The 103,034-nt window shown below is 71.5% G+C and carries 102 protein-coding genes, 1 tRNA gene and 10 pseudogenes; 43 read left to right on the top strand and 70 right to left on the bottom strand.

Annotation, left to right across the window (positions count from 1 at the left end; all coding sequences use genetic code 11):
* Positions 1 to 50: 50 nt before the first annotated feature.
* The 4 genes from ACFW6P_RS12420 to ACFW6P_RS12405 form a co-directional block, all read right to left on the bottom strand.
* Positions 51 to 881 carry an MBL fold metallo-hydrolase gene (locus ACFW6P_RS12420; protein ID WP_386423603.1) on the bottom strand — a complete coding sequence of 277 codons (831 nt, stop codon included), beginning with the start codon at positions 879 to 881 and terminating at the stop codon, positions 51 to 53.
* Positions 878 to 1,756: an NUDIX hydrolase gene (locus tag ACFW6P_RS12415; RefSeq protein ID WP_386351598.1), complete on the bottom strand. Its 879-nt coding sequence runs from the start codon at positions 1,754 to 1,756 to the stop codon at positions 878 to 880. Before ACFW6P_RS12415 ends, ACFW6P_RS12420 begins: the two co-directional genes overlap by 4 nt.
* Before the next feature lie 171 nt (positions 1,757 to 1,927).
* The gene (locus ACFW6P_RS12410) at positions 1,928 to 2,389 is read right to left on the bottom strand and encodes a RidA family protein (protein ID WP_386351601.1); all 462 of its coding nucleotides are present in this window, start codon (positions 2,387 to 2,389) and stop codon (positions 1,928 to 1,930) included.
* Positions 2,389 to 2,547: a DUF4177 domain-containing protein gene (locus ACFW6P_RS12405; RefSeq protein ID WP_003991873.1), complete on the bottom strand. Its 159-nt coding sequence runs from the start codon at positions 2,545 to 2,547 to the stop codon at positions 2,389 to 2,391. Before ACFW6P_RS12405 ends, ACFW6P_RS12410 begins: the two co-directional genes overlap by 1 nt.
* A gap of 130 nt (positions 2,548 to 2,677) precedes the next feature.
* Between ACFW6P_RS12405 and ACFW6P_RS12400 the strand changes: the two genes are divergently transcribed.
* Together ACFW6P_RS12400 and ACFW6P_RS12395 are read left to right on the top strand one after the other, a co-directional pair.
* The gene (locus ACFW6P_RS12400; protein WP_386351604.1) at positions 2,678 to 3,655 is read left to right on the top strand and encodes an ArsA family ATPase; all 978 of its coding nucleotides are present in this window, start codon (positions 2,678 to 2,680) and stop codon (positions 3,653 to 3,655) included.
* Between the two features lie 70 nt (positions 3,656 to 3,725).
* On the top strand, positions 3,726 to 5,168 hold the full coding sequence (locus ACFW6P_RS12395; RefSeq protein WP_386351607.1) for an ArsA family ATPase: 1,443 nt from the start codon (positions 3,726 to 3,728) through the stop codon (positions 5,166 to 5,168).
* 167 nt (positions 5,169 to 5,335) lie between these two features.
* Here ACFW6P_RS12395 and wblA read toward each other — a convergent pair whose 3' ends face one another.
* Complete coding sequence (wblA, locus tag ACFW6P_RS12390; protein ID WP_031115994.1) at positions 5,336 to 5,674, bottom strand: transcriptional regulator WblA; 339 nt, start codon at positions 5,672 to 5,674, stop codon at positions 5,336 to 5,338.
* A gap of 408 nt (positions 5,675 to 6,082) precedes the next feature.
* On the opposite strand from wblA, the gene ACFW6P_RS12385 reads away from it, so the two are divergent.
* Positions 6,083 to 8,365: a transglycosylase domain-containing protein gene (locus ACFW6P_RS12385; protein ID WP_386351610.1), complete on the top strand. Its 2,283-nt coding sequence runs from the start codon at positions 6,083 to 6,085 to the stop codon at positions 8,363 to 8,365.
* Between the two features lie 160 nt (positions 8,366 to 8,525).
* Here the strand turns inward: ACFW6P_RS12385 and ACFW6P_RS12380 are convergent, their stop codons facing one another.
* Positions 8,526 to 8,990, bottom strand: coding sequence for a GatB/YqeY domain-containing protein (locus ACFW6P_RS12380; RefSeq protein ID WP_386351613.1), 465 nt, complete (start codon positions 8,988 to 8,990; stop codon positions 8,526 to 8,528).
* Between the two features lie 144 nt (positions 8,991 to 9,134).
* Between ACFW6P_RS12380 and ACFW6P_RS12375 the strand changes: the two genes are divergently transcribed.
* The 10 genes from ACFW6P_RS12375 (at position 9,135) to ACFW6P_RS12330 (ending at position 19,481) form a co-directional block, all read left to right on the top strand.
* Positions 9,135 to 10,061, top strand: a complete 927-nt coding sequence (locus ACFW6P_RS12375) for a metallophosphoesterase (protein WP_386351616.1) — start codon at positions 9,135 to 9,137, stop codon at positions 10,059 to 10,061.
* Positions 10,062 to 10,142: 81 nt separating this feature from the next.
* A complete protein-coding gene (locus ACFW6P_RS12370) occupies positions 10,143 to 10,886 on the top strand; it encodes a Pr6Pr family membrane protein (protein ID WP_386351619.1) in 744 nt (247 codons plus the stop codon).
* A 47-nt stretch (positions 10,887 to 10,933) separates the two neighbouring features.
* A tRNA-Pro gene (locus ACFW6P_RS12365) sits at positions 10,934 to 11,007 on the top strand.
* A 226-nt stretch (positions 11,008 to 11,233) separates the two neighbouring features.
* Positions 11,234 to 12,001 carry a hypothetical protein gene (locus ACFW6P_RS12360; protein WP_386351622.1) on the top strand — a complete coding sequence of 256 codons (768 nt, stop codon included), beginning with the start codon at positions 11,234 to 11,236 and terminating at the stop codon, positions 11,999 to 12,001.
* An 82-nt stretch (positions 12,002 to 12,083) separates the two neighbouring features.
* On the top strand, positions 12,084 to 13,853 hold the full coding sequence (locus ACFW6P_RS12355) for a hypothetical protein (RefSeq protein ID WP_386351624.1): 1,770 nt from the start codon (positions 12,084 to 12,086) through the stop codon (positions 13,851 to 13,853).
* A 250-nt stretch (positions 13,854 to 14,103) separates the two neighbouring features.
* Entirely contained in the window at positions 14,104 to 16,860 is a 2,757-nt protein-coding gene (haaT, locus tag ACFW6P_RS12350; RefSeq protein ID WP_386351627.1) for a cyclophane-containing RiPP biosynthesis TPR protein HaaT, read from the top strand.
* Positions 16,861 to 16,999: 139 nt separating this feature from the next.
* A complete protein-coding gene (haaA, locus tag ACFW6P_RS12345; RefSeq protein WP_386351630.1) occupies positions 17,000 to 17,203 on the top strand; it encodes a HaaA family cyclophane-containing RiPP peptide in 204 nt (67 codons plus the stop codon).
* Positions 17,204 to 17,216: 13 nt separating this feature from the next.
* Positions 17,217 to 18,377 (top strand): FxsB family cyclophane-forming radical SAM/SPASM peptide maturase, encoded by a 1,161-nt coding sequence (locus ACFW6P_RS12340; protein WP_386351633.1) that lies wholly within the window; start codon positions 17,217 to 17,219, stop codon positions 18,375 to 18,377.
* A gap of 92 nt (positions 18,378 to 18,469) precedes the next feature.
* Positions 18,470 to 18,949 (top strand): cyclophane-containing RiPP N-acetyltransferase HaaN, encoded by a 480-nt coding sequence (haaN, locus tag ACFW6P_RS12335; RefSeq protein ID WP_386351635.1) that lies wholly within the window; start codon positions 18,470 to 18,472, stop codon positions 18,947 to 18,949.
* 274 nt (positions 18,950 to 19,223) lie between these two features.
* Positions 19,224 to 19,481 (top strand): DUF397 domain-containing protein, encoded by a 258-nt coding sequence (locus ACFW6P_RS12330; RefSeq protein ID WP_386351638.1) that lies wholly within the window; start codon positions 19,224 to 19,226, stop codon positions 19,479 to 19,481.
* Between the two features lie 195 nt (positions 19,482 to 19,676).
* Here the strand turns inward: ACFW6P_RS12330 and ACFW6P_RS12325 are convergent, their stop codons facing one another.
* The 3 genes from ACFW6P_RS12325 to ACFW6P_RS12315 all read right to left on the bottom strand — a co-directional run bounded on the left by ACFW6P_RS12325 (position 19,677) and on the right by ACFW6P_RS12315 (position 22,029).
* Positions 19,677 to 20,009 (bottom strand): Eco29kI family restriction endonuclease, encoded by a 333-nt coding sequence (locus ACFW6P_RS12325; RefSeq protein ID WP_386423610.1) that lies wholly within the window; start codon positions 20,007 to 20,009, stop codon positions 19,677 to 19,679.
* Between the two features lie 143 nt (positions 20,010 to 20,152).
* Positions 20,153 to 20,632 carry a lamin tail domain-containing protein gene (locus ACFW6P_RS12320; protein ID WP_386351640.1) on the bottom strand — a complete coding sequence of 160 codons (480 nt, stop codon included), beginning with the start codon at positions 20,630 to 20,632 and terminating at the stop codon, positions 20,153 to 20,155.
* A 1,013-nt stretch (positions 20,633 to 21,645) separates the two neighbouring features.
* A complete protein-coding gene (locus tag ACFW6P_RS12315) occupies positions 21,646 to 22,029 on the bottom strand; it encodes an ArsR/SmtB family transcription factor (RefSeq protein WP_386351641.1) in 384 nt (127 codons plus the stop codon).
* 141 nt (positions 22,030 to 22,170) lie between these two features.
* Here ACFW6P_RS12315 and ACFW6P_RS12310 point away from each other — a divergent pair, with 141 nt between their 5' ends.
* From ACFW6P_RS12310 to ACFW6P_RS12300, 3 genes are read left to right on the top strand one after another with little or no spacing between them, the layout of a single operon-like run.
* Complete coding sequence (locus ACFW6P_RS12310) at positions 22,171 to 23,535, top strand: NAD(P)-binding domain-containing protein (RefSeq protein ID WP_386352028.1); 1,365 nt, start codon at positions 22,171 to 22,173, stop codon at positions 23,533 to 23,535.
* A gap of 33 nt (positions 23,536 to 23,568) precedes the next feature.
* Positions 23,569 to 24,027, top strand: coding sequence for an ArsI/CadI family heavy metal resistance metalloenzyme (locus tag ACFW6P_RS12305; RefSeq protein WP_386423601.1), 459 nt, complete (start codon positions 23,569 to 23,571; stop codon positions 24,025 to 24,027).
* Positions 24,028 to 24,034: 7 nt separating this feature from the next.
* Positions 24,035 to 24,241, top strand: coding sequence for a hypothetical protein (locus tag ACFW6P_RS12300; RefSeq protein WP_386423599.1), 207 nt, complete (start codon positions 24,035 to 24,037; stop codon positions 24,239 to 24,241).
* Positions 24,242 to 24,258: 17 nt separating this feature from the next.
* On the opposite strand, the gene ACFW6P_RS12295 is transcribed toward ACFW6P_RS12300, so the two are convergent.
* Positions 24,259 to 24,534: an SHOCT domain-containing protein gene (locus ACFW6P_RS12295; RefSeq protein ID WP_386351649.1), complete on the bottom strand. Its 276-nt coding sequence runs from the start codon at positions 24,532 to 24,534 to the stop codon at positions 24,259 to 24,261.
* A 250-nt stretch (positions 24,535 to 24,784) separates the two neighbouring features.
* Between ACFW6P_RS12295 and ACFW6P_RS12290 the strand changes: the two genes are divergently transcribed.
* From ACFW6P_RS12290 to ACFW6P_RS12280, 3 genes are all read left to right on the top strand, one after another.
* Entirely contained in the window at positions 24,785 to 25,336 is a 552-nt protein-coding gene (locus ACFW6P_RS12290; RefSeq protein WP_386423597.1) for a DUF6153 family protein, read from the top strand.
* Positions 25,337 to 25,441: 105 nt separating this feature from the next.
* A complete protein-coding gene (locus ACFW6P_RS12285) occupies positions 25,442 to 26,110 on the top strand; it encodes a DUF305 domain-containing protein (RefSeq protein WP_386351655.1) in 669 nt (222 codons plus the stop codon).
* Between the two features lie 144 nt (positions 26,111 to 26,254).
* Complete coding sequence (locus ACFW6P_RS12280; protein WP_386423596.1) at positions 26,255 to 27,163, top strand: F510_1955 family glycosylhydrolase; 909 nt, start codon at positions 26,255 to 26,257, stop codon at positions 27,161 to 27,163.
* Between the two features lie 57 nt (positions 27,164 to 27,220).
* Here the strand turns inward: ACFW6P_RS12280 and ACFW6P_RS12275 are convergent, their stop codons facing one another.
* From ACFW6P_RS12275 to ACFW6P_RS12255, 5 genes are all read right to left on the bottom strand, one after another.
* A complete protein-coding gene (locus ACFW6P_RS12275) occupies positions 27,221 to 27,457 on the bottom strand; it encodes a hypothetical protein (RefSeq protein ID WP_386351658.1) in 237 nt (78 codons plus the stop codon).
* Entirely contained in the window at positions 27,427 to 27,864 is a 438-nt protein-coding gene (locus ACFW6P_RS12270) for a hypothetical protein (protein WP_386351660.1), read from the bottom strand. Before ACFW6P_RS12270 ends, ACFW6P_RS12275 begins: the two co-directional genes overlap by 31 nt.
* Positions 27,865 to 27,989: 125 nt before the next feature.
* Entirely contained in the window at positions 27,990 to 28,409 is a 420-nt protein-coding gene (locus ACFW6P_RS12265) for a hypothetical protein (RefSeq protein ID WP_386351663.1), read from the bottom strand.
* Between the two features lie 141 nt (positions 28,410 to 28,550).
* Positions 28,551 to 29,261, bottom strand: coding sequence for a TIGR03943 family putative permease subunit (locus tag ACFW6P_RS12260; RefSeq protein ID WP_386351666.1), 711 nt, complete (start codon positions 29,259 to 29,261; stop codon positions 28,551 to 28,553).
* Positions 29,258 to 30,307 carry a permease gene (locus ACFW6P_RS12255; protein ID WP_386351669.1) on the bottom strand — a complete coding sequence of 350 codons (1,050 nt, stop codon included), beginning with the start codon at positions 30,305 to 30,307 and terminating at the stop codon, positions 29,258 to 29,260. The genes ACFW6P_RS12260 and ACFW6P_RS12255 overlap by 4 nt, the downstream gene beginning before the upstream one ends.
* A 176-nt stretch (positions 30,308 to 30,483) precedes the next feature.
* Here ACFW6P_RS12255 and ACFW6P_RS12250 point away from each other — a divergent pair, with 176 nt between their 5' ends.
* Positions 30,484 to 32,391 carry an NAD-binding protein gene (locus tag ACFW6P_RS12250; protein WP_386351671.1) on the top strand — a complete coding sequence of 636 codons (1,908 nt, stop codon included), beginning with the start codon at positions 30,484 to 30,486 and terminating at the stop codon, positions 32,389 to 32,391.
* Between the two features lie 298 nt (positions 32,392 to 32,689).
* On the opposite strand, the gene ACFW6P_RS12245 is transcribed toward ACFW6P_RS12250, so the two are convergent.
* On the bottom strand, positions 32,690 to 34,552 hold the full coding sequence (locus ACFW6P_RS12245) for a S9 family peptidase (RefSeq protein WP_386351674.1): 1,863 nt from the start codon (positions 34,550 to 34,552) through the stop codon (positions 32,690 to 32,692).
* A gap of 256 nt (positions 34,553 to 34,808) precedes the next feature.
* Between ACFW6P_RS12245 and ACFW6P_RS12240 the strand changes: the two genes are divergently transcribed.
* Complete coding sequence (locus tag ACFW6P_RS12240; protein ID WP_386351677.1) at positions 34,809 to 35,603, top strand: SURF1 family protein; 795 nt, start codon at positions 34,809 to 34,811, stop codon at positions 35,601 to 35,603.
* 146 nt (positions 35,604 to 35,749) lie between these two features.
* Here the strand turns inward: ACFW6P_RS12240 and ACFW6P_RS12235 are convergent, their stop codons facing one another.
* The 4 genes from ACFW6P_RS12235 to ACFW6P_RS12220 form a co-directional block, all read right to left on the bottom strand.
* Positions 35,750 to 36,799, bottom strand: a complete 1,050-nt coding sequence (locus ACFW6P_RS12235; RefSeq protein WP_386351680.1) for a hypothetical protein — start codon at positions 36,797 to 36,799, stop codon at positions 35,750 to 35,752.
* Positions 36,800 to 36,915: 116 nt separating this feature from the next.
* Entirely contained in the window at positions 36,916 to 37,491 is a 576-nt protein-coding gene (locus ACFW6P_RS12230; RefSeq protein ID WP_386351682.1) for a SigE family RNA polymerase sigma factor, read from the bottom strand.
* A 543-nt stretch (positions 37,492 to 38,034) separates the two neighbouring features.
* A complete protein-coding gene (locus ACFW6P_RS12225) occupies positions 38,035 to 39,111 on the bottom strand; it encodes an aspartate-semialdehyde dehydrogenase (RefSeq protein ID WP_386351684.1) in 1,077 nt (358 codons plus the stop codon).
* On the bottom strand, positions 39,111 to 40,388 hold the full coding sequence (locus tag ACFW6P_RS12220; protein WP_386351687.1) for an aspartate kinase: 1,278 nt from the start codon (positions 40,386 to 40,388) through the stop codon (positions 39,111 to 39,113). Before ACFW6P_RS12220 ends, ACFW6P_RS12225 begins: the two co-directional genes overlap by 1 nt.
* Positions 40,389 to 40,592: 204 nt before the next feature.
* Here ACFW6P_RS12220 and ACFW6P_RS12215 point away from each other — a divergent pair, with 204 nt between their 5' ends.
* Positions 40,593 to 41,429 (top strand): PhzF family phenazine biosynthesis protein, encoded by an 837-nt coding sequence (locus tag ACFW6P_RS12215; protein ID WP_386351689.1) that lies wholly within the window; start codon positions 40,593 to 40,595, stop codon positions 41,427 to 41,429.
* A gap of 36 nt (positions 41,430 to 41,465) precedes the next feature.
* Here the strand turns inward: ACFW6P_RS12215 and ACFW6P_RS12210 are convergent, their stop codons facing one another.
* From ACFW6P_RS12210 to ACFW6P_RS12200, 3 genes are all read right to left on the bottom strand, one after another.
* A complete protein-coding gene (locus ACFW6P_RS12210) occupies positions 41,466 to 42,125 on the bottom strand; it encodes a DUF5063 domain-containing protein (protein WP_386351692.1) in 660 nt (219 codons plus the stop codon).
* Positions 42,118 to 42,717: a recombination mediator RecR gene (recR, locus tag ACFW6P_RS12205; RefSeq protein ID WP_386351695.1), complete on the bottom strand. Its 600-nt coding sequence runs from the start codon at positions 42,715 to 42,717 to the stop codon at positions 42,118 to 42,120. Before recR ends, ACFW6P_RS12210 begins: the two co-directional genes overlap by 8 nt.
* A 94-nt stretch (positions 42,718 to 42,811) precedes the next feature.
* Complete coding sequence (locus ACFW6P_RS12200; protein ID WP_386351698.1) at positions 42,812 to 43,153, bottom strand: YbaB/EbfC family nucleoid-associated protein; 342 nt, start codon at positions 43,151 to 43,153, stop codon at positions 42,812 to 42,814.
* 273 nt (positions 43,154 to 43,426) lie between these two features.
* Between ACFW6P_RS12200 and ACFW6P_RS12195 the strand changes: the two genes are divergently transcribed.
* Positions 43,427 to 44,188, top strand: a complete 762-nt coding sequence (locus tag ACFW6P_RS12195; protein ID WP_386351701.1) for an SLATT domain-containing protein — start codon at positions 43,427 to 43,429, stop codon at positions 44,186 to 44,188.
* Here ACFW6P_RS12195 and ACFW6P_RS12190 read toward each other — a convergent pair.
* The 4 genes from ACFW6P_RS12190 to ACFW6P_RS12175 form a co-directional block, all read right to left on the bottom strand.
* Positions 44,118 to 45,788 carry a substrate-binding domain-containing protein gene (locus tag ACFW6P_RS12190; RefSeq protein ID WP_386423594.1) on the bottom strand — a complete coding sequence of 557 codons (1,671 nt, stop codon included), beginning with the start codon at positions 45,786 to 45,788 and terminating at the stop codon, positions 44,118 to 44,120. The two genes, ACFW6P_RS12195 and ACFW6P_RS12190, sit on opposite strands and share 71 nt — an antisense overlap.
* Positions 45,789 to 45,927: 139 nt before the next feature.
* Positions 45,928 to 48,351: a protein kinase gene (locus ACFW6P_RS12185; RefSeq protein ID WP_386423592.1), complete on the bottom strand. Its 2,424-nt coding sequence runs from the start codon at positions 48,349 to 48,351 to the stop codon at positions 45,928 to 45,930.
* Between the two features lie 79 nt (positions 48,352 to 48,430).
* Positions 48,431 to 48,907, bottom strand: coding sequence for a MarR family winged helix-turn-helix transcriptional regulator (locus ACFW6P_RS12180; RefSeq protein WP_386423590.1), 477 nt, complete (start codon positions 48,905 to 48,907; stop codon positions 48,431 to 48,433).
* Positions 48,904 to 49,521 (bottom strand): type 1 glutamine amidotransferase family protein, encoded by a 618-nt coding sequence (locus tag ACFW6P_RS12175; RefSeq protein ID WP_386423588.1) that lies wholly within the window; start codon positions 49,519 to 49,521, stop codon positions 48,904 to 48,906. Before ACFW6P_RS12175 ends, ACFW6P_RS12180 begins: the two co-directional genes overlap by 4 nt.
* Positions 49,522 to 49,697: 176 nt before the next feature.
* Here ACFW6P_RS12175 and ACFW6P_RS12170 point away from each other — a divergent pair, with 176 nt between their 5' ends.
* The 3 genes from ACFW6P_RS12170 (at position 49,698) to ACFW6P_RS12160 (ending at position 52,641) form a co-directional block, all read left to right on the top strand.
* Complete coding sequence (locus ACFW6P_RS12170) at positions 49,698 to 51,053, top strand: aspartate aminotransferase family protein (protein WP_386351716.1); 1,356 nt, start codon at positions 49,698 to 49,700, stop codon at positions 51,051 to 51,053.
* Positions 51,054 to 51,168: 115 nt separating this feature from the next.
* Positions 51,169 to 51,870, top strand: coding sequence for a GntR family transcriptional regulator (locus tag ACFW6P_RS12165; RefSeq protein WP_386351718.1), 702 nt, complete (start codon positions 51,169 to 51,171; stop codon positions 51,868 to 51,870).
* Between the two features lie 120 nt (positions 51,871 to 51,990).
* Positions 51,991 to 52,641 (top strand): hypothetical protein, encoded by a 651-nt coding sequence (locus ACFW6P_RS12160; protein WP_386351721.1) that lies wholly within the window; start codon positions 51,991 to 51,993, stop codon positions 52,639 to 52,641.
* Between the two features lie 32 nt (positions 52,642 to 52,673).
* Here the strand turns inward: ACFW6P_RS12160 and ACFW6P_RS12155 are convergent, their stop codons facing one another.
* Positions 52,674 to 53,495, bottom strand: a complete 822-nt coding sequence (locus ACFW6P_RS12155) for a SprT family zinc-dependent metalloprotease (protein ID WP_386351724.1) — start codon at positions 53,493 to 53,495, stop codon at positions 52,674 to 52,676.
* Positions 53,496 to 53,499: 4 nt separating this feature from the next.
* Entirely contained in the window at positions 53,500 to 57,243 is a 3,744-nt protein-coding gene (locus tag ACFW6P_RS12150; protein WP_386351727.1) for a type I restriction endonuclease subunit R, read from the bottom strand.
* Between the two features lie 335 nt (positions 57,244 to 57,578).
* Between ACFW6P_RS12150 and ACFW6P_RS12145 the strand changes: the two genes are divergently transcribed.
* Together ACFW6P_RS12145 and ACFW6P_RS12140 are read left to right on the top strand one after the other, a co-directional pair.
* A complete protein-coding gene (locus ACFW6P_RS12145; protein WP_386351730.1) occupies positions 57,579 to 57,926 on the top strand; it encodes a hypothetical protein in 348 nt (115 codons plus the stop codon).
* A gap of 108 nt (positions 57,927 to 58,034) precedes the next feature.
* Positions 58,035 to 58,655 carry a restriction endonuclease subunit S gene (locus tag ACFW6P_RS12140; RefSeq protein ID WP_386351732.1) on the top strand — a complete coding sequence of 207 codons (621 nt, stop codon included), beginning with the start codon at positions 58,035 to 58,037 and terminating at the stop codon, positions 58,653 to 58,655.
* Positions 58,656 to 58,752: 97 nt separating this feature from the next.
* Here ACFW6P_RS12140 and ACFW6P_RS12135 read toward each other — a convergent pair whose 3' ends face one another.
* The 11 genes from ACFW6P_RS12135 to ACFW6P_RS12085 all read right to left on the bottom strand — a co-directional run bounded on the left by ACFW6P_RS12135 (position 58,753) and on the right by ACFW6P_RS12085 (position 68,849).
* Positions 58,753 to 59,016, bottom strand: coding sequence for a hypothetical protein (locus ACFW6P_RS12135; protein ID WP_386423586.1), 264 nt, complete (start codon positions 59,014 to 59,016; stop codon positions 58,753 to 58,755).
* Positions 59,013 to 59,366, bottom strand: a complete 354-nt coding sequence (locus ACFW6P_RS12130; protein WP_386351738.1) for a DUF6247 family protein — start codon at positions 59,364 to 59,366, stop codon at positions 59,013 to 59,015. Before ACFW6P_RS12130 ends, ACFW6P_RS12135 begins: the two co-directional genes overlap by 4 nt.
* A gap of 137 nt (positions 59,367 to 59,503) precedes the next feature.
* Complete coding sequence (locus ACFW6P_RS12125) at positions 59,504 to 59,779, bottom strand: hypothetical protein (protein ID WP_386351741.1); 276 nt, start codon at positions 59,777 to 59,779, stop codon at positions 59,504 to 59,506.
* A complete protein-coding gene (locus ACFW6P_RS12120) occupies positions 59,779 to 60,087 on the bottom strand; it encodes a hypothetical protein (RefSeq protein ID WP_386423584.1) in 309 nt (102 codons plus the stop codon). The genes ACFW6P_RS12125 and ACFW6P_RS12120 overlap by 1 nt, the downstream gene beginning before the upstream one ends.
* Positions 60,088 to 60,364: 277 nt before the next feature.
* The gene (locus ACFW6P_RS12115; RefSeq protein WP_386351748.1) at positions 60,365 to 60,553 is read right to left on the bottom strand and encodes a DUF397 domain-containing protein; all 189 of its coding nucleotides are present in this window, start codon (positions 60,551 to 60,553) and stop codon (positions 60,365 to 60,367) included.
* A gap of 13 nt (positions 60,554 to 60,566) precedes the next feature.
* Positions 60,567 to 61,418, bottom strand: coding sequence for a Scr1 family TA system antitoxin-like transcriptional regulator (locus ACFW6P_RS12110; protein ID WP_386351750.1), 852 nt, complete (start codon positions 61,416 to 61,418; stop codon positions 60,567 to 60,569).
* A 53-nt stretch (positions 61,419 to 61,471) separates the two neighbouring features.
* Complete coding sequence (locus tag ACFW6P_RS12105; protein ID WP_386423582.1) at positions 61,472 to 62,641, bottom strand: restriction endonuclease subunit S; 1,170 nt, start codon at positions 62,639 to 62,641, stop codon at positions 61,472 to 61,474.
* Positions 62,631 to 65,342, bottom strand: a complete 2,712-nt coding sequence (locus ACFW6P_RS12100) for an N-6 DNA methylase (RefSeq protein ID WP_386423580.1) — start codon at positions 65,340 to 65,342, stop codon at positions 62,631 to 62,633. The genes ACFW6P_RS12105 and ACFW6P_RS12100 overlap by 11 nt, the downstream gene beginning before the upstream one ends.
* An 82-nt stretch (positions 65,343 to 65,424) precedes the next feature.
* Positions 65,425 to 66,168 carry an RloB family protein gene (locus ACFW6P_RS12095; protein ID WP_386351759.1) on the bottom strand — a complete coding sequence of 248 codons (744 nt, stop codon included), beginning with the start codon at positions 66,166 to 66,168 and terminating at the stop codon, positions 65,425 to 65,427.
* Complete coding sequence (locus ACFW6P_RS12090) at positions 66,168 to 67,436, bottom strand: ATP/GTP-binding protein (protein WP_386351762.1); 1,269 nt, start codon at positions 67,434 to 67,436, stop codon at positions 66,168 to 66,170. The genes ACFW6P_RS12095 and ACFW6P_RS12090 overlap by 1 nt, the downstream gene beginning before the upstream one ends.
* Before the next feature lie 129 nt (positions 67,437 to 67,565).
* Entirely contained in the window at positions 67,566 to 68,849 is a 1,284-nt protein-coding gene (locus ACFW6P_RS12085) for an adenylosuccinate synthase (protein WP_386351765.1), read from the bottom strand.
* A gap of 186 nt (positions 68,850 to 69,035) precedes the next feature.
* On the opposite strand from ACFW6P_RS12085, the gene ACFW6P_RS12080 reads away from it, so the two are divergent.
* The 3 genes and pseudogenes from ACFW6P_RS12080 to ACFW6P_RS12070 all read left to right on the top strand — a co-directional run bounded on the left by ACFW6P_RS12080 (position 69,036) and on the right by ACFW6P_RS12070 (position 71,639).
* Entirely contained in the window at positions 69,036 to 69,917 is an 882-nt protein-coding gene (locus ACFW6P_RS12080) for a diacylglycerol kinase (RefSeq protein WP_386351768.1), read from the top strand.
* 100 nt (positions 69,918 to 70,017) lie between these two features.
* Positions 70,018 to 70,499, top strand: a pseudogene (locus tag ACFW6P_RS12075) (ATP-binding cassette domain-containing protein); the annotation flags it as partial.
* Positions 70,496 to 71,639: pseudogene (locus tag ACFW6P_RS12070) on the top strand (hypothetical protein). The pseudogenes ACFW6P_RS12075 and ACFW6P_RS12070, both read left to right, overlap by 4 nt.
* Positions 71,640 to 71,678: 39 nt before the next feature.
* On the opposite strand, the gene ACFW6P_RS12065 reads toward ACFW6P_RS12070, so the two are convergent.
* The 7 genes from ACFW6P_RS12065 to ACFW6P_RS12035 form a co-directional block, all read right to left on the bottom strand.
* The gene (locus ACFW6P_RS12065) at positions 71,679 to 72,887 is read right to left on the bottom strand and encodes a cytochrome P450 (protein ID WP_386351771.1); all 1,209 of its coding nucleotides are present in this window, start codon (positions 72,885 to 72,887) and stop codon (positions 71,679 to 71,681) included.
* A 70-nt stretch (positions 72,888 to 72,957) separates the two neighbouring features.
* Positions 72,958 to 73,623: a response regulator gene (locus ACFW6P_RS12060; protein ID WP_386423579.1), complete on the bottom strand. Its 666-nt coding sequence runs from the start codon at positions 73,621 to 73,623 to the stop codon at positions 72,958 to 72,960.
* Positions 73,620 to 74,957: a sensor histidine kinase gene (locus tag ACFW6P_RS12055; protein ID WP_386351777.1), complete on the bottom strand. Its 1,338-nt coding sequence runs from the start codon at positions 74,955 to 74,957 to the stop codon at positions 73,620 to 73,622. Before ACFW6P_RS12055 ends, ACFW6P_RS12060 begins: the two co-directional genes overlap by 4 nt.
* A 122-nt stretch (positions 74,958 to 75,079) precedes the next feature.
* Entirely contained in the window at positions 75,080 to 75,946 is an 867-nt protein-coding gene (locus ACFW6P_RS12050; protein WP_386351780.1) for an alpha/beta hydrolase, read from the bottom strand.
* A gap of 264 nt (positions 75,947 to 76,210) precedes the next feature.
* Positions 76,211 to 77,407, bottom strand: coding sequence for a kynureninase (gene kynU / locus ACFW6P_RS12045; RefSeq protein WP_386351784.1), 1,197 nt, complete (start codon positions 77,405 to 77,407; stop codon positions 76,211 to 76,213).
* Positions 77,400 to 78,230, bottom strand: a complete 831-nt coding sequence (locus tag ACFW6P_RS12040) for a tryptophan 2,3-dioxygenase family protein (protein WP_386423577.1) — start codon at positions 78,228 to 78,230, stop codon at positions 77,400 to 77,402. Before ACFW6P_RS12040 ends, kynU begins: the two co-directional genes overlap by 8 nt.
* 134 nt (positions 78,231 to 78,364) lie before the next feature.
* A complete protein-coding gene (locus ACFW6P_RS12035; RefSeq protein ID WP_386423575.1) occupies positions 78,365 to 78,523 on the bottom strand; it encodes a DUF3151 family protein in 159 nt (52 codons plus the stop codon).
* A gap of 57 nt (positions 78,524 to 78,580) precedes the next feature.
* Between ACFW6P_RS12035 and ACFW6P_RS12030 the strand changes: the two genes are divergently transcribed.
* On the top strand, positions 78,581 to 79,000 hold the full coding sequence (locus tag ACFW6P_RS12030) for a DUF3151 domain-containing protein (RefSeq protein WP_386351793.1): 420 nt from the start codon (positions 78,581 to 78,583) through the stop codon (positions 78,998 to 79,000).
* Positions 79,001 to 79,081: 81 nt separating this feature from the next.
* On the opposite strand, the pseudogene ACFW6P_RS12025 reads toward ACFW6P_RS12030, so the two are convergent.
* The 9 genes and pseudogenes from ACFW6P_RS12025 to ACFW6P_RS11985 all read right to left on the bottom strand — a co-directional run.
* Positions 79,082 to 79,370 (bottom strand): annotated as a pseudogene (locus ACFW6P_RS12025) (DUF3151 family protein); the annotation flags it as partial.
* A gap of 64 nt (positions 79,371 to 79,434) precedes the next feature.
* On the bottom strand, positions 79,435 to 80,931 hold the full coding sequence (locus ACFW6P_RS12020) for an MFS transporter (RefSeq protein WP_386351795.1): 1,497 nt from the start codon (positions 80,929 to 80,931) through the stop codon (positions 79,435 to 79,437).
* Positions 80,932 to 81,004: 73 nt separating this feature from the next.
* Complete coding sequence (gene fbaA / locus ACFW6P_RS12015; RefSeq protein ID WP_386351798.1) at positions 81,005 to 82,027, bottom strand: class II fructose-bisphosphate aldolase; 1,023 nt, start codon at positions 82,025 to 82,027, stop codon at positions 81,005 to 81,007.
* A gap of 135 nt (positions 82,028 to 82,162) precedes the next feature.
* Complete coding sequence (pyrE, locus tag ACFW6P_RS12010; RefSeq protein WP_386351801.1) at positions 82,163 to 82,711, bottom strand: orotate phosphoribosyltransferase; 549 nt, start codon at positions 82,709 to 82,711, stop codon at positions 82,163 to 82,165.
* A 10-nt stretch (positions 82,712 to 82,721) separates the two neighbouring features.
* Entirely contained in the window at positions 82,722 to 83,510 is a 789-nt protein-coding gene (locus ACFW6P_RS12005) for an aldose 1-epimerase (protein ID WP_386423573.1), read from the bottom strand.
* A gap of 303 nt (positions 83,511 to 83,813) precedes the next feature.
* Positions 83,814 to 84,725: an SRPBCC family protein gene (locus ACFW6P_RS12000; RefSeq protein WP_386423571.1), complete on the bottom strand. Its 912-nt coding sequence runs from the start codon at positions 84,723 to 84,725 to the stop codon at positions 83,814 to 83,816.
* Positions 84,726 to 84,835: 110 nt separating this feature from the next.
* Positions 84,836 to 86,491 (bottom strand): polyamine aminopropyltransferase, encoded by a 1,656-nt coding sequence (locus tag ACFW6P_RS11995; RefSeq protein WP_386423569.1) that lies wholly within the window; start codon positions 86,489 to 86,491, stop codon positions 84,836 to 84,838.
* Positions 86,492 to 86,570: 79 nt separating this feature from the next.
* The gene (locus ACFW6P_RS11990; RefSeq protein ID WP_386423568.1) at positions 86,571 to 87,161 is read right to left on the bottom strand and encodes a DUF2617 family protein; all 591 of its coding nucleotides are present in this window, start codon (positions 87,159 to 87,161) and stop codon (positions 86,571 to 86,573) included.
* A gap of 578 nt (positions 87,162 to 87,739) precedes the next feature.
* The gene (locus tag ACFW6P_RS11985) at positions 87,740 to 88,075 is read right to left on the bottom strand and encodes a hypothetical protein (protein ID WP_386423566.1); all 336 of its coding nucleotides are present in this window, start codon (positions 88,073 to 88,075) and stop codon (positions 87,740 to 87,742) included.
* A gap of 128 nt (positions 88,076 to 88,203) precedes the next feature.
* Between ACFW6P_RS11985 and ACFW6P_RS11980 the strand changes: the two genes are divergently transcribed.
* Complete coding sequence (locus ACFW6P_RS11980; protein WP_386351818.1) at positions 88,204 to 89,400, top strand: pyridoxal phosphate-dependent aminotransferase; 1,197 nt, start codon at positions 88,204 to 88,206, stop codon at positions 89,398 to 89,400.
* A gap of 236 nt (positions 89,401 to 89,636) precedes the next feature.
* Here the strand turns inward: ACFW6P_RS11980 and ACFW6P_RS11975 are convergent, their stop codons facing one another.
* Positions 89,637 to 90,029 (bottom strand): type II toxin-antitoxin system VapC family toxin, encoded by a 393-nt coding sequence (locus ACFW6P_RS11975; RefSeq protein WP_386351820.1) that lies wholly within the window; start codon positions 90,027 to 90,029, stop codon positions 89,637 to 89,639.
* A complete protein-coding gene (locus tag ACFW6P_RS11970) occupies positions 90,029 to 90,280 on the bottom strand; it encodes a hypothetical protein (protein WP_386351823.1) in 252 nt (83 codons plus the stop codon). The genes ACFW6P_RS11975 and ACFW6P_RS11970 overlap by 1 nt, the downstream gene beginning before the upstream one ends.
* Here ACFW6P_RS11970 and ACFW6P_RS11965 point away from each other — a divergent pair.
* Positions 90,215 to 90,535 (top strand): annotated as a pseudogene (locus ACFW6P_RS11965) (Txe/YoeB family addiction module toxin); the annotation flags it as partial. The gene ACFW6P_RS11970 and the pseudogene ACFW6P_RS11965 sit on opposite strands and share 66 nt — an antisense overlap.
* 96 nt (positions 90,536 to 90,631) lie before the next feature.
* Positions 90,632 to 91,072 (top strand): annotated as a pseudogene (locus ACFW6P_RS11960) (aminotransferase class I/II-fold pyridoxal phosphate-dependent enzyme); the annotation flags it as partial.
* A gap of 135 nt (positions 91,073 to 91,207) precedes the next feature.
* On the opposite strand, the gene ACFW6P_RS11955 reads toward ACFW6P_RS11960, so the two are convergent.
* The gene (locus ACFW6P_RS11955; protein ID WP_386423564.1) at positions 91,208 to 91,558 is read right to left on the bottom strand and encodes a hypothetical protein; all 351 of its coding nucleotides are present in this window, start codon (positions 91,556 to 91,558) and stop codon (positions 91,208 to 91,210) included.
* Positions 91,555 to 92,040 (bottom strand): prevent-host-death family protein, encoded by a 486-nt coding sequence (locus ACFW6P_RS11950; protein ID WP_386351826.1) that lies wholly within the window; start codon positions 92,038 to 92,040, stop codon positions 91,555 to 91,557. Before ACFW6P_RS11950 ends, ACFW6P_RS11955 begins: the two co-directional genes overlap by 4 nt.
* A gap of 81 nt (positions 92,041 to 92,121) precedes the next feature.
* Between ACFW6P_RS11950 and ACFW6P_RS11945 the strand changes: the two are divergent.
* Positions 92,122 to 92,562: pseudogene (locus ACFW6P_RS11945) on the top strand (aminotransferase class I/II-fold pyridoxal phosphate-dependent enzyme); the annotation flags it as partial.
* A 191-nt stretch (positions 92,563 to 92,753) separates the two neighbouring features.
* Here the strand turns inward: ACFW6P_RS11945 and ACFW6P_RS11940 are convergent.
* Both ACFW6P_RS11940 and ACFW6P_RS11935 read right to left on the bottom strand, forming a co-directional pair.
* The gene (locus ACFW6P_RS11940; protein ID WP_363087484.1) at positions 92,754 to 93,017 is read right to left on the bottom strand and encodes a type II toxin-antitoxin system RelE/ParE family toxin; all 264 of its coding nucleotides are present in this window, start codon (positions 93,015 to 93,017) and stop codon (positions 92,754 to 92,756) included.
* A complete protein-coding gene (locus tag ACFW6P_RS11935; protein WP_005483715.1) occupies positions 93,010 to 93,279 on the bottom strand; it encodes a type II toxin-antitoxin system Phd/YefM family antitoxin in 270 nt (89 codons plus the stop codon). The genes ACFW6P_RS11940 and ACFW6P_RS11935 overlap by 8 nt, the downstream gene beginning before the upstream one ends.
* Positions 93,280 to 93,380: 101 nt before the next feature.
* On the opposite strand from ACFW6P_RS11935, the pseudogene ACFW6P_RS11930 reads away from it, so the two are divergent.
* From ACFW6P_RS11930 to ACFW6P_RS11910, 5 genes and pseudogenes are all read left to right on the top strand, one after another.
* Positions 93,381 to 93,821 (top strand): annotated as a pseudogene (locus ACFW6P_RS11930) (aminotransferase class I/II-fold pyridoxal phosphate-dependent enzyme); the annotation flags it as partial.
* A gap of 149 nt (positions 93,822 to 93,970) precedes the next feature.
* Entirely contained in the window at positions 93,971 to 94,228 is a 258-nt protein-coding gene (locus ACFW6P_RS11925) for a type II toxin-antitoxin system Phd/YefM family antitoxin (RefSeq protein ID WP_037676836.1), read from the top strand.
* 10 nt (positions 94,229 to 94,238) lie between these two features.
* Positions 94,239 to 94,499 (top strand): Txe/YoeB family addiction module toxin, encoded by a 261-nt coding sequence (locus ACFW6P_RS11920; protein ID WP_386351831.1) that lies wholly within the window; start codon positions 94,239 to 94,241, stop codon positions 94,497 to 94,499.
* Positions 94,500 to 94,584: 85 nt separating this feature from the next.
* Positions 94,585 to 94,707 (top strand): hypothetical protein, encoded by a 123-nt coding sequence (locus ACFW6P_RS11915; RefSeq protein ID WP_386423562.1) that lies wholly within the window; start codon positions 94,585 to 94,587, stop codon positions 94,705 to 94,707.
* 282 nt (positions 94,708 to 94,989) lie between these two features.
* Positions 94,990 to 95,331 (top strand): annotated as a pseudogene (locus tag ACFW6P_RS11910) (aminotransferase class I/II-fold pyridoxal phosphate-dependent enzyme); the annotation flags it as partial.
* Positions 95,332 to 95,351: 20 nt separating this feature from the next.
* On the opposite strand, the gene ACFW6P_RS11905 reads toward ACFW6P_RS11910, so the two are convergent.
* The 7 genes and pseudogenes from ACFW6P_RS11905 to ACFW6P_RS11875 all read right to left on the bottom strand — a co-directional run bounded on the left by ACFW6P_RS11905 (position 95,352) and on the right by ACFW6P_RS11875 (position 99,105).
* Positions 95,352 to 95,687: a type II toxin-antitoxin system PemK/MazF family toxin gene (locus tag ACFW6P_RS11905; protein ID WP_386423560.1), complete on the bottom strand. Its 336-nt coding sequence runs from the start codon at positions 95,685 to 95,687 to the stop codon at positions 95,352 to 95,354.
* A complete protein-coding gene (locus ACFW6P_RS11900) occupies positions 95,684 to 96,049 on the bottom strand; it encodes a hypothetical protein (protein WP_386423559.1) in 366 nt (121 codons plus the stop codon). The genes ACFW6P_RS11905 and ACFW6P_RS11900 overlap by 4 nt, the downstream gene beginning before the upstream one ends.
* A gap of 83 nt (positions 96,050 to 96,132) precedes the next feature.
* Positions 96,133 to 96,888, bottom strand: a pseudogene (locus ACFW6P_RS11895) (hypothetical protein); the annotation flags it as partial.
* A 102-nt stretch (positions 96,889 to 96,990) separates the two neighbouring features.
* Complete coding sequence (locus tag ACFW6P_RS11890; RefSeq protein WP_386423608.1) at positions 96,991 to 97,128, bottom strand: DUF397 domain-containing protein; 138 nt, start codon at positions 97,126 to 97,128, stop codon at positions 96,991 to 96,993.
* Positions 97,088 to 98,005, bottom strand: coding sequence for a Scr1 family TA system antitoxin-like transcriptional regulator (locus ACFW6P_RS11885; RefSeq protein ID WP_386423557.1), 918 nt, complete (start codon positions 98,003 to 98,005; stop codon positions 97,088 to 97,090). Before ACFW6P_RS11885 ends, ACFW6P_RS11890 begins: the two co-directional genes overlap by 41 nt.
* A gap of 49 nt (positions 98,006 to 98,054) precedes the next feature.
* A pseudogene (locus ACFW6P_RS11880) lies at positions 98,055 to 98,291 on the bottom strand (Uma2 family endonuclease); the annotation flags it as partial.
* A 283-nt stretch (positions 98,292 to 98,574) separates the two neighbouring features.
* Positions 98,575 to 99,105, bottom strand: coding sequence for a YbjN domain-containing protein (locus tag ACFW6P_RS11875; protein ID WP_386351847.1), 531 nt, complete (start codon positions 99,103 to 99,105; stop codon positions 98,575 to 98,577).
* A gap of 230 nt (positions 99,106 to 99,335) precedes the next feature.
* On the opposite strand from ACFW6P_RS11875, the gene ACFW6P_RS11870 reads away from it, so the two are divergent.
* Positions 99,336 to 99,749, top strand: a complete 414-nt coding sequence (locus ACFW6P_RS11870) for a hypothetical protein (RefSeq protein WP_386423555.1) — start codon at positions 99,336 to 99,338, stop codon at positions 99,747 to 99,749.
* A gap of 20 nt (positions 99,750 to 99,769) precedes the next feature.
* Here the strand turns inward: ACFW6P_RS11870 and clpB are convergent, their stop codons facing one another.
* Positions 99,770 to 102,367: an ATP-dependent chaperone ClpB gene (gene clpB, locus ACFW6P_RS11865; protein WP_386351853.1), complete on the bottom strand. Its 2,598-nt coding sequence runs from the start codon at positions 102,365 to 102,367 to the stop codon at positions 99,770 to 99,772.
* Positions 102,368 to 102,504: 137 nt separating this feature from the next.
* Here clpB and ACFW6P_RS11860 point away from each other — a divergent pair, with 137 nt between their 5' ends.
* A complete protein-coding gene (locus ACFW6P_RS11860; RefSeq protein WP_386351856.1) occupies positions 102,505 to 102,921 on the top strand; it encodes a pyridoxamine 5'-phosphate oxidase family protein in 417 nt (138 codons plus the stop codon).
* The last annotated feature ends 113 nt before the right edge of the window (positions 102,922 to 103,034 follow it).

The following is a 103,034-nucleotide window of genomic DNA, read 5'->3' as shown; positions in this document are numbered from 1 at the left end:
GCCGGGCCCCGTCTCCGCGGAGACGGGGCCCGGCGTCATGTACGGCACGGTCAGATGAGCCCGTGCTCCCTCAGGTAGTCCAGCTGCGCCCGCACCGACATCTCCGCCGCCGGCCACAGGGAGCGGTCCACGTCCGCGTAGACGTGGGCGACGACCTCGGACGGGGTGCCGTGGCCGTTCTCCACGGCCGTCTCCACCTGGGCGAGGCGGTGGGCGCGGTGGGCGAGGTAGAACTCGACGGCCCCCTGGGCGTCCTCCAGGACCGGGCCGTGGCCCGGCAGGACCGTGTGGACGCCGTCGTCGACCGTGAGGGACCTGAGACGGCGCAGCGAGTCGAGGTAGTCGCCGAGGCGGCCGTCGGGGTGGGCCACGACGGTGGTGCCGCGGCCGAGGACGGTGTCGCCGGTGAGGACCGCCCGGTCCGCCGGGAGGTGGAAGCAGAGCGAGTCGCCGGTGTGGCCCGGGGTGGGGACGACGCGCAGTTCGAGGCCGCCGGTGGTGATGACGTCGCCGGCGGCCAGTCCCTCGTCGCCGAGCCGCAGGGCCGGATCGAGGGCACGCACGCGCGTGCCGGTCAGTTCGGCGAACCGGCCTGCGCCTTCCGCGTGGTCGGGATGGCCGTGGGTCAGCAAAGTGAGGGCGACGCGCTTGCCCGCCCGCTCGGCCGTGGTGACGACCTGGCGCAGGTGCCCGTCGTCGAGGGGGCCCGGATCGACCACGACCGCGAGGTCGGAGCCGGGCTCGGAGAGGATCCAGGTGTTCGTGCCGTCCAGGGTCATCGCCGACGCGTTGGGGGCCAGGACGTTGACGGCCCGCGCGGTCGAGGGACCCGAGAGGACCCCGCCGCGGGGACGGCCGGGCAGGGCTGCGGCGTCCGTCATGCGGTGGCTCCACCGGTCGGCAGGTGCGGGACGTGCCGGGTGAACTCGTCGTGGCCCGGCCAGGACAGGACGATCTCGCCGTCCACCAGGCGCGCGGAGGCCAGCACGGGCGTCAGGTCGCGCCCGGGGGCCGCGGCGAGCGCCCGGGCGGCCGTGTCGTACGCCGTCAGCTGGCGCAGGGTCGCGATGGTCGGCGGCATCATCAGCAGCTCGCCGGCGTCGTACCCGGCGGCGGCCTCGCGCGGGGAGATCCACACCGTGCGGTCGGCCTCCGTGGAGGCGTTGCGGGTGCGCTGTCCCTCGGGCAGGGCGGCCACGAAGAACCAGGTGTCGTAGCGGCGGGCCTCGAACTCCGGGGTGATCCAGCGGGTCCAGGCGCCGAGCAGGTCGGAGCGCAGGACGAGTCCCCGGCGGTCCAGGAACTCCGCGAAGGACGTCTCGCGCGCGACGAGGGCGGCCCGGCCCGCCTCCCAGTCGGGGCCCGTGGTGTCGCCCACGACCGAGTCGGGCGTCTCACCGGCGAGCAGCACGCCCGCCTCCTCGTACGTCTCCCGCACGGCGGCGCAGACGATCGCCTGCGCCGCCGTCTCGTCGACGCCGAGCCGGCCGGCCCACGACGCGCGCGTGGGGCCCGCCCAGCGGACGTGGTGGTCGTCGTCGCGCGGGTCCACCCCGCCGCCCGGATACGCGTACGCGCCTCCGGCGAAGGCCATGGAGGCGCGTCGGCGCAGCATGTGGACGACCGTCCCGCTGCCCGTGTCCCTCAGGAGCATGACGGTGGCCGCCCGCTTCGGGGTCACCGGGGTGAGGGTGCCGGCCGCGAGTGCGCGGATGCGGTCCGGCCACTCCGGGGGGTACCACTGACCGTTCGCCATGGGCGCGAGGCTATCCCGTGACGGGCGGATGTTCGAGTGGCCTCCGGAGAGGGATCCCGCTGAGGGGACCGGGGCCCCCGAAGGCGGTCTCTAGGTGTTCTGTCCCGGGAGGTTGTGGACGGGTGAGGCAGGTCGCGGCTGAGGGATCTTGAACAGGTGAGGGCAGTACATCTAGGCGAGCTCCACCTGGATCTCGACCTCCACCGGCGCGTCCAGCGGCAGCACCGCCACGCCCACGGCGCTGCGGGCGTGCACGCCCTTGTCGCCGAGGACCTCGCCGAGCAGCTCGCTCGCGCCGTTCAGCACCGCGGGCTGGCCCGTGAAGTCCGAGGCCGACGCAACGAAGCCGACGACCTTCACCACGCGCGCGATGCGGTCCAGGTCACCGGCGACGGACTTGACGGCGGCCAGGGCGTTCAGCGCACACGTGCGTGCCAGCTCCTTGGCCTCCTCCGGGGTGACCTCGGCGCCGACCTTGCCGGTGACCGGAAGCTTGCCGTCCACCATCGGCAGCTGCCCCGCGGTGTAGACGTACGGCCCGGACTGCACGGCCGGCTGGTACGCGGCCAGCGGCGGCACCACGCCGGGCAGGCTCAGGCCGAGCTCGGCCAGCTTCGCCTCGACGGCGCCCACTACTGCTTCTCCCGCTTCAGGTAGGCCACGAGCTGCTCGGGGTTGTTCGGCCCGGGCACGACCTGGACGAGCTCCCAGCCGTCCTCGCCCCAGGTGTCCAGGATCTGCTTCGTGGCGTGGACGAGCAGCGGCACGGTTGCGTATTCCCACTTGGTCATGCGGCCGACTTTAGCCCCTGCCCGAGAGGGCTCACGCGGCCGACCACGGCCACGCCGGCCGGCCGACCCCGGCACCCGTTGTCCACAGCCTCCCGCGTGGCTCGGGCGCGGACTGGTTAGGCTCGAATACGTGAGCAGGCTCCAGGTCGTCAGTGGCAAGGGCGGTACCGGTAAGACGACGGTGGCCGCCGCCCTAGCGCTGGCCCTGGCCACCGAGGGGAAGCGGACGCTTCTCGTCGAGGTCGAGGGCCGTCAGGGCATCGCGCAGCTCTTCGAGACAGAAGCGCTGCCATACGAAGAGCGGAAGATCGCCGTCGCTCCCGGGGGCGGGGAGGTGTACGCACTCGCCATCGACCCCGAACAGGCCCTTCTGGACTACCTCCAGATGTTCTACAAGCTGGGCAGCGCGGGAAGGGCCCTGAAGAAGCTCGGCGCGATCGACTTCGCCACCACCATCGCGCCCGGGCTGAGGGACGTGCTCCTCACCGGCAAGGCGTGCGAGGCGGTGCGCCGCAAGGAGCGCAGCGGGCGCTTCACGTACGACTACGTCGTCATGGACGCCCCGCCGACCGGGCGCATCACGCGGTTCCTGAACGTGAACGACGAGGTGGCCGGGCTCGCCAAGATCGGCCCGATACACAATCAGGCCCAGGCCGTGATGCGCGTGCTCAAGTCGCCGGAGACGGCGGTGCACCTGGTCACCCTGCTGGAGGAGATGCCCGTGCAGGAGACCGCGGACGGCATCGCCGAGCTGCGCTCGGCCCGGCTGCCGGTGGGGCGGATCATCGTGAACATGGTGCGGCCGGAGGTGCTGGACGCGGCCGACCTGGAACTCGTACGGACGGTCCCGCGTTCCACAGTCGCGCGGTCCCTGTCGTCCGCCGGGCTCGGGGGGGCGCGGCGCGGCGGGCACGCCGAGCGGCTGGTGGACCCGCTGCTCGCGCAGGCCGGGGAGTACGCCGAGCGGTACGCGCTGGAGCACGAGCAGCGTGCGGTGCTGGCCAAGCTGGGCCTGCCGCTGCACGAACTGCCACTCTACTCCGAGGGCATGGACCTGGCGGCGGTGTACGAGCTGGCCCGCGAGCTGCGCGAGCAGGGCGTGTCATGAGCCGGGGCGCCCTCGGGCCGCGGCAGAGCACACGGGCGAGGCCCGTCATGAGTCGGAAGCAGGGGATGTCATGAGTCGTCCGGACCCGGCCCACAGCCACGACCCGGCCCGCCATCTGGCTCCCACGCGCGTGCTCGGCGTCGATCCGCTGCTGCAGGACCCGAAGACGCGGATCGTGGTCTGCTGCGGGTCGGGCGGCGTCGGCAAGACCACGACTGCGGCGGCCCTGGGGCTGCGCGCGGCCGAGCGGGGCCGCAAGGTCGTCGTCCTCACCATCGACCCGGCCCGGCGGCTCGCCCAGTCCATGGGCATCGACTCGCTCGACAACACCCCGCGCCGGGTGAAGGGCATCGACGACTCCGCGGGCGGCGAGCTGCACGCGATGATGCTCGACATGAAGCGCACCTTCGACGAGGTCGTCGAGGCGCACGCGGACCGCGACCGGGCGGCGGCGATCCTGGGCAATCCCTTCTACCAGTCACTCTCGGCGGGCTTCGCGGGCACGCAGGAGTACATGGCGATGGAGAAGCTGGGGCAGCTGCGCGCCCGGGACGAGTGGGATCTGATCGTCGTCGACACCCCGCCTTCGCGCTCGGCGCTGGACTTCCTGGACGCGCCCAAGCGGCTCGGGTCGTTCCTGGACGGCCGGCTGATCCGGCTGCTGACGGCCCCGGCGAAGCTCGGCGGCCGCGCCGGGATGAAGTTCCTGAACGTCGGGATGTCGATGATGACCGGCACCCTCGGCAAGCTGCTGGGCGGTCAGCTCCTGAAGGACGTCCAGACGTTCGTGTCCGCGATGGACACCACCTTCGGCGGTTTCCGCACGCGCGCGGACGCGACGTACAAGCTGCTCCAGGCACCCGGGACGGCCTTCCTCGTGGTCGCCGCCCCGGAGCGGGACGCCCTGCGCGAGGCCGCCTACTTCGTGGAGCGCCTGGCAGCGGAGCAGATGCCGCTCGCCGGGCTGGTGCTCAACCGGGTCCACGGCAGTGGCGCTGGACGGCTGTCGGCCGAGCGGGCGCTCGCCGCCGCGGAAAATCTTGAAGAGCCCCGCATTGTGGATCAGGAGGACGGGAAGGCAGTACTTCGTAACTCCCCCGACGCACACGACAGTTCAGACTCTCCCTCTCCCACGTCCGAGACCCCGGCCCGTTCCTCCGCTCCGGTATCCGACGGCGGCTCCCCCACCGAGGACGCCGAGGGCATCGAGGACACCACGCGGCCCGCGGGCAGCGCGGACACCGAGCGGTCCGTCGACCAGCTCACCGCGGGCCTGTTGAGGCTGCACGCCGAGCGCATGCAGCTGCTCGCCCGTGAGCGGCGCACGCGCGACCGCTTCACCGCGCTCCACCCGGAGGTGGCCGTGACGGAGGTGGCCGCGCTGCCCGGCGACGTGCACGACCTCGCGGGACTGCGCGAGATCGGCGACCGGCTCGCGGCCGACGCGCGCGAGCTGCCGGACCCGACGACGGCGCCGCCCGGGACGGACATCGCACCGGAGGCGAGCGCCTGACGCCCGAGGGCGACCTGACGACGCCCTGGGGCGGGCCGCGACCGGCGGTTGCGCCACCGACCCGCCGCGCTGCGGCCCGGTGACGGCGAAGGGCCCGTCAGGGCCCCCGGGCCAGCGGAGATCCCGCAAATCCAGATCCCGGAGATCCCGGAGATCCGGGTGGGACGTCAGCTCACCGCCGCGTAGTTCTCGTACACCTCGTCGTCGTCGAGGGGCACGACACCCGTGCCACGCTCGTACTCCGAGCGCGCGGTCTCCAGCAGCCGGCGCCAGGAGGTCACTGTGGGCCGCCTGCGCAGCAACGCGCGGCGCTCCCGCTCCGTCATGCCTCCCCACACGCCGAACTCGACGCGGTTGTCCAGCGCGTCGGCCAGGCACTCCGTGCGCACCGGGCATCCGGTGCACACCGCCTTGGCCCTGTTCTGCGCTGCTCCTTGAACGAACAGTTCATCCGGATCGGTAGTGCGGCAGGCCGCCTGCGCACTCCAGTCGGTTACCCAGCCCATACAGGCGCCGTCCTCTCCCGAATCGAGGCTCCCCCACGGCGGCAGCGGCATATTCACCGCCGCCAGTTGAGGACGTTACGGAAGGTGGGCACAGCGCAACACCCCCAGCGGGCCCAATCTTGAATGGCCCGAACGGACTATGGGTAAGCGGCAGATCACCCGGGGGAGTGAGCTGGCGACATACGGAACTTTCCCGGCGAAACAGGACAGTTCAGTTGCGTCACACCGGACGCCGCGTGACACACGAGGCGGATTCGGACACGCCCCTACTGGAAAAGCCGGGGAACGCCCGGAACGACTCGGGGCCGCCGGACGTACTGATACGTGGCCTCACGGCTGTGACAGTCGAGAGCAGCTTAGGCCAATGCCTCTACGCCTGTCCGGTGAATGAGAACGTAGGCTGCCCTCATGCCAAAGAAGCGTTCGGGTGGTGGTCTGTCTCCCACGCAGCAGGCCGCCAAGTTCCTCGGTGTCAGTGTCCTCGCGGGGGCCGTGCTGGCCGGCATCGCGCTGCCCGCGGTGGGCGCGCTGGGGCTGGCGGCGAAGGGATCGGTCGAGAGTTTCGACGAGCTCCCGGCCACCATGAAGACCCCTCCGCTGAGCCAGCGGACCAGCATCCTCGACGCCGACGGCGGCCACATCGCCACGGTCTACTCGCGCGACCGAACGGTCGTCCCCCTCGAGGACGTCTCGCCTTACATGCAGAAGGCGATCGTCGCGATCGAGGACTCGCGCTTCTACCAGCACGGCGCGGTCGACCTGAAGGGCGTCCTGCGCGCCCTCAACAAGAACGCGCGCAGCGGTGAGGTCGCCCAGGGCGCCTCCACGCTGACCCAGCAGTACGTGAAGAACGTCTTCGTCGAGGAGGCGGGCGACGACCCGACGAAGGTCGCGCAGGCCACCCAGCAGACCATCGGCCGCAAGATCCGCGAGCTCAAGTACGCGATCCAGGTCGAGGAGGAGCTGGGGAAGAAGAAGATCCTCGAGAACTACCTGAACATCACGTTCTTCGGCCAGCAGGCCTATGGCGTCGAGGCCGCGGCCCGGCGCTACTTCTCCAAGTCCGCCAAGGAGCTGAACGTCCAGGAGGCGGCCCTCCTCGCCGGCATCGTCCAGTCGCCCAGCCGCTACGACCCGGTCAACGACGAGGCCGAGGCCACCAAGCGGCGCAACATCGTGCTGCGGCGCATGGCCGAGGTCGGCGACATCTCCCGGGCGCAGGCGGCCGAGGCGATGGAGGCGCCGCTGGGCCTGAAGGTCAGCCGGCCCAGGAACGGCTGCATCACGGCCGTCAAGGGCGCGGGCTTCTTCTGCGACTACGTGCGCGAGGTGTTCCTCAACGACCCGGTCTTCGGCAAGACCAGGAAGACCCGGGCGAAGATCTGGAACCAGGGCGGCCTCACCATCCGCACCACCATGGACCCCCAGGCCCAGGACGCCGCGCAGGACTCCATCAAGGACCACGTCTACAAGAGCGACGAGGTGGCCACCGCCGCCACCGTCGTGCAGCCCGGCACCGGCAAGATCCTCGCCATGGGCCAGTCGCGTCCGTACGGCTTCAAGAAGAACGAGACGCAGATCAACCTCTCGGTCGACCAGGCGATGGGCGGCGGCATGGGCTACCAGCCCGGTTCGACGTTCAAGCCGATCGTAGCCGCGGCGGCCCTGGACGACGGCATGCCGGCGAACAAGGTGTACTCGTCGCCGTACCAGATGGCCTATCCGAGCCCGGTCGCGGCCTGCGACGGCAAGCGGTGGCAGAACGACCCCGCCAACCCGGCCAAACTGGAGAACGAGAACGAGTCGGAGGTCGGCCCGTACGACATGAAGGAGGCGACCGCCAAGTCGGTCAACACCTACTACGTGCAGATGATCAGCGACATCGGCATCTGCCCGGTCACCACCATGGCGAAGAAGATGGGCGTCGTGCGGGCCGACGGCGACACGATGCCGCAGGTGCCCTCCATCGCCCTCGGCACGCAGGAGATGTCCCCCCTCACCATGGCGAACGCCTACGCGACCTTCGCCTCGCGCGGCATGTACTGCACGCCGATCGCCATCGAGTCGGTCAGCCGCCGGGTCGGCGACAAGACCACGTCGATGGAGGTCCCGAAGTCGACGTGCTCGCGCGCGATGTCGGAGAAGACGGCCGACACGATCAACGCGCTGCTGAAGGGCGTCGTCGAGGACGGCACGGGTTCGAAGGCCGGTCTCGGCAGCCGTCCCAGCGCGGGCAAGACCGGTACGACCGACGAGCGCTACGCCGCCTGGTTCGTGGGCTACACCCCGAACATGGCCGGCGCGGTGTGGGTCGGCGACCCGGCGCACAAGCGGAAGATGACCGGCATCAGCATCGGCGGCCGCTCGTACGGCAAGGTCTTCGGCGGTGAGGTCCCCGGTCCGATCTGGCGCGACATGATGTCCGGCGCGCTGGAGGGCAAGCCCGTCGAGGACTTCAACGACGTCGACATCCCCAGCGGCGTCGACCGGGACCGCGACAAGGGCGACGGTGACGGCGGCAACCGCGACGGGGGCGGGGGCGGGGGCGGCTTCATCGGCGGCCTGATCGGCGGCAACAACGGCGGCGGGGGCGGCGATCCCGTCCCGGCCCCCTCGTTCTCCATCCCGGAGGGCTTCTGGCGGGGCCAGGGCAACGGCGGGGGGAACGGCAACGGCGGCGGCTTCCGCTGACCCCGAGGCGTGACGCCGGAGAGAGACACGAGGCGCGGCCCCCTTCCACCACTCGAGTGGGAGGAGGCCGCGGCCGTTCGACCGGGGGCACGGGAAACGCAGCTCGACCCCTTCCACCACTCAGGCGGGAGGAGGCCGCGGCCGTTCGACCGGGGGCGGCTCAGCCGGCCAGGAGCTTCTTCACCGCGGCGGCGACGCGGCCGCCCTCGGCCTGGGCGGCGACCTTCGGGTTCACGATCTTCATGACCGCGCCCATGGCCCGCGGGCCCTCGGCCCCGGCCGCCCTCGCCTCCTCGACGGCCTGGGCGACGATCTGCTGCAGCTCCTCGTCCGACAGCTGCTTCGGCAGGTAGGCGGCGAGCACCTCGCCCTCCGCCTTCTCCCGCTCGGCCTGCTCGGGGCGGCCACCCTGCGCGAAGGCGTCGGCGGCCTCACGACGCTTCTTCGCCTCACGGGTGATCACCTTCTGGACCTCGTCGTCGGAGAGCTCGCGCTTCTCCTTGCCCGCGACCTCCTCCTTGGTGATCGCGGCGAGCGTCAGCCGGAGCGTCGAGGAGCGCAGCTCGTCGCGCTCCTTGATCGCGGCGTTGAGGTCGTCCTGCAGCTTCGACTTGAGCGTGGTCATGGGGTGATTGTCGCAGGTGCGGAGCGAAGGACGCCCCTCGATTTCGAGCACGGGCGGCGAGCGGCGGGCCAAGACCCGGTGCCGCGAGGCCGTTTCGCCCGCCGCCGGGCGCGGGCGGCCCGCCCGGTCTGACACGATGGCCGTATGCGCGCGCGATACGGAGTGCCCCTGGGGATCGCGGCGGCTGGCGCCGCCGGACTGTTGTACGCCGCGGGCTTCGAGGCCCGCTCCTTCCGCCTGCGCCGGGTCACCGTCCCGGTCCTGCCCCCGGGGATGCGCCCCCTGCGCGTGCTCCAGGTCTCCGACATCCACATGGTCGGCGGCCAGCACAAGAAGCAGCGCTGGCTGCGCTCCCTGGCCGGTCTGCGCCCCGACTTCGTGATCAACACCGGCGACAACCTCTCCGACCCGGAGGGCGTCCCGGAGGTCCTGGACGCGCTCGGCCCGCTGATGGCGTTCCCGGGCGCCTACGTCTTCGGATCCAACGACTACTACGGCCCCAAGCTGCGCAACCCCGCCCGCTACCTCATCGAGAAGGCCCAGGGCCGCCACGGCCTCAACGGCAACGCCCCGGCCGTCGGCGTGGTGCACAACCCGTGGGAGGCACTGCGGGACGGTTTCGACGCGGCGGGCTGGCTCAACCTCACCAACACGCGCGGCACGCTCAAGATCGAGGGCGTCTCCCTGGAGCTGACGGGCCTGGACGACCCGCACATCAAGAGGGACCGCTACGAGGAGGTGGCGGGCGGCCCGTCCTCCACGGCCGACTTCTCGATGGGCGTCGTGCACGCCCCCTACCTGCGCACGCTGGAGGCCTTCACGGCCGACGACTACCCCCTGATCCTGGCCGGCCACACCCACGGCGGCCAGCTGTGCATCCCCTTCTACGGCGCCCTGGTCACCAACTGCGACCTGGACACGGACCGCGTGAAGGGACTGTCGACGCACACGGCGGAGGGCCGCACGTCGTACCTCCACGTGTCGGCGGGCTGCGGAACGAACCGCTACACACCGGTACGGTTCGCCTGCCCACCGGAGGCGACACTGCTGACGCTGGTGGGGCGGGAGTAGCGGAGAAGACGGAGCGGGGTGGGTAACCCACACGGCCGCAGCCACATCGCCCCCTATGTCCGCTTCTGCCAGCGTGGGGGCATGACCGCCCCGATACCCAGGGACATACCGGACCTCCCCGCGATTCCGGGCAAGCCCGCACTGAAGCCCTCTCCCGTCCCCGCCGCGGCCGTCGTCGCCCCCGTCCGCCGCCCGGCGGCCGCGGCGTACCGCCTGCTCATCGCCCTCGCGGCGGCCGGTGCGGTCGCACTCGAACTACTGCTCGGTGATCCCACCCGGACCCTCAGCACCTTCGCGGTCCAGAGCAACATCCTGCTGGCTCTGGTCATGGCCTCCTCGGCCCGCCGGGCATGGACGGCCCGCCGCCCCCTCCCCGGCTCGATCCTGGGCGCGACCCTCTTCTACGTCGTCGTCACGACCCTGGTGCACCACCTGCTGCCGACGAGCGAGACGACCCCCACCGCCGGCTGGCAGGCCCTGGCCCACCACACCCTCCACACGGTGACGCCGATCGCGGCCGTACTGGACTGGCTCCTGCTCACGGCCCCCGGCCGCCTCCACCTGCGCCACGCCCCGGCCTGGCTGCTCTACCCCCTCGCCTACCTGGCCTTCTCCCTCACCCGCGGCGAACTGCTGCTCCCGGGCACCCCCGACCGCTACCTCTACCCCTTCCTGGACGTCGGCCAGGAAGGCTACAAGCGGGTCCTCGGCAACGCCCTCCTCCTCGGCCTCTCCTGCTACGCCCTGGCCCTGCTCCTGGTGGCCCTCGACCACACCCGCCCGAACCTCGTCCGCCACCGCGGCAAAACCGGATTTCGTCTCTAGCCACCGGTGGGCTAAAGTAAACGACGTCGCCGCGACAGCAGCGGCATCGGGGTGTAGCGCAGCTTGGCAGCGCGCTTCGTTCGGGACGAAGAGGTCGTGGGTTCAAATCCCGCCACCCCGACAGCCAAAACAGCAGGTCAGGCCCGGTACTGAGAGATCAGTACCGGGCCTGATTTACTTTGCGGCCCCGTTTTGGGAGCCGTTTGGGAGCCAACTTCCAGAAACCGACTCCCGGCGGCTCCCAGCGAGCAGCCGTCCGCGGTCCAGCCCGCTCTTTGCCGCTCACGCTGGGAAAGGGTCATCCCTACGGTTGTGCGAGGCCGATCACAGGCGGTACGACGATCGCCATGCACCGATGGTCTCCGTTAAATGACCGGCAGCTCGCACTCCTCACCCGCATCGGGGACGTAGCCGGCCCCGTCACGTCGGACAGCCCAGAGTTCGCCCTCACTGCCCGCGCGCTCAAGGAGCGGCGCCTGATCACCATGCCCAAGCAGGATGGGAAGTGGCAGGCGGAGATCACTGACGCGGGGCGCTTCTACCTGGAACACGGCCATCACCCAGACCGGCCGGAACCGGCGCCACGCAAGCAGCGTTCGGCGGGATCCGAGCAACGGACACGGCCTGCCCCTCCTCCGCAGAAGCAAGACACGGCTCCGTCCACGACGAAGCCGGCGCCGCAACGCACCGCCAAGCCCCCGCAGGCTTCGCCGGCGGAAATCGGAACCGCCTTGATCGCGGATGTACAACAGGCTGGGAGGTTCCTCAGGATCCCGATCCCCAGCGACCAGGAGCGAGCCCGCTACCGCAGGGCCTTCGACGCAGCCCGGCAGTGTGCGCCCGAGGGGTACCACCTGAAGTACAGCGGCCGTGCGAAGGGGGACTCCTTCCTCGGTCTGCTCAGGGTGTCCGGAGAGGACGACACCGAGTGGAACCGGATCCGGCTGGCGCGCAGCCGGGTGATCACCGATGTCGAGGACGTGATCGCTGCTGTCACTGCGGACCACAGCGCCTTCGAGTGGCCGAGAGGCACCGCAGAGAGCGGTTCTGCGCCGCCGGGTGCACCCATGACTGGCACCAGCCGGTGCGGAATCAATCCGGCGGATTCGGGCTGAACCGCGGGGCGTTGAGCCGTAGACTTCAGCAGTCAACGCCGACGAAGTCCGGCCGTTGCGCGCCCGCGGGGGAGGAGATCGCATGCAGGACTCTTCGGACTCGAAGGAGATCGCCGAGCCTGGGGAGAACAGCCGGAGCAATACTGCCGATTCACCTGTTGTGGACGATCCGACGTCCAACTCGGACATCGACTCGACGACGGCGTCGACGGTCCTGATGGAGGTGCTCCCAGGGGTGGCTGTCGTCGCCGGTGAGGTCCCGCCGGAGCTGAAGCCCGATCTGATCGACTTCGGGATCGTGCCGGCTGCCGACCGCAAGCAGATCTCAGCGATCCTCGCCTCGATCGGGAACGCGGCGACCGTGGTCGGCAATCTCGGAAACGCGTTCGCTGGTGTGCAGGGACTCTACAGGATCGACGCCACGTCACAGGCCCTGCTGAACAGCGGCGCGACGCTCGCCGTCAAGGACGGCGGGAACCTCGGAGCGGTGATGGTTCCTGGCCGCTTCCTGCGTCAGGCCCGCTTCTACTCCGTGAATGCGGTGGGCAAGGCGCAGACCGGAGCCTCGATCGGGCCTGCGCTGGCCATGGTCGGCCTTCAGATGATGTTGAGTGAGGTCTCGGGCCTCGTCAGGACCAACCTCGCGGTGACAAGTCAGGTCCTCACCGCCATCCGCAAGGATCAGTGGGCTGAACTGACGGGGCTCGTCGCCGCCATCGATCGCGCGGTCGACCAGGCGCGAGAGATCGAATCGGTCCCCACGTCCTTGTGGGAGGACATCGCGGGCAGCGGAGCGCTGCTGCAGAAGCAGCTTGAGCTCTACCGAGAGAACGTCCGCGACCACGTCAGGCAGATCGGTCGGGCCGACGGACGCAGCCACCGTGAATATCTGCAGACGAACGCCGAGGCGATCGCCTTCGATGCCTACGCTCTCCTTTCCTCCCTCAAGGCATGGACCGGGTATCACGCGCTCCGCGCCGCAAGGGCGAGAGCCGCTGGACGCGAAGACGCCGCCGAGGCACAGTACGCCGAGGTCATCGCGCGTGGCACCCGCGCGGAGTTCGACTCCGCTCTCGCCGCGTCGACGAGCCTCGTCGACGCGCTGACGCGGGAGCTGCGGATCACCGCCGAACTCCCTGGCCCCGACGCATGGCCGCTACCGGGGAAGCGGAAGGACGTGAAGGCAGCCCGCGAAACCTCCGCACGTCTTCTGAAGGCGATCGAACCTCTTGCCGACGCTCTCCATCCGCCGGCCCCTCCGCTTGAGGCTCCGGGCGTCTTCTGCGCACCTGAATCACTGGATGGCGAGCCGTACCTTCGCATCCTGCGATGGTTCCTCGAGGACGGTGAGACCCTGCGTGTCCTCGGCTTCCCCGACCAGCTCGATGCCGTCGGCCCCGTTTCTGCGATCGTCGGTGGAGCGAAGGAGAGGTTGGCGGCAGCAAGGGACAAGGCTGCGGCAAAGACACTGGTCGCCGTCACGGATCGCCGCATCATCACGGCCAAGACGAACGCATTCCTTGAGCAAGCCGAGATTCGGCAAGACATCCCTACCGACCAAGTGCGATACGTCCGAGCAACGACCACACAGGACAAGAGCGCGCGCTTGGCGATCGACGTCATCACGCGCGACGAGAACATCCGGTGGCTCTTCCACGCTGACATGGACGACACTCAAGTGGGCGCGCTCGCCGCCGTGCTTGCCGAGTCGATGACAATCCCGGACGTTGAACGGGATGAGCTGCAACGGCGACGCTACGCCCCCATCGAGGCGGGCAAGAAGGGCGAGAGTGCTGGTACGAGGTCTACCGAACCGACTGGACCCGAGGCCACGACCCGCGATGCCGAGTAGGCCCCGAGCCGATTGACGAGTGCGTGGCTGGGGGCGATAGCGGAGCGGCCACCGCGCCTTGCGGAAGCTGGTGCGCCCCGTGGCTCAGACGCGCCCTTGACCAAGGTCTACGAGGGCTGTTCGTTAGGGAAGTTGGGGCGTTCTACTCGGGGGTTGCTGTCGTGACCAGGTCGGTTGGCAGTGCGTGGTGTCTCGTCAGCGGCAGCAGGGGGCAATCGGCAGCTCCCCTGGCTGCTGCCGGGGCCTCGGTATGAGACTCCGGCGCGGGATTGCGATCGCTGTCGTCGCCGGAGGCGGCGCTGTGACCACCATGCTGGTCGGGCTCGTCACGAACGCCGTGTCCGATGAGTCGCGGTGGCCTGGCTGGCTGGGGTGGTTACAGGAGCACGCCTGGTTCTCGTTCGTCGTGTTGGGCGTGACGATGGCGGGGCTGACGGCCCTGCTCGCCGGGCTCTCCGAGACGCGGCCTCCCACCCCGCCAGGGCGACCGGAGGATGGAGCGGGGCCACCGGGGGCAGCCCAGGTGCTGCGTTCGTTGCCGCGCGACACCGCCGCGTTCACCGACCGTGCCCCGGAGCTGGAGCGGCTGGTGGGCTCGGTGCGGGCTTCACAGGAGCACGGCGAGGGGCTGCCCGTTCACATGATCGACGGTATGCCAGGCGTCGGGAAGACCACCTTCGCCGTGCACGCCGGCCACCTGCTCTCGGAGCGGTTCCCCGACGGACAGCTCTTCGTGAATCTCAACGGGTACACGCCGGGGCGTACTCCGGTACAGGCTGGCGAGGCGCTCGCCTCGCTTCTCGCGGCCGCCGGCGTGCCGACACAACAGATTCCTGTCGGTGACGACGTCGGAGCGGTCACGGAGGCCCGGGCCGCCATGTGGCGGAGCAGGCTCGCGGACAAGAAGGCGCTGCTGATTCTCGACAACGCGGCCAGCTACCGGCAACTGGAGCCGCTGCTCCCCGGTGGGAGCGGGTGTCTGGTGTTGGTGACCAGTCGCAAGCGGCTGGTGGCGAACGAGGAGGTGGTCATGTCGGTGGACGCACTGCCGCCGGATCACGCGGTCGACCTCTTCGTGCGGCTCAGTGGGCGGCCGGCCGACGCTCTCGGCCGGGATGTGGTGGAGGAGCTGGTGCGGCTGTGCGGGTGTCTGCCGCTGGGGGTGTCGCTGCTCGCGGCACGGCTGCGGCACCATCCGTCCTGGACCGCCGAGGACCTGCGCGGGCGGCTGGTGGCGGCACGGGACCGCCTGGGAGAGCTGCGCGCTGGGGAACGCGCCGTCACCGCGACGTTCGATCTCTCCTACCGGGATCTCGCGCCGGAGCGGCAGCGCTTCTTCCGACAGCTCGGCTTCTTTCCGGGCACCGACCTCGACCCGCACGTCGGTGCGGCGCTGGGCGAGGACTCGGTCGTGGTGGCTCGTCAGCACCTTGAGGCGCTGTACGACGACCACTTGATCGACGAGCACGCGGGGAGTCGCTACCGGCTGCACGACCTGTTGCGCGACTACGCTCGCGGTCTCGCCGCCGAGGGAGACAGCATGGACCACGTACAGGCCGTCCAGCGTGTGTGCACCTACTACCTGGCCGCTCTCGCCGTCGCGAACGAGCACATCGTGCGCAGCGGAGCCGCAGTGCCACCGGCGCCGGACGGCGCCTCGCGGGTGGAGACCCCGGTCCTGGAGTCGCGGGCGGATGCCCTGAGCTGGCTGGAGACCGAGCGGGCCAACATCTTGGCCTGCGTCCGACGGGCGAACGGCCTTGCCCTGTACGACCTCGTGGTCCGGCTCGCCGCGGCCATGGCGCCCTTCCTGCGCCAGGCCGGCCCCTGGGACCAGGCCGTAGGGCTCCACCGGATCGCCGCCGAGGCCGCCCGCCACACCGGCGACCAGCGAGCCCGGGGCGACGCTCTCGCCGAACTCGGCGTCGTACGCCGCTTCATGGCTGCCTACCCACAGGCGATCGAGGCCCTCAACGACGCAGTGACGGCGTACGAAGCAGTCGACGACCGGCGCGGCAAGGCCGAGGCACTGAATCAGCTGGGCATCGTCTGGTACCTGACCGCGGACAACGAGGACGCGGCCCGCGCCCAGACCGAGGCCCTCGCCCTCTACCGAGAGCTGGGGTACCGGCTCGGGCAGGCGAACGCGCTCGCGGACCTCGGCATGACACACCGGCAGATGAGCCGGTTCGACGCCGCGGTGGAGGCCCAGAGCGAGGCCCTGGCGATCTACCGAGAGCTCGGTGACCGGTACGGAGAGGCGAACTCCCTGCGGGACCTGGGCGTCGTGCACTGCCTCATGGGCGCGTACGGCCTGGCCGCGCGGCATCACCAGGAAGCGTTCGACATCTACCGGGAGCTGGACGACCGTGTGCACCAGGCTTACGCGCTGAACGAGTTGGGCGTCGTCCGACGGCTGACCGGAGACATCGAGGGAGCACGGACGGCACACAGCCAGGCCCTGACGCACTTCACTGAGCTCGGTGAACGGTTCGGCCGCGCGAACAGCGTCCGTCACCTTGGCGTCGTGGAGCGTGTGACCGGGGATGCGGCAGAGGCGATCCGGCTTCTGGAGGAGGCCCTGGACGCCTATCGCGAGCTCGGCAGCAGCGGGGGTGAGGCCGCCTCGCTGAGCGAGCTGGGCGTGACACGCGGCATCGTCGGTGAGCGCGACGGCGCGATCGAGGCGTTCCAACGCGGTTTGGAGGTCCTGAGGGGCCTGGGCGACCGGTGCGGCGAGGCGGAGGCCCTGAACCACTGGGGGATGCTGCTGCTCACCTCAGATGAACCGACAGCCGCCCGTCGGCACTTTGGTCAGGCGCTCACACTCGCGCGGGACATCCGCTGCCCGCTGGAGGAGGCACGGGCACTGGAAGGCATCGGCCGCTGCGACTGGACGGTTGACGGGGCTGGTCACGGCGTGGACTCGCTGCGAGCCGCCGTGACCGTGTATCGGCGGTTGGGAGTGAGCGCGTCCGTGGACGACATCGAACGGTTGCTGGTGTAGCGATCCGGCTGACGCCGATCATGTGGCCGAATTACCGGTCCCAGGAGGGTGGTTGAGGATGCTACGTTTCCGGCCGATCTGTCGCTTCAACCCCGTCGCACCGTGCCACCTCCAGCACGTACCTCACGAGGAGCGTTGAATGCCGTCACCCACGTCCGTCACCGAGCCACGCACCATCACGCCCGCCGGCCCGGCGTCCACGGAGCCGACGGTGGCCGGCACCCCCGTCCTGGACCGCGTGGCCGCCCGCGTCCGGCAGCGGCTGGAGGCCGAGGAGGGCGCGACGAGCCGGGTCGGCGACGGTGCCCACGCGGCCTCGCTCATCTGGCCCTGGCCGCTGTAAGCACATCCGCTCGATGACAGAACCCGAAGGCCCCGTTCCTTTCCGGACGTTCATCCTCAAGGTTGCCAACCGCTGCAACATGGACTGCGACTACTGCTTCGTCTTCAACTCCAAGGACCAGGCGGCGCGGCGTCTGCCCGCCCGAATGGACCTCGCTGTGGTGCGGGCTGCGGCCCGGCGGATAGGTGAGCACGCCACCGTGCACGGCCTTCGGACCATCCACGTCGTACTGCACGGCGGGGAGCCGCTTCTCGTCGGCGTCGGGCACATGGCCGGTCTGCTGGAGGCCGTCCGGGACGCCGCGCCGGCCGGGACCCGGGTCCTCTTCGAGCTCCAGACCAACGGGACTCTTCTGTCCGATGCGTGGCTGGACCTCTTCGAACGGTACGAGGTTGCGGTCGGCGTCAGCCTCGACGGACCGCCACCTGCGAATGACCGGCACCGGCTGACCCAGGCCGGGCAGTCGAGCGCCGCCTCCGCCGTGCGCGGCATCGAACTCCTGCGGTCGCGGCCACACCTGTTCGCGGGGCTGCTCGCCGTCGTGGACCTGGCCAACGACCCCGTGGAGGTACACGACTACCTGGCGGCGTTCGAACCGCCCGTGATCGACTTCGGCCTGCCGCACGCGACCCACGACGACCCGCCGCCCCGCTCCGACCCGAGCGTGCCGGAGTACGGACTGTGGATGAGCAGGGTGTACGACGCCTGGCTCGCCCGGCCCGAGTACCGGCACAGTGTCCGGATGCTGGAGGACATCGTGGCCCTCAGCTCTGGCGTGCGCGGCTCAGTGGAGACACTTGGCCTGGCCCCGCCGACGAGCGTCGTGATCGAGTCCGACGGCTCCATCGAGGCCGTGGACACCCTGCGGTCGGTCGAGGAGGGCGCCTCCTGGCTCGGGCTCGACGTCCTCCGCCACTCCTTCGACGAAGCGCTGTCGCACCCGAAGCTGCTGCACCGGCAGCATGGCAAAGAGGCGCTCGCCGAGCAGTGCCGCGCCTGCCCACTCGTGGACGTGTGCGGCGGTGGCTACCTCCCGCACCGCTTCAGCGAAGCCCAGGGCTATCGGAACCCATCTGTCTACTGCGCGGACCTGGAGCACATCATCCGACACGTCCAGAACTCCCTCCGGCAGCACGGCTGGAACCCCTATGCGCAGGTCGCATCGTCGCCGTAGACGCGTCTGCCGTACCGCCAGGCGGGGATCACGCGTTGGAACGAACGAGTGCAGCAGCGACCGAAGCAATCGAGGAAGGACAGGAGGCGCCGATGACCGTGACGATCCGTCCCGCGGAGAAGCGGGACGTCCCGGCAGTCGCCGAGCTGATCGAGGAGATCGAGCGGTTCTACGGGGCGACCGACACCGACATCCAGCCACTGGAGGAACGCCGCACCCAGGTCGAAGAGGCGCTGTTCGGCTCGCCGCCGCTGGCCGCCGCGCTGCTCGTCGAGGACGAGACCGGGGACATCATCGGACTCGCCGCCTACTCGTTCCTCTGGCCGGCCGCCGGCTCCTCGCACTCCCTGTTCCTCAAAGAGCTGTACGTCCGCAACACGCTCCGACGGCAGGGCATCGGTGCCCGCCTCATGCACGAACTTCGTGTCATCGCTGCGGCGCGCCCCGGGTGCAGCCGCGTGGAGTGGATGACCGACAGCGACAACCCGGCGGCACGTGCCTTCTACAAGTCACTCGGGTTCGCCGAGTTCGACGGGAAGATCGTCTACCGGGTCGACTCCGGCACCGCGTGAGGGTGGTACGAGACCAGTGGAAGAAGAGCGCTGCGACGAGTGTGGCAGCAAGATCGTCATCGGGCTCGGATGCGAATGTCCGCCGGGCTCGTCCGCATCAGCGTCGGCGACCCCGCGTTCGGTGAATACGTTCGTGAGGACGGAATGGCGTACTCACCCGGAGGACACAGTCCTGATCTCCCCTACCCAGTGCGCGCACAGGCCCGGATGGTGCGACCACATGACCGTCGGAGACCCGCACCCGCATCGCACGCATCAGCAAGGAGCTCGAAGAGTGAGCACGCCCAGCATGGCCGCCACGCACGACATCACGGCAGCTCCACACGAAGTCGATCTCACGCACGCGCGGTGGCGGAAGAGCTCGTACAGCGGGGGCGCGAACGACTGCGTGGAAGTCGCGGAACTGGGCGAACACTCCGCAGTGCGCGACTCCAAGGACATCGGCCGTCGGCCGCTGCTGTTCTCGAAGGCGGCGATGAGTGCGCTGGTGAGCGCGATCGCCCGCAGGTCAATCAGAGAGCGTTGGGGCTGAGCGTGGCAATGTTGGAAGCCGGGTAACCCCGTCCTGGGGTTACCCGCGTAAGAATGCGGCTTTTCTCTGAGTCGCCGGCGGCCACATCGTAGACCCTCGTCGTGGCTGCAGCGGGATGCCCACTTCGAGAAGCTCTCGGGGCCACCTCCTCCATGCCGCCGACTACAGCGCGACGAACGGTGGCGACAGTTGAGCTCACGGGAGGTCGAGGTCAAGGTAGCTGTCGGTGGCGGGGTGAGGCCACGGCAGCCTGTCGTAGTCGGTCACTTGCCGCGCAATGTGGGCCTCGACCTCCGCGACCAGCTTCCAGATGTCATGTACGACGCCACCGTGAGTGCGCCGACGGCCATCATGCACCGTGTCCCACTCACTCTTCTTACTCTGGCGGGTCGTCGACCCCTGCTCTTTGCTGCCGAAGCCCTTCAGCTTGCTGTTCCAGACCGGCGTGTATCCAACGCGCAGCGCGTTCTCGCCCAAGTCGGCATGCACATCAGGCAGCAGAAGGGCCCGGAACCGGAACTCGGCGATCGGCAGGTCGACCTTGGGGTAGGCCCGAGACGCGAGCGGCTTCCACAGCGCAGGACGCCCCCGGCCCTTGCTTGGGGCCGGGGGCGTCGATCTCCACGTGTGTGCGGCGATGGGGTCTTCAGTTCACCGCAGTCGTTGTGAGCTTAGCGGTGGCTGTGGCCGTGGCGGTGGTGGCCCCAGGAGGCGTCGTCGATGAAGCGGCCGCGGTCGTTGCGGAGGGTTGCGGTGTCGCGGTTGTCCCAGACGTAGTGGCGGCGGTCCTGGTAGAGGTCGGTGCGGGTGTCGCGGCCGAAGCCGGTGTGGATGCGGACGGTGGCGCGGCCCTCGAGGCGGTAGTGGTCGAAGGTGTAGGTGTTGCCGTCCCGGTCGGCCAGGGTCCAACCGTCGAGGTTGACCGCGCGGCGGGCGCTGTTGGTGATCTCCACCCATTCACGGTTCAGGGAGCGGTTGGAGTGGTCGTCACGGCCGGGGGAGTCGTACTGGACGGCCGTGATCTGCACCTTGGTTCGCGCGGGGTGGCCGTGGTGGGCGGCTGCGGGCAGCGTGACCACGGAGACGAGGGCGCCGGCGGTGAGCGTGGCGGCGGCGAGGCGGCGAGCGGTGACGGAAGCGAAAGCGGACATCAGGTCCCCTCACGGTGTGGACACCTCACCCGGTCAGGCCACGGGGGCTGACCAGGGGTGGGTGCGGTGTGCGGTCGCGGCCGGCTGGCCGCACACACACCGTCCATCCTGTGGAGAAGTCGAGGAGGGCAAAACGGCCTCTGTTACCTGTTGTCCAACCTTCTATAACTCTAAGCTGTACCATCCATTCATTCTTTGAATCTGCGAGGTCGACGCATCGGCAGCCCCCAGAAGCCTTGCCTGGGCTAAGATGCGGCATTTGTCCGCCCGTCTGCGCCACCCCCCTACACGATGGCCCGTCACTCGAAAGTGAGTAACAGCAGCCCTCATTCGATGGGCGACTGGTCAGGACTCGCAACATCCACCGCAACCAAATGCAAACCCCTGTCAACCAGCAGCGAGAGGGCGCCCTCCTCTGCGGCCACCTCTTGTACGGCCGGGCGGACTGAAGCCGGTGGAGATGCAGCGGAGGCGTACGCGCGCGTAGCCGGTCGGCGCGCCCGCCGCCGTGGCTGACCGTCGTCGACTGCGGTTCGGACGGGGCCACTGGCAGACTTGCCGCTTACCGCGGGACTTCGGACGGGGGCGTGATGGGCAGGCACACGAAAGGGTGGCTGGCCGGCGGTTGGCTCGTGCTGGTCGTCGCCGGTTGGTCCTTCACGGAGTCGATCAACGACGGGATTGAGCCCACGTCAGGTCCTCGGCCAGAGCCGTCGGCAACGAGTTCTCCGGGATGCCCGACGCCGAGGCCGACGCCGACGGCCGACGTGGAGCGCAGCGTCACCGCCTACACCAGCACGGAGCCGGATTTCGTCGCCACAGCGATCGCCTGCAAGGCGTCGGGCTGACTTCATTCCTCCAACGGGACCTACAACCCGGGGCCCTCGCACCAGCGGTGAGGCCTGACTGTGTGACACCACCGACGGACGGCGGCGGACGCGCACGGACGTCAGCGGACCATCAGCGCAGATGAAGATCCCGCCGGCCTGGTGCGGGGGCTGTGTCCGCGTCGCTCAAGCCACGGCCGGGGTGCTGGTCAGGAGCTTGCCCATCGCGGACAGCACGGACGGCTCGACGCGGTAGTAGACCCAGGTGCCGCGGCGCTCGGAGGTGAGCAGGCCGGCTTCCTTGAGCTTCTTCAGGTGATGGGAGACGGTCGGCTGGGAGACGCCGACGTCGGAGATGTCGCACACGCATGCCTCGCCGCCCTCGTGCGAGGCGACCGCGGAGAAGAGCCGCAGCCGTACCGGGTCGCCCAGAGCCTTGAACATCCGGGCGGCCGTCTCGGCCTCCTCGGCCGTGAACGGGCGCTCGGTCAGCGGCGGGCAGCACGGGGCCGCCGTCCGATCAGCCTCGGCGTCCAGCAGCGGCAACGACAGCGGCTTCGCATACGACATGCGTCTATGTTGACACATGTCGAATCATCCCTTTGGTTCGATGGATGTCTATGTTGACGGTTATCAAATCAGATGCCATGCTGGCCGCACAAGCCATCGACGAACGTCGAAGCAAAGGGGAGTCCCGTGGCCGTGTCCACCATCAACGTGCCGACCATCGATCAGCTGCCCGTCGTGGTCGTCGGAGCCGGCCCGGTCGGTCTGGCCGCCGCCGCGCACCTCATCGAGCGCGGTATCGAGCCGCTGGTCCTGGAAGCGGGCCCTTCCGCGGGCACCGCCGTGCGCGACTGGTCGCACGTGCGGCTGTTCTCCCCTTGGGCCGAGGTCACCGACCCAGCCGCCGAGAAGCTGCTGGCCCCCACCGGCTGGGTGCGTCCCGACGGCGGCACCTACCCCACCGGCGGCGACTGGGCCGCGGGGTATCTGCAGCCGCTCGCCGACCTCCTCGGCGACAAGGTCCGCTACGGCGCCGTCGTGACGGGTGTGGCCCGCGCCGGGCGCGACCGCGTCGTCGACTCCGGACGGGACGAGCAGCCCTTCAGCGTGCACGTCCGCTCGGCCGGGGGCCGCGAGGAGCGGATCGCCGCCCGCGCCGTCGTCGACGCCTCCGGCACCTGGTCCACCCCGGGCCCGCTCGGCGCCGACGGCCTCCCTGCCCTCGGTGAGGGAGCCGCGGCCGACCGCATCGCCTACCGCGTGCCCGACCTCGGCGACCCGGCGGTCCGAGGCCGGTACGCGGGCAGGCGCACCGCCGTCGTCGGTTCCGGCGCCTCCGCCTTCACCGCCCTGGCCCAGCTCGCCGACCTGGCCGAGAGGGAGCCGGGCACGCATGCCGTGTGGGTTCTCCGCCGCGGGATCACCGGTTCCACCTTCGGCGGCGGCCAGGCCGACCAGTTGCCCGCCCGCGGCGCACTGGGCCTGCGCGCCAGGGCCGCCGTCGAGAGCGGTCACGCCGGTGCGGTCACCGGATTCCGTACACAGGCTGTGGAACGCGACGGGGACCGGCTGGTCCTCGTCGCCGAGGACGGCCGCCGCCTCGACCCGGTCGACGAGGTCATCGTGCTGACCGGCTTCCGCCCCGACCTGTCCTTCCTCTCGGAGATCCGCCTCGGCCTCGACGAGCGGCTCCAGGCGCCTACGGCGCTCGCTCCGCTCATCGACCCGAACGTCCACTCGTGCGGCACGGTCTACCCGCACGGCGTGAACGAACTCGCACACCCCGAGAAGGGCGTCTACCTGGTCGGCATGAAGTCCTACGGCCGCGCGCCCACCTTCCTCGCGATGACCGGCTACGAGCAGGTCCGCTCCGTCACCGCGGCCCTCGCCGGGGACCAGGAGGCCGCCGAGCGGGTCGAACTGACGCTGCCGGAGACCGGCGTGTGCGGCGGCGCCGGCCTGTTCGACGAGCCCGACGCCGCCCCGGACGGCGAGGGCGGCGGCTGCTGCGGCGCCCCGGCCACCCTGCAGATCGGCGTCGGCGCCCCGGCCTCGTCCGGCGGTTGCTGACCCTCACCCAGCCCTTCCAGCAGGAGGTACGCCGTGTCCCGCGTACAACTCGCCCTCCGCGTCCCCGATCGGGACGCGTCCGTCGCCTTCTGCAGCAAGCTGTTCGACACCGAGCCCGCCAAACTCCGCGACGGCTACGCCGACTTCGCCCTCACGGAGCCGCCCCTCGAGCTCGTTCTGATCGAAGGCGGCACGGAAGAGGCCACCCGCCTGGACCACCTCGGCGTCGAAGTCGACAGCACCGAGTCCGTCCACGCCGCCACCGCCCGCCTGAGCAGGGCGGGTCCGACCACCACCGTGGAGGAGGACACCACCTGCTGCTACGCGCTCCAGGACAAGGTCTGGGTCCACGGCCCGGGGCGGGAACCCTGGGAGGTGTACGTGGTCAAGGCCGACGCCGACACCCTGGCCAAGCAGCGAAGCAGCGCCTGTTGCACCGGTCCCGCGAAGGCCGGTGCGGAGGAACCGGCCTCCGCCGGCGGCTGCTGCTGAGCGGCCGATGACCGACCTCCGCACCAGCGAGGCCACGACCGGCACGGGGGACCGGTCGCGGCCTCGCGCCGCGCTGCCCACACTGCACGCGCTGCGCGCGCTGCCCCCATTGCCCGCGCTCTGCGCCACCCGGGTCACCGGCTGGGGAATCGCCCACTATGCCTTCCTTCCGGTCCTCGACGCGCGGATCACCGCCGGCGCCGGCGCCGGCTGATCGTCGACCGCCGGGGCTCACGGTTTGGTGGAGGGACCGGCGTGCAGTGCCGCCAGGCGACGGCGGTACTCCTCTTCGTCGATCTCTCCGCGGGCGAACCGCTCGGCGAGGATCTGCTGCGGTGTGGGCGCGGTGGGGGTGGGGGTGGGGGTAGGGGTGTGTTCGTGGGGTCGGTTGACGGCACGGAAGACCAGGACGAGGGCTGTGATGATCAGCGCCCAGAACAGGACCATGCCGATCGACATGCCGAACCAGCCCCACCCGCTGACATCGTGGTCGTACCAGAACATCATCGCCACTCACCTGCTTCGGCTCGTCGGGCGATCGTGGGCGAACGGACTCCCCGAGGGCTCTCCCGCCTTCACCCGGATCGTCCCTCCGTGCCGGTGGTGCGGTCTGGGGCCGGATGGTCCAGGGCCGGTGGGTCGTTCAGCCCCTCCCGGCGGGGAGTACCCGCGGTGACGGCTCTGTGTGGGCTCCGCCACCTCGCCGAACAGCCCCATCCAGCGTGCCCCCGTCTCGCGCTTCCGTAGCATGTGAGACGTGACAGCCCGTACGCAGTACCGCCGCGCGTCTTCGCCCCTCGGGCGCTGGCGTGTGCTGTTGCTGCTCGGGCTCCTCGCCGGGCTGCTCGGGATGCACGGGCTCGGTCCCGGCGGCGCGGTCGCGGTGGGTGGGCATTCCACGGGTGAACATTCCATGGGTGCGCATTCCATGGGTGCGCATTCCATGGGTGCGCATTCCATGGGTGCGCATTCCATGGGTGCGCATTCCATGGGTGGGCATGCCTCGCATCACTCCCGCGTCGCTGCGGATCACTCGCACGTCGCCGCGGGTCACTCGCAGGCCGAGGCGGCCGGCGAGGCGTACGTCTGTCACGGCGGTGGCGCCGGTGACGACGGCGGGCACGCGCACCACGCCGATGCGACCTGTGCGTCCGGGGCCGTCGGCGCGGGGCCGGTTCTGCCCGCCCCTCTGCTCGCGCCCGGCGCGCCCCTCTCAGCCGCGGACGATCCGGTCGGCGCCTTCCCGGCCGCGCTCGACGGTGGGCGTGCCCCGCCCAGCCTGGCCGAACTGCAACTCCTGCGGATCTAGGACAGGACCTGAGCCGTGCCCGCCCGTGACCGAGGGCGGAGCGGCGCCCAGTCGTCCTCCCGCGCCGATCGGCGCACCCACCATGTACCTCGCAGGAGTACACCCATGACCAGCACCCGTTCCCTCGTCCGTCGTGCCGCCCTCGGCGTCACGGCCGTGACCGCCGCCCTCGTCCTCGCCGCCTGCGGTGGCGGCGACGGCTCCTCCGACACCGGCTCCGGCGCGCAGGCCTCCACGAGCGCGAGCGCCGAGAGCACCGCCGGTGCCCACAACGACCAGGACGTCGACTTCGCGCAGGGGATGATCCCGCACCACCAGCAGGCCGTCCAGATGGCGAAGATGGCCGCCGGCCAGGCGTCCTCCGCGGAGGTCAAGGACCTCGCCTCCCGGATCGAGAAGGCCCAGGACCCGGAGATCAAGACCATGTCCGGGTGGCTGGAGACGTGGGGCGAGGACGTGCCCTCCGGGATGCCCGGCATGGACCACGGCGGGCACGGCGGGCACGGCGACGGCTCGTCCGGGATGCCCGGGATGATGTCCGACGAGGACATGGACAAGCTCATGGAGGCGTCCGGGCGGGACTTCGACACCATGTTCCTGACCATGATGGTCGAGCACCACGAGGGCGCCGTCGAGATGGCCACCGCCGAGAAGGACAAGGGCCGGTACGAGCCGGCCAAGAAGCTGGCGGACGACATCATCCGCGCGCAGACCGCCGAGATCGAGGAGATGAACAAGCTCCTCGGCAAGGACGGCGGCGCCGACAAGAGCTAAGGGCTGACGGATCCCGAGGGCGGGCGGCGGCAGCGGGTCGCTGCCTGGTGTCGCCGCCCGTTCGCCCGTTCCCCTGCCTCCCCTTCCCTCGTCTCCTCCCCCGACTGCTCTCCCGTCTCCTCGCGCCTTTCGAAAGACCTCAGCATGAAGATCCGGTCCCGTGCGGCCGCCGTCGTCACCGCGGCCGCTCTCGCGGCGGTGTTGTCCGCCTGCTCCTCCCCCGCGCAGCCGCCCTCCGGCCCGGACGGCCCGGACGGCCCGGACGGCCCGGACGGCCCGGACGGCCCGGACGGTCCCGCCGTCGCTCACGTCCACGGCCTGGGCGTCGACCCGGCCGACGGCGGCCTGTACGTCGCCACGCACGAAGGGGTGATCGGCGTGGCCGACGACGGCACCGCCCGGCGCGTCGGCGACAAGGCCGACTACATGGGCTTCACCGTCATCGGCCCGAAGACCTTCCTCGGCAGCGGCCATCCCGCCGAGGACAGCGGCGACCACGGCAACCTGGGCCTGATCCGGTCCATCGACGCCGGAGCTTCGTGGAAGACCCTCTCCCTGGGCGGCACGACCGATTTCCACTCCCTCGAGTACGCGCACGGGACCGTCTACGGCTACGACAGCACCCGCGGCGTGCTGCGCGTCAGCACCGACACCACCACCTGGGACGACCGCGCCGAGATCGAGGCCCTGGACATGGCCGTCAGCCCGCGGGACCGCGACGTCGTCCTGGCGACCACGCGGCGCGGGGTCGTCAGGAGCACCGACGGCGGCCGGAGCTTCGGTGCCGGTTCCGGCCGGGTGCTCGCCTTCCTGTCGTGGCCGGCGGCCGACGCCCTGTACGGCGTCGACCCGGAGGGCGGGCTGCACCGCAGCGGCGACGGCGGCGCCACCTGGCACAGGACGGGGACCGTCCCGGGCGGGCAGCCCCAGGCCCTGACCGCCGTGGACGCGCGGCACGTGCTGGCCGCCACGCAGGACGGGGTGTACGAGTCCCGGGACGGCGGTGGCACGTTCAGGGAGCGTCTGCCCGTGTCCCCGGCCGGAGCGCGTTAGCGCGCCGGGCGCCCGTCGGCCTCTCGGGGGCGGCGGACGCCCGGTGGTTCCCGGTGCTCAGACACGCACCTGCTCGTCCACCTCGGCGAGGGCGTGGCGTCTGCGGCGGTACGTGGTCCGGGCCGTGTGGGACGGGGTGACCGACTGGCTCAGGTGCCGGGCACGGGGTCGGTGCGGCGGACCGTCCGTTCCAGGTGCGCCGGTGACACCGCCAGCCTCGCTGCTGGGCACCCGGTCGTAGGCGGTGTCGCCGCTCATGTACTTCACCAGGACCGGGAGCATGTCGAGCAGCACGAACAGCAGGCGGACGGCCAGATGCCGGCGAACAGCACGGCGTTGCCGCTCGCGAGTTCGCCGAGGGCCCGGATCCGTTCCAGGACGCCGATCTCCCGCTGCGTGGCGCGTTCCGCGGCCAGCCGCCGGTCGATGCCGTCGGCCCGGTCCTTGAGGAACGATCCGCGCGAGGAGGTCAGCTGGGTCCCGATCTTGGAGATGCGCCGATGCATGCCGGCGAGGCGCTTCTCGTTCTCGCTGGTGCGGTGCGTGGTCCGGTGGTCCTGGGCCTTGTCGTGCAGGCGCAGGCACGCGGACGTCCGCCGGTACAGGCCGGTGGCGGCGATGCGGACCAGCCGGGCGCACTCGTCGCGCACCTCGGAGTCGATGGCCTCCAGCAGGGTGGTGCGGCGCGGCGCGCCGTTCACGCGTCAGACCATGCCGCCGGCGAGCCGTGCCCGGCGGCACGGGCAGGATGGCTGTGGCCTGTTTTGTCGCCCGAGAGCCGGAATTGACCGAACGGCCGTTCCTGACCCACGCGCGGGGCCGGGTTCTAGGTGAGCAGCCCGGTCAGGGTTCCCGCCAGGGTCAGGGCGAGGAAGGCCGCGGCCCAGGTCGTGGCCTGGCGGGTGCGGCGGTGCTTGAGCCAGGTCGCGCGGGACAGGAACTCCAGCTGGGCCTCGTCTCCGGGGCCGGGCCGGGTCCGGGGCCACTGCCTGGACGCCAGGCCGAGGAGCACCAGGGACGGGGCGCAGGCAGCGCAGCCGGACCAGACGAGGAGCTGGGGGACCACGGCGTACTGGGCGGGGGCGATGACGCCCGCGGTGATCGCGCCGAGCAGCGCGGTCAGGGCCGCGCCGAGTGTCGCCAGCGTCAGTCCGGCCCGGCTGTCGGCCTTCGCCAGCGCCTCACGGGCCTCGGTGACAAGCGCCCGGTTCGGTTCCGTGGCGCGGTCGCCTTCGAGTGCGGCCATACGTCCCCCTCGGGTCGTCCTCCTCGCTGGGCTGTGGTCTCACCGGATACCCGGCGTGGAGGGTTTCAGTGCGCGAAGGCTCGTACCGGTGCGACGAAATCTCGTACCGGTGCGGCGAAGTCTCCTACCGCCGGAGGGATTTCACGTGTTCCACGACTCGTCGTACGGGTCGTGCGGGGTGGGGACCGGGCGTGAGGCGGTGACCTCCACGTAGGGGATCGGGCCGTCGTTGACCGGGTCCTTGGTGCGGCGGGGTGTGTAGCGGCCGGTGATCTCCAGCCAGGTGTCGGGGCGCAGGACCGGCGGGACGGCACCGGTGAGGGCGATCTTGACCGGCTGGGCGTCCGCGGCGCAGCAGTTGAGGCCCATGCGCACCAGGTAGGGGATGCCCGCGCGGTCCAGGGTGACGAAACCGGTGATCTTCACGGTGCGGCCGCGCAGCGAGCGGCCGTCGTCGTAGACCGCGCGGCCCGCGTAGTCGGCCAGGCCGAGGCGGAGGGGGGCGTCGCCGGCGGGGAGGGCCGGGAAGCCGAAGGGCTTGGTGAGGGCGGTGCCGGTGTGGGCGGCGCTGTAGGAGCCGAGGGCGGGCGGGGCGACGAGGATCAGGGCGAGGACGGGCAGGGTGAGGAGCCAGGAGACGCGCGGCTCGTGGTGGGGGTGGCCCGGGTCGGGCCCGCGGCGGCGGTCGTACCAGAGGGTGGCCGCCGCCGTCGCGATCAGGACCGCGCCCGCCAGCAGGACCAGGGGGCGCAGGCCCTCCTTGACGTAACGCAGGTAGAGGTCGGTCGTGCCGGCGTGCAGGAGGGTCGCGCCGAGCAGGAAGAGCAGGGCCGACTGGGCCAGGCGGTTCACAGCAGCACCGTTCCGGTCAGGGCCGACACGACGACGGCCACGGCGAAGGTCGCGGGGGCGAAGCGCAGCGCGAAGGCGCGGCCGAAGGTGCCCGCCTGCATCGCGAAGAGCTTCAGGTCGATCATCGGGCCGACGACCAGGAACGTCAGACGGGCCGTCAGGGAGAACTGGGTGAGGGACGCCGCGACGAACGCGTCCGCCTCCGAGCAGATCGACAGCAGCACGGCGAGGACGGCGAGGACCAGGACCGACAGCACGGGGTGGCCCGCCGCCAGGCTCAGCCAGGGGGCCGGGACGACCGCCTTGAGCGTCGCCGCGGCCATCGCGCCGACCACGAGGAACCCGCCCGCGTGCGTCACGTCGTGGCGTACCGAGCCCCAGAAGGCGGACCCCTTGCCCTGCCCCTCGTACGACACCCGGGCCGGGGGACGCAGCCAGTCCGCGCGGCCGAGGCGGTGCCAGAGCCAGCCCATCGCGCAGGCCACCAGCAGGCTCGCGGCGAAACGGGCCATGACCATCTCCGGGTCGCCGGGGAACGCCACGGCCGTCGCCGTCAGCACGACCGGGTTGATGGCGGGTGCCGAGAGGAGGAACGCCAGGGCCGCCGCCGGGGTGACCCCCCTGCGGACCAGGGCGCCGGCCACCGGCACCGACGCGCACTCGCAGCCCGGCAGGACCGCGCCCGCCGCGCCCGCGACCGGGATGGCGAGGGCCGGGCGGCGGGGCAGGGCCCGGGCGAAGAAGGACGGCGGCACGAACACCGCGATCGCCGCCGAGAGCAGGACGCCCAGCACCAGGAACGGCAGGGCCTGCACCATGACCGCGACGAACACCGTCATCCAGCTCTGCATCACCGGTGCCGTCAGGGCCCCGCGGAGGGGGTTCTGGAACATCACCGCGGTGAGCAGCAGAAGTGTCAGTAGGAGCGCGGAGTCGAGACGACGGCCGGCTTCCGGTCCGTCGCCCGGTGCCTGCTCCGCGGCCGCGTTCGGGTCCCTCTCGCGGTCCTCGTCGGTCTCCTGCGGGGCGGGTTTCGTGGTGGCCACGGGCCCGGTACCTCCGGTGGTGCGCACGGGCATTGCCTCCCCTTCCCTACGGCCGGTTCCCGGTCGGCGTTCAGTCCTCGTGCCGATCTCCTGGAACCGGCCGTCCCGGTGCGGCAGTCTTCTCCCTCGTGGGCAGCGTTCCGAACCAAGGTCAGCCAGGCGGTCCGGCCACGCACATGATCGTGTGCGGTGACGACGGGCTCGCGCACCGGCTGGCCGCCGAGCTCCGCGGCGTCTACGCCGAGCAGGTCACACTCGTCGTGCCGCCCTCGGGGCGCCGGGTGCGCCGGCCGGTGGTCGGACGGGCCCGGGCCGCCTCGGCGGCCCTGCTCGACCTGGTCAGCGCGGCCGTCAGCCGGGCGGGTGCGGGCGGCGCCGAACCGGCCGCGGCGGAGCAGGTCGTGGAGGCCGCCGAGATCACCGAGGCGGTGCTCGGCGAGGCCGGCGTCGACCGGGCCGCCGCCCTGGCTCTCGTGTACGACGACGACGAGACCAACATCCGCGCCGCCCTCACCGCCCGACGGCTCAACCCCCGTCTGCGTCTCGTACTGCGGCTGTACAACCGGCGGTTGGGCCAGCACATCGAGGAACTGCTCGACCAGACGGCCGCCCTGGCCTCCGGCACCGGGGCGCGGGGCACGGGCATCGACGCCTCGACGACCGTGCTGTCCGACGCCGACACGGCCGCACCCGCCCTGGCCGCCACCGCCCTCGTCGGCACGAGCAAGGTCGTCCAGACCGAGGGGCTCGTGCTGCGGGCCGTGGAACGGCAGCCCCCGCGGCCGGGCGAGGTCGCCGATCCGGGGCTGTGCACCCTGGCGTTGCTGTCCGCGACGAGCAACGACCCGGCCGGCGCGGACGGTTCCGAGGGCAGCGGGGAGCACGGGCCGCACCTGCTGCCGGACGAGGCGGCGGTGGCGGCGGCGACCGGGCGCGGGACGGTGGTGCTGGAGCAGGTGTCGTACTCCGGGCCGTCCCTGCCGGCCGGGCGGGGCGGTGTCCCGCCGTTCGCCTCGCTGTTCTCACGGCGGCTGCGGTGGTCGCTGGCCGGTCTCGTGGGGTGCGTGCTGGCGCTCGCCGTGGCGTTCGTGGTCGTCACCGGGGAGGACCCGCTGTACGCGACGTACGTGACGCTGCTGGATCTGTTCGGCATCAACGATCCCGCGTACCACGACTCGACCGGGCGGCAGATCCTGCAACTGCTGTCCGGGCTGGTCGGGTTGCTGCTGCTGCCGGTGCTGCTGGCCGCGGTGCTGGAGGCGCTGGGCACGTTTCGCACCGCGTCCGCGCTGCGGAAGCCGCCCCGGGGGCTGAGCGGGCACGTGGTGCTGCTCGGGCTCGGGAAGATCGGGACGCGGGTACTGACGCGGCTGCGCGAGCTGCACATCCCCGTGGTGTGTGTGGAGTCCGACCCGGAGGCGCGGGGGTTGGCCACGGCGCGGCGGCTGCGGGTGCCGGTGGTGCTCGGGGACGTCACGCAGGAGGGCGTGCTGGAGGCGGCCAAGATCCACCGGGCGCATGCCCTGCTGGCGCTGACCAGCGCGGACACGACGAACCTGGAGGCCGCGCTGTACGCCCGCTCGGTGCGGCCGGACCTGCGGGTCGTGCTGCGGCTGTACGACGACGACTTCGCGACGGCCGTGTACCGGACGCTGCGGGCCGCGCATCCGCTCGCCCTCACGCGCAGCCGGAGCGTGTCCCATCTGGCCGCGCCCGCGTTCGCCGGGGCGATGATGGGGCGGCAGATCCTGGGGGCCATTCCCGTGGAGCGGCGGGTGCTGCTGTTCGCGGAGGTGGAGGTGGCCGGGCATCCGCAGCTGGAGGGGCGGACCGTCGGGGAGGCGTTCCGGCCCGGGGCGTGGCGGGTGCTGGGACTGAACACGGCGCCTGCTGGGGGGCGGCGGGGGGACGGGGAGCCCGTGGGGGGCGAGGAGCGGGAGCCGACTGCCTCGGGGCTGGTGTGGGACCTGCCTCCCACGTATGTGCTCGGGGCCGAGGACCGGGTGGTGCTGGCGGCGACCCGGCGGGGGCTGGCGGAGTTGCTGGGGCGGAGGAGACGGGAGCGGGACCCTGCGGGGGCGTGACCCTGCGGGGGGCGTCACCCTGCCGGGGACGTCACCCTGCCGGGGGCTTGGGCCGGGGGGGCGCTTTCCTGACATGTACGACGTGGCCTGGGCTGCGGGGCTGTGCGACTCGGCACCACACGGTGCCGCCCACGCCCACCCGTGCCAACCCAGCGGCACGACTGCCCGCGGGATAGCGGCAGCCGCGGGGCAGCGACAGCCGCAGGACAACAGCAGCCACAGGGCAGCGACAGCCACGGGACAACGGCAGCCGCGGGAGGGCGGCGGCGCACGCCGCCGCCCGGGCGTCACTCCCGTCTCAGCCCGCCGCAGACCTCAAGTGCCGCTCCGCGAATTCCAGTTCCAGTCTGACCTGCTTGATCCGCTCGTCCACGACCAGGGAGCCGTGGCCCGCGTCGTAGCGGTACACCTCGTGGACCGCGCCTCTCGCCTCCAGCCGCTTGACGTAGTTCTCGATCTGGCGGATCGGGCAGCGCGGGTCGTTGACGCCGGCCGAGATGTGGACCGGGGCCTTGACCTGGTCGACGTAGGTGAGCGGGGACGAGGCCACGAAGCGGTCGGGGACCTCCTCGGGGGTGCCGCCCATGAGGGTGCGGTCCATCGCCTTCAGCGCTTCCATCTCGTCGTGGTACGCCGTGACGTAGTCGGCGACGGGGACCGCCGCGATGCCGAGCGCCCACGCCTCGGGCTGGACGCCGAGACCGAGGAGGGTGAGGTAGCCGCCCCAGGAGCCACCGGTCAGCACGAGCCGGTCGGGGTCGGCGAGGCCGGAGGAGACGGCCCACTCGCGGACCGCGGCGATGTCCTCCAGCTCGATGAGGCCGACGCGGTGCTTCAGGGCGTCCGTCCAGGCGCGGCCGTAGCCCGTGGAGCCGCGGTAGTTGACGCGGACCACCGCGTAGCCGTGGTCCACCCAGGCCGCCGGGCCCGCCGCGAACGAGTCACTGTCGTGCCAGGTCGGGCCGCCGTGGATGTCGAAGACCGTGGGGAGCGGGCCCGCGGCTCCCGCGGGCTTCTGGACCAGGGCGTGGATACGGCCTCCGGGGCCGTCCACCCACACGTCCTCCACCGGCACCGAGCCGGGCGACTTCATGCCGGGCGGGTCGAGGACGACACCGCCCGTCGTGGAGCGCACCGCCGACGGTTCGGCGGCCGAGGACCACAGGTACTCCACGCTGCCGTCGGGCCGGGCCGTCGCCCCGGAGACCGTGCCGGGCGGGGTCGGGATCGCGTTCAGGGCGCGGCTCGTCAGGTCGTAGCGGAACAGCTCGCTGCGGGCCTCGAAGCTGTGCGCGATGAGCAGACCCGAGCCGTCCGGGTACCACTCGGCGCCGACATCGCCCGGCAGCTCCAGTGCCAGGTCCGTCTCCTCGCCGGTGGCCACGTCCCACACGAGGGGCTCCCAGCGGCCGCGGCGCTGGTGGCCGATGAGCAGACGGGTGTCGCCGTCGACGGGGGCGAAGCCGAGGACCTGCAGGCCCAGCTCGCGCGCGCCGCCCTCGGTGTCGTCCAGGTCGGCGACCGCCGTGCCGTCGGGGCGCAGCACGCGCAGGGCCGAGTGCATCGCGTCGCCGTGCTCGGTGTGCTCGATGGCGATGAGCGAGCCGTCGTGGGAGAGATCGCCGACCCCGGCCGACTCGCGGTGGCGGTAGATCTCCACCGGCGCCTCACCGGTGCGCATCAGGTGGATCGTCGTGCCGTCCTCGTCCGTGGAGCGGCCGACCACCGCGGTGCGCCCGTCGCGGCCGAGGGCGAGGCCCGCCGGGTAGGAGGGCTCGAGTCCCTCGGCGGCCGGCTCGTCCGCGCCTCCCGCGAAGGGCTGGCGGCGCCAGACGCCGAACTCGTCGCCGTCCTTGTCGTCGAACCACCAGATCCACGCGCCGTCCGGTGACAGCGCGCCGTCCGTCGTGCCGTTCGGCCGGTCCGTCACCTGACGCTGCTCGCCCGTCGAACGGTCCCATGCGTACAGCTCGTACGTCCCGGTCGCGTTCGACACGAACAGGGAGTGGTCCGGCGCGTCCTCCGCCCAGTCGGGCAGGGACACCCGGGGCGCCCGGAAACGCTTCACCCAGTCGGGCATCCGCTCCCGCTGTCCCGCCGGTACCTCTTGCTCGTGCTGGTCCCGCTGATCCCGCGCGTCGGACCCGTTGCTCTCAGTCATGGCCCCATAGTGCCCGCCCCGGCCGGCCCCGCGCTGCCGAGGTCCCCAGCCTGTGGACAACCTCCACCGGTTCCCCTCCCGGCCGGGCCCCGACCAGGTCCGCGAGTGCCGTCGCACAGACGACCGATCGGTCGGCTGGAAGGGGACCGGCCGGACCCCTGTGGCGGGACAGAAACCGCTCTGCCGGGCGCCTCCGGCTCCATCGTGTCGGCCACCCGCGGGCCGGGGCCGTCCGGCAGCCCCGTACCGTAGGGGTGTGTACCGGTTTCTGCTGACGCCCCGGTGGTGGGGGATCAACGTCTTCGTGCTGCTGTCGATCCCGTTCTGCGTCTTCATGGGGTCCTGGCAGCTGGGCCGGTTCGAGGACCGCGTGCAGGACCACCGCACCGCCGCCGAGCAGGTCTCCGAGGCCGGGCGTGAGGCGCCGCGGCCGCTCGGGGAGCTGCTGCCGGTGACGAAGGCGACCTCGGGCAAGCCGGTCACGGCGACCGGGCGGTACGGGAAGCAGCTGCTGGTGCCCGGGCGCAGGCTCGACGGCGCGCAGGGCTTCTACGTGCTGACGCTGCTGCGCACCGACTCGGGCCGGGCGCTGCCGGTGGTCCGGGGCTGGGTGGCCGGTGCCGCCGACCCGGCGAAGGCGCCCGCGCCGCCCAAGGGCGAGGTCACGGTGACGGGGGCGCTGCAGGCCTCCGAGACGCCGGGCGACAACGGGGTCAGTGCGCAGGGCGGTCTGCCGGCCGGGCAGACCGCGGCGATCAGCGCGGCCTCGCTGGTGAACCTGGTGCCGTACGACGTGTACGACGCGTGGGTCACGCTCGAAAAGGGGGACGCCGGGATGAAGGCGGTCCCGGCCGCGGCGCCGCCGGACACGGGGCTGGACCTGAAGGCGTTCCAGAACCTCGGCTACACCGCCGAGTGGTTCGCCTTCGTGGGGTTCGTGGTCTTCATGTGGTTCCGGCTGCTGCGGCGCGAGATCGAGTTCGCGCGCGACGCGGCCCTGGGTCTGGTGCCGGACGAGGAGCCCGTCCCCGCGGAGGCCTCCGCCAAGTGACCGGCGCCCGCGCCCGCGGGCGAACCGTCACAACCGCGGCCGGGCGGTCACAGGGACGGCCGGGACCCGGCGGCGACGGCATCAGCCGCACACCGCGGCCCCGGACCACAGGCCCGGACCGCAGGCCCGCCCGGCCCGGCGGCGCCCTAGGACGCCGCCAGCACTCCCGTCCAGTACACCGTCCCCGCGCACGCGTTGGACACCGTCACCGAGCCCGCGCCCGCGCCCGTGCTCGGCGTGTACGTGACCGCCACACTGCCGTCGACCGTGCCGTCCTCCCTGACCAGCTGCGGGGTCGTGCCCGTCTCGTCGCCGGTGGAGGTGCCCGTGCCCTCCGTGGTCGTCGGGTCCTCGGACGGGGTCGGTTCGGGGCTGGGGTCGGGGCCGCCGGTGCCGCCCGTGCCGCCGCCGGCCGGCGGGCAGGTCTCGGTGGGGACCCAGGCGAACCTCACGTCGTAGGCCGCGCCCGGCGCCAGGACCAGCTGGGCCGCTTCCAGGGACGGGTCCGGCAGACCGGCCGCCGCGTCCCCGGCGGCGTGCCGGGCCGAGCCGACCTTGCCGGCGTCGGCCGCGCCCTGCGGCAGCGCGCTCACCGAGCCGGGGCCGGTGACCGTGCAGGCCGTCCCGGAGACGTTCGCGACGCGGAACGAGCCGTAGACCGCGCCCGTGGAGTCGGGGGCGGCGCTGCTGCCGGAGGCCGGGCCGAGCTGGACCGCGGTGCAGGCGGGGGTGCCCGCGGCGGCGGTGGAGGAGGGGCCGGTGCCCTGCGTCGCTCCGGTGGCGGCGCCGCCGCCCTTGTCCTCGCCCTTCTCCTTCTTGTCGCCCTTGTCCTTGTCCTGGGTCTTGCCGGAGGAGCCGGCCGGGCCGCTCTCCCCACCGTCGGGGCCCTTGCCCTGGCTCACGCCGCCCTGCGCCTGGGAGGCGTGGCCGATGGCCGAGGGGTTGGCGTCGGAGCCGGTGGAGTGGGAGACGTGCACCAGGGCGGGGATGGCGGTGCCGACGAACAGCGCCGCGGCGGCCACGCCGACGACGGCCTGCCGCTTGCGGGTCCGCCGCTGGGGTACCGCCTTGCGCAGATACTCCAGCGTGCCGTCGCGCGGCTCCACTTCCCGCACCACCTGGTGCAGCATCCTGCGCAGGTCCAGCTCGTCCGAGTCGAGCCCGTCGGGACTCTGGTCGTCAGGGCCGTGGTTCACAGTTCCGTTCCCAGCGTGCGATTGCTTCGGATGGTGCGTGTGCAGACCGGTCGGTGTCTGCGGCTCGACGGGTTCGTGCCCGCCGGGCCCGTCGCGGCGGGCACCGTCTCCGTCACTCATGCCGGCGCCCCCATGGCCAGCCTGAGCGCGGCGATGCCGCGCGAGCCGTACGCCTTCACCGAGCCCAGGGATATCCCGAGGGTCTCGGCGACCTGCGCCTCGGTCATGTCCGCGAAGTAGCGCAGCACCAGCACCTCGCGCTGGCGGCGCTGCAGGCCCTTCATCGCCTTGATGAGGGAGTCGCGCTCCAGTTGGTCGTAGGCACCCTCCTCGGCGCTGGCCATGTCGGGCATGGGCTTCGACAGCAGCTTCAGGCCGAGTATGCGGCGGCGCAGCGCCGAGCGGGAGAGGTTGACGACCGTCTGACGCAGGTAGGCCAGGGTCTTCTCCGGGTCCCGGACCCGTTTGCGGGCCGAGTGGACCCGGATGAAGGCCTCCTGGACGACGTCCTCGCAGGAGGCCGTGTCGTCGAGGAGGAGGGCGGCGAGACCCAGCAGCGAGCGGTAGTGCGCGCGGTAGGTCTCGGTGAGGTGGTCGACGGTGGTTCCGGCTGCGACGCCGTCCTCGGCGCCGTCGCGCTGGTTCGGGATGCGGGCCGGCCGCGCTGCGGGCACGGGCGCGATCACCGGCATGCCACCGGGCGTACCGGCCATGCGGGGTCGGAGTGCCGCAGGGCGGGGCGGTCGAAGGACCGTGCCGCGCGCCGCGCTGAAGTCGAGTACCTCTGCCACGCCTGTTGGACACGCCTGAGCCCGTGAGGGTTGTACGTGCCGGGCGTCACGTTCGCGCCGACCGCCGGCGCCGACGGTCTACCCGCGTCAGGCAGCACAATCACTGGTGCGTCACATGCCCACATGCGTCCCGCTCTTCCCCTATGTCCAGATGTGAACGGACGTCCCCACGTCCGGTTCCAGGCGTCCCCACGCCTGTTGAAGCGCTCCCACGGTCGAAGGGTGACCGCAAAGACGCTCCCCGCCCTCCGCGCGGTTGCGGAGGACGGGGAGGTAAATCCTCTGATGCCGAAGCGCCGTGGACAAGTGGTCCGGACCATGGATCGGCTCACGTGTCGTGCACAGATCCTACAAACCACCTGTGACAACGGCCGGTGGTCTTCCGTGCCGTGGGAACCGCGGGGGTCCGCCGACGCACCGTCAGCGCGTCGGCGAACCGGCCGGTCAGGACGGTTCGGCCGCCACCAGCTCGGCGATCTGCGCGGTGTTGAGGGCGGAGCCCTTGCGCAAGTTGTCGCCGCACACGAAGAGTTCGAGCGCGGTCGGGTCGTCCAGGGCCCTGCGCACCCGCCCGACCCAGGTCGGGTCGGTGCCCACCACGTCGGCGGGGGTGGGGAACTCGCCCGCGGCCGGGTTGTCGAACAGCACGACACCGGGCGCCGTGGCGAGGATCTCGCGGGCCTTGTCGACGGTGACCTCGCCCTGGAAGCGGGCGTGCACGGTCAGGGAGTGCGTGGTGATCACCGGGACGCGCACGCAGGTGACGGCCACGGGCAGGCCGGGAAGGCCGAGGATCTTGCGGCACTCGTCCCGCACCTTCAGCTCCTCCGAGGACCAGCCGTCCTCGCGGGCCGTACCGGCCCAGGGCACCACGTTCAGCGCGACCGGCTCGGGGAACGGCCCGGTGCGCTCGGCGACGGCCCGCCGGACGTCGCCGGGGCAGGTGCCCAGTTCCGTGCCGGCGACCAGGGACAGCTGCTGGCGCAGGGTCGCCACGCCCTCGCGTCCGGCGCCGCTGACGGCCTGGTACGAGGAGGCGACCAGCTCGCGCAGCCCGAACTCGGCGTGCAGCGCGCCCAGGGCCACGATCATGGAGAGCGTGGTGCAGCCGGGGTTGGCGATGATGCCGCGCGGTCGCATCCGCACCGCGTGCGGGTTGACCTCGGGCACGACGAGGGGCACGTCCGGGTCCGTCCGGAACGCACCGGAGTTGTCCACCACCACCGCGCCCTTGGCGGCGGCCGTGGGGGCCCAGCGCTCGGCGACCTCGTCGGGGACGCCGAACAGGGCGACGTCGACGCCGTCGAAGGCCTCCTCGGTGAGGGCCACGACCTCCGTCTCCTCACCGCGCACGGCCAGCTTGCGGCCGGCCGAGCGCGGTGAGGCGATCAGCCGGATCTCGCCCCAGATGTCGGCCCGCTCGGAGAGGATCCGGAGCAGGACCGTGCCGACGGCTCCGGTCGCTCCCACCACGGCGAGCGTGGGCCGGCCCGATCGGCCGGTCTGCCCGGATCCGGCCATCAGCGGCCGGTGCCTCCGTAGACGACTGCCTCGTCGCTGTCGGAGTCGAGCCCGAACGCGGAGTGCACGGCGCGCACGGCCTCGGGCACGTCGTCGGCGCGCGTGACCACCGAGATGCGGATCTCGGAGGTCGAGATCAGCTCGATGTTGACGCCCGCGTCGGACAGGGCCGTGAAGAAGTCGGCCGTGACACCCGGGTTGGTCTTCATGCCGGCGCCGACGAGGGAGATCTTGCCGATCTGGTCGTCGTAGCGCAGCGAGTCGAAGCCGATGCCGGCCTTGTTCTTCTCCAGCGCGTCGATGGCCTTGCGGCCCTCGGTCTTCGGCAGCGTGAAGGAGATGTCCGTCAGGCCCGTGGAGGCGGCGGACACGTTCTGCACGACCATGTCGATGTTGATCTCGGCGTCGGCGATCGTGCGGAAGATCGAGGCCGCCTCGCCCGGCTTGTCCGGGACGCCGACGACCGTGACCTTGGCCTCGGAGGTGTCGTGCGCGACACCGGAGATGAGAGCCTGCTCCACCTGCTTGTCCCCTTGCGTAATCGGCTCACTGCTGACCCATGTGCCCTGCAGTCCGCTGAAGCTGGACCGGACGTGGATCGGGATGTTGTACCGGCGGGCGTACTCCACGCAGCGGTGGAGCAGCACCTTCGACCCGGACGCCGCCAGTTCGAGCATGTCCTCGAAGGAGATCCAGTCGATCTTCCGGGCCTTCTTCACCACGCGCGGGTCGGCGGTGAACACGCCGTCGACGTCGGTGTAGATCTCGCAGACGTCGGCCTCGAGGGCGGCGGCGAGGGCCACGGCCGTGGTGTCGGAGCCGCCGCGACCGAGCGTGGTGATGTCCTTGGTGTCCTGGCTGACGCCCTGGAAACCGGCCACGATCGCGATGTTGCCCTCGTCCACCGAGGTCTTGATCCGGCCCGGCGTGACGTCGATGATCCGGGCCTTGTTGTGGACCGAGTCGGTGATGACACCGGCCTGGCTGCCGGTGAACGACTGGGCCTCGTGACCCAGCTTCTTGATCGCCATGGCCAGCAGGGCCATGGAGATCCGCTCCCCGGCGGTCAGCAGCATGTCGAGCTCGCGCCCGGCAGGCATCGGGGAGACCTGCTCGGCGAGATCGATCAGCTCGTCCGTCGTGTCGCCCATCGCGGAAACGACGGCGACCACCTGGTTGCCGTTCTGCTTCGCTTCCACGATCCGCTTGGCGACGCGCTTGATGCCCTCGGCATCGGCTACGGAGGAGCCTCCGTACTTCTGCACGACAAGGCCCACGTGCGCTCCTCGCTCAATCCGTCACTATCCGCTCATACGCATTCGTACCGCGGTCGGCTCAGTCTAACGAGCGTCCGAAAAACCCCTCCGTGGTATCGCATGGTGAGATTCCGGCGCCCGTCCAGACTGGCTCCTGCCCATCTGGGCACCGGGCACTCGGGAAAGTGCCCGGCGTCACAGTCGGCGGCGGCGTACGGTCCGGGCATGGAGATACTGCGCTACACGGCCTTCGGCAGCGACCCGGAGGGCGGGAACCCGGCGGGGGTGGTGCTCGACGCGGCCGGGGCCGGCGAGGCCGCGATGCAGGCGGCGGCGGCCGGGGTCGGCTACTCGGAGACGGCGTTCGTGGTGGACCCCGGCGACGGCTTCCTCGACGTCCGCTACTTCAGTCCGCTCGCCGAGGTGCCGTTCTGCGGCCACGCCACGATCGCGACGGCGGTGGCCCACGCGGAGCGGCACGGCACCGGACGCCTGCGGCTGCGCACCGCGGCGGGCCCGGTCACCGTCACCACGGACCGGGCGGCGGACGGCACCGTCGTCGCGACCCTGGTGAGCGTCGCCCCGCGCACGGCCCCGCTCGCGGAGGCCGACCTGGCCGAGCTGCTGGCGATCCTGGGCTGGTCCGCCGGGGACCTGGACCCGGCGCTGGCGCCGCGCGTGGCCTTCGGCGGGGCCTGGCACCCGGTCGTCGCCGCCGCGACCCGGGACCGGCTGGCCGACCTGCACTACGACATGCCCGCCCTCGGCGCGCTCATGGCCCGCAGGGACTGGACGACGATCGACCTGGTCCGGCGCGAGTCGCCCACGGTGTTCCACGCCCGCAACCCGTTCCCGCCCGGCGGTGTGGTCGAGGACCCGGCGACGGGGGCGGCGGCAGCGGCGTTCGGCGGCTACCTGCGCGAGCTCGGACTCGTCACCCCTCCGGCCACGCTGACCGTCCACCAGGGCGTGGACATGGGCCGGCCCAGCACGATCACGGTGACGGTACCGGCCGGCCCGGACACGGGCATCGGCGTGACAGGCACGGCCGTTCGGCTGTGAGAAGGGGCCTCCCGGCGAACCGGTGGGGCGGCCGGGCTACGTGGCGGGCCGCAGCCCCAACGGCCCCGCGATCTCCCGGGCCATGACCCGGCCCGCCTCGAACTCCAGGGTGTCGTCGCCGACGCCGTGGTCCGTGTCCAGGCCGTCGAGCTCGGCGAGGGGCTGGTTCAGGCGGACGTGGGCGAGGATCGACTGGAGGGCGCGCAGGGTCGCCGACGCGGTGGAGCCCCAGTTGGAGAAGTAGGAGAACTGCCACCACCACAGGGCCTCGGCGATGCGGCCGGCCTTGTAGTGGGCCATGCCGTGGCGCAGGTCCGTGATGACGTCCGTGAGGTCGTCGGAGATCCGGGCCGGGACCGGGGCCTTGCGGGGCTCGTAGGGGTCGAAGACCTCGGAGTAGACGTCGATGGGGTCGAGCAGGCGGGCCAGGTTCTCGCGGAGTTCGTCGACGTCCTGCTCCGGGCCGGAGTCGGGCTCGTAGCGCTCGTCGGGGAGGATGTCCTCGTGCGCGCCGAGGCGGCCGCCGGCCAGCAGGAGCTGGGAGACCTCCAGCAGGAGGAAGGGGACGGCCGATTCGGGCTCGTCGGCCTTGGCGACCTCCGTGACGGCGACCAGGAAGCTCTCGATCTGGTCCGCGATCTGGACCGCGAAGTCGTCCGGGTTCTGGTCGGTCGCGTGCAGCGTGGCGTCAGACATCTAGGAGTCTTCTCCCCTCGAAGGCGCGGCCGAGCGTGACCTCGTCCGCGTATTCCAGGTCCCCACCCACCGGGAGGCCGCTGGCCAGGCGGGTGACCTTCAGGCCCATGGGCTTGATCATGCGGGCGAGGTACGTGGCGGTCGCCTCGCCCTCGAGATTCGGGTCCGTGGCGAGGATCAGCTCCGTGACCGCGCCGTCGGCGAGGCGGGCCAGGAGCTCCCTGATGCGCAGGTCGTCCGGGCCCACCCCGTCGATCGGGCTGATCGCGCCGCCCAGCACGTGGTAGCGGCCCCGGAACTCACGGGTGCGCTCGATCGCCACGACGTCCTTCGGCTCCTCGACCACGCAGATGACGGCGGGGTCGCGGCGGGTGTCGCGGCAGATGTTGCACAGCTCCTCCTGCGCGACGTTGCCGCAGGTCGCGCAGAAGCGGACCTTCGCCTTGACCTCCGTCAGCGCCTGCGCGAGACGCCGCACGTCCGCCGGCTCGGCCTGGAGGATGTGGAAGGCGATCCGCTGGGCGCTCTTCGGACCGACGCCGGGCAACCGCCCCAGCTCGTCGATCAGGTCCTGGACCACGCCTTCGTACAACGGACTGCCCTTCCTGGGTCTTCGAGGCCGGTGCGCACCCTCCGGTACGTACCGTAGTTGTCAGCCGCCTGTCCGAGGAAGGCGGTGTGCGGGGTCAGAACGGCAGACCGGGGATCCCGCCGCCGCCCAGGCCCTGCGCGAGCGGGCCCAGCTTCTGCTGCTGGAGCGCCTGCGCGTTCTCGTTGGCCGCCTGGACCGCCGCCACGACGAGGTCGGCGAGGGTCTCGGTGTCCTCCGGGTCCACCGCCTTCGGGTCGATCCTCAGGGCGCGCAGCTCGCCGGAGCCGGTGACGGTGGCCTTCACCAGGCCGCCGCCGGCCTGTCCGTCGACCTCCGTCTGCGCCAGTTCCTCCTGGGCCCGCGCCAGGTCCTGTTGCATCTTCTGGGCCTGCTGAAGCAACTGCTGCATGTTGGGCTGGCCACCACCGGGGATCACGATCAGCTCCTCGCTCGGTACGGGTTCTCCCGCTCGGCACGAGCCTACGTGGTCGGACCTGCCGTCGCTCCAGCACTCTTTCGAGTGACAGACCCTCGCGCCCCATAACCGATCAGGGAATACTTCCGGGCGGAAAAGCGGCGAAAGCCACGCCTTCGCCACCCATTGGGGGGTAGGAAGGGTCCGGCGCGTGCGTCAGACACTCGTCGTTCGTCGCGCAGCGTGATCGGTGCGTGCACGTCGTGGTCGGTCGTGGTCAGTAGGGAGTGCCGGGTGGGTCAGCCGGAGATGCAGCCCGAGGGGCCGCCTCAGGACGGGCGGGGCGAACAGGCGGCCCGGCTGCGGGCGGGCGATCTGACCGGGCGGGCCCTTCCGCTCGGGGACTGGGGTGAGCCGGCGGCCCGGCTGGACGAGCTGTACCGGTGGGTGGAGCGCGGGGCGCTGCAGACGGCCGCCTGGTACCTCGAGGACCGGGTGTGGAAGCGGCGGTGCGCGCGGATGCTGCGCTCCGGCGCCGCGGCGGGGGCGGCGACCGGCATCGGGCTGCCGCTGCTGGAGCTGACCGGGGTCGTGGGCCGCATCGCGTCCTGGGGATGCCTGGCGCTGCTGCTGGGGGTGGCGTGCGTGGCCGCCGACCGGTACTTCGGGGTGACGTCCGGGTGGATGCGGGACGTGGCGACCGCGCAGGCCGTGCAGCGGCGGCTGCAGGCGCTGCAGTTCGACTGGGCGGCGGAGAGCGTGCGGGAGGTGCTCGGGCCGACGGAGGGGACGGCCTCGGAGGCCGCCGAGCGCTGTCTGGGGGTGCTGCGCAGGTTCTCCGAGGACGTCACCGAGCTGGTCCGGGTGGAGACGGCGGACTGGATGGGCGAGTTCCGGTGGGGCGGCGGCGCGCCCGCGGGGGTTCAGGCGGTGGCGTTCCCCGGCGGGGGGCGGGGGGCCGAGGCCGGGCCCGTGAACGGCAGGTTCACCGTGCCGCCGCCGCACGGCGGTGCCCGGCCGAACATGCCGCGGCAGCGCCCGCCGGAGCCCAGGTGACCTGCCGCCCGCCCGCACCGGACGGCAGACCCCTCCCCGGCGCCCGGGCGCGCTCGTCGTCCTGCGCGCACAGCGTCAGGCCCTCCGGCGTCCAGCACGGCACGTGGCCGTGGGTGCGGACGACGTCCTGGCCGTTGCCGCGGGAGAGGTACGTGAGGAAGCTCGACGCCAGGGAGTCGGCGGGCGGGCGGCCGTAGGTGTAGGCGTACTCGATCTCCCGGTACGGATAGGCGCTCGTGCCGTGCTCGATCGCGTCGACGGAGGCGGGGTCGCCGTCCAGGCGCAGGGAGTGCAGGCCCTTCGCGCGGGCGGCCAGGTTGAGTTCGCTGTAGCCGATGGCGCCCGGGAGGGCGGCGACGGTGGTCAGGACCTGTTCCGTGGAGTCGAGTTCGCAGCGGATGACGGCCGCCGTGGGATCGTCCCGGTGGACGCAGTCGACGGAGGAGTTGGCGATCTCGCCCCGGCCCAGCACCCGGCGCTGGAAGACCTGCCGGGTGCCGGAGTTGGCGTCCCTGCTGACCAGGTGGACGGGCAGGTCGGGGCCGCCGAGCTCCCGCCAGTTGCGGATGTCACCGCGGTACAGGCGCCGTACGTCCTCGGTGGACAGGTTCGTCAGACGTACGTCGTCGTGGACCACGAGCGCGAACACGGACACCGCCACCCGGTTCTCGCGCAGGTCGGGCAGCCCGGCCGGCTTCGGGCCGTCGGACAGGGCCACGACGGGCGGGGAGCCGCGGCCGTCCCGTCGCGCCCGGGCGCCGGCCGCCGCGAGTTCACGGATCCCGGCCGTCGAGCCGTGGGTGTCGACCTCGATGACCGGGTCGCCGCCGCACTCCCGTTCGTACCGGCCCGCCACCTCGCGCAGCACCGGCGCGAACGCCGTGGAGCCGGTGAGGGTGAGGGTGCCGCTCGCGCAGCCGATCGGGGGCGGGGTGTCGTCCCGGGCGACGACGATCGCGGCCAGGGTGACCACGCTCGCCGTGAGCGCGATGGCGATCAGCCGTGCCGCCCGGCTGAACAGAGGCGGCTTGTCGTCGGGCGTGGCACTGCGGTTGGGGTGCACCTCGCCGTCGCGCAGGCCGCCGACCAGCCGGATCTCGTCGCCGACGTCACCGCCGGAGAGCAGCACGAGGAGCTTGAAGTGGTCGCCCCGGTTGAGCGGGACCCGGGGGATGCTCAGGGTGTTGCCGTCGTAGGCGAAACCGCGCGCCGCCGAGAAGTGGTCCATGAGGTGGTCGGTGTCCGAGGGCTGGGTCACCGAGACGCCGTGGACGGTGCGGCCGGTGAACACCACCGTCAGGCCGTGCAGTTCGGGACCGGTGTAGTCGTCGCGGTCGATGCCCTGCGAGCCGTCGTTCTCGATGCGCAGCAGGACGAGGGTCGCGTCGGACATGCCGGGCGCCTCGTCGAACAGGCCGAGGCGGCGGTTGGCGCGGCCCGAGCGCACGTCGTCACCGATCGCGTTGTCCATCTGCACGCGGTAGCCCAGGCGCTTGCGGCGCGGCACCCGGCGTTCGTACCAGACCATGACGGCCGAGGCGACGATGCCGAGGAGGGCCGTCGCCACGGCCACCAGGTTCTCCGCGCTCAGCCACTCCACCGTCGGTGCCCCCGTGCCCCCGCTGCCGCCCGGACGATTGCGATCGTCCGGTCACCGTACGGCTGTCCGGGCGGGTATCCGGTTCTGGTCGGCCGGAGTTCGCCGTACGTTCAACCACCGTGCGGGCAGCGGGAGTCGGTCACTGCTTCGTGTAGGTGAGCCGCTCCCCGCTGCTCGTGTTCACGCGCTGGAGCGTGCCGTCCGGCAGGAGGGTGACCTCGGTGGCCGCGCCCGGGGTGCAGGCGGTGCGCGGCTGCCCGGCGGTCACCGCGGACGGGCCGATCCTCAGCGAGCCGTCGGCGCCCGGGGCGGCGGTCAGTTCACCCTCGAACTCGCAGTGGTAGGTGCCGCCGTCCTTCGTCGGGCCGTCGGCCACGAGGGACAGGACGGTGTCGCCCGGCTCGCCCTGCCGGAGGGTCAGCGAGCGGCTGTGCTCGCCGTCGGCGTTGTCGAGTGTCGTGGTCCAGGTCCCGAGGTACCCGGCCGGGATCGTGCCGTCCGCAGGGGTGGGAGTGGGGTCCGGCCGCGAGGTGGTCGGGGACGGGCCCGGGGTGGTCGGGGACGCGCCGGCGCTCCGTGTGGGCGTGGGGTCGCCGCCGGCCTCGTCGCCGTCGCCGCCCTGCATCAGCGCGTACACCGACCCGCCCGCGGCGAGCGCGACGACCAGGGCGATCACGACGAGGAGCGCGGTGGAACGGCCGTTGCTCCCGCCCTCCCGCGCGGGGGCGTACGGCGGGTTCGTGCCGTAGGGCGGCGCGCCGTAGGGCGGGGTGGGGCCGAGGCCGCCGTACCCGGAGTGCGGCGGGGCGGCGCCCGGGGCTCCGGGCTGGGGGTGCTGCCGGGGGTGGCCGTACGCCGGGTACGGGGGCGCGGGTGTCTGCGGGTGGTACGCGGCGCCCTGCCCGGCGGCAGGGGCGGGCGCCTGCGGCGGCGTGCTCGCGCCTCCCGCGACCATGGTCGGCAGATGGTTCACCGGGGTCCCGTCCCCGGGCCGGCCCGGGGGAGGCGGCAGGGGCGTGCCGGAGGGTGCCGTCCCCGGCGGCGCGGGGTGCGGCGCCCCCTCGTCGGCGGCGGGGGCGTGCTCCGGGGTGGGGCCGGGGCTTCCGGACGGGCGAGGGCCGGCGCCGGGTACCCCGGCGGGGACGGGAGGCGCGGCAGGGCCGGAACCCCCGGACGGAGCCGCCGGCCAGACGACACCAGGCCCCCCGGACGAACCGGACGGCTGGACGGGACCCACGCCCCCCGACGAACCGGGCCGCGCCGCAAGGCCGGAACCCCCGGACGGAGCCGCCGGCCAGACGACACCAGGCCCCCCGGACGAACCGGACGGCTGGACGGGACCCACGCCCCCCGACGAACCGGGCCGCGCCGCAAGGCCGGAACCCCCGGACGGAGCCGCCGGCCAGACGACACCGGGAGCGCCCGAGGACGCCGGAGGCCGACCGGCGTCGGGACTCCCGGCGGGACCGGGATCCTCGGAGGGGACCGCCGGCGCGACAGGGCCGCGCCCCTCGGCCGAGCCGGGCGGCGATCCGGGGCCGGGCTCCCCCGCCGGGCTGGAGCCCGGCCGGCCCGCACCCTCGCCCCCGGGACGCCCCGCCGCGCCCGCCCCCGGCATCCACGCGGAGCCGTCCAGCACCGCCTCGGGGCCCTCCGTGTCCAGCAACCGCACCGCGTGCCGCCCGAGTTGGGCCACGAGGGCGCTCGGCAGCCAGGGGTCCAGCGCGCGGCCGTACGAGACGGTGTCGTCCGCCCCCGTCCGCTGCAGGACGCGGTCGAGCGACGGCCGTGCGGCGGGGTCCTTGCGCAGGCAGTCGCGGACCAGGTCGGCGATGCCCTCCGGCACGCCCTCCAGGTCCGGGTCCTCCTGGGCGATGCGGAACATCAGGGCGTGCACGCCGCTGTTGGCGGTGCCGAAGGGCAGCTTGCCGGTGGCGGCGTAGGCGAGGACCGAGCCGAGGCAGAAGACGTCGCAGGCCGGGGTGATGCGGTCGCCGCGCACCTGCTCGGGCGCCATGAACCCCGGGGAGCCGACGAGCGCCCCGGTGCGGGTGAGCCCGCCGTCCGTGACGGTCTCCAGGGCGCGGGCGATCCCGAAGTCGATGACGCGCGGGCCGTCGATGGTGACCAGCACGTTGGACGGCTTGAGGTCGCGGTGGACGATGCCGGCCGCGTGGATGTCCTTCAGCGCGTGCGCGAGCCCGGCGGCGAGGATGCGGACCGTCCGCTCGGGCAGGGCCCCGTGGTCGTGGCCGACGACCTGCTGCAGGCTCGGCCCGGCGACGTACCCGGTGGCGACCCACGGCACGGCCGCCTCGGTGTCCGCGTCCAGTACCGGCGCCGTCCAGTACCCGCCGACCCGCCGCGCCGAGCGCACCTCCTGCCGGAACCGCTCGCGGAACTCCTCCTGCGCGGCCAGTTCCCCGCGGACCAGCTTCACGGCGACCGTGCGGCCCCGCTCCGAACGGGCCAGGTACACGTGCCCCATGCCGCCCGCGCCGAGCCGCGCCAGCAGCCGGTACGCACCGATGCCCTGCGGATCCCCGGGCCTCAGCTTCTCCATCGCTCAGCCGCCTTCCCCCCACACGTGAGCAACAGACCGAGAATAGTGCGGGGCCGGGGCGGGGTGACGCGGAGGACCTCTACGGTTCCGTAACGGGCGCGGGCTGCGCCCCGGGCGGCCCCACGCGGTCGAGCACCGCCGACAGCCGCTCCAGTGTCCGCACCGCCTCCCGCAGCTCCGCCTCGCCGAACGCCTCCGCCAGCCGGTCGGCGAAGACCGCGTGCCCGGGGTCGATCCGGGAGACCGCCGCCAGGCCCTCCCCGGTCGGGGCCAGGAGCTTGGCCCGGCGGTGCGCCGGATTGGGCCGGTACTCCGCGAGACCCCGCTCCACCAGCAGGTCGGCGATGCGCTGAACGCTCTGCCGGGTGATGCCCATGGCCCGGGCGATGCCGGAGACGGGCAGCGGCTCCCGGAGCACCGCGCCGAGCACCTGCCACCAGGCGGCGGTGAGCCCCGCGGGCCGGGCCAGTTCCTCGGCGACCGCGAGGAACTGGCCGTTCAGCCGGAACACCCCGAAGGCGCCGCGGCTCAGCAGGTCCTGAGGCTCCCGGCTCACAGCGCGCCCGCCTCCTGGAGCACCGCGTACGCCGCCATGTCGGAGTGGTGGAACAGCCGGTACCAGGCATGCAGCACCTCGCCCTGGTACACCCCGAGCAGCCCGAGGACCTCCCGGGCGAAGGCGACGGGTTCGGTCGGGCCGGCCGTGACCAGGTTCCCGTCGGTGACGGCGTCGGCCTCGACGTAGCGTCCGGCGCCCGCGTAGCCGGTGGCGGCCAGGTAGAAGGAGACCGCGCTGGTGTGGTCGCGGTCGTCGAGCAGGCCCTCGCGGGCCAGTCCGGCGGTGGCCCCGCAGATCGCGGCGACCGGGACGCCCGCGTCGAGGAAGGCCCGGGCCATGCGGGCGAAGGGGGCGAGGGCGTCGCTCGTGTCCCAGAGGTCGGCGCCCGGCAGGATCAGCAGCGCGCTGTCCTCGGGCCGGACGTCCGCGAGGGCCAGGTCGGGCTGGACGCGCAGTCCGCCGATGCTCGTGACCGGGGCCGTGGACGGGCCGACGGTCCGGATCTGCCGGCCCGCGCGGGCGAGGTGCGCGGTGGCGTGGCCCGTCTCCCAGTCGGCGAGGGTGTCGTAGACGGCGAGATGGACGGGTTCGCGCGTTCCGGTGGCGCTCATGGTTCCTCCTCGGACCCGCACCGGGGGCGCTCCCCAGCGATGACAGCATCCTGACATTACGACAGCAGGCTGTCCATCGATTCCGGGGCGCCTGGACAACCTGTCGGAGGAAGGCCGGGGACGGCAGACAGGCCGCCGATGTCCCCGCGCCCTCCCCGGCGCCTACGCTCGCCCGCATGACCCCTCAGCCGAACCCCGAAGCCGGCGCCGCCGTCAAGGCCGCCGACCGTGCCCACGTGTTCCACTCCTGGTCCGCCCAGGAGCTCATCGACCCGCTCGCCGTCGCCGGTGCCGAGGGGTCGTACTTCTGGGACTACGACGGCCGCCGCTACCTCGACTTCTCCAGCGGGCTCGTCTACACGAACATCGGCTACCAGCACCCGAAGGTCGTCGCCGCGATCCAGGAGCAGGCGGCGCGGATGACGACCTTCGCGCCCGCGTTCGCCGTCGAGGCGCGCTCGGAGGCGGCCCGGCTGATCGCCGAGCGGACGCCCGGCGACCTGGACAAGATCTTCTTCACCAACGGCGGCGCCGACGCCGTCGAGCACGCCCTGCGGATGGCCCGGCTGCACACGGGCCGCCCCAAGGTGCTGTCGGCGTACCGCTCGTACCACGGGGGCACACAGCAGGCCGTGAACGTCACCGGCGACCCCCGCCGCTGGGCCTCCGACAGCGGCACGGCCGGGGTCGTGCACTTCTGGGCGCCCTACCTCTACCGCTCCCGCTTCTACGCGCAGACCGAGGAGCAGGAGTGCGCGCGGGCGCTGGAGCACCTGGAGACGACGATCGCCTTCGAGGGGCCCTCGACGATCGCGGCGATCGTCCTGGAGACCATCCCCGGCACCGCCGGGATCATGGTGCCGCCGCCCGGCTACCTCGCCGGGGTGCGCGCGCTGTGCGACAAGTACGGGATCGTCTTCGTGCTGGACGAGGTGATGGCCGGGTTCGGTCGGACCGGCGCGTGGTTCGCGGCGGACCTGTTCGGCGTCACCCCGGACCTGCTCACCTTCGCCAAGGGCGTGAACAGCGGCTATGTGCCGCTGGGCGGGGTGGCGATCTCCGGCGCGATCGCGGAGACCTTCGCGAAGCGGCCCTACCCGGGCGGTCTGACGTACTCGGGGCACCCGCTGGCGTGCGCCGCCGCCGTCGCGACGATCGGCGTCATGGCCGAGGAGGGCGTCGTCGAGAACGCGGCCCGGCTGGGCGCGTCCGTGGTGGAGCCGGAGCTGCGGGCGCTCGCCGAGCGGCACCCGAGCGTCGGCGAGGTGCGCGGCGTGGGCATGTTCTGGGCGCTGGAGCTGGTGCGCGACCGCGAGACGCGGGAGCCGCTGGTGCCGTACAACGCGGCCGGGGAGGCGAACGCGCCGATGGCCGCCTTCGTCGCCGCCGCCAAGGCGGGCGGGCTGTGGCCGTTCGTGAACATGAACCGCACCCATGTGGTCCCGCCGTGCACCATCGGCGAGGCCGAGCTGAAGGAAGGCCTCGCGGCACTGGACGCGGCACTCTCCGTGGCGGACGAGCACACCGTGTAAGTGCTGGTAAACCCGTCAGTAAGCGACATTCTCGCGCGTCGTTCGAACGCGTAAGGTGGCGTGCCCGAAGACATACGCGCACGCCACCCGCACGCGACGAGGAGACGCCCTGACCATGCCCGGCAGCATCGGCCACGGCGCCGTGACGCGCAGCACCCTGCGGCAGCAGATCGCCGAAGCGCTCCGTGACGAGGTGCTGGCCGGGCGTCTGCAGCCCGGGCAGGAGTTCACGGTCAAGGAGATCGCCGAGCAGTACGGCGTCTCCGCGACGCCGGTGCGCGAGGCGCTGGTCGACCTCTCCGCGCAGGGGCTCCTCGACGCCGACCAGCACCGCGGTTTCCGGGTCCACGAGTACTCCGTCGAGGACTTCCGCGGCATGATCGAGGCCCGCGGCCTGGTCATCGAGGCCATGTTCCTCGCGCTCACCGCGGGGCGCCCCGGCGCCGTACGGCCCGACGACCCCCGGGCCGCCGCCCTCGTCGCCGGGGTCCGCCGGCGGGGCGAGGAGGCGCAGCGGGCCGCGACCGCCGGTGATCTCACCGTCCTGATCGGCTACGACCTGCGCTTCTGGCGCGAGCTGTGCGCCTGCTTCGGCAATCCCTACCTCACCGACTTCCTGAACCGGCTGCGGGTGCAGACCTGGGTCTGCGCGGTGCAGCACCTGCGCCGTCTGACCGATCTGCGCGGTGAGCTGTGGGCCGGTCACACCGAGCTGGTCGAGGCCCTGGTCGCGGGCGACACCGACACCGCGCGGGCCCTCATCGCGGGGTACAACACGCACGCGCTCGCCGTGATCGAGCGTCTTGCCCCCGGATGAGCCGCGTCGCGTCCGCTCGTATGGGTAGGACATGCACGGCAGGGAGCCGCGACCGTGCCGCCCCGCTACCCTTCTTGACCACCGTGCTACCCGACCGCCGCGCTGAGCGAGGAGCCCTCTTTGGCCTGTGACCTGTGGCTGGTACCGCTCGTCGACGTGTTGTGCCACGCGCCGGACAACCCGTTCGCCGAGGAACTCGCGCAATACGACAAGGTGCTCGCCGAGGCCGGGCTGCCGCCGGTGCCGGTGTACCAGTACATGCCGGGACTGACCGGTGACGTCGCCCCCGTCGCGGGCTTCGACTACGACGCGCTGCACTTCCTGCGCCGCGCCTACCTGCTCCAGGTGTGCGGTCTGCCGGTGACGCCGGTGGACGAACTGGGCGGGGACTACGAGCAGTTGCTGGAGATGTTCGAGTCGACGGCCCAGCAGTCGCACCTGGTCTGGCACTACGACCACGCCGGGGCCTACGTCCCGGTCGACTTCCCCAGCCCCCTGGCCGACGACGACCTGCTCGCCGGCGGCGGACCGCTGGGCTCCTCACACGCCCTGCTGCGGGAGCTGGAGGTGGTCGCCCAGGCCATCGGCATCGACCCGGCCAACCCGCCGGCGGCCCCCCGGCCGCCGCTCGCGCCCACGGAGCTGGAGGAGCCCGCCGTCCCGGCGCCCTACGACCCGAGCCCGTTCGCCCGGGAACGGCACGTGTGGCTGGGGCTGCACGCGGCGGTGACGCGGAGTCTGGCGCAGGGGTCGATGATCGTCTTCAGCTGATCCGGGCGGGGGCCGGGCTGACACAACACAGGTCAGGCAAGGTCCCCCATCCACACCCCCCGTCCCAGTTCGTCCAGCTCGGCCTTCAGCCGGCGACACTCGGGGAGGGCTCTTCCCAGCAGCCTCCAATAGGCGTCGCCATGCCCGGAGACCCGCACGTGTGCCAACTCGTGAGCGACGACGTAGTCGACGAGATGGACAGGCAGTTGAAAAGTGGCCCAGTGCAGGGAAACCACACCGTTGGCAGCCGTTCCGGGACGGAAGCTTCCCCACCGATGGCCCAGGTCACGTACCCGTAACGATGGCTCGGGCACATCCATCCGAGCAGCCCACGGTTGGAGACGTCCCCGCATCCAGCGCTCCCCGGCCCTGCTGTACCAGTCGGCCAGTGCCTTCCGGGCGAGCGGCGGGCGGGCGGCGACCGAGGAGTGGAGACGCAGCCGCCCCGCCACAAGCCGGACGGGTTTCCCTCCGCCTGAGGCCCCGCTCGGCGACTGACGCTCGCTCGGTTCGTCGTCGACAACCAGCAGCCGGTAGTCCCGCCCGAGGTAGCGATGGATCTCACCATCCCCGAGGGTACGGACGGGATGCAACTGTCGGCGCTCGTCGCTGAGCCGGGTCTTCGCGACGATCCAGGCCTCGCTGCCCCGCACAAACGCTTCTGCCCGTTCGACCGCACAGCCCTCCGGAGCGTGCAGGGTGAGAGACCGGTCCCGTTCGACCGTGAGCCCCAGGCGACGTCGGCGAGGACTTAGCCGCACCCTCAGTTCACGCCCGTCGACCAGCAGCGTCCCGCTCTCGGTGAGGGTCGGCTCATCGAGGCGGGTCGCGAGGCGGGCGGGCTGCGCGGGCATGGACCTATTCTCTCCGTGTCTCGGCCCGGAACTCCTCAAGGTGCTCCACCGCGTACCCGGCGAGCGCCGAGGCGAGTCGCTTGACATCCTCGCGTCCCGGGCCCGAGCGTCGCAGGTCGGGCGCCCGGAGCCGCTGGTACAGCACCGACTCCAGGAACGTCACGTGACGTTCCTGGCCGCCGAAGGACGCCAGCCGCACGGTGCCGGTGATCTCGCCGTACGTCACGTCGACAAGATGGCGCAACTTCTCCGGAGGCGTTCCCTTCGAGCTTTCGCTCTCCGCCAGCTTCTCGCCGATCAGCGCGTACAACCGCTGCCGCATCGGTGACAGATCGGCGACGGCGGGATCGGCCTGCTCGGCGCGCCGGGCCCGGTCGACCAGTGGCCCGAGCTCCCGGGAGATGTCCTCCCAGTTCCCGGCGAACTCCTCCAGCACCCTCTCCAGCTCTGCCGAGAGTTGCCGGTACACAGGGCGCTCCTCCACCGCGAGGCGTTCCTCCAGGTGATAGCGCAGGGCCTGCACCTGCTCGGCCGCAGCCTCGCGCACGGGGAGGGTGCCGACCACCTCGTCGAAGTCCGGAGCGAGGATGGAGACAGGCGGAATACGCTGCTCGACCTCCTGTGTCTCGAGGTGGTCGGCGATCAGCGCGCGCACCTTGCGCCCGTACCCCCGCATCACGAAGCCGCCGCCGGTGTCGTCGCGGTAGTGGCGTCGCACCCGCATCTGGAGCACGCTCCACGCCCGCACGTCGTGCAGGTGATCCAACGCCTTCTCGTGTGGCAGCACCCGGTCCACGGCTCCCAGGAACTCGCCCAGCCTGGTGTCGAAAACGGCTCGTTGCGTGGGATCCGCGAGCGCGAGCACGGCGCTGCCGAAATCGGCACGCGTCGTGAGCCCGTCCGGGTCGATGCCGACCTCCGCGAGGAACTCCCGCACCTCGCCGGCCGTCCGCCTCATCTCGGGAATCTCGGCCGCCATACTGCGCAGCGAGTCCAGAGCGGGCGGGTTACCCCGGTACGCGGCCAGTGTCACGCCGAGGTGGTTCAGCACGCCGTGGTAGTCGATGACCAGTCCTTCGCGTTTGCGTCGGGCTGGACGATTGACGCGGGCGATCGCCTGGAGCAGTTCCGCGTCTCGGATGGGCCGGTCCAGGTACAGCGCCTGCTCGATGGGCGCGTCGAAGCCGGTGAGCAGCATCGACTTCACGATGAGGAACGCGATGGGCTGCTGCACGGCCTCCTCGCGGCGTCCCTCACCGCCGCGTGCACCCCCGCCGGAGATCAGGTCGCTCCAGGGGTTCATGCCGCCCACCGATCCGGCCGGAACCGGATCGGGCTCGGCCGGTGGCCGGGTCGCCCAAGGGTTGTCGGGCGGCAGCTGCGGGAACGGCCGGAGGAAGCGCGCGATGTGCTCAGCCTGCCTGTCGCTGTCGGTCCACTCCCGCCACACCCCCTCCTTCTGTTCGGCCCCGGCGGAGATCACGGGTACGAAGTCGATGCGCCGCAGCAGTTCCTGGAACTGCCACACGCGCAACAGAAGCGATTCCTCAGCGGTGTACGTCTCGGGAGCCTTGCCCCGCAGGGCCTCCCGGCGCCCGCTGCGGTCGAACTCCGCGACACGGCGCAGCAGATCGGCCCTCGCGTCCCGCAGGGCGCTGCGGTAGGTGATCGCTGCCCGGCGGCTCACCGCGGCGACCTGGGCCTTGAAGCCGCCGGTGAGCGGCCCGGTGACGTAGTGCTCCAGCATGTCGACCGCCTTGCGCCGGATCAGCGGCGCCGACTCGGCCACGGCCCGCGTGGACGGCGTTCCGTACTTCTTCCGCACCCACGCCCGCTGGTCCTCGTCCAGCGGCTCGATGAGGTCCTCGAAGCACTCGTCCATCCGCTCCTTGTCGCGCACCTCGGCGGTGGTCGCGCGGCCGGTGTACCGGACGGGCACGACCACCCTGTCGCGTTCGGCCTCGGTCATGCGGTACGTGTCGAGGAACTCGGGGTTCCCGCCGGGTTCGCTGCTCGGCTCCAGGCCGAAGATGCGCCCGGTGTCGGTGAGGCGGCCCTGCATCAGCGGGGTGCCGGTGAAGCCGATCCGGGCCGCGTTGGGCAGGGCCTTGCGCAGGCAGGCGTGGAGGACGGAGGTGTGTGAGCGGTGCGCCTCGTCGACGAGCACCAGGACCCGGTCCGAGTCGCTGCACTCGGGGAATATCCGCTCGGCCCGGCTCAGCGTACGGGCGTCCGGCGCGGGGTCGGCGACCTCCTCGGCGCTCTCGCCCGCCTCGATCCGCTTCCGGGCCTGCTCGAAGTCCTCGGGCAGCGCCCGGTCCTGGCCGTCGGCCGTGTCGTTCCCCTCGCCCGTGCCGGGCGCCAGATCGCCGAGGAACTTCTGGATCGTCGCGAAGATCACCGCCCGCCCGCCGGAACGGCCCGCCCGGGCGAGCAGGTTCTCCAGGTCCGTACGGGAGGTGGCCTGCCGGATCTCGGAGTCACTGAGGGCCACAGCCCGCCGCAACTGCCGCTGGAGGTCGGTCCGGTCCGTGATCGCGACCAGCGTGATCCCGTTCAGCTCGGGGTCCCGGCTCATGTGCAGCCGCCGGGCCAGGAACTGCATGGTGAAGCTCTTGCCCGCGCCCTGCGTGTGCCAGATGACACCGCCCCGCTCGTCCCGCTCCCCTCCGGTGACACGGCGGCTGGGGCGGGTGCGCAGTCGCGCGACGATCTTCTCCGTGGCGCGGTACTGCTGGTGGCGGCAGACGACCTTGACCGTCTTCGGCCCTGCGGCGCGGGCACGACGCCCCGTGCCGTCACGGCTGTCCTCGTCGACGGGCTTCTCGAACACGTAGTGCCGGACGATGTTGAGCAGATTGCCGGGCCTGAGGACGACCGCGGTCAGCTTCTGCTGAAGCGTGGGCGCCTCCTCGGGGCCGAGCAGGCCCCAGCCGCGCAGCTCACGGCGCAGCTCCTCCACACCGTCGTCGCCCGGCCGCGCCGGGTCCCCGTAGTCCGGGCTGACGCTGCGCCACAGCGCGTAGTGCTGCTCGGCCGAGGAGTAGGTACCGAGTGCGGCCTGTGTTCCGTCCGCGGCCACCAGTAACTGCGCCGGGGCGAACAGGTGCGGTATGCCGCGCGGGGCGCCCGCGCCCTGCCGGGTGTCGTCGTCCAGCGGCCTCCCGGTGTAGGCGCGCAAGTCGCGGATGGCCTTGCCCAGCGAGTCACGTACGTCTGGCGACTTGCACTCGACGACGACGAGCGGAACGCCGTTCACGAACAGGACGAGGTCCAGCACGGACGGGCGCCCGTCGGCGTCACACACCCGCAACTGGTCGACGACGAGGTAGTCGTTCCGGGCGAGGACCTCCTCCCGGCTCCCCTCCAGCGCCTCCCGTGACCAGTCGAAGAACGGCGTCTTCACGTCCCGCTCGTCCGGCCCCGGCTGCATGACGCCGTGCAGCAGGAGCGTGGTGGCGTCGCGGTTGGCGCCCGGCAGGGACCGGGCGGACACATGGCGGGTGACAGCCCGCAGTTGGGAGACGGCGGGATCCGTGTGCGCGTCGCTCTGCATCCAGGCCGAGGTCTTGCGCAGTGCGGCCCGCAGGCGCTGCTCCAGCAGCACCTCCCGGTGGTCGCCGCGCTCCCCTGCTTCCCTCAGCCGTGCGCCCTCGATGTGCTGCCAGCCCATCGCTTTGAGGTGCTCCAGCAGTGGCCGCTCCGCCTCGACCCGCTCGGTCGACTCCCTGACCACTCCGGCAGCCATGCGCCCGCGCCCTCCCCCTGCGTCACGGTGAACGTGTGAGGGTCCATTGTGGGCCACGGGGGAGGGCGCGTGGGTGGTGCGCGCGCCCCTGGGATCGCGGAAGTCTGCAGTCGGCCCGGCGGCGAGACCGAACTGATATGGCGTCAGTCAGACCACGAGGTGCCACCCATCGAGAGATGAGCCTTCATAGGTGACTACGAAGATGAGTTGCGCTCGCAGGAGCGGCCCCGCTACCTTCTTGCCGAACCGATGAGGGGTCAGCGGCTGGGGCTGAGAATGCCCGCCGCACGGGGCATGACCGTGCGCAGGATGCGCACGATGAGTGGGGGTTAGTAATGAGCAGCGGTTACGAGGATCTCCGTACGGCAGTCGCGGCCGACGGCGGGCTGCACGTCGTCACCATGGGCGTGCTGCGCGACATCCAGGGGGCCGGCCGACTGGGCAGCCGGGTGCTGGGCGTGATCTCCGCGCAGTTGGAGTCTCACGGGATGGGGCACATCCCGAAGGAACTGCCCGGCAACCAGGACAGCCCGGTCCGGGTCTACCTTCTCGGGACACCGATCGCCGAGACCGTCGATGCCGTCCACAACCCGAGTCTCACGGGCGACGCGATCCTGCGTGGCTCGGGTGACTCCGAGGCCCGAGCCCAGGTCCAGCAGATCCGCGAGATCGTCGGCCTCTAGCCACACCGGGGGCCGGGGGGCCCGACGCCCTGGCCTCCTCCGTTCGCGGAGCGGATCAGATGTCCACGATCAGTGCCCCGGCACGGCACCAGTGAGGACGAACACGAGATGCCCCTCAGCGGAACACGCCGCCTCATCGACCTGTGCGAGATCGCCTCCGGGCCCTCGGGTCAGCAGTTGGGAGGGCTCTCGGCACGTTTGAAGGGCGTCCCCGTCATCTCGCCCCCGGATCTGACCGCCGAGCACAAGGTCGACTCGCGCAACATCAAGCGTGTCAGCTTCGCGACCGCTGCGGACCTCGACCGGTTCCGGTTGCGCGAGGGCGACTTGGTCTATGTGCGCCAGGGGGCACTCGGACGGCGGGCTCTAGTCGGTCCGGCAGAGGCCACCTGGCTCTTCGGCGCCGCGTGCCTGCGGATCAGGCCCACAGCAGAGGCGATCCTGCCGGAGTATCTTCTTCACTACCTCGGACATCCGTTGGTCCATGACTGGATCACCGCACGGGCAAACCCCGGCAAGGCCATTGAGACACTCTCGTCCCAGACCCTGGCCACGGCGCCGATCTTCGTACCGTCGCTCGAACGTCAGCGGAGCATCGCCGGGGCGATGCACGAGATCGACACCCAGATCGAGGCACACAGGCAGCTGATCGCCAAGCACGAGGTCTTCCGATTGGGACTCCTGACCGACCTGCTCGGCGACGCGTTCGAGGAACCGGCTAGGCCATGACCACCTGCGGTGGCGCGGCGCGGCTCTCAAAGCGGAACTCCGGCGTGGTGCAGGATCGATGAGCGCAGAGGAGCCTCGGCACCGGCCCGGTCACCCTTCATCCGTTCCAGACGATGTTGCAGATATAGACGCACTCATGCCGAGGAACGGCGAGGAACTGGATGAAGCCGCGTCCACCGAAGAGGGGGAAGTTCCTCAAACCACCGGGTTTGTCCTCTGGCCTGCTGCCTGCGGTCTCAGCGTCATGGCCGAGCGCGGCAAGTTCGGTGGCGATCCGCTCCACCTCAGCGATCACCCCGACGGGAAGTCCGTCGGTCAGATACTCCTCGCTCGGGTTGTAGTCCCACTTCCAGTCGGTCACAACCCGGCCTCTGCCTCGGCATCTGCATGGATCTTCCTGATCTCGGCGATGGCGGCCGTCGGGTCCGTCGCTCCGGCACTCACCATCTCCTCCAGCTGACGCAAGCGGGCAGCCCTCGACGGATACCTCTGGATCGCGACGAAAACGCCCCAGGTATGGACGAAGGTACGCAGCGGTGCGAACGACTGGAGCTGCTGGGCCGTGGTCGTCGCGTCGACGAGATCGCTTATGAACGTCGGCATCCGGCTCGGCGTCAGGTTCTCCACGGCAGTGCGCAGGGCGCCGGGGGTGAGCGCGGGCATCGGGATGAGCGGCTCGTCGGCCTGCGGATCTGCGGGCAGAGCGGTCACGGTGGGCTCCCGGTCGGTGGACGTTCGCTGTGTTCTCGACGGTACCCGTAGGCGTCGGCCATACGAAGGGCACGAGTCGACTACGACCCGGGAGGGCGACACGGTGATGTTCGTGCCGCCCCCTGCCGACACCGTTCCTACGGCCAGTGGACTCCCTGGCTGCCCAGAGCCGGCTTGCGGCAGTCGGGCAGCTTGGACACCGGCGTGATCACCGCGGTCGTCGCATCGTCCAGCACGTAGCAGAGCTGGGCGTGGAGAACCTCCGCCTCGGCGGGGCTCAGGCGCAGCGCGAGATCCGACTCGAACCCGCCGTCCCTGCGCAGCCAGAGATCGATGACGAGCGCGCCGTCTTCGTCCCGCCGTACGGGCTTGCTCGGCACGCGGCTGACCTGCATCCGGGGCACGCCGCTCATCAGGCCGCCACCCCCATCGCAGCCGCTGCGACCGGCCGGCCCATGCGATGCCCGTGGATCACCAGAGGGCCTACGTCGATCCCGTCGAGCGCCAGGACCAGCGCCAAGCGGCGCTGCCGCTGTTCGTGCGCGACCAGGTAGGGGCGGATGCGGGAGGCGGGGCGGGCCTTCGCGTTACCGGACCTGCTGCTGGGGCGCCGCCGCTTCAGGAGGTACGGCGGCAGCAGAGGGATCTCGGCGTGGGCGACGAGGAGCCGGTACCCGGGCGGTCGCCGGACCACGTCCGGCACGGGCGCTGGGAGGGGCACGAGGGCACGCAAGAGACACACGAGGACGAGAACGGCGGTATGCACGAGTGCCCGTGCGAAGCCCGGCCGGTTACGGTTGGACATGCTGACGCTCCTACGAGGCGTTGGCCATGCCCCGGGGTGGTCGCACACCGCCGGGGCGCATTGCGTTACTACGCAGCCGTCACTCGGTGCTGCGTTTCCGATACACACAGTACGACCAACAGGGCGTGCCAGACAACATGTTGCCTCCCTTTGTGGAGACTGGCATATGCCGCAGGGGTCGATCGAGAGGCGCCTACACGAAGTCGTCGAACTCCCCGGCCTTGGCTCCTTGGAGGAAGGCACGCAGCTTCCGGCGGGTAGTGCGGACGATCACGTCAGGATCGTCGCTTTCTCGGAGAAAGACGACATCGTCCTCCTCCGCAACCTCTATACAGGCCCCGGTATCCGCCGAGAAGGACGACTTACGCCAGCGCAGTTCCACCGGTCCCCAACCCTCACATCTCTCTGGCTGCCTGCCGAATGAAGTCGAGCGAGGCCTGCGCTTCCAGAGCCCGCTCCCGCATTCGGTCGAGAACCGCACGGTAGTTCACGAGGTAGGTGGCGGCATGGAGGAAGGTGGCGCCGGTCGGTACATCGATCTGGACCGTGTCCAGTTGCGGCACAGGACCACACGCGTACAGCGTCGAGCTGCCGGCGTTCGCGAACCCACCAGCGCTGAAGGGTACGACCCGGACGGTGATGTGGGGCCGCTCCGCCTGCTTCAGAAGATGGTCGATCTGCCTGCGCAGCACCTTGTGGTCGCCGAACCTCATACGCAACGCCGTCTCATGGACCAGGAACTCACACGAGGGCGGCTGGGGACGGTCGAGTAGCGCCGCGCGCCTGACCCGAAACTCGACGTGCCGCTCCAGATCCACTGGGTCCATGGTCGGCACCGCCTCAGCGAAGATGCCTCGCATGTAATCGGGGATCTGGAGGATGCCAGGCATGTGCATGATCTGAGCGGACCGAAGCCGAGACGCGTGATGCTCCATCTCGGCGATATCCAACAGGCCGGTCGGAAGCGACTCCCGATACTCGTCCCACCAGTAGGGCCCACGTTCCCTGGCCATGTCGGCCAGGGCGTCGACATAGCATGCATCAGGACAGCGGTAGTTGGCGGCCCAGACCCTCACCCGGTCACTGCTGACACCGGAGCGGGCGGACTCCGTGTTGCTTACCGTCGTCCGGTCCGTGCGGTGCAGCGTGGCCGCCTCGTTGATCGTCATGCCGATGTGCTCGCGCATCCTGCGCAACTCGGCACCGAGACGACGCTGGCGCTCGGTGGACGGCTTTCTGACGGGCATGACGCTACTTCCTGGTCAACAGAAATTCCTCAAGGTCGACTAGAACGCGAGCATCATTCTTCGCCGAGCATCTCCCCAACAATCGCAACCTTGAAGGCTGCAATCTTAGCCATCCTCTCCTCCTCCAGACGCTCGTGCTCACCGATCCTAGCCAACACTTGAACGATCTTCTTCTGCTCAAGCAGCGGCGGAACCCTCAGGGAATATTCACTCAAATCATCGCGATTCAATTTCGGAATCCCTGTCCGCCCTGAAACATTCTCCGAGAAGCGCGAGAAGCGACTACCTAGCAACGCCGCACAAAGGTAATCTGCGAGGATTTCACCGGTCGGGCACAGGGGATACATATCAGCCGAGCAGGTGCCTGTAAAATCTGCCACAACCACTTTTCGTAGCGCTGGACGAATCTTACTCAGAACTACGTATCCAGGCCGAACAATGTACTTCCCGCTTATTGCGTTTTGAGTCTCTGCGGTCACGCGCGCAGTGATGCGCCCCGCAGTTGGCTCAACATGGTCGGGGGCGAGCAACTGCTGATATCTATAGGGCGCATGTCTAGGGTCGACCTGCCCAGTCGGCAGACGCGCAACATCCGTAATCCTCAGCAGGGGCCATGCCGTGGCCTTATCCCGCTCAAAGCTGTCCCATGCCGCCACTCTGATTTTGCGCAGCTTTGCAAGCGAAGCGACCGCAGCCCGCTCCGATTCGATAACTGACTCCAAAGCCTCAACAATTCTTCGCTGCGCAACCAAAGAAAGGAGCGGCACCTGCAGTGACCGGACAGATTCTGCGGAAATCTTCACCATACTTTCCGATGTCCCTTGCGCTCGGGACGAAAGAGACCGTCGGACGGCCGGAGAGCGCAGCACGATTTCCAGAAATTCCGGCAAGCAATTCTTGGCCGGCTCAAGCCGCATCATGAGGTCTGGATAGATACAAAACGAGCCCACATCCCGATACCTGCCAACCAGGCCCACCAAGTCCCGCGTATTCGCCCGACTCATCAAGAGGTCGCCCTGCCGCAGAATTGCAGGATGCTTTGCGGTGATTCCGTTAGGGGCATTCTTGAGTTGCCGCGGAACGAATCCACCCGGTGTCAGGCACCCAAGACCGAGCATCTGCACTCCTGTCCAGTCAGCGCTCTCAACCGGCGAGTAGCCGTTCCGAGGTGGACCGGCCAGGTAATAGTCCAGTGGTACCGACATCGTCGGCTCAGCCGACATAGCCCAGCTCCTCCAGGAACCCGTTCAGCCGCTCCGCCGCAGCCTCACGCCGCGCCTCGATCTCCCGCAGTGAGACCAGGTACTTGCGCTCCCAGCCCAGATACGTGTCGATCAACTCGCGCCGCCTGCGCACGACATGCCCCTCCAGCTTGGACGCCAGGTCATCGCGGAGGATGCCGAGGACGACATCACGCGCGCCCTCCTCGTCGAGTGCGTCGCGGGCCGCATGCAGACCGGGTGTGGGCCGGTCGGGCTCGGCCGGGAGCGTCACGTCGAGGGTCGTCTGTCCGGCCGCGTCGGCGGAGGCGGCAGACTCAGCGGTGGCGGCCTTGGTCGACTTGGCGGCCTTCGACGCGGCCCTCGATCCCAGGCCGTCCAGCGGGTAGAAGGCCTCCTCCAGCGCCTTCACCGCCTTGCCCGCCGCCGTGCGGTCCCGCTTCGCCTTCTTCAAGTCGGCCTCGCTGAGCAGAGCCTCGGCCACCGCCGGGTCGAGCGCCGGACCGTCCTCGCCCGTCCCGCCGTCCTCCGAGACGCCCGCCGCCACAGCCGCCCGCGCGGCCTCCGCCTCCTCCGCCGCCTTCACCTTCGCGTCCAGCCGCGCCTTCTCCGCGTCCGCTTCGGCGAGGTCTTTCAGGAACTCGGGCGCGATGGCAACGACGACCTTGTGGCCGTACGCCTGCCGCCGCTCAGCCGCCGTCCGTTTGCGCGCACCGCCCGTCCACGGGTTGGGCTCCGGCTCCAGCAGGGTCTCGACCGTGTCGACCCAGCCCTCGACGACGCCCTTGAAGCCGTTCTCGGCCAACGCCTTGAGCTCATTGCGGGCCTCCTGCCACCACCCGGCGACCGCGCCGGCGAGCGCGTACTGGTCCAGCAGGCCGACGCTCAGCAGCTGCTCACGGAAGGAGTCGATCAAATCGGCCCGTAGGCGAGCGAGTTGGGCCCGCTTCTCCGACTCCGTGCGGTCGTCACCCTCGTACGGCGCCAGCTTGGCGATCTTCTCTGTCTCCGTGTCCCACCACTTGGCGAACGACTCGCGGAGTTCGCGCTCCCGACCCTCGGCCAGTGCGGTCAGCCGGTCGGCGTCGGGGCGCCGGTCCTCCGGCAGGAAGTCGACGTACTCGGACGCGTCACCGTCGCGTTCCGCGAACAGGTCCGTGATCTCGACGCCGTACGCCGACAGCACCGCCGCCTTCTCCGGCGCCTCGATCTCCGACCTGGGTACGCCGCCCGTCAGGTGCGCCCGTACGTCCTGCGGTTCGGGCGGCGGGGTGTTGTCGACGTAGCGGCGGATGTTGAGGTTGTACTTGTTCTTCCGGATCTCGTCCCGCTCGACCCACCGCGCGAAGCGCGGCACGTCCGTGCCCGCCTCGGCGTGGAAGGTGGAGACGATCTTCTCCACGTGCTCGGGCAGCAGCACGTTCTGTGCTCGCTCGGCGTGGAACTCGCGGTCCGCGTTGATGAAGAGGACCTGGTCCTGCCTGCCGTCCCGCTTACGGCCGTGCGAGCGCAGCACCAGCACACAGGCCGGGATGCCCGTACCGTAGAAGACGTTGGAGGGCAGGCCGATCACAGCCTCCAGCAGGTCGTGCTCGATGAGCTTCGCCCGGATCTTCTCCTCCGTGCCGCCACGGAACAGCACACCGTGCGGCATGACGGTGAAGACCGAGCCGCCACGCCCCTTCACCATGTGCAGCATGTGCTGGAGGAACATGAGGTCGGCCTTGCCCTTCTCGGACGTCTGGCCGTGCGGCATGCGCTCGTCGATGTCCAGGATGTCCGCGGCCCGGTAGTCCATGGAGAAGGGCGGGTTGCTGAGCACCACGTCGAACGAGCGGTCCAGGTGAAGCGGCTGCGTCAGGGTGTCGCCGGTCTTCAGGTCGAAGTCGTGGGCGCCGTGGAACAGCATGTTCATGGTGGCCATGACCCAGGAGCCGTTGTTGGCGTCCTGCCCGGCCAAGGCGAGGTCCTCGGTGTTGCCGCCGTGCTCCTCGATGTACTCCTTGGCGTGGATGAGCATGCCGCCCGAGCCGACGCACGGGTCGTACACGCTGTCACCGGGGCGGGGCCGCGCCAGTTCCACCATCATCCGCACCACCGCACGCGGGGTGTAGAACTCGCCGCCCTTGGTGCCCGCCGAGTCGGCGAAGTCCTTCAGCAGGTACTCGTACGCGGCACCGATGACGTCGGGGAACTCGAAGTCGTCACCACGCAGTCTGAGACTGCCGAAATGGCCGATGAGTGCGGACAGCCGCTTGTCCGCCAGCTTGGCTGCCGCCGCCCCGGTGCCGCCGCCCCCGCCGATGCGGTTGAAGTTGATGTGATTGAACAGGCCGCGCAGCCGTTCGTTGCCCTTCTGGCCCTCCATCGCGTCGAGCGCGGGCTGGAGGTACCGCGTGGCCACGTCGTCGACCGCACCGGCCAGCCGCTCCCAGCGAGCTTCCGGGGGGACGTACATGATCCGTCGGGCCGTGTAGTTGGCCGGCTCGTCGGCCTCCTCCTCCGCCTCCGCGCGGGAGACCCCGGCAGCCGTCTCCTTCTCGATGATCTCCTCACGGGCGGCCTCGAACTCGTCGTTGGCACGCTTGAGGAACAGCAGGACGAGGAGGAAATCGCGGTACTCGGCGGCGTCCATCGTGCCGCGCAGGATGTCCGCCGCCGCGAAGAGGTGGCGCTCCAGTTGGTCGAGCGTGAGCTTGGCCACGTACGGGCTCCCTTGGGTGTGAGCAGGGCGGGCGGGCAGGGCGGCGCACCCGCTCTGCCGCGGAGAAGTACGACCCCTCAGCCTAGTAGCGGCTGAGGAGCAATCCTTCCTCCACGAAGCGCCAGACGTCGGTGTAGGGGTCCCAGTCGTTCGGGTTGGGCGAATCGCAACGCTTGTTGATCGCCAGTGCGTACTTCTTGGCGTTGCGGTAGCTGCTGCCGTCCTCGCTCAGCACCTGTTCCTCACGCACGTGCTTGGACTGGTCCAGGCTCACCGATCGGACATTGCGGCCGTAGGTCGTCGCGAAACCGGGACGCGACCGCAGGCGACTGTTGGCGTCGTCGCAGACCCCGCCGAAACTGCTCGTGTAGTTGGTGTAGTGGAGCAGCCTCCAGAGCTCGAAACAGGGATGTGAGTAGGCCACCCTGATCCCCTCCTTGTCGGCCAGGCGCATCGCATCGGGGATGGACGGATGGTCGTCGCGGTCGAAGAGCACCCACACCTGCGGCCAGTTCCAGTCCTTGTCCCGCTTCAGCCCGGCGTCCTTCGCCTCCCGCTCGACCTTGCGCAGGGTGCGGACGGCCTCCTGGACCAGCTGTAAGGGCTTCCGCAGCTTGCTCTTGGTGTTGGGGTTGCCAATGTGGTGCTGGACGCTCCGTCCGGGCTCGGCGGGGATCCCGTTCTTCACGATGATGTCGATGTACTGGGGCTCGGTGACCTCGCCCTCGGTGAAGACGTAGACCTGCCGGGACCTCGCGGCGCGGCCCTTCGTCCCGCCTGCGCCCTTCCTCCGGTTGATGCCGTCCCCGCCCCTTGTCCTCGCCATCAGCCCTCTTCCGTCTCCGTCCGCGCCAGCTCGTCCGCACGCAGCAGTCGCCGCCCGACCTGTCCTTCCGACACTCTCGGCACCGCTCCGAACGAACCCGCGAGGTAGGAGGTCATCAGGTCCTCCTCCTCCGTCGGCTCCCAGTCGGCGACCGACGACAGGGTCGTGGCGCCCCGCTCGTCCTTCTCAGTGAGCCAGATCTGGCCCGGTTGCAGCAGCCGGCCGCCCCCCGGTGCACGGAGCAGGGAGGGATCATGGCCGGTGAAGACGAGTTGCGCCCCCTTGCGGTTCACCCGGGGCGACTGGAAGAGGCGTACGACCTCGGCCGCGAAACGCGGGTGCAGGCTGGAGTCGAGCTCATCGACGAGGAGTACCGCGCCGGTGTCCAGAGCAAGGAGCAGCGGTCCGATCAAGGCGAACCAGGAGCGGGTCCCCCAGGACTCCGAGGCCCAGTCCATGAGGGTCTTCGTGTCGCTTCCCGAGTGCTCCAGCCGGACCAGGGGGCGGCCTGAGGAGGTCTGCTCGACCTCCACACCGGTGATGCCCAGGTCGGCCACGCGCAGCAGTTCCTCGGCCCGTCGGCGGAAGTCCTCGCTGCGCAGCAGACGCTGGGCAGTGTAGGCCTCGCGCTCGCGGCGCTCCGTCTCCGGTGTGACGTCCCAGAGGTTGTCCCTGAACCAGTCGAAGACGGGCGTGAGCTGCTGGTGGCCGCCGTTTCCGGCGCGCGTGAGCAGCAGGTCGTCGGGGGCCATGGTGCGGGCCAGCCTGGCGCGGTCGTGGAGCCGGTCACCCGGGAAGTCGAAGGGGTTGTCGCGGGTGGCGTCCCGCTCGTACCAGACCTGGCGGCGGCCCTTCGGGTAGGCGTACAGCCACTCCGCCTCAACCCTGCGGGAGCCCAGTTCGAAGCCGTAGGTCCAGCGGACACCGTCTTCCAGGACGATGTCCGCCTCGTAGAAGGAGGTCTCGGAAGCGGCCTTCGGATCGAGAGCGAACTCGTCACGCGGGATACCGTCGTAGGAGGTCCAGTCGGCGTAGGAGCGCAGCACCACGTGCCGCATGCTCTTTAGGGCGGCCACGACGTTGGACTTGCCGGACGCGTTGGCGCCGAAGACACCCAGCACGGTGTGGACGGGGAGCCGACGGCCGTCGGAGAGCACGGTCTCGGTGGCGGCAGCGCACTCCGCATCGGACTCCTCGTGGGCGACGAACGACAGTTCCTGCTCGTCGCGCAACGACCGGACGTTCGCCACCCGGAATCTCAGCAGCATCCTGGCTCCCTCATGGCGGAAAGATTAGTCACACACCGCCGGTTCCACAGGCCGGATGCATGGGTCTCGCGACCTCCGGCGGCCGGCACTCGAAGGCGGGCCGGCCGCCGGAGCGCGGCGGGTGTCGTCCTACAGGAACGAGTTGATCTCGATCGTCTCGTCCCGGCCCGGGCCCACGCCGATCGCGGAGATCGGGGCGCCCGACATCTCCTCCAGCGCCTTCACGTACGCCTGGGCGTTCTTCGGCAGGTCGGAGAAGGACTTGGCCTTGCTGATGTCCTCGCTCCAGCCGGGCAGCATCTCGTAGACCGGCTTGGCGTGGTGGAAGTCCGTCTGGGAGTACGGGAGCTCCTCGACGCGCTTGCCGTCGATCTCGTACGCCACGCAGACCGGGATCTGCTCCCAGCCGGTGAGGACGTCCAGCTTGGTGAGGAAGAAGTCGGTCAGGCCGTTCACGCGGGTCGCGTAGCGGGCGATGACCGCGTCGAACCAGCCGCAGCGGCGGTCGCGGCCGGTGGTGACGCCGCGCTCGCCGCCGATCCGGCGCAGCGCCTCGCCGTCCTCGTCGAACAGCTCCGTCGGGAACGGACCGGCGCCGACACGGGTCGTGTACGCCTTGAGGATGCCGATGACCCGGCTGATCTTCGTCGGGCCGACACCGGCGCCGGTGCAGGCACCGCCCGCGGTCGGGTTCGAGGAGGTGACGAAGGGGTACGTGCCGTGGTCGATGTCCAGCAGCGTGCCCTGGCCACCCTCGAACAGGACGACCTTGTCCTCCTCCAGCGCCTGGTTGAGCACCAGGACGGTGTCGGCGACGTACGGCGCGAGCTTGTCCGCGTAGCCCAGCAGCTCCTCGACCACCTGGTCCACGGCGATCGCGCGCCGGTTGTAGAGCTTGGTGAGGACCTGGTTCTTGACGTCGAGGGCCGCCTCGACCTTCTGCGTCAGGATCGACTCGTCGTAGAGGTCCTGCACACGGATGCCGACGCGGTTGATCTTGTCGGCGTAGGTCGGGCCGATGCCGCGCCCGGTCGTGCCGATCTTCCGCTTTCCGAGGAAGCGCTCGGTCACCTTGTCGACCGTCACGTTGTACGGCGTGATGATGTGCGCGTTTCCGCTGATGAGGAGCTTGGAGGTGTCGACACCACGCTCGTTCAGACCGCTCAGCTCGGAGAGCAGGACCGACGGGTCGACGACGACACCGTTACCGATGACCGGCGTGCAGCCGGGAGACAGGATTCCGGAAGGGAGGAGGTGCAGGGCATACTTCTGGTCGCCCACGACCACCGTGTGGCCGGCGTTGTTGCCGCCCTGGTAGCGCACCACATAATCCACCGAACCACCGAGCAGGTCGGTGGCCTTTCCCTTGCCTTCGTCACCCCACTGAGCACCGAGCAGCACAAGTGCGGGCACGCGCGTACACCCCTTCCGGGCGGGGCATGTCCATGGTCGAGGGCGTACGCGGTGGAACTGCGACCGCGTGCACCGCGACCGCCGTTGGCCGCCAACCGTCGGACCGGATGCCCCGGAATAGACGAAGCCCCTGGCGCAATAGCGCAAGGGGCTCTTGCACAAAGATGCTACCCGAGGAAGCGAGGCATGGCCGAGGTGGCGCATTCCGCGATGTCCGAGCAGCTGCTGGTGGTGATCGACCCGGTCGCCCGTCGGTCGGACGGCGAGTCCGTCCGGATCGCGAAAGACGTGCTCGGAGCGGGTGCCTCGATGAAGCTGTGCCTGCCGGACGGGCCAGAGGAGTTCGCGCGGGCGCTGCGGAGGCGGGGTGCGCGGCGTCCGGTGGTGGTGGGCGACGACCGCGCCCTGATCCGCGCGGTGTCCCTGCTGCACCGGCACCGGGAGCTGGCCGGATGCGCGCTGTCGGTGGTCCCGGTCGGGCGCGCGCTGTCCCTCGCGGGGTCGCTGGGCGTGCCCACGGGGACGGTGGCGGCGGCTCGGGCGGTGCTCGACGGGGTCGAGCGGCGGATGGACCTGCTGGTCGACGACAGCGACGGGGTGGTGCTGGGCGCCCTGCGGATACCGCCGCTGTCGCCCTCCCCCGGCTGGACGGACGAGCAGGCCGCGCCGGACCGGGCGGGTACGCCGGGCCGCCCGTGGCTGCGGACCTGCCAGTCCCTGGTCCGCGGTCTGGTCCCGGCCACCCTCCCGTCCCGGCTCGCCGCCGCGCCCGAGCCGGGCCCGTCCCGGCTGCGGGTGGAGGTGGACGGGCGGACCGTGGTCGACCTCGACCAGCCGGTCGAGGCGGTGTCGGTCTCCCCCGCCGCCTCGGGCGTCGCCTCGGTCGAGGTCAGGCCGGTGTCGGTGGGCGCCGAGGCCTCACCCCTGCTGGCTGAGGGCCGCGCGGTGACGGTGTCCGGGGCGCACTTCCGCTACCGGGCGGACGCGGTGGTGTCGGGACCGGTACGGACCCGGACGTGGGTCGTCCGGGAGGGGGCCTGGGGGCTGACGGTGCCGGCGGGCGCGTGAGCCGGACTGCGGACGGCTACCCCAACCGCCCGCCGGCCCGGACGTCCTCCACCGCAACCTCCGACCCGGACGCCCTCAACCGCCCGCCGGCCCGAACGTCGGCGAGGTCCACGGCTTCCTCGGCCCGAACGGCGCCGGCAAGTCCACCGCCATCCGGGTCCTGCTCGGCCTGCTGCGCGCCGACTCCGGCGCCGCGCAGGTGCTGGGCCGCGACCCGTGGGCGGACGCGGTGGAGGTGCACCGCCGGATCGCCCACGTTCCCGGGGACGCGACCCTGTGGCGCAACCTCTCCGGCGGCGAGGTCATCGACCTCTACGGCCGGCTGCGCGGAGGCCTGGACGCGCTGCGCCGGGCGGAACTGATCGAGCGCTTCGAGCTCGACCCCACCAAGAAGGGCCGCACCTACTCCAAGGGCAACCGGCAGAAGGTCGCCCTGGTCGCCGCGTTCGCCTCGACACCGACCGGCTGGACGGCGTCCTGCGGTCGCTGAGCGAGTCGGGGGTGCGGACGCTGACCTCCGCACCGCGCACCCTGGAGGAGCTGTTCCTGCGGCACTACCAGCACGAGGCGGGCACCCGATGACCACGTTCGCCCTGCGGCCGCCCGGTTCACGTCAGCTGGCCGGCACGGCGACCCTGCTGCGGTTCGCACTGCGCCGCGACCGGGTGATGATCCCGGTCTGGGTCGCCGTGACCGCCGCCATGGTCCTGTCCGTGCCGGGCACGCTGGAAGGCCTGTACGGCACCCCGGCCGCACGCGCCGACCTGGCCGCCCGGATGCGGGCCGAATCCTCGCTGCGCGCGATGGTCGGCCCGGTCCTCGGCGACTCGCTGGGCGCCCTGACGGCGTGGCGCGTCGGCGTCTACGCGGGCGCCCTGGCCGCCGTCACGAGCCTGCTCGTCGTCGTACGGCACACCCGCGACGAGGAGGAGAGCGGCCGTCAGGAGCTGGTGGCGTCCGGCAGGGTGGGCCGCCGGGCCTCCCTCACGGCCGCCCTCCTGGCGGCGGCGGTCGCGAACGCGGCCCTCGCTCTGCTGGTGACGGCGGGGCTCGCCGGGCAGGGCACCACGGGCGCCCTGGCCCTCGGACTCGGCATCGCCGCGGTCGGGATGGTCTTCGCCACCACGGCGGCGATCCTCGCGCAGCTCACGGAGGGCGCCCGGCTCGCCCGGGGCCTGACGGCGGCGGTGCTCGGCGCCGCGTTCGTGCTGCGCGCGGCCGGGGACGCCGCGACGGACGACGGTTCCTCGGTCCTGACGTGGCTGTCACCGCTCGGCTGGCAGGAGAACCTGCGTCCCTTCGCGGACGAACGCTGTGGGTCCTGGCGCTGATCGCCTTCGGCGGGGCCGCCCTGATCATGCTGCCGGCGGGCCTCGGCCTCGCCGCGGCTACGGCGGGCAGACCGGCCCGGTCCTGGCGGCCTGCCTGGTGCAGCTTCCCGCGGTGTGGGTGATCGGCGGGGTGGCGGTGCTGCTGCACGGGGTGCTGCCCCGGGCGGCCGCGGCGGCGTGGGCCGTCGCGGGGGCGGTCCTGCTGATCGGCTGGATCGGCCCGGCGCTGGACGTGCCGCAGGCCGTCCTGGACGTCTCCCCCTACGGCCACCTGCCCAAGCTGCCGGGCGGGCGGATGGAGTGGGGGCCGGTGGCGGTCCGGACGGTGCTGGCCGTGGCGCTGGTGGGCGCGGGGCTGGCGGGGCTGCGGCGCCGGGATCCCACCACGTGACCGTGACCGTGGCCGGAGCGGCGGCCGGCGCCCGCGCCGTCAGCCCACCTCCACGCTCAGCCCTTCCAGGCCCCTGATCACGAAGTTGGGCTTGCGCACCGGCTCCGACACCGGCCGCAGCGTCGGCGCCCTCTCCAGCAACGCACCCATCGACGCCGCCAGTTCGATGCGGGCGAGGGGTGCACCGATGCAGTAGTGGATGCCGGCGCTGAAGGAGATGTGGGGGTTGTCCCGGCGGGTCAGGTCCAGCCGGGACGGGTCGGCGAACACCGCCGGGTCGTGGTTGGCGGAGCCGAAGAGCAGCGCGATCTCCGCGCCGCGCGGGATCGTCGTGCCGGCGATCTCGATCTCGTCCAGGACCCAGCGCTCGAACAGCTGAAGCGGGGTGTCGTAGCGCATCAGCTCCTCGATCGCCGAGGGCACGAGCGTGGGGTCGGCGCGCAGCAGTTCCAGCTGGGACGGGTGGTGGAACAGGGCGTTCCAGCCGTTGACGGTGGCGTTCACCGTGGCCTCGTGGCCGGCGTTCAGCAGCAGGACCGCCGTCGAGATCATCTCCTGCTCGGTGAGGCGGTCGCCCTCGTCGTGGGCCTCGATGAGACCCGAGATCAGGTCGTCGCCGGGCTGCTCGCGGCGGGCCGCGATCAGCTCGCGCAGGTAGTCGGAGAACTCCACCGACGCCCGGACCGCCTTCGCCGCCGTCTCCTCGGACGGGTTCAGCTCGTACATGCCGCAGATGTCCGCCGACCAGGGGCGCAGCGGGGCCCGGTCGGCCTCCGGGATGCCCAGCATCTCGGCGATGACGGCGACGGGGAGGGGCTCGGCGACGTCCCTCAGCAGGTCGCCGCCGCCCGCCGCGACCAGGGCGGAGGCCAGCTCGTCCGCCAGCCCCCGCACGTACGGCTTCAGCCGCTCCACCGTGCGCGGGGTGAACGCCTTGGACACCAGGCGCCGGATCCGGGTGTGGTCCGGCGGCTCCAGGTCGAGCATCCCGTGGTCGTTGAGCGTGTGGAACGGCTCGTGCTCCGGCGGGGGCGGGGTGCGGCCGAACTCCTCGTGCGTGAAGCGGTGCTGGTACGTCCGGCCCAGGCGCCGGTCCCGCAGCAGCGCCGAGACGTCCGCGTGGTGCGGGACGAGCCACTGGTTCGTGGGCTCGAAGAAGTGCACCCGGCCGCGCTGGCGCAGCTCGGCGTAGGCGGGGTACGGGTCGGCGAGGAAGGCCGGGTCCCACGGGTCGAATGCGGCAGCCATGCCGGGACGCTAGCCGCACACCCCCCTCCCTGACCAGGGGGGTTCGCGCACCCGGCCGGCGCGCCCCCGGTCAGCCCGGCGTCACCAGCCTCGCCTCGTAGGCGAACACCGCCGCCTGCGTGCGGTCCCTGAGGCCCAGCTTCACCAGGATCCGGCTGACGTGCGTCTTGATCGTCGACTCGGCGACCACCAGCCGCTGCGCGATCTCCGCGTTCGACAGGCCCTGCGCGATCAGGACCAGCACCTCCGTCTCCCGGTCGGTGAGGTCGCCGTACGCCGCCTGCGCGGAGGGCATCAGGCGCGGGGTCTCGGAGAGCCTGGAGAACTCGGTGATCAGGCGCCGGGTCACCGAGGGCGCCAGGAGTGCCTCCCCGGACGCCACCACCCGCACCCCGTCGGCCAGTTGGCGCGCCGAGGCGTCCTTCAGCAGGAAGCCCGAGGCGCCCGCGCGCAGCGCCTGGTACACGTACTCGTCGAGGTCGAACGTGGTCAGCACCAGCACCTTCGCCGCACCGTCCGCGGCGACGAGCTCGCGGGTCGCCTCGATGCCGTTCAGCTCGGGCATCCGGATGTCCATCAGCACCACGTCCGGGGCGAGTTCGCGGACCTTGGCGACGGCCTCGCGGCCGTTCACCGCCTCGCCGGCGACCTCGATGTCCGGCATCGCGTTCAGCAGCACCGAGAAGCCCTCGCGCACCATCATCTGGTCGTCCGCGATCAGCACGCGGATGGTCATGCCTCGTCCTCGTCCGGCAGGGCGACCGGCAGGAACACCGTCACCTCGTGGCCTCCGTCGTCCGTGTGGTCCGCCGTCATCCCGCCGGCCAGCATCGTCACACGCTCCCGCATGCCCGTGATGCCGTGCCCGGCGCCGGGCGAGGGCTTGACCAGGCCCGGGTGGGGCGGCGGGCCGTTGACTATGCGCAGGCCCAGGCCGCCCAGGACGTAGCCGATCTCGACCCGGGCGGTCGCGCCCGGCGCGTGCCGCAGCGTGTTGCTCAGCGCCTCCTGCACGATCCGGTAGGCCGACAGCTCCACCCCCTGCGGCAGCTCGCGCACTGCGCCGGTCACCACCTTGTCGACGCTCAGGCCGGCCTCGCGCACATTGGCCAGCAGCCCGTCCAGGTCGGCGAGGGTCGGCTGCGGGGCGTCCGGGGCCTCGTAGTCCTCGGCCCGGACGACGCCCAGGACGCGGCGCAGTTCCGTCAGCGCCGCCACCGCGTTCTCCCGGATGGTGGCGAACGCCTTCTCCAGCTCCGGCGGCGGGTTCTCCACCCGGTAGGGCGCGGCCTCCGCCTGGATGGCGACGACCGACATGTGGTGGGCGACGACGTCGTGCAGCTCGCGGGCGATCGTCGTGCGCTCCTCCAGCTGCGTGCGCCGGGAGCGCTCGTGCGCGGTCACCGTCTGCTGGGCGGTGACCTCCTGCACGGCGTCGCGGCGGACGTGCCAGACGGTGACCGCGAGCAGGACGAACGCCGAGATCACGAGCATGGGGCCGGTGTTGGTGCCGTACCCCCCGAGCGCGCCGAACAGCGTCTCCGCGAGCATGCCGTACGCGGCGGTCAGGACCCACATCCAGGTGGCCGTGCGCGGTCCGGTCCGCACGGCCACGATCGTCAGGACCGTCAGATGGCAGGCGAAACTGCCCGGCAGCCAGGGCCAGTCCCCCCCGTAGTCGTCGGCCGGCAGGGCGAGCGGGGTGGCCGCCATGGACAGCCAGAACGCGCCCACGGGCCGGGCCAGGGTGAGCAGCACCGGGATCGCGGCGAGCAGGCCCAGCAGCAGGGCCACGCCCTCGTCGGCCCCGGCGACGGCCAGGCTGAGCAGGGCGGCCGTGCCGACCAGGGCGTGCGGCGTCCAGGCCGCGTACTCCCGCAGCCGGCCGGGGAGCCTCCTGGTCAGCGGCCCGTCGACGCGCATGCGCGGCAGCGGGCGGTAGGCGAACGCGTCGTGGATCAGATCCTGCCGCAGTCCGTGCAGGAGGTTCGCGGCCATCCGGAACTCCGGGCTGCGCGGTCTGGCCCGGTCCCCCGGCGGCGTGGTCTGCGGATGAGTCGTCTCGGTCACGCTCAGAACGGTAAGCGCGCTCCCGGCCCCCGGTCGTCCCCTTGCAGAGGGGTCCCTCGGCATCCGTCTCAGGTACTACGGGCCGGCGTCGGCCGCTCCCCACGGGGCTCGAGGAAGGCCGTTCACCAGGCCAGTTGCGCGATCTCCTCCGCCACCACCGCGCACGCGTCCGCCGCCGGGTCGATGAGCGGGAAGTGCCCCACGTCCTCCAGCAGCGTCACCCCCACCATCTCCCCGGCCTTGGCCGCCGCGTCCGCGTACGACTCGGCGACCGGCTGCGGTACCTCGAGGTCGCTGCGGCCCTGCACGACGGTCGTGGCGATGCCGGTCGGCAGCAGCAGCGCCGGGTCCGCGTACGGCAGGCGCTCGGCGAAGTGCTCGTCCCCACCGAGGAGTTGGCGGGCGGCGCCCCCGCACACGCCCAGCTTGTCGGCGACCGAGAAGTCCGCGATCGGCGCAAGGGCGACCACCCCGCGCAGCGTCGCCGAGGCGTCCGAGCGCCAGGGCGAGTCGGCCGGCAGGACGTGCCGGGCCGCACCCCACAGCGCGAGGTGCCCGCCCGCCGAGTGGCCGGTGAGGACCGTGCGGCGCGGGTCGGCCTGCGGCAGCGTCTCCCGGACCAGCGCCGGCAGGGCGTCCAGGGCGGCGGCGACGTCGTCGAAGGTGTCGGGCCAGCGGCCCGCGAGCAGGTCGTCCCCGCCGCCGCGCCGGTACTCGACGCTGGCGACGGCGAACCCGCGGCGGGCCAGGAACTGGGCGAAGGGGCTGATGTGCCGCCGGTCGTACGGCGCGCGCCAGGCACCGCCGTGCAGCACGGCGACGACCGGGGCGGGCCCGCCCGGGCCGGCCTGTGCGCGCGGGGCGTAGAAGTCGATCACCTGGTCGGGGTGGCCGCCGTAGGCCGCGGTGGCGTCGGGGTCGACGGGCGCGTGGGAGAACACCGACTTCTCCTCGGCGGCCGCCCGGGCCGCTGCGACGTCGTCCGTCATGCCTCAACCTCTCAGCGCTGAAACGTAAGCGGCCAGTCCGGTGCGGGAGTTCAGCCGTTGGCCGGGACGGTACCAGGCGCGTGACATGCGTGAACACGGGGATGTCACCCTGGGTGAGGCCCCGGGCGGACCCGTCCGCGCGGGACCATGACCGACCCGTCCGCGCGGGGCCATGACGGACCCGTTGGGCGACCGCGGGGCCATGACCGACCCGTTGGGCGACCGCGGGGCCGGACGCCGCAGGAGGTCCGGCCCCGCCGCCGCTCAGGTCAGCGTCTCCGCCAGCACGCGCGCCGCCCGCTCCACGTCGGCGAAGCCCACGTACAGCGGTGTGAAACCGAAGCGCAGCACGTCCGGCGCCCGGAAGTCGCCGACCACACCCCGTTCGATCAGCCGCTTCATCACGTCATCGGCGTCGTCGCAGCGCAGCGCGATCTGGCTGCCGCGCTCCTCGTGCGCCCGCGGCGTGAGGCACTCGACCCGGCCCTCGGGGACGTACGCCGCCACGCACTTCAGGAAGAAGTCCGTCAGCGCGAGGGACTTGGCCCGCACCGCGTCGACGGACACCCCGTCCCACACCTCCAGGGCCGCCTCCAGCGCGAGCAGGGAGAGGATGTCCGGGGTGCCGACCCGGCCGCGCGGCGCTCCGGAGGCCGGTTCGTAGCCGGTCCGCATCCCGAACGGCTCGGCGTGGGAGTTCCAGCCGGGCAGCGGGGAGTCGAAGCGGTCCTGCAGCTCCCGCCGCACGTACAGGTAGGCCGGTGAACCCGGCCCGCCGTTCAGGTACTTGTAGGTGCAGCCGACCGCGAGGTCCACCCCGTGCGCGTCCAGCCCCACCGGCAGGGCGCCCGCGCTGTGGCACAGGTCCCACACGGCGTACGCCCCGGCCTCGTGCACGGCGGCCGTCAGGGCCGGCAGGTCGTACAGCCGGCCGGTGCGGTAGTCGACGTGGTTGAGCAGGACCGCGGCGGTGCGCCCGCCCAGCGCGGCCGGGACCTCCGCGGGCGCCACGGGTCGCAGCGCGCACCCGGTCATCCGGGCGGCGGAGCCGGCGATGTACCCGTCGGTGGGAAAGGTCGTCGCGTCGACGAGGATCTCGTCCCGGCCGTCCCCGGCCATCCGCACGGCGGCCACCAGCGCCTTGAACACGTTGACGCTCGTGGAGTCGCCGACCACGATCTGCCCGGCCGCCGCCCCGACCAGCGGGGCGATCCGGTCACCGATCCGCTCGGGCGCCGTCCACCAGCCGCTCTCCTCCCAGGACCGGATGCGCAGCTCGCCCCACTGGCGGCGGACGACGTCCTCGATACGGCCGGGCACGACGGCGGGCAGCGCGCCCAGCGAGTTGCCGTCGAGGTAGACCACGTCGTCCAGGACGAACGCGTCCCGCGCGCCGCGCAGGGCGTCGGCGGCGTCCAGCTTCTCCGCTTCGACGGCCGGCTCGGATACCGGCTCAGACATGGGACCGCGCCGTCCACAGCTCGGGGAAGACGTTCTTCTGCGCGCGCTTCTCCAGCCAGGCCACCCCCGCGGAGCCGCCCGTGCCGGTCTTGGCGCCCATCGCGCGGCGGGTGGCGACCAGATGGTCGTTGCGCCAGCGCCACACCAGCTCGGCGACATCGCTCAACGCCTCGCCGAGGCGGGCCAGTTCGTCGCTCTCGTCGCCCGAGTAGACGGCCGTCCAGGCCGCCTCCACCTCCGGCGAGGGCTCGTAGCGCTCCGCGACGTCGCGGTGCAGCACGTACCCCGGGATGTCGTACCCGCGCCGCGCGAGCAGCCGCACGACCTCGTCGTACAGGCTCGGCTCGTGCAGCGCCTTCTCCAGCTCGGCGTGCACCCGCGGGGCGCCCCGGTGCGGGACGAGCATCGAGGCGGACTTGTCGCCGAGCAGGAACTCCATCCGCCGGTACATCGCCGACTGGAAGCCGGAGCCCTCGCCGAGGGCGCCGCGGTACGAGTTGAACTGGGCCGGCGTGAGCTGGGCGAGCGGCCTCCAGGAGGCGTTCAGCGCCTCCAGCTCCCGCACGGACCTCTTCAGCGCGTGGAGGGCGGTGGGCACGTCGTGGCCCCTGAGCGCGTGGGACGCCGTCTCCCACTCGTGGACGATGACGGTGAACCACAGCTCCATCACCTGGGTCGTCACCAGGAAGACCATCTCTCCGGGGTCGTCGGAGAGGGTGTGCTGGAGGTGGGTGAGCACGTCCGCCTTGACGTAGTCCTCGTACGGCGTCGTGCCGTGGAAGTCGAGATGCGGGGTCTCGGGCTCGTGAGCCTCGTGGGACATCGCTGTCTCCTGCAGATAACTCCGGGTAGCGGTCCGCCCCTGCCGATGCCGGCACGGGGGCCCCGGTCCCCACCGGCATCCTGCGGTGTCGCCCCCGGAACCGCAAGGCGCGCCCGCGCGCGGCGGGACGGGCCTCACGTGCACGGACGGTCGTCAGCCCAGGACCTGCGCCGCGGTCGGCGAGGAGTCCTCCAGGAACGGGAGCAGCGCTCGTACTCCTCCTGCTCGCCGACGGCCTGCGCGGCCCGGGCGAGGGCGTGCAGGGCCCGCGGGAAAGCGCGGTTCGGCTCCACGGCCGATACGCCGCAGAGGCGTCCCGGAGGCTTATCCGGAAGTGGCAGACTGCTTGCATGACGACGCACAAGAACCTGCTCGGTGGCCCGGACCCGACGTACCTGCCGGAGAACGAAGAGGCGTACCGCCTTCTGGGCGAGGAGTCCCGGCCCCCGGCCGAGGTCGCGGCGAAGCACCCTACGTTCTCGCTCGCCTGGGCGATGCTCGCGGACGACGCCTTCGAGGCGGGGCGAGTGATCGAGTCGTACGCCTACGCGCGCACCGGCTATCACCGCGGTCTGGACTCGCTGCGCCGCGCCGGGTGGAAGGGACACGGCCCCATCCCTTGGGACCACCGGGCCAATCGCGGATTCCTGCGCTGCCTCGCCGCCCTCGCCCGTGCCGCCGGCGAGATCAACGAGAAGGACGAAACGGAGCGTTGCTGGCAGTTCCTCAAGGACAGCAGCGCCGAGGCGTACACCGAACTGAAGCGGTAGTCACCGCAGTTGAAACGACTGTGCCGCCGTCACTCAGGGAGCGGCGGCGGCAGGGAATGCAAAAGCAATCCGATCACATGGAGGACCATTCCCCCACGGCACCGGACCGTGACCCTTCCCGCCGTTGCGGCGCAGCGCGTCCAGCCCGCGGTGGTAGCCCGTCCGGGCGTACGCGTACGACTCCACCGCCGCGCCCCGCTCGAACGCGTCGTCGGCGAGCTGCGCCCAGGCGAGCGAGGAGGTGGGGTGCGCTGCCGCGGCCTCGGCGGGCGCGGCACCCGATGCGAGCATTTCCCGGGGCCCGGGGCCCGGGGTCGTCGGGGAGACGAGTCGGGGGCGGACCCCCGAGCAGGTTCTCGTGAATGGAGATGCCCCAAGCTGCGCCATGCGCCGGGACCGCGGTCACGCGCGCCGCCGGACGACGGAGGGTGCCCCTACGACAGCCGCCTGCGCACCCGCTCCCCCTCCAGCGGCGGCGAGGTGACGCCCCCGGACGTCCGGCACTCCGGCCGCCTGCAGTCCGGCGGCGGCCTGCGCACCACCGCGGCCGCGAGCACCGCCCCGGCGACCAGCGCCCCCGCGCACCACCCCATGGCCCTCTCGAACGCCGCGTCGAAGGCGGCGGGGTCCCGGTAGGCCTCCTCCCCCATCCCGGTCAGCAGCGGCAGCGCCGCCACCGCCACCAGGCCCGCCGCCCGGGCCGCCGCGTTGTTGATCCCGCTGGCGAGCCCGGCCCGCACGACGCTCACCGAGCCCAGCACGGCCGCCGTCAGCGGCGCCACCAGCGTGACCATCCCGAGCCCGAGCACCAGCAGCGCGGGCAGCACGTCGGCGAGGTAGGACGCCCCGGGCCCGACCCGGAGCATCAGCAGCATCCCGGCGGCGGCCAGCAGCGGCCCCACCGTCAGCGGGATCCGCGGCCCGATGCGGTCGGCCAGCTCCCCGGAGCGCGCCGACAGCGCCAGCATCAGCACGGTCGTCGGCAGCAGCGCCGTACCGGCCGCGAGCGCCGAGTAACCCACGGCGACCTGCAACTGCAGCGCGGCGAGGAAGAAGAACCCGCCGAGCGCCGCGTACACGCACAGCGTGACGAGGTTGACGGCCGTGAACTGCCGCGACGCGAAGACGTCGAGCGGCATCATCGGCTCGGCCCGCCACCGCTCGACCAGGACGAACGCCACCGCCGCGGCCACCCCGGCCACCCCCGTGACCCAGACCACCGGACCGCCCTCGCCGGCCCCGATCAGCGCGTACGTCAGCAGCGCGAGCGCCAGCGCCCCGAGCACAGCGCCGAGCACGTCGAACCGCCCGGGCGCCGGCCCGGCCCCGCCCCCGTCCGGCCGGAAGGCACCGCCCCCCGACTCGGGAACGTGCCGCAGCGCCACCGGTACGCACACCAGCGCCAGCGGCACGTTCAGCAGGAACACCCACCGCCAGCCGGGCCCGTCCACCAGCCAGCCGCCCACGAACGGCCCGACCGCCGCCCCGATCCCGCCGAAGCCGGACCACAGGCCCACGGCCCGCCCCCGGTCGTCGGGGTGGAAGGACGCCTGGATCAGGGCCAGCGACCCGGGCGTCAGCAGCGCCCCGCCCACTCCCTGCAGGGCCCGCGCGGCGATCAGCACCGGCGCGTCGGGCGCGAGGCCGCACAGCAGCGACGCCACGGCGAACCACACCACGCCGACGACGAACACCTTGCGCCGCCCGAAGCGGTCCCCGAGGGCCCCGCCCAGCAGGATCAGCCCGGCCAGGGTGACCATGTAGGCGTTGACGGTCCACTGCAGGGCGGCCAGGTCCGCGTCGAGGTCGCGGCCGATGCGCGGCAGGGCGATGTTGACGACGGTCGAGTCCAGCAGGGCCATGCCGGAGCCGAGCACGGTGGTGAGCAGGATCCACCTGCCGCGCGACGAGGCCAGCCGGACTTCGGGCATGCGGGGAGCATACGGAAGAACCCGGCACCGCGGGAGGTGCCGGGTTCTTCCCGGAGGAACGGGCGACCGGACGTTACTTGATCTTGGTACCGGTCGAGCGGAGGTTGCCGCAGGCCTCGACGACGCGGGCGGCCATGGACGCCTCGGCCAGCTTGCCCCAGGTGCGCGGGTCGTAGGTCTTCTTGTTGCCGACCTCGCCGTCGACCTTCAGGACGCCGTCGTAGTTGCGGAACATGTGGTCGGCGACCGGGCGCGTGAAGGCGTACTGCGTGTCCGTGTCGATGTTCATCTTGACCACGCCGTTCTCCAGCGCGGTGCGGATCTCCTGCTCGGTGGAGCCGGAGCCGCCGTGGAAGACGAAGTCGAACGGGGAGGTCTTGCCGAACTTGGCGGCGACGCCCTCGTTCAGCTCCTTCAGCAGCTCGGGGCGCAGGACGACGTTGCCCGGCTTGTACACGCCGTGCACGTTGCCGAAGGAGGCGGCCAGCAGGTAGCGGCCCTTCTCGCCCAGGCCGAGGGCCTCGGCGGTGCGGATCGCGTCGTCGACCGTGGTGTAGAGGGAGTCGTTGATCTCGTGGGAGACGCCGTCCTCCTCGCCGCCGGTGGGGGTGATCTCCACCTCGAGGATGATCTTCGCGGCGCGGGCCAGTTCCAGCAGTTCCCGGGCGATGGAGAGGTTGTCGGCGAGGGTCTCGGCCGAGCCGTCCCACATGTGCGACTGGAACAGCGGGTTCAGACCGGCCTCGACGCGCTTCTGGGAGAGCGCGAGCAGCGGGCGCACGTACCCGTCGAGCTTGTCCTTCGGGCAGTGGTCCGTGTGCAGCGCGATGTTCACCGGGTACTTCTCCGCGACGATGTGCGCGAACTCGGCCAGGGCGACCGCGCCGGTCACCATGTCCTTGCTGTACTGCCCGCCCAGGAACTCGGCGCCACCCGTGGAGATCTGGACGATGCCGTCGCTCTCCGCCTCAGCGAAACCGCGCAGGGCCGCGTGCAGGGTCTGGGTGGAGGTCACGTTGATGGCCGGGTAGGCGAACTTCCCCGCCTTCGCCCGGTCCAGCATCTCGTTGTAGACCTCGGGAGTTGCGATGGGCATGCGTCCGCTCCTTGTATCTGCGGGTTGGGGTACTGCGGTGTCTCTACGGCCCTGACCTAGACCTTGGGTGCGACGTCATCGTCGGCCCCATCCTTCCAGACTCGGCCGGAAGGTCCAGGCGCGTCCACGCCCTGGTCAGTCGAGGCCCAGCTCGTCCTTCGAGAAGGCGAACAGGTACGGCACCCCGGCGCCCTCCCGGATCTTCTCGGCGGCGCCGGTGGCCCGGTCGACGATGGTCGCGACGGCGACGACCTCGGCCCCGGCCTCGCGCACGGCCTCGACGGCGGTGAGCGGGGAGCCGCCGGTGGTGGAGGTGTCCTCCACCACCAGCACGCGGCGGCCGGAGATGTCCGGGCCCTCGACGCGGCGCTGCAGACCGTGCGCCTTCGCGGCCTTCCGCACGACGAACGCGTCCAGGCGCCTGCCCCGCGCGGCGGCCGCGTGCAGCATCGCGGCGGCGACGGGGTCGGCGCCCATGGTGAGCCCGCCGACCGCGTCGAAGTCGAGCTCCCCGGTCAGGTCCAGCAGCACCTGGCCGACCAGCGGGGCGGCCTCACCGTCGAGGGTGATGCGCCGCAGGTCGACGTAGTAGTCGGCTTCCAGACCCGACGACAGGGTCACCTTGCCGTGCACCACGGCCTTGTCCTTGATCTGCTGCAGCAGCGCGCCGCGTGTGTCCGTCATGGCGCCCAGCTTAGAGGCGGCGCCAGCTCCAGGCCGTGGTGGCCTCCAGCGGCTCCAGGGGCGTGACCAGGCGCGGCAGGGTGTTGAGCCCGTTGGGCGGCCCGGTCTGCGGCTCGACGCACACGGCCTCGCGCTGCTCGTCGTAGACGACGACCCACTCCTCCCGGCCGGTCACCTTCAGCTCCAGCTGCCCGGGCCAGGTCAGGGTCACGTCGACGCCGCCGGGCATGCCGAAGCAGTCGTCCCAGGGGCCGGGCCGCGGGTCGATCCGGTTGCCGGTGGGCAGGTGGTCGTCGCCGCGCTCCTCCTGCCAGGCGGCGTCGAAGCCGAGGCGTACGTCCTCGCCGCCGAGGTTCCGGTTGAACCAGGGGTGCCAGCCGGCCTGCGCCGGGAAGGACGACTCGTACGTCTCGACGGACAGGGTGAGCGTCAGCGCGTCCCCGGTGAGGGCGACGATCTGGGTGACGAGGCCCGGGTAGGGCCAGGGGTCGACCAGCTCGTAGGTGAGGACGGCCTCGTCGTCGGTGGCCCGGGCGGTGCGCCAGGGGTGGTCGCGGACGGTGCCGTGGATGGCGTGCGGCGGCGCGTTCAGCGGCATCTGCCGGACGACGGCGCCGTCCAGGAACCGCCCGTCCCTGATCCGCCCGCACCAGGGCACCATCGGGAAGCAGCCGTACCGCTCCCCCTGCCGCAGCAGCTCCACACCCCCGACCCGAAGCCCTCCGACCCGGCCGCCGTTGCCCGGCTGCACGGTCACCTCCGCGTCACCCGCGGTCAGCGTGATCTCTTCGTCACTCACGGGACGACCCTACTGGGGTGATCAAGAGGGCCTCGGGGACCGGGGGCTCGGCGCGGCCCCCGGGCACCGGCGAGCGCGCGCTCCCCGGCCGCCGTCGGCGAGTGAGCCCCGTGCCGGGGCCCGCGGCATGGGGCCGGCACCCCGCCGTGCACGGCTCCGAGCCACCACCGGCACCCGTGGTACCCGCGCCACCCGGAACCGGCACCCCGCCGTGCACGGCTCCGAGCCACCACCGGCACGCGTGGTGCCCGCGCCACCCGGAACCGGCACCCCGCCCAGCGGCGGCCCGGCCCGGACTCCCGCTCAGCGGCGTCTGCGCAGGGCGCGGACCGCGACGACGGCGGAGGCGACGGCCAGGGCCGCCGCGGGGGCCGCCCAGCGCAGCCGGGCCGGGGTGCTCACCGTCTGCGGCGCGGGTACGGGTGCGTAGCGGCCGCGGGGCGGGGCGTGGTCGACTTCTTCCGCGCTGCGCCCGATCATGGTCCGCCGCGCGTGGGCCGCCTCGGCGACCTCGTCGTCGTCCTCGGAGGACGACGGGTCGGGTCGGAACGCGGAGGGGCGGCCGGGGCCCGGTTCCCGCTCGGTGAGGCCGGCTTCGGAGGTGTCGCCGCCCTCGGCCGCCTCCGGGGCCTTACCGCCGTCACCGTCACCGTCACCGTCGGCCGGGCCGGACGCCGCGTCCGCCGCCGGCGGTGGAGGCGGGACGGGTTCGTCGTCCGCGTCCGGGGTCGTGTCGTGGTTCGTCGTGGCGCGGGGCTCGAAGTCCTGGGTCGCCAGGGACGTCGTCGTCTCCGGCGCGGCCTGGGCGAGGTGCTCCGCGAAACGGTTCAGCAGGCGGGTGACGGCGGCCTCCACCGCGTCCGCCGGGAAGTCCCTGATCCGGCCGTCGGCCGAGGCCGTGCCGTCGAAGAGCAGCGTGCAGCCGTCCTCCGCCTCACGCAGGGCGATCCGCAGCGCGAGCGTGACGGTGCCGCTGCCGCGGACCTCCTCGGCACCGCCCTCGACGCCGTACGCGCCGTCGCCCCGCCGGGACACCCGTACGGCACCCCGGTAGGTGACGGAGTGGCTGCCGACCCTGATCTTCAGCCGGCCGGCGACGGGTTCGGCGCCCGCGTCCTGCTGGAGCCCGGGGACCGCCCGGGCGACCCGCGCGGGGTCGTCCAGCACCTCCCTGAGTCGCTCGGCCGGAACCGGAACGAACACCTCGTGCTCCATGTCGACGGACTCTACCCAGCGTGGGCCTTCTCGCACCCGAGCCTCGGCAATTCACCCGCGATCCGCCCCCACCGGCGTACCTTCCCGGCCCGCCGGGCCGCCGGGCCGCCTCAGTACCGGGGACGCACGAGCGTCGACGCCGGCAGTCCCGCGATCCGCGTCGCCCGGGCCGCCCGCTCGCCCGCCGCCAGGGCCGCGTCCGTGAGGACGGACGGGCGCGGCCCCCGCGGGTCGAGCCGCGGCCGCGGTTCGGTGCGGGCGGCCAGCACGAAACCCCAGTCGCGGGGCGCGCCGGAGCGGTCGGCGGGCGCGCGGTGGGGCCCGGTGGCGAACCCGGCGCGCCGGCCGTCGGCGCGGTAGGGGGCGGTGCGGAAACCCCCCGCGCGGACGGTCGCCTCCACCGTCCAGTACGCGCGCGTGCCGGACCCGACCGGCCCGGCGTGCACCACCAGCCGCCCGCCCGGGGCGAGGACGCGCCGGGCGAGGCCGTAGAACTCCTGCGAGTACAGCTTCGTGCTCGCCGTGATGCCCGGGTCCGGCAGGTCCGAGACGACCACGTCGTACGCCGCCGGGGGCGCGGAGCGCAGCCGGCCGAAGGCGTCGGCGGTGCTCACGCGCACGCGCGGGTCGTCGAACGCGTGCCCGTTGAGCGCGGACAGCTCCGGGTCGGTACGGGCCAGCCGCACCACCTCCCCGTCGAGTTCGACGACGTCGACCCGGTCCACGCCGGGATGGCGCAGCACCTCGCGTGCCGCCAGCCCGTCCCCGCCGCCGAGGATCAGCACCCGCGCGTGCGTCCCGGACATGGCGGGGTGGACGAGGGCCTCGTGGTAGCGCAGCTCGTCCCGCCCGCTGACCCGCAGCCGCCCGTCGAGGAACAGGCCGAGGCTCCGGCCGTCCGTGCCGCCGGTGAGGACGACCTCCTGCACCCCGCTGCGCAGCGCCACCCGTACGTCCCTGCCGTACACCGCGTGCCGCGCGGCCTCTTCGAAGTCGTCGACGAGGACGGCCGCCGAGGCGAGGACCGCGAGCACGACGGCGTTGCCGACCAGCAGCAGCCACCGGGCGCGGCGGGTCAGATCGCGGCGGAACAGCCCGAGGACCAGGGCACCGCCGACGACCGCGTTGACGGCGCCGGTGAGCAGCGCGCCGGTCAGCTGCCCGAGGAGCGGGAGCAGGAGGAAGGGAAAGGCGAGTCCGCCGACGAGCGCGCCGACGTAGTCGGCGGCGAACAGGTCGGCCACGGCCCCGCCCGCGTCCTGGCGGCGGATGCGCTGGATCAGCTCCATCAGCAGGGGCACCTCGGCCCCGATGAGCAGTCCGGTCCCGAGGGAGAAGCCGACCAGGAGGCAGCGCGGCCCCTCGGCCCACGGCCCGCCCCAGTCGCCGGTCCAGGCGAACACGGCGTACAGCGCCATCCCGCTGCACCCGCCGACGAGGGCGAGCGTGGCCTCGACCACGCCGAAGCCGGCCGCGGCGAGCCCGCGCAGCCGCTTCGCGGCGAGGGAGCCGATGCCCATCGCGAAGACCATGACGGACAGCACGACGGACGCCTGTGTGACCGAGTCGCCCATCAAGTACGCGGCGAGGGCGAGGAGTTCCAGTTCGTACACGAGTCCGCAGGCCGCGCAGACGAACACCCCGGCGAGCACCAGGAACCGTGCGGTGCCGGGCCGGACGGGCAGCCGCAGCGGGCCGGTGGGGCCGCCCGGCGCGCTCCGGGGCGGCGGGGAACCGGGCGGGGCGGGCGCGTGCGACTCGATCACGCTGCGACGTTACGTCACGGCCCGGCTGCGGTTCGTCACCCACACGTGTGGCACCGGTTTCCCACGTGCGGCGCCGGTCTCACACGTCTGGTGCCGGTTCACAGGGGCCCGGCGGAGCGGTATGAGGGCGCGTGTGCCGCGCGCCGGGTCTGTGACGGGCGGCCGGCGTCCGCGCGCCCACTCTCGTACGGGTCGTCACCAGTTGCCCTTCCTGCGGGTACGCGTGCCAGGTCCGCCAGTGCACCTGGCCCTCGTGGTGCTGGGCCAGCAGGGCGGTGAAGGCGTGCGGGCTACCGGGGAACACGCCCGCGAGGCCGTGCGGATGGTCGGAGACGAGGGCCAGCAGTTCCTGGGCGCGGCCCGCGAAGGAACCGGGCGAGAGGACCTCGACGCGGGCGGCGAACTCGTACTCCCAGTCGCCCACCCGCTCGGCGACGCCCAGCGGCAGCGGGGTGCTGCTGCCCGGGATGCACGCCACCGTCTCCGAGCAGACGCCCCGCTCCTCCTCAAGCAGGACCTGGTGGGAGGCGCCGAGGAGACGCAACTGAAGTCGGACGCCCGTCAGTTCGAGGTCGAGTGCGGCCAGTGCGGGAAGCGGCTCGCGCCCCAGGGCCCAGGCGAGGTCGGCGGCGCGCGTGTCGGTGTAGGAGGTTTTCAGGGTCGTGAGCATGGATCGGCTCCGCAAGCACACAAAAGGAGAGGGAGGTGGGTCCGTTGCGCCCCGGTCGCACCGGAGGATGTCGGCCCGGTCAGCCCAGTCGGCCGGTCAGGACGTGTCACGTGTCCGCGGGACGTCCGAGGGGCTGCTTCGGTGTTTCAGAGGGAATCATGAACTGTGATGCCGCCACAGCGTTTTTACCCAAGTTCATAGGGTTTCCATCCCTCGGAGGGCTCCACAGCTCACCTGTTCAACTACGGCGTGCGCCGCTGCCGGTGGGGCGTGCGCCGGTGCGCCGTGACGCGCGCCGGGAGCCGCGCCCGATCGACGTCAAGTGTCCCGGCCAAGCCCCGAAAGGCCCGCTCGACGTTCGCAGTTGCCACGCTCAAGCCCGGATACGGCGCTGTGCGGGCCGAGTTGTCCTCCAGCCGTGCGACGGTGCCGGACCACACGCGGATACGACCGACAGGTGTTCGGCGGATCCGCCGTACGGGAACCGCCGGCGCACGGCGGAACGCGGGGCCCGCCCCAGGTGCGGACCCCGCGCTCGGTGGTCGCGGCTTCATCGCCGGGAGACGGCCGGCCTTCGGTCAGCTGCCTCCGCCGCCGCATCCACCTCCACCGCCCCCGCAGGACGAGCCGCCTCCGCAGGACGAGCCGCCTCCGCAGGACGAGGTGCTGCCGCAGGAGCTCCCCCCGTGGTGGCTGTCGCCGGACGACCCGGAGTCTCCGACCCACCAGCTGTCACCACTGCTGCTGCTGTTGCTGCTGTTGCTGCTGTTGCTGCCGCCGCTCGCCCCGGAGGACGCCGCCACCCCGCGCCGCGCCGTCCGCCCGGAGCCACCCGGGCCGCCCCTGCGGGCCAGGGACACCAGCGCCCCCACGAAAAGCACTCCGATCACCGCCAGGATGATGCCGAAGACCATGGCGCCATCCTCCTTCCGTTTCCCCCGAAGCGGCCCCCCGTGGGCGCCTCGCTCTTGCGTGCATCGGTGATGCCCTTCGCCGATCCGAGCCAAAGCAGAGTTGAGGAACTCCAGAGCTTCGGAGCAGGATGACCGGCATGACCTCCAGTGCGCGTCCCCTCCTGAACCGCCGGCTCGCCGAGTTCGGGACGACGATCTTCGCGGAGATGTCCGCCCTGGCCCTGAGCACCGGCGCCATCAACCTGGGGCAGGGCTTCCCCGACACCGACGGCCCCGAGGAGATCAGGGAGGCCGCCGTGCGGGCCTTGCGGGACGGGCGCGGCAACCAGTACCCGCCGGGCCCCGGCGTCCCCGAGCTGCGCGCCGCCGTCACCGCCCACCAGCAGCGGCGCTACGGCCTGTCCTACGACCCCGGCACGGAGGTCCTGGTCACCGCCGGCGCCACGGAGGCCGTCGCCGCCGCGCTGCTGGCCCTGGTGGAACCCGGCGACGAGGTGGTCGCCCTGGAGCCGTACTACGACTCGTACGCGGCGTGCATCGCCATGGCCGGCGGCCGCCGGGTCCCGGTCACCCTGCGCGCGGACCTGGAGGAGGGCCGCTTCCGCCTGGACCTGGACGAGCTGCGCGACGCCGTCACCGACCGCACCCGGCTGCTGCTGGTCAACACCCCGCACAACCCCACCGGCACGGTCCTCAGCCGCGCGGAACTGGCCTCGATCGCCGAGCTGGCGGTGGAGCGCGATCTGCTGGTGGTCACGGACGAGGTCTACGAGCACCTGGTCTTCGACGACGCCGAGCACGTGCCGCTGGCGACGTTCCCGGGGATGCGCGAGCGCACGGTGACCATCTCCAGCAGCGGCAAGACGTTCTCCTTCACCGGCTGGAAGGTCGGCTGGGTTACCGGCGCCCCTGATCTCGTCACCGCCGTCCGCTCGGCCAAGCAGTACCTGACGTACGTCGCCTCCGGGCCCTTCCAATACGCCGTGGCCGAGGCGCTGTCTCTGCCGGACTCGTACTTTGAGGAGTTCCGCGCCGACATGCGGGCCAAGCGCGAGCTGCTCGCGGGCGGCCTGGAGCAGGCAGGGTTCACGGTCTTCCGGCCGGCCGGTACGTACTTCATCACCGCGGACATCAGGTCACTCGGCGAGTCGGACGGTTTCGCCTTCTGTCGTGCGCTGCCCGAGCGTTGCGGGGTCGTGGCGATCCCGAACACGGTCTTCTACGACCACCGCGAGCAGGGCGCGCCCTTCGTCCGGTTCGCGTTCTGCAAACGGGCGAGTGTTCTTGAGGAGGCGGCTTCCCGGCTCAAGGGGCTGGCCGCGTAGCAGCCAACAACCGTACGAGCAAAGGTACCGGCCGCACGGCATCGGCTGCTCCGAGCCGCCGCGCACACACCACCACACCGGAGGAACCACGCAGCGCAACCCGTGACCTGCGCAGACATCGGTCGACGGACCCGTACGTGCCTACGAACTGCGGAACTCAAGTGGCTGATGGCCGTGCGCGGTGGGGGGCTTGCACAGCGTCATGCGTGAGCGGGTGTGCCCGCGATCTGCATGCGTCAGGCTTTGATGACCTCGACGGCGGTTCCACAGAGCAGACTGATGTCCTCAGGGTCGGAGGTGAGGACGGTGACGGGTCTTGGCGCCGAGCGTGCAATGGCCGCGAGGACGGCGTCGATGGCGTACTTGTGGCCGCTGAGGCGGTGGTCGCGCAACAGTGCTGCCGCTTGGTCGGTGACGCTCTTGGTGACGTCATGGACGTCGATCCGGGAAAGTACCCACCGGATGCGGGCGGGGTGGATGCGCTCGTAATCCGCCTCAAGCGTGGTCATGGCGGTCGTGGCCACTCGGATGCCTTCTTCCGAGGCTGCTTGGACGAGAGCCAGAGCGGTGCGGTCCTTGAGGTAGAGCTTGGAGAGGCCCTCGCTGTCGAGGAGGAGCGTGCCGGGCATCAGGCTGCGGCACCGCTCGAGTCGCGCTGATCACGGCGCAGTACAGCGCTGGCCGCTTCGATCTCTTCCCGGGACAGCGGGTCGTTGTCCGTCTCGAAGTCGGCGACGATCTCACGAAGCTTGTCCATGGCCACACGCTGCTCGAGGGCCTCGGCCACGTAAGCGGAGAAGCCGCCTGGACCTACATGGGTACGTGCGGCCTCAGCGAGGTCTTCCGGGAGGCTGATCGAGTACTTCTTGCTACCACTCATAGTCCAGATCCTACCAGAGGTAGCAATGCACTGTCTCTGAAGCCGGGCCGGGCGGATGGCCCGCTCAGTTGGGTGAGCGCCCCGGCCGACAGCCGGCAACTCCCGGGTAGTGACCGCGCTCCCCACGGCAACGAGGGCATCGGCAAACCGGAACCGCTCAAGCACGGATTCCAGGGCTACTGGTCGCGCCGCATAAACGACGAGCACCGGCTGATCTACAAGGCCACCGAGGACGGCGTCCTGATCGCACAGTGCCGCTACCACTACGAAGCTGACGGGACTCAGGGGTCGGGCACAGCACCCTTCTCGCTCCTGACCCGCGCCGCACACAAATGGGTGCGCGAACACGGAGTGGGCTGGGTGACCGGTACCGCGGAACTCGTGACCGCCGTCCGTTCCGCCAAGCAATTCCTGACGTACGTCGCCTCCGGCCCCTTCCAGTACGCCGTCGCGGAGGCCCTGCGTCTGCCGGAAAGCTACTTCGAGGAGTTCCGCGCCGATATGCGGGTCAAGAGGGAACGGCTCGCGGACGGGCTGGAGCAGGCGGGCTTCAAGGTCTTCCGCCCGGCCGGCACGTACTTCATCACCACCGACATCCACCCCCTCGGCGAGACCGACGGCTTCGCCTTCTGCCGCGCCCTCCCCGAACGGGCGGGTGTCGTCGCCATCCCGAACGCGGTCTTCTACGACCACAAAAGGACGGGGGCACCCTACGTCCGGTTCGCGTTCTGCAAGCGCATCGAGGTACTGGCGGACGCGACGGAACGGCTCCGCAAGGCATTCGAGCACTGACCACCGTCATGAGGGGCCTGTGGTGTTCGGCCTTCTCTTCGAATCCAGTCGGCCAGCATCTGCACCGTCTGCCGAGCCGGTGCGCACGTAACCCGCGCACCGGCTCCACCTTCGGCAAGGGCGAAGCACTGGAGGCTATTCGGTGTCCTTCGGGTGTCGCGGGGAGGCGTACACCAGGATCACGGTCGAGGTGTCCGGGCTGACCAGATAGCGGACCCGACCGCCACTGGTGATCTCGTACTCCCACTGCTCCAGCTCGGAGCCCTTCCATTCTCTGGTGGCGTGCCTGCCGCGGAGCTGATGCTGGCGGTTCCAGTTGGCCCGCGACAGCGGGTCGGTGCGAAGGGCCTCCAGGCAGCGATGCGCGTTCGGCAACGCCACCCGGCACAGCTCCTCCCAACCGGTCGCGGCCTCCGTCGTGCCGTGGATGACGTTCCAGCCGCTCAGCGGAGGGACACTGACCCGATCGCCATTCTTCGGGCTCACTCGTGCACCTCGACCGGGCCGAGGTCGATGTCACCTAGCGGACGGAGTGCCTCTCTGAGCTGGTCAGGGTCAGCGTTGATGCGGGCGGTTGCCCGCCACGAGACGATCGCTCGGTGCACAGCCTCCTTGGCACCCAGCTCAGCGGCGTCGGACAGCGCATCGAGGAGCTCGACGGTGAATTCCCGGACTTCCTCGTCATTCAGGTGGCGCACCCACGGGAACACCTCGGGCAACGCGAGCAGAAGCGACCTGATGCCGTCGTCCTGCTTCATCAGAGCAAGGAACAGTCGGGACGCTGTGGTCAGGTTCTCCTCGGTTCGCTCTGCGTGTATGGCCGTGGTCAGCACCATGTCGGGCGCGTCTCGGTGCGTGACCCGCAGGCAGCCCAGGGCGGCGGCCCTCGCGGCGACTGCCTTCGGGTTCCGAGACAGATCGGTGAACGAGACGGATTCCGATTCGGCTACTGGGCGCACGATGCTCATACTCAGACTGTACTCTGACTACACTCTGATTTCTATGGCGAGGCGGCAACCAGCCAGGAAGAATGGGTGCGTGAACACGGAGTGGCCTGGGTTACCGGCGCCCCCGATCTCGTCGCCGCCGTCCGCTCGGCGAAGCAGTACCTGACGTATGTCGCCTCCGGGCCCTTCCAGTACGCCGTCGCCGAGGCGCTCGCGCTGCCCGACAGCTACTTCGAGGCGTTCCGCGCCGACATGCTGGCCAAGAGGGACCTACTGGCGACGGGGCTGGCGGACGCCGGGTTCGAGGTGTTTCGGACGGCGGGCACGTACTTCATCACCACCGACATCCGCCCCCTCGGCGAGAGCGACGGCTTCGCCTTCTGCCGCGCCCTCCCCGAACGGGCGGGTGTCGTCGCCATCCCGAACGCGGTCTTCTACGACCACCGCGAGGCCGGCGCCCCGTTCGTGCGATTCGCGTTCTGCAAGCGCACCGAGGTGCTGACAGACGCGGCGGAACGGCTCCGCAAGGCATTCGCGCGCTGACCGCTGCCCTACAAGGCCGGTCGTCGCGTTCCTCTCCTCGTTGCCTGCTGTGCCTCACACGCCCGGAACGCGCGCCGGAGGCGCCATGAATGGTCGTGGTCAGCACCAGGTCAGGCGCATCCCGGTGCGTACACGCAGGCACCCCAGGACGCTGGATCGGTGCTGAATATTCCGACCGATGTCAGGAGCGCTCAGGTGTCGTAGACGGTGGAGCGATGCCCGACGTGCACGACCCACACCACCAGCTCGCCGTTGTCGATTGTGTAGATCACGCGGTAGTCGCCTACCCGTAGGCGCCGCCGGTCGGGCTGGGAGACGAGGGCCGTGGTGTTGAACCCCATCGGGTCGTTCTCCAGCTCAGCCAGCTTGGCCAAGATGCGGAGGGCCATGTCTCGCGGCACCTTGCGGAGTTCGGCCTGAGCCTCGGCTCGGAAGACGGTGCGGTACTCACTCACTGCGCGCCAGCGTCTCCCTCATGATGTCCTCGATCGGGATGCCGGGTGCCGGGTTGGTCATGCGCTCGTCGATGATCCGGTTGATCTCGCGCTCTTCCCACTCCTGGTACTTGCGCAGCACCTCGATGGACACCACGGCGGCGACCTGCTTGCCGCGCCGGGTGATGACGGTAGGTACGTCGTCCCGGTCGGCCCGCTCCACGACCTCGGCCAGGTGTGCCCGGACATCGCGGATCGACTCTATGGGCATGGGCTGCGTCATGCGCCCAAGGGTACCGAGTGTCTCATGTGTACACAACAGCTCACTGTCTCTCGAGTCTGCAGCCCCGTGGGCCCTCACGCGAATCAGTGCGCGAACGAGGCGTCGGCCGGGTGACGGGGTCCCCGGAGCTGGTCACGGCGGTGCGCTCGGCGAAGCAGTACCTGACGTACGTCGCCTCCGGCCCGTTCCAGTACGCCGCGGCCGAGGCCCTGGCCCTCCCCGACACGTACTTCGACGGCTTCCGCGCCGACATGCTGGCCAAGCGGGACCTGCTGGCGGCGGGGCTGACGGACGCGGGCTTCGAGGTGTTCAGGACGGCCGGCACGTACTTCATCACCACCGACATCCGCCCCCTCGGCGAGAGCGACGGCTTCGCCTTCTGCCGGGCCCTGCCGGAGCGCGCCGGGGTCGTCGCCATCCCGAACGCGGTCTTCTACGGCCACCGGGAGGCCGGCGCCCCGTTCGTGCGGTTCGCGTTCTGCAAACGCACCGAGGTGTTGACAGACGCGGCGAAACGGCTCCGCAAGGCATTCGCGGCCTGACCTGCGCCCCGCGGGGCTGGTCGACGCGTCCCCGCCGCCTATCACGCCTCGCCCGCCCGGCGCTTTCGGGCCGGAGGCCGTCCTTTCCGCGCTTGCCGGACCGACAGGAACGGACGTACAATTTTCTGTACGTGAAAGGAGGGTCGACTGTGAAGACCATGACGTACTCCGAGTCGCGCGCACGGTACGCCGAGGTGCTCAACTCCGTCACCGACGACCGTGAAGAGGTCGTCATCACCCGGGCCGGACACGAGCCGGTCGTCATCGTCTCCCTCGAGGACTACGAGTCCCTGAAGGAGACGGCGTACCTGCTGCGCAGTCCCGCCAACGCCCGGCGCCTGCTCGCGTCCATCGACGAGCTGGAGAACGGCGGCGGCACCGTGCGCGAGCTGGCGACCGACGAGTAGGGGCCGCGGGTTGAAGATCACCTTCTCTTCCCGCGCCTGGGAGGACTACCTGTGGTGGCAGCTTCAGGACCGGAAGACCCTCAAGCGCATCAACACGCTCATCACGGACATCACCCGGAACGGCAACGAGGGCATCGGCAAACCGGAACCGCTCAAACACGGCTTCCAGGGCTACTGGTCGCGCCGCATCAACGACGAGCACCGGCTGATCTACAAGGCCACCGAGGACGGCGTCCTGATCGCCCAGTGCCGCTACCACTACGAAAGCTGACGGGGCTCGGAGGCCGGGCACAGCGCCCTCCTCGCAACCGACCGGCGCCGCACACGGACCGGTGCGCGAACACGGAGTGGGCTGGGTGACGGCCGCGCCCCCGCCGGCCTCGGCCGTGCGCTCGGCGAAGCAGCACCTGACCTACGTCGCCTCCGGCCCGTTGCAGTACGCCGTAGCGGGTTCCCGGCTCACATCGCTGTCCGCGTGACAGCCGACTCACTCACGGACATGAGCACCCCGAGCAGCCGGTAGCAGTGGCTGCTTACCGTGCCGGGGCCCTTCCTCAGCGTGCGTCCGACTCGGTCTCCGGGCGCGGGAGTTCGTCGAGGTCGAGGGTAGAGGTGCGGCCGTCGGCCAAGGGGATGGGGAGCTTGCACCGTGCCGTACCTGTGCGTGTGCGCCGCGATGTAACCGGTGCCGGTCGGCTGGGTGTGGAGGACGACTTCCTGGGCGTACGGGTCAACGACCAGGTAGATCGGGATGCCGTAGCGCGATCGCCGAGGCGCCGTCGCTGCCGGTCTCGTACTTCGAGGACTTCCGCGCCGACGTGCTGGCCAAGCGCGACCTGCTGGCGGCGGGCCTGGCGGAGGCCGGTCTCCGCGTCTTCCGCCCGTCGGGGACGTACTTCGTCACGACCGACAACCGCCCGCTCGGCGAGACGGACGGCTTCGCCTTCTGCCGCGGCCTGCCGGAACGCGCCGGGGTCGTCGCGATCCCCAACGCGGTCTTCTACGACCACCGTGAGGAGGGCGCCCCGTTCGTACGGTTCGCGTTCTGCAAGCGGACGGGGGTGCTGGAGGAGGCGGTGAAGCGGCTGGGGGCGGCGTTGTAGCGTTCCTCGGCCGGCGACGCCTACGCCAGCCCGAGGATCACCCGCACGCGCTCTTCCACGCGTCGCATCTCGCTCGGAGCGAGCAGGCCGAGACGTCGCCGAAGTCGGGGCTTGTCCACGGTGTGCAGGTCCGTGCAGTTCACGTAGGACTCGTCGTACGTGGTGACCCCGCAGTCGGGACCGATCGGAGCGTGGGTGGAAACGGGTCCTGGTGTCCCCGTGATCACGGCGACGGTCACCGCCGTCGGCGGTTCGGCGATCCGGTTCACCGTGAGGACCACGACGGGCTGGGGGCCGATGGGGCCGGGAAGAGCGCACCCCCACACCTCGCCCCGCAACGCCGGGCCGGTGTTCACCACTCGGTCTCGTCCGCTGCCGCCGGTTCTTCCGCCGTCGCGGGCACGACACCCTCGGGAGCCGGAGCCTGGGCGCCTCGGTAGACGTCACGGATGTCCCGAGAGGCGGCGACCTCGGCCGCCTCGCGGAAGAGGAGCCGTAGTCCTTCGCGCAGGGCGTCGGAGAGCGAGTGCAACCGCAGGGTCTGCATCACCTGCTGCAGATCCGCCATCTCATCGGGGCGCAGCCGTACCTGGGCCACGCTGGTCGCACCGCTGTCACCCTGCTTCCGGCGCGCCTGCCGGGTCTGGGCCGCAGCAGGGGAGCGTCCTTTCGCCGGAACCCCCGTGGTGCGGCTCTTCTGCTCCGCCTTCGAGGCCATCCCGACCTCCCCTCGTGTATGACAGATGTAGTACATCCGGTGTCGTCCGCTCCAGGCGGGTCAAGCGTCTCTGAGTCGTCCACTCAGGCTGCGGCGCTGAGGTCTCTCCCCCGTCGTCGGCAGTCCCTGCAGTGTCCGGGCTCCGACGCGCGGAAGGCGCGTTCGCAGCCGTCGCAGGTCTGGAAGGGCAGGACGGCCGGGCGCTCGGCCGACGATGGGGGCGGTGGCGCGGGGAGAGGGGTCTCGCGGAGACGGAAGGCCAGGACGCTCGCCGGGCGGGCCCGGAAGCGGTCGGGGAGCCGCAGGGTCAGCAGCTCGGTGATCTCGCGGGGTCCGACTCCGGCCGCCAGCCACTCGGCGACCGCCGGGGCCAGTCGGGCGGCCTCCTGGGCGGACAGGACGAGACGCGGGTCGACCCGGCGCAGGGCGGTCAGTACGGCGACCGCCTCCGGGTCGGCGTCGGCGAGGGCGGGCGCGGGGCCTTCGGGCCCGTCAGGGCCGCTCGTCGGCGGGGCGGCAGGGGGCTCGGTCTCCTGGACGACCGGCGGCTTCCGGGGTCCGGGCGGGCGGGGCGGGTCGTCGGGGTCCCGGCCGCCCGGCACGTCGTAGAAGTACGTCCGGGTGCGGATGTGCCCGGAGGGCAGTCGCTCGCGACGCCGCTCCAGGTATCCGGCCGCTTCCAGTTCCCTCAGCGCACGCGAGATGAGGATCTCGCCCTCGCTGAAGTGCGCGCAGAGGGCGGTGATGCTCACGGGGGTGCCGTCGGGCAGGGAGGCGATGTACGCCGCGACGCCGATCGTGACCGCGCTGCCGCGCCGCTGCGCGAGGGCGTTGGAGAGCCACGGGAGGGTGGGTGGGCGGGGGGTTCTGTCCCCGGTTCTTTCCGGAGGTCAGCGGCCTACCGGACCCTCACGGACCAGGGCCCGGTCGGCCCGGCTGCCTCACGTACGGGGGTGCGGCCCGACCTTCAACTCGCCTATGAAGGCGGTCCAGGCGGCGGCGTCGAAGCAGAGTGTCGGACCGTGCGGGGCCTTGCTGTCACGGACGGGGGCGACGGCCCCTCGGAACCCGTCGGCCACCTCCACGCAGTTGCCGCCCTCCTGATTGCTGTAGCTGCTCCTGCGCCAGGCGGCGCCGGTCAGATCGGGACGGGACGTTCGCTCCACGGTGGTTGTCCTCCATCACGGATCGGATCATGTCGAGCGACATGAGCGGCGGCAGAGCTGCCGCCCGGAGCCGATCGTAGGTCAGCGCCAAATCCCTGACACCGTCCGGATCCTCGATGAGTTGCCCGTGGTGAGCGCCTTCCGTGTAGGCGATCTCCGAGCCGTCCGGCATGGTGAGCAAAGTCAGCGAGCCACCCATCACATCGTGCTCACCCTGGTCGAACGGCATCACCTGCACGGTGATGTGAGTTTCCGCCGCGTCCCCAAGCAGCCGCGCCAACTGCTGTCGCATCACGGCGTGACCGCCGACCATGCGCCTGAGCACTGCTTCGTCCAGGACAACCCACAGCTCGGGCCGTTCCGGCCCATTAAGGCGCTCCTGTCGTCCCATGCGAAGGGCGACTCGCTCTTCCAACTGTTCCTTGCTTCCGAGCGTGCGACCGACACTCAGCACCGCTCGCGCGTAATCCTCGGTCTGCAACAAACCCGGCACCACATGAGCCGCATACTCGCGCACGGCCACCGCCCGCTCCGAGTACTCCATGAACTTCCGCGACCAGTCCGGAAACGCCTCCCGGTACACGTACGGCCACAGCTCGACCAGGAGTTGGTCCGCCCCGAGCGCCGCGTCCAGCGCTCGCGCCAGTTCCAGCGTCGGTTTCGCCCCCGACGCCCGTTCGATCTGGGTGATCCGCGTACTCACCACGTGCACCCTGGCGCCGAGTTCGGCCTGGGTCAGTCCGGCTGCCGTACGGAGTCTGCGGACCCGCGTGCCGAACAGTGCGGCCATGCAGGACGACCTCCTGGGCGTACGGGTCCACCACCAGGTAGATCGGGATGCCGTAGCGGCCGTACTTCGCGGTGCAGTCGTCGTAGTCCTTGCGCGCGGAGGAGGTCGAGACGACCTCGGAGATGAGCAGGACGTCCTCGAAGCTGTAGCGCTTGCCCTCCTTGCGGGCGTCCTCGCGGAGGATGGCCAGGTCGGGGGCGGAGTTCTCGTCGGCGGGGAAGTCGATGTGGACGTCGGAGGTGACCTTGGCGTGACGGCCGAGGGCGAGAGCGGAGTCGATCTGCATCGACCTGATGGTGCTGGAGTGCTCCTCGCTCTGCGGGGTCATGATCACCTTTCCGTCGGCCCCGAACAGCACCGTGTACCCCTTGGGGAACTCGGTGTTCACCATGGCGTCGACGCTCATGGACGGCTCCTTCCCGTGTGTGGCCAGAATACGGCGGAAAGCACCGCTTCACCGAGTCCGGCAGATGCGCAGGCACGGCCCCCGGAAAGACAAACGGCGCGTGCAGCGCGTACGCACCTGCCGTACGCGCCGACGCGCCGTGAGAGGCCCCGGTCGGGAGGGCCTACTCCTCGTCGTCCTCGGGCTTCTCCGCCTCGTTGATCTCCTGTTCCAGGCCGAGCTGCTCGACGAGCCACTTGTCGAACTCGATCGCGGCGCGCACCCAGCTGACCGTGGAGGAGACGAAGTGCTCCAGGCTCACGCCCATGCCGATCAGCATCTGGGCCTCGCCGATGAGGCGGACCGTGCCGTCGTCGTGGGTGTGGCTGTAGACCTTGGGCCAGAGGGTCCGGCGGTTCCAGTCGTCGATGGACTCCAGGAGCTGCGGCTTCAGCTCGATCCCGTGGGGCCGGTCGTAGAACGTCCGCACGGAGAAGATCTGCTGGTCTCCCTCTCCACGGAACATGAAGTAGGTGCGGAACTGCTCCCACGGCGCCGCGAGGTCTCCCTCGTCGTCGACGACGTATTTGAGCTCCATCTGGTCGAGGAGCTGCTTCACGAGGTCCTGATCCGGGACGACGGGGCCCGCCGGTCCTTGCGGCTGCGGCTCGGGCTGGCCCCCGAAGTTCGGAATCGAGGACGGGTCGATGGTCACCGTGATTTTCCCTTCGTACGGATTCCGCCATCCTCCCCCATGCGGGGAGGGGGGTGGCAAGCCCCGACAGGCCCTGTCAGCCCACGGCTGACAGGATCCGGTCAGCGGCAACCTCCGAGTGCCCGCAACCGTCCTCCTGAACAGCGAAAGGGAGGCGACGATGGACATGCGGGAAGCCGTGGGGGGGCCGTACCCGGTGGGGGCTGCTCCTGCCGTTCCTGGCCGCACCGGTGCTGGTCCTCGGTCTCCTGGTCGCGGGCATCACCCTGTGGGCCTACTCGGACGACCAGGACGACTCCCGCACCGGCGGGGCGGCGGCCGTGCCCTGCACCGAGGCCCTGGCCTTCGGGGCCGCCGAGCGGCCCGCGCACGCAGACGCCCGGGACTGCGCGGTGCAGCGGGGCATCGACACCGCGTACACGGCGGTGCTGCGGATGCCGCGCGGGGAGGTGGCCGGCTGGCTGCGCGGCACGTACCCGGACGCGCCGAAGCCGCGCTCGGGCGGCTCCTGCGGGGCGCTGTGCCTGGACGTGACCAGCGGGAACGGCCTGCCGGGCACCGCCGAGGCGCACGTGGTGCAGGTGCGGGTGGAGTACGAGAACGCCGAGACGGCGCGGGTGCGCTTCTCGGCGTTCACGATGTGATCCGGTGACGTACGGCCGCCCTACAGCGTCTTGCCCGAGGCCGGCCCCACCAGCAGTTCGTCCCCGACGCGGTCGACCCGGACCGTGTCACCGTCCTTGATCTCCCCGGAGAGGATCTCCCGGGCGAGCCGGTCCCCGATGGCAGTCTGGACCAGGCGCCGCAGCGGCCGCGCCCCGTACGCCGGGTCCAGGCCCTCCTCCGCGAGCCAGGCCAGGGCCTCGGGCGTCACGTCCAGCGCGAGCCGCCGCTCGGCCAGGCGGCGGGCCAGGCTGCGGATCTGCAGCTCGGCGATGCGCTCCAGCTCGGGCTTGGTCAGCGCGGCGAAGACGACCAGGTCGTCCAGGCGGTTGAGGAACTCCGGCTTGAAGGAGCTGCGGACCACCTCCAGCACCTGCTCCTTCTTCTCCTCCTCGCTGGTGATCGGGTCGACCAGGAACTGGCTGCCCAGGTTCGACGTGAGGACGAGGATGGTGTTGCGGAAGTCGACCGTCCGGCCCTGGCCGTCCGTGAGGCGCCCGTCGTCGAGCACCTGGAGCAGGATGTCGAAGACCTCGGGGTGGGCCTTCTCCACCTCGTCCAGCAGGACGACGGAGTAGGGGCGCCTGCGCACGGCCTCCGTGAGCTGGCCGCCCTCCTCGTAGCCGACGTATCCGGGCGGCGCGCCGACCAGCCGGGCCACGCTGTGCTTCTCGCTGTACTCCGACATGTCGATGCGGACCATCGCCCGCTCGTCGTCGAAGAGGAAGTCGGCGAGGGCCTTGGCCAGCTCGGTCTTGCCGACGCCGGTCGGGCCGAGGAAGAGGAAGGAGCCGGTGGGCCGGTCGGGGTCGGAGATGCCCGCCCGCGAGCGGCGGACCGCGTCCGACACCGCCCGGACCGCCTCGGTCTGCCCGATGAGCCGCTTGCCCAGCTCGTCCTCCATCCGCAGCAGCTTCTGCGTCTCGCCCTCCAGGAGGCGCCCGGCGGGGATGCCGGTCCAGGAGGCGACGACGTCGGCGATGTCGTCGGCGCCGACCTCCTCCTTGACCATGGTGTCCTTGGCGGCCTCTTCCTCGGCCTCGCTGGCGGCCTCCAGCTCCTTCTCCAGGGCCGGGATCTCGCCGTAGAGCAGCTTGGAGGCGGTGTCGAAGTCGCCGTCGCGCTGGGCGCGCTCGGCCTGGCCGCGGATCTCGTCGAGGCGTTCCTTCAGCTCGCCGACGCGGTTGAGGGACTGCTTCTCCTTCTCCCAGCGGGCGGTCAGGCCGCGCAGCTCCTCCTCCTTGTCGGCGAGGTCGCGGCGCAGCTTGTCCAGCCGCTCGCGGGAGGCGGCGTCGGTCTCCTTGACGAGGGCCAGCTCCTCCATCTTCAGCCGGTCGACGGCGCGCTGGAGCTCGTCGATCTCGACGGGCGAGGAGTCGATCTCCATGCGCAGCCGGGAGGCGGCCTCGTCGACGAGGTCGATGGCCTTGTCCGGCAGGAAGCGGGAGGTGATGTACCGGTCGGAGAGCGTCGCGGCGGCGACCAGCGCGCTGTCGGCGATCTGCACCTTGTGGTGGGCCTCGTAGCGGCCCTTGAGCCCGCGCAGGATCGCGATGGAGTCCTCGACGGTCGGCTCGGCGACCAGCACCTGCTGGAAGCGCCGCTCCAGGGCCGGGTCCTTCTCGATGCGCTCGCGGTACTCGTCGAGCGTGGTGGCGCCGACCATGCGCAGCTCGCCGCGCGCCAGCATGGGCTTGAGCATGTTGCCGGCGTCCATGGCGGAGTCGCCGCCGGCACCGGCGCCGACGACGGTGTGCAGTTCGTCGATGAAGGTGATGATCTGGCCGTCGGAGTCCTTGATCTCGGCCAGGACGGTCTTCAGGCGCTCCTCGAACTCGCCCCGGTACTTCGCGCCGGCGACCATCGCGCCCAGGTCGAGGGCGACGAGCCGCTTGTCCTTCAGGGACTCGGGCACGTCCCCCTTGACGATGCGCTGGGCGAGGCCCTCCACGACGGCGGTCTTGCCGACGCCGGGCTCACCGATGAGGACCGGGTTGTTCTTCGTGCGGCGCGAGAGGACCTGCACGACCCGCCGGATCTCCTGGTCCCGCCCGATGACGGGGTCGAGCTTGCCGTCGCGCGCGGCGGCGGTGAAGTCCGTGCCGAACTTCTCCAGCGCCTTGTACTGCCCCTCGGGGTCTGCTGTGGTCACCCTGCGCTGGCCTCGCGTCTTCTGGAAAGCGGCTTGGAGTTTCCCGGCGTCGGCGCCCTGCTTCGACAGCACCTCGCCGGCGGCGCCGCCCTTCGCGGCGATGCCGATGAGGAGGTGCTCGGTGGAAAGGTACTCGTCCCCGAGCTCCTTGGCCCGGGCCTGCGCGTCGGCGACGACGGCGAGCATCTCGCGGTTGGGCTGGGGCGGCGCCACGGTCGAGCCGGTGACGCTGGGCAGCCCGGCGAGCACGCGCTCGGCTCCGGAGCGGACGGCGGCCTGGTCGGCGTCGACCGCGGCGAGCAGGTCGGTGATGTTCTCGTTGTCCTGCCCCTGGAGCAGTGCGAGGAGCAGGTGGGCGGGGGTGAGGTCGGGGTGCCCCTCGGTCACCGCCCGGTTGCTGGCAGCGTTGATCGCGTCCCGGCTCCGGTTCGTCAGCTCGGCGTCCACGTTCGCGTTCTCCTCCTTGCGTGCAGCTGTGCGCCACGTCCCGTCGGGCCCTCAGCACTGACCCGGTCAACGTGCACAAAGTTGAGTCTATTCCACTCAAGACGGATTCGGGGAGGCGCAGGGGTTAAGTTCCGGGCATGGCGACCAAGTACTCCGTGGACCCCGGCGCTCCCGACCCGGCCTATCTCGGCTTCTGGCGGGAACGGCATGTGTGCACCCTGACGACTCCCCGCCCGGACGGCACTCCGCACGTGGTGCCCGTCGGCGTCACCTACGATCCCGAGAACCGTCTGGCTCGGGTGATCGCCAACGGGGCGAGCGCGAAGGTGCGCAACGTACGGGCCGCCGGCGAGCAGGGGGCGGCGGTGGCCGTCTGCCAGATGGAGGGCCGGCGGTGGGCGACCCTGGAAGGCCGGGCGTTCGTGCACGGCGATCCGGAGCGGGTAGCAGAGGCGGTGCGGCGCTACGCGGAGCGCTACGGCAGGACGCCGTCGCCCAATCCGGCGCGTGTGGTGATCGAGATCCAGCTGACGCGCGCGATGGGCCGAGGTTGACCGAAGTGAACATCCACACCGGTGATCGGCTGGTTCCGGCCACTCCGGAACCGGGCCGATAGCCGGAGATATCACGCGAAACTGCAGCGGCGTCACCGTGTTCAGGTCACGGA

This window comes from Streptomyces sp. NPDC058741 (assembly GCF_042746715.1).
GTDB lineage: Bacteria > Actinomycetota > Actinomycetes > Streptomycetales > Streptomycetaceae > Streptomyces.
The sequence above is the reverse complement of the archived record's forward strand: the minus strand, read 5'-3'. Positions and strand labels throughout refer to the sequence as shown.

What these genes read in the sequence shown, in the direction of transcription:
- ACFW6P_RS12300 (WP_386423599.1), top strand. Translation starts at nt 24,035, where the DNA reads ATGACCGACCTCCGCACCAGCGAGGCCACGACCGGCACGGGGGACCGG.
- ACFW6P_RS11980 (WP_386351818.1), top strand. Translation starts at nt 88,204, where the DNA reads ATGACCGGCATGACCTCCAGTGCGCGTCCCCTCCTGAACCGCCGGCTC.
- pyrE (WP_386351801.1), bottom strand. Translation starts at nt 82,711, where the DNA reads ATGACGGACACACGCGGCGCGCTGCTGCAGCAGATCAAGGACAAGGCC.
- ACFW6P_RS12080 (WP_386351768.1), top strand. Translation starts at nt 69,036, where the DNA reads ATGGCCGAGGTGGCGCATTCCGCGATGTCCGAGCAGCTGCTGGTGGTG.
- ACFW6P_RS12150 (WP_386351727.1), bottom strand. Translation starts at nt 57,243, where the DNA reads ATGGCTGCCGGAGTGGTCAGGGAGTCGACCGAGCGGGTCGAGGCGGAG.
- kynU (WP_386351784.1), bottom strand. Translation starts at nt 77,407, where the DNA reads ATGTCTGAGCCGGTATCCGAGCCGGCCGTCGAAGCGGAGAAGCTGGAC.
- ACFW6P_RS12185 (WP_386423592.1), bottom strand. Translation starts at nt 48,351, where the DNA reads ATGGAGAAGCTGAGGCCCGGGGATCCGCAGGGCATCGGTGCGTACCGG.
- ACFW6P_RS11985 (WP_386423566.1), bottom strand. Translation starts at nt 88,075, where the DNA reads ATGGTCTTCGGCATCATCCTGGCGGTGATCGGAGTGCTTTTCGTGGGG.
- ACFW6P_RS12225 (WP_386351684.1), bottom strand. Translation starts at nt 39,111, where the DNA reads ATGGCCGGATCCGGGCAGACCGGCCGATCGGGCCGGCCCACGCTCGCC.
- ACFW6P_RS12110 (WP_386351750.1), bottom strand. Translation starts at nt 61,418, where the DNA reads ATGCCCGTCAGAAAGCCGTCCACCGAGCGCCAGCGTCGTCTCGGTGCC.
- ACFW6P_RS12320 (WP_386351640.1), bottom strand. Translation starts at nt 20,632, where the DNA reads ATGTCCGCTTTCGCTTCCGTCACCGCTCGCCGCCTCGCCGCCGCCACG.
- ACFW6P_RS12250 (WP_386351671.1), top strand. Translation starts at nt 30,484, where the DNA reads ATGATCGTGTGCGGTGACGACGGGCTCGCGCACCGGCTGGCCGCCGAG.
- ACFW6P_RS12125 (WP_386351741.1), bottom strand. Translation starts at nt 59,779, where the DNA reads ATGAGCGGCGTGCCCCGGATGCAGGTCAGCCGCGTGCCGAGCAAGCCC.
- ACFW6P_RS12095 (WP_386351759.1), bottom strand. Translation starts at nt 66,168, where the DNA reads ATGGCGAGGACAAGGGGCGGGGACGGCATCAACCGGAGGAAGGGCGCA.
- ACFW6P_RS12065 (WP_386351771.1), bottom strand. Translation starts at nt 72,887, where the DNA reads ATGGCTGCCGCATTCGACCCGTGGGACCCGGCCTTCCTCGCCGACCCG.
- ACFW6P_RS12170 (WP_386351716.1), top strand. Translation starts at nt 49,698, where the DNA reads ATGACCCCTCAGCCGAACCCCGAAGCCGGCGCCGCCGTCAAGGCCGCC.
- ACFW6P_RS12360 (WP_386351622.1), top strand. Translation starts at nt 11,234, where the DNA reads ATGCACCGATGGTCTCCGTTAAATGACCGGCAGCTCGCACTCCTCACC.
- ACFW6P_RS12000 (WP_386423571.1), bottom strand. Translation starts at nt 84,725, where the DNA reads ATGGAGCACGAGGTGTTCGTTCCGGTTCCGGCCGAGCGACTCAGGGAG.
- ACFW6P_RS11950 (WP_386351826.1), bottom strand. Translation starts at nt 92,040, where the DNA reads ATGAGCATCGTGCGCCCAGTAGCCGAATCGGAATCCGTCTCGTTCACC.
- ACFW6P_RS12060 (WP_386423579.1), bottom strand. Translation starts at nt 73,623, where the DNA reads ATGACCATCCGCGTGCTGATCGCGGACGACCAGATGATGGTGCGCGAG.
- ACFW6P_RS12040 (WP_386423577.1), bottom strand. Translation starts at nt 78,230, where the DNA reads ATGTCCCACGAGGCTCACGAGCCCGAGACCCCGCATCTCGACTTCCAC.
- ACFW6P_RS12315 (WP_386351641.1), bottom strand. Translation starts at nt 22,029, where the DNA reads ATGTCGTATGCGAAGCCGCTGTCGTTGCCGCTGCTGGACGCCGAGGCT.
- ACFW6P_RS12215 (WP_386351689.1), top strand. Translation starts at nt 40,593, where the DNA reads ATGGAGATACTGCGCTACACGGCCTTCGGCAGCGACCCGGAGGGCGGG.
- ACFW6P_RS12245 (WP_386351674.1), bottom strand. Translation starts at nt 34,552, where the DNA reads ATGACTGAGAGCAACGGGTCCGACGCGCGGGATCAGCGGGACCAGCAC.
- ACFW6P_RS12380 (WP_386351613.1), bottom strand. Translation starts at nt 8,990, where the DNA reads ATGACCACGCTCAAGTCGAAGCTGCAGGACGACCTCAACGCCGCGATC.
- ACFW6P_RS12165 (WP_386351718.1), top strand. Translation starts at nt 51,169, where the DNA reads ATGCCCGGCAGCATCGGCCACGGCGCCGTGACGCGCAGCACCCTGCGG.
- ACFW6P_RS12395 (WP_386351607.1), top strand. Translation starts at nt 3,726, where the DNA reads ATGAGTCGTCCGGACCCGGCCCACAGCCACGACCCGGCCCGCCATCTG.
- ACFW6P_RS11935 (WP_005483715.1), bottom strand. Translation starts at nt 93,279, where the DNA reads ATGACGCAGCCCATGCCCATAGAGTCGATCCGCGATGTCCGGGCACAC.
- ACFW6P_RS12155 (WP_386351724.1), bottom strand. Translation starts at nt 53,495, where the DNA reads ATGCCCGCGCAGCCCGCCCGCCTCGCGACCCGCCTCGATGAGCCGACC.
- ACFW6P_RS12385 (WP_386351610.1), top strand. Translation starts at nt 6,083, where the DNA reads ATGCCAAAGAAGCGTTCGGGTGGTGGTCTGTCTCCCACGCAGCAGGCC.
- ACFW6P_RS12415 (WP_386351598.1), bottom strand. Translation starts at nt 1,756, where the DNA reads ATGGCGAACGGTCAGTGGTACCCCCCGGAGTGGCCGGACCGCATCCGC.
- ACFW6P_RS12175 (WP_386423588.1), bottom strand. Translation starts at nt 49,521, where the DNA reads ATGAGCGCCACCGGAACGCGCGAACCCGTCCATCTCGCCGTCTACGAC.
- ACFW6P_RS12355 (WP_386351624.1), top strand. Translation starts at nt 12,084, where the DNA reads ATGCAGGACTCTTCGGACTCGAAGGAGATCGCCGAGCCTGGGGAGAAC.
- ACFW6P_RS11860 (WP_386351856.1), top strand. Translation starts at nt 102,505, where the DNA reads ATGGCGACCAAGTACTCCGTGGACCCCGGCGCTCCCGACCCGGCCTAT.
- ACFW6P_RS12145 (WP_386351730.1), top strand. Translation starts at nt 57,579, where the DNA reads ATGAGCAGCGGTTACGAGGATCTCCGTACGGCAGTCGCGGCCGACGGC.
- ACFW6P_RS12090 (WP_386351762.1), bottom strand. Translation starts at nt 67,436, where the DNA reads ATGCTGCTGAGATTCCGGGTGGCGAACGTCCGGTCGTTGCGCGACGAG.
- ACFW6P_RS12265 (WP_386351663.1), bottom strand. Translation starts at nt 28,409, where the DNA reads ATGGCCGCACTCGAAGGCGACCGCGCCACGGAACCGAACCGGGCGCTT.
- ACFW6P_RS12030 (WP_386351793.1), top strand. Translation starts at nt 78,581, where the DNA reads ATGACGACGCACAAGAACCTGCTCGGTGGCCCGGACCCGACGTACCTG.
- ACFW6P_RS12375 (WP_386351616.1), top strand. Translation starts at nt 9,135, where the DNA reads ATGCGCGCGCGATACGGAGTGCCCCTGGGGATCGCGGCGGCTGGCGCC.
- haaA (WP_386351630.1), top strand. Translation starts at nt 17,000, where the DNA reads ATGCCGTCACCCACGTCCGTCACCGAGCCACGCACCATCACGCCCGCC.
- ACFW6P_RS12295 (WP_386351649.1), bottom strand. Translation starts at nt 24,534, where the DNA reads ATGATGTTCTGGTACGACCACGATGTCAGCGGGTGGGGCTGGTTCGGC.
- ACFW6P_RS12285 (WP_386351655.1), top strand. Translation starts at nt 25,442, where the DNA reads ATGACCAGCACCCGTTCCCTCGTCCGTCGTGCCGCCCTCGGCGTCACG.
- ACFW6P_RS12405 (WP_003991873.1), bottom strand. Translation starts at nt 2,547, where the DNA reads ATGACCAAGTGGGAATACGCAACCGTGCCGCTGCTCGTCCACGCCACG.
- ACFW6P_RS12020 (WP_386351795.1), bottom strand. Translation starts at nt 80,931, where the DNA reads ATGCCCGAAGTCCGGCTGGCCTCGTCGCGCGGCAGGTGGATCCTGCTC.
- ACFW6P_RS12050 (WP_386351780.1), bottom strand. Translation starts at nt 75,946, where the DNA reads ATGACGGACGACGTCGCAGCGGCCCGGGCGGCCGCCGAGGAGAAGTCG.
- ACFW6P_RS11990 (WP_386423568.1), bottom strand. Translation starts at nt 87,161, where the DNA reads ATGCTCACGACCCTGAAAACCTCCTACACCGACACGCGCGCCGCCGAC.
- ACFW6P_RS11885 (WP_386423557.1), bottom strand. Translation starts at nt 98,005, where the DNA reads ATGGCCGCACTGTTCGGCACGCGGGTCCGCAGACTCCGTACGGCAGCC.
- ACFW6P_RS12340 (WP_386351633.1), top strand. Translation starts at nt 17,217, where the DNA reads ATGACAGAACCCGAAGGCCCCGTTCCTTTCCGGACGTTCATCCTCAAG.
- ACFW6P_RS11900 (WP_386423559.1), bottom strand. Translation starts at nt 96,049, where the DNA reads ATGGCCTCGAAGGCGGAGCAGAAGAGCCGCACCACGGGGGTTCCGGCG.
- ACFW6P_RS12370 (WP_386351619.1), top strand. Translation starts at nt 10,143, where the DNA reads ATGACCGCCCCGATACCCAGGGACATACCGGACCTCCCCGCGATTCCG.
- ACFW6P_RS11970 (WP_386351823.1), bottom strand. Translation starts at nt 90,280, where the DNA reads ATGAGTGGTAGCAAGAAGTACTCGATCAGCCTCCCGGAAGACCTCGCT.
- haaT (WP_386351627.1), top strand. Translation starts at nt 14,104, where the DNA reads ATGAGACTCCGGCGCGGGATTGCGATCGCTGTCGTCGCCGGAGGCGGC.
- wblA (WP_031115994.1), bottom strand. Translation starts at nt 5,674, where the DNA reads ATGGGCTGGGTAACCGACTGGAGTGCGCAGGCGGCCTGCCGCACTACC.
- ACFW6P_RS12140 (WP_386351732.1), top strand. Translation starts at nt 58,035, where the DNA reads ATGCCCCTCAGCGGAACACGCCGCCTCATCGACCTGTGCGAGATCGCC.
- ACFW6P_RS11975 (WP_386351820.1), bottom strand. Translation starts at nt 90,029, where the DNA reads ATGCCCGGCACGCTCCTCCTCGACAGCGAGGGCCTCTCCAAGCTCTAC.
- ACFW6P_RS12280 (WP_386423596.1), top strand. Translation starts at nt 26,255, where the DNA reads ATGAAGATCCGGTCCCGTGCGGCCGCCGTCGTCACCGCGGCCGCTCTC.
- ACFW6P_RS12210 (WP_386351692.1), bottom strand. Translation starts at nt 42,125, where the DNA reads ATGTCTGACGCCACGCTGCACGCGACCGACCAGAACCCGGACGACTTC.
- ACFW6P_RS12105 (WP_386423582.1), bottom strand. Translation starts at nt 62,641, where the DNA reads ATGTCGGCTGAGCCGACGATGTCGGTACCACTGGACTATTACCTGGCC.
- ACFW6P_RS12420 (WP_386423603.1), bottom strand. Translation starts at nt 881, where the DNA reads ATGACGGACGCCGCAGCCCTGCCCGGCCGTCCCCGCGGCGGGGTCCTC.
- fbaA (WP_386351798.1), bottom strand. Translation starts at nt 82,027, where the DNA reads ATGCCCATCGCAACTCCCGAGGTCTACAACGAGATGCTGGACCGGGCG.
- ACFW6P_RS12230 (WP_386351682.1), bottom strand. Translation starts at nt 37,491, where the DNA reads ATGCCGGTGATCGCGCCCGTGCCCGCAGCGCGGCCGGCCCGCATCCCG.
- haaN (WP_386351635.1), top strand. Translation starts at nt 18,470, where the DNA reads ATGACCGTGACGATCCGTCCCGCGGAGAAGCGGGACGTCCCGGCAGTC.